This is a genomic window from Metabacillus sp. KH_069 (assembly GCF_057838075.1).
Genome location: NZ_CM174460.1, coordinates 115,343 through 229,402, shown reverse-complemented (window position 1 = coordinate 229,402; position 114,060 = coordinate 115,343). Strand labels below are relative to the sequence as shown.

Genomic DNA, 114,060 nt, shown 5'->3' with positions numbered 1-114,060 from the left:
AGTTACACCAGAAATGTCAAGTCCGCGCGCAGCAACGTCAGTAGCTACAAGCACTTCAATTGCGCCTTCTTTAAATTTGCGAAGAGCAGACATACGTTTAGCTTGAGTTAAGTCGCCATGAATTCCCTCAGCTGCATATCCTCTTAGCATTAAAGCTTCAGAAAGTTCATCTACTCTGCGCTTTGTGCGTCCGAAAACGATCGCAAGCTCAGGTGATTGAATGTCAAGAAGACGTGTTAATACATCAAACTTCTTCTTTTCCTGTACTTCAATGAAGAACTGCTGAATGTTTGAAACAGTCATTTCCTTTGCTTTTACTTTAACAAGCTCAGGGTTTGTCATGAATTTTTCAGCGATGCGTCTGATTGGATCAGGCATTGTAGCTGAGAAAAGCAATGTTTGATGCTCTGAAGGAACATTTGAAAGAATATTTTCAATGTCTTCAATGAATCCCATGTTAAGCATTTCATCTGCTTCATCCATTACAACTGTTTGAACGTCAGATAATTTCAATGTTTTACGGTTGATATGGTCGATTAGACGGCCCGGAGTACCAACGATAATGTGAGGAAATTTCTTCAATGAGCGAATTTGGCGGTTTATATCCTGTCCTCCGTAAATCGGAAGAACGCGAACGCGTTTAGCTGAACCGATTTTGTAAAGCTCTTCAGATACTTGAATCGCAAGTTCGCGAGTCGGTGCAATGATGATTCCTTGAATCTTATCTTGTTTAACATCAATTTTCTCAATAAGCGGAATACCGAATGCAGCTGTTTTACCAGTTCCAGTTTGTGCTTGGCCGATCACATCTTTATTCTGAAGCCCCAGTGGAATGGTTTGTGCTTGGATAGGTGTAGCTTCTTCAAACCCCATTTTATTAATAGCTTCCATTAATAATGGGCTGATACCTAGTTCTTGAAACGTAATTGTCAATTTGTTCTACTCCTTTTAATCTCTATAGCTTTCACAGACTTTCATGTATGGTGAATCAAAAAACGCCCCATCGGGCAAAACGTTAGCTTTATAAAAGCCCGTAAACACTTAACTTTAATCATACCACTTTTTTTATCCTTTTACAACAAGCCTTAGAGATGTGGTTCATTTTACACTCATTTTATTTTGTGTCATCAGGAAGGATTCTATAACTTCAACAAGCATTGGGAAATCCTCCCCATGGCAAATGAGATGCTTCGAACAGGGGAGAAAACAAAGCTCCTTCTGCTCTGAAGCGATTCTCTCATAAATATATCTCGCACTTTTTACAGGAACAATTCCATCACATTCACCTTGAACGATGAGGACCGGTATAGTTATTTTATCCAATATTGGGCGAATGTACCTGACTAATTTCCTGAATTCGAGAGTCGCTGCGATCGGCGTTTCCAGCACTTTTTTTCTGTATCTTATATAAATTTCATTGTTTGCTCCATTTCCCCGAATGGCATCTGCAATGAGATCTTTTACATCAACAAGCATCTGCCGGGGATTAAGGTAATAAGCAGCCGCGCTTAGCAGGACCAGTTTTGCTACCGGATACCTTGATGCAAGATACGCAGCAATTAATCCCCCCATTGAAAATCCTATGATATAGACTTCCGTGCATTCATCTAATAGATCCCTTAATTCATTTTCAGCATGGGCAATCCACTGATTAAACCCAATCCCTCTCAGACTCGGGGTTTCTCCGTGCCCTGGAAGAGTGGGCACTTTAAGCACCCAGTCTGTCTCCTCCTTCAAATGGCGGACAAGAGGTTCCACTTCATACGGGGCACCAGTAAATCCGTGAATACATAGGCATCCTTTCATGTCGCTCTCTCCCAAATGTCATTTTTTTAAACTGCGCCAGTTGTAGTTTTAAATAAAAAAACCCTGGGTATATAAAAAGTACCCTGGGTTACTATATTTCAAAACAAAAAGGAGCGTTCATAATGACAGTCTTAAAAGATAGCGCAGTAGAAGTATTGAGTGAATTAACACCATATTCAGTGGGTATTGGATTAGTTGTTTTAGTGATTGCACCATTTATTTTTTAATGTACATAAGGGCCCTTTTTACTCTGCAGCAGTTTTTCTATCGTTTGATCCAGCCTTTTATCATAGGTTTCCGGACGTTTAGCACTGGTGATCCATTCTACATAAGACCGTTTGTGTGAAGGTGCAAGCCCCTTAAAAAAGGCAGCCGCTTCCGCATTTTGTTCTAATTTTCTTTCAAGTTTTTCAGGAATGATTAACTCCTTGTTTGAGGAGTCCGCTTTATTAGATGCTTCCTGTTTAACTCCTATTTCTTTCTTCCGGGTTAACTTTTTGATTGCTTCTCTTGGCCTGAACCTTAAGGCTGACCATGTTTCGTCAATGGCAATCTGTGTAACCCCGACAAGCCCTTCATTTAGAAGTACTTCCCAGCCTTGATCGCGATTAATATCCGTTTTTATTTTTGAAGATTTTTTAGGATATGAAACCCATAGCATACCATCGTATCCGGCGGCATGAACTGCAGAGGGTCCCATTTCAGCAAGCTCTGTTACGCTGCTGACAAATAAATGCACAAAATCGTATTTTCCCTCAGGTGCAGTATGGAGCGATACGCCCTCAGGCAATGCTGATAGGTCTTTAAAATAATCTTCTGGTGCATTCAGCACCAGAATTTTTTTATGCGGCAAAATTTTAAGCTTTTTTACAAGTGCTTCGTTCATGCTATTTCCTTCTTATACAAGCGCATTGACGACTTCTTCCAGCTTCATGCCTCGTGAAGCTTTTACTAATACAAGATCTCCGGATTTTGCCGTCTGTTTTAAATGGTTAACAAGCTGTTGTTTATCCTGATAAACGTGAATGAGGGATGAATCCATTTTCTTTTGTGCTCCTGCAGCAATTTCCGCACCCAGTTTTCCGAACGTGAAGAGATAATCAATCTCTTTTGAGTCGATTGATTCTCCAACCTCTTGATGAAACTTCACCTGCATCTCATCGCCAAGTTCTAGGATGTCTCCAAGAACTAAAATTTTCTGATTGTATCCCTGCATATCACAGGCAAGTCTGATGGCAGCTTTCATTGAAGTCGGGCTTGCATTGTATGCATCATTGATTACAGCAAGATTCTCTTTTGTTTTTGTTAATTCAAGACGCATGCCCGTCATTTGGATCGCTTTTAATCCTTCACTGATCTTCTCTTGTGTTACACCCAAGAATTCTGCCGTAGCGATGGAAGCAAGCGCATTATTCACATTATGTTTTCCAAGCACAGGCAAAAATAACTTCTCTTCCCGCCCGGTGAGTTTAAAGAAAGTGCCGTTTTCTGTTTGCTGAATCTCTGAAGGAGAATAGGCATTCCGTTCTGACCCGCCAAAAGAAATTGTTTTAAACGAATAAGATTGAACCCGTTCAGTCAGCAAAGGCTCCTCCCCGTCATAAATAAGCACGCCGTCAGGCTTAAGTCCGCTGACGATTTCAAGCTTCGCTTTTGCAATGCCTTCTCTAGAACCCAAATTCATTAAATGGGACTCGCCGATATTTGTGATGATTGCTGCATCGGGCTTAGCAAGGTTTGATAAGAGCTCAATTTCTCCCCTGTTGCTCATGCCCATCTCGAGTACCGCTACTTCTACGTCTTCAGTCATACTCAGAATCGTAAGCGGCAGCCCAATATGATTGTTAAAATTCCCTTTGGTTTTATGTACTTTGTACGTCGTTGAAAGCAGAGACGCCACCATATCTTTAGTCGTTGTTTTCCCATTGCTTCCCGTTACGCCGATTACCTTAAGCTGAAGCTGTTCTAAATAGCTGCTTGCCAATTTCTGCAATGCCTTTAACGTATCTTCAACTAAAATAACGGCGCCTGCAGGGGGATTAGGTTTTGAGCGGTCCCATAAAGTTGCAGCTGCACCTTCCTCAAGTGCTTTCCCGGCAAATTCATGCCCGTCAAAATTTTCGCCGACAATTGGAATAAACAGAGTTCCCGCTTCAATCTTCCTCGAATCCGTTGTAATACCATGAATGAATTCTTTTTCTTTTTCAGCAGATAATCCTGATCCGCCTGCCATCGTTTGAATATCCACTAACGAACGTCGTATCATTTGTTTTGCTCCTTTCAAATCCATGTTAATTCATCAATATGTAGACCAAGAAACACTATTCCTAAGAATAGTGTTTCCATGCTTTCTTAAAACGTATGTTTAATTTGCTGTTTTCCTTCGTGGCGCTCAAGCGCAAGCTCAACTAATTTTTCGATAAGCTCAGGGTATTCGACACCTGCATGCTTCCAAAGCAGCGGAAACATGCTGTAAGGCGTAAATCCAGGCATTGTGTTTACTTCATTGATCAATGCTCTTCCGTCTTCTGTTAAAAAGAAATCTGCACGCACAAGACCTGATCCGTCAATGGCCTTAAATGATTTAATTGCTAAATCTTTGATCAGAGCATATTCTTCTTCTGTAACTTGTGCCGGGATCATCATATCTGTATCCCCATCAACGTATTTCGAATTGTAGTCGTAAAATTCTTTTTTAGGTGCAACCTCTCCGACTACTGAGCAGCTTGGTTCATCGTTTCCAATGACGCCGATTTCGATTTCACGGCCGATGATGCCTTCTTCAATAATTATTTTGCGGTCATAATTGAATGCTTCATCAAAAGCTTTTACAAGGGATTCACGGTCTTTGCATTTGCTGATGCCGACACTTGATCCAAGGTTTGCAGGTTTAACAAAGCAAGGGTAGCCAAGCTCCTGTTCAACTGTTTCGTATGCTTTTTCCGGAGCTTTCTTCCAGTCGTTCTTGATGAATGAAACGTATTTAGCCTGCTCAAGTCCTGCCTGCGCAAACAAGTTTTTCATGATTACTTTATCCATCCCGGCTGCAGAAGCAAGAACGCCATTCCCTACATAAGGAAGATTCAGAAGTTCAAGCATTCCCTGAACCGTTCCGTCTTCACCGTTTGGTCCATGCAGAAGCGGGAACACGACATCGATTTGCTCATGCTCATTGTCCGACTTTGAAGGAAAGAGATCCTGATTCAAAGCAACCGGCGAAACAGCTGTGCCTCCGTCTTTAAACTGAAGAGCAGCAACGTTTTCAACAGGCTCCTGCAATTTCGCTCCCCGGATCCATTCGCCTTTATCTGAAATATAGATTGGATGTATATCAAATTTGTTTGTATCTAACGCTTTTATAACAGCAAGTGCTGTCTGCAAAGAAACCTGATGCTCTGCTGACTTGCCGCCGTATAATAATCCTACTTTAATTTTCATGTGGATATCCCCCTAAAGAAAGTTCATCTCTTCTATATTATCATTTTCAAATCAAATTGTTATAGCCCATCATGCAATTCTTTATAACATTCGAGCGGCACACCTTTTTGCGTCCGCTTAAAAGTTTATTTGGACCTGCATAAGCAATTGGTGAATGCAAAATCTCAATTATGTATTAAAATAAAAGCAAGGAGGCATGATCATGAAGCAAATTACATCTAAAGAACAGTTTCAAGAGTTAATTACCCAAGATCAAGAGGTGCTAATCAAATTTTTCGCAGACTGGTGCCCTGACTGTACGAGAATGAATATGTTCATTGATGAAATCATTGAGACTTATTCTAAATATGAGTGGTACGAAATCAATAAAGATGAGTTCCCTGAACTTGCAGAAACCTATCAAGTAATGGGCATCCCAAGCATCCTGATCTTCAAAAACGGAGAAAAGCTTGGACACCTTCACAGTGCTAATGCAAAATCACCAGAGCAAGTGACGGAATTCCTTCAAGAAAAGCTCGGATAAGTTTAAGGGCTAGCCCAATCAAAATTTGCATCACCGCTGGAACTGACACCACTAATTATGTATACAGAAAAGCAGGCAGGGAAAACAGAAGTTTTTTCCTGCCTGCTTTATTTTAGGGACTTACCTGACAGACCCATCTGGTTTTCTTGCTTCAAATGTAATGGTCTGCTCAGCATGAACCGGTGCTTTTCCATATGTATAATCAGCTGAAATCACAATGTCTGTAAATCCAAGCCGCTCTAAAACCAGTTTAAATTCACGTACACCGTACCATCTCATCGCAAATCTCTGCAGTTCAGTGTCAATCAGCTTTCCGTCCTGCCACTTTTCATATTTTAAATAGCTTACCGAATACTGCTCAAGGAAATCCACTTCCACCCGCTTTGATTCCATTGTAATCACGTTTTGTTCAGGTGTAACCCACGTTTTTGTTATGACTTCATTCAAGGCTGTACCAGGCTGCAAATAAAGATCAAGAATCAGACGGCCGCCTGCAGCCAGATGATCATAAAAATTCTTCAGGGCAAGTATCGATTTCTTTCTGTCTTCAATCAGCAAAAACGTTCCTGCCGGAATGATGATGGCCTCGTATGTCCGGTGCAGTTTCATCTCACTCATATCCATTTCATGAAGGACAGGAGACAGTCCCCTTTCCTCGCAGCGCTTTTTGCATGACTCAAGCATTTCCGGCGATTGATCAATCCCTTCTATGTTCAGTCCATCCTGAAGCAGAGGAATATAGATTCTTCCTGAACCGGTTCCCGGCTCTAAAATACGTCCTTTTACTTCCCTTAGACGCTCCCTGTAATATTCAACGTCTCCAAAAGAATGGCCGACCGGCTTATCGATATCATAAACTTCCGTTGCAAGCCTGCTGTAGCTGCTGAACATAAAACCCGCCTCCCCAGTAGAATGATGTTATTATTTATAGCCTTAATCCAGTGGCTCATACATTGGAAATGAGGAATCGTCCGTTTAACTCAGGCATCACAGATAAGTCTGGGTTTGACTTTTTTGCCGGATTTGCTTTGGACGAAAAGCTTGAGCTTCCTCTTGCTGTCGATTTAATCAAACGTTTGTTTAACCCTTAAATCCTCTTTGTGCGCGGATCATTGCGCTTTACAATATAGTAGCCGATCCCCGCAAGCGCCATAATAATGACCATTGGGATAATATAAGGTTCAGCAGCATATTTAATCTCTGTCCAATTCGTGCCCAGCTGAATCCCCAAATATAAAAAGAAAATCGTCCATGGAATCATGGCAGCCACTGTATAAACAGTAAACCTCCATAACGGCATCTTCCCGATTCCTGCTGGAATGGAGATGGCATGTCTTACAACCGGAATGAATCTTGCTGTAAAAATCACTCCGGCACCATACTTTTCAAACCAGGCTTCTGAAAGATCCAGATGATGTTTATTAATAAATAAAAACTTCCCGAACTTTTCAAGAAAGGGTCTTCCGCCATAATACCCCATCCAATAAAGGAAAACTTGAGCAAGCGTTCCTCCAATCACTCCCGCAACAACCGCTCCTGCAAATTCAATTTGTCCAAGAGAAATTAAATAGCCTCCATACCCCAGAACAATTTCACTCGGAATCACCTCAATCATTAATCCCAGAGCAATCCCGTAATAGCCTAAATCAGCCAGAATCTCTAAAAGTGAATAAATGAATTCCTTCATAATTGCTCCTCTGCTTTGTATTTTCTAAAAAGAAAACAGCACTGACCGATCATCAAAACACGGGTCAGAACTTAAAGTCCGTTCGAATCATACGTGCTTTTCTAAGCGTGTCAAAAACAATGACAAGGGCAGGTCCTGCGAATAATCCGATAAATCCAAGGAGTTTAAATCCTATGAAGAGGCTGATCAGAGCCGCTAAAGGCGTAATGCCCATGCTGCTTGAAAAGATTTTAGGTTCAATGACCCTTCTGACCACCGTGATGACTAAAAAGAGAATCACCAATCCAATCGATAAAGCTTGGTCATTTTGAAAAAATGCGTAGATCGCCCATGGAACGAGGAAGGATCCTGTTCCTAGAATCGGCAGAATATCCACAATGACAATCAGGAGAGACAAAACCACCGTGTAAGGAACTGAAAGGATAGATAGCCCCGCAAACGCCATCACAAACGTCAGGGCGCTTAAAAAAATCTGGGCTTTGACAAAACCAATCCCTGCTTTATTTAATTCTTCCAAAACAAGAACAAGTTTCTCCTTTGTTTTCATTGTTAAACTGTCTGCAATCATCCTTTTTAAGCGGGGAAGCTCAAGGCTGAATAAATATAAAGCAATGAGATAGATCAGGATTTCAAACATAAAACCGGGCAGAAAGGCAATAAAATCGATCAAACTGTTTAAAAATCCATTCACCCCTTCTTCAAACGACTTAAGTCCCGCTGTAAACGATTCTTCCAGCGATTGGACAACCCCTCTTGGAATGGTTTCCTGCACTTGTTCCCATTTCGTCAAAGTAGGCTGGATAATGCTCGCATAAACCTCTTCAATAATTTCCGGGAGACTTGATGCAAATGCAACAAATTGATCAAAGACAACTTTAACTGTAAAGTAGCCAATCATCCCCAGCATTGCAGCATAGGCTGTAAATGCGGTAAAAACGGCAAGACCCCGTCCAAACTTCAAATGGTTTTGCAGCCTCTGCACAGCCCCTTCCAATATAAGGGCAGTAACTAATGCAAATAGAAGAGATAGGCTTAGCGGCAGAAGGATTATGGCCACGACAATTAAAACACTGAGCAAAATCCATTTTTTCTTGTTCACCTTTTCGTTTCTCCTTTTAATATATATGCTTGTTCCTCTCATTATAATCTATTAAAAGCAAATCAAGTGATATTTAAAAGCGCAAGCGCCCGTTTAGCTCCGACAGACAGATAAGGATCCGACAGAAAAGGCGCTTTTTGCCTTTACTGGCGGATCCGTTCTGGCCGAGGAGTTGGGCGATGGAGCTAGACATCGAAGCGCAAAATTTTATACTTTCTTAATTTCATATAAAAAAGCAAGCCATAATCAGCCTGCTTTTAAAGTCAGTTATCGCGTGGAAACTGTCTTCGCGGCCGCTTTTATCAGAACAAACCAGCCTATTGCCAGAAAGACCGCGCCGATTCCAATCAAATAGCCATAATGCTGAAGGGCCTGATCGCCTAAAAACTCAAAACCTGTGTTGATAAATTCATTGCGGACAGCAGGAATGAACAAAAGGACAGCACCCAATCCAATCGCAGCATATCCTCCTAATAAACCAAACCGGTAAAACAGACTGCCGAGAAGAAAGAAGCCTGATAATAAGAAGAAGCTGAGAGCCCCGTCAATAAAGAAATTGACAAGATACAGATTTTCATGCCCCAGAAATTTTGCCATGTAATAAATCTTGAAATTCTCATTCACCATCATGGAACCCATTCCTTCAAGCACCATGATTAATAGAGTGTGAGCAGCCGCCATAAACATAGCGAGCATGAGGAGAAAGAGACTCGTGGCCACATAGTAATTTCTTCTTGTAGCCCCCCTTTTGATGCTGAAGGGATATGTTTCTTTTACAGTCATAAACCCGGCGATTGCGCTGAAAATATAGACCGCTGCCCCGCTTGAGACTGTCAGGTTTCCTCCGGTTGTAAGCTGAATGCCAAAGGATAAAGCCATGCAGCTGATCAGAATGGCCCAGAAGATCGTAAGAGAATTTCGAATATCCAATACTTCAAACAATAAGATGCCGCGGCATTGTCTTATCATGCAGAAACCCCCCCTTTCGGTTTTGCTGTTAAATAAACCATTAAATCCTGAACCGGCACATGTTCAACCTGCAATCCTGCCTTTTTAGCCTCCACGCGGTTTTCACCATACAGGACGGCCTGTTCCATACTTCCAAATGATTTGCGGTAAATGACGTTTTTGTTTTTTACAAATTCCGCAACTGCTGATGAAGATCCATTGACCAAAAACGATTCCTCTCTGAGTTCATCTGCATTTTTCTGCATCAGCAGCCTGCCTTCAGATACAATGAGCACTTCTTCCAGCAGCCGGCTGACTTCATCTATTAGATGAGTAGATAATATAAACGTACGCGGATATTCTTCGTACTCTTCCAATAGCAAATCGTAAAATCTGCTTCTGGCTGCAGCATCCAGACCAATATATGGCTCATCAAATATCGTAATTGGCGCCCGGCTTGCAAGACCAACCGTTATTCCCAGTGCAGATTCCATTCCCTTTGATAATGTTTTGACTTTCATATTTCCATGAAGATAAAAATCCTCGAGCAGTTTTTCAGCTGTTTCCCGGCTCCAATTCGGGTAAAAGCAGCGTGCGATTTTCAGGACATCTTTTATCTTTAATCCTTTTTTAAAATTTTCGCTTTCATTGATCAAACAGATCGACTCCGTTATCTCTTGATTTTCATAAGGTTTTTGATCATTTATTAACACCGAACCACCCGTCGGCAGGATCTGACCGGCAAGAATCTGCATCAATGTCGTTTTACCGGCTCCATTCCGGCCCAGCAGGCCGTAAATCTTATTTTCTTCAAGTTCCAGTGTAATGCCGTTAAGCGCGCTTTTCTTGCCATAAACCTTTGTTAATTCATTCATATTAACCCTCATTATGACCGCTCCCTTTTTCAAGCATTTCTTTTAGATCGTTCACACTGATATTCAATTTTGCCGCTTCCATCTTCAAGGGCAAAATAAAGGCTTCGTAAAATTGCTCTTTCCGCTTGAGGGTTAATATCCCCTTTGCCCCTTCAGCTACGAACATCCCAATCCCTCTCTTCTTAAAAAGAATGCCTTTCTCCACTAACTGATTGATCCCCTTCGCTGCTGTTGCCGGATTAATTTGATAATGTGCCGCGAACTCATTTGTCGATGGAACTCTCTCTCCTTCCTGAACCATGCCGTTGATGATGTCATCTTCTATCTGCTCCGCTATTTGCTGAAAAATCGGTCTGTCGGTATCTAAAAATGGATTCATATGACCCCTCTTTCGGTTCATTTGTTAATTGGTTAGTTACTTATGTAATTAACTATATATCACACTGTAAAACATTGTCAATATAAAATCTGAAAATGGACTAATTCCAAATAAAAAAGGCAATCCCCTAGAGGGACCGCCTAATTTTAACCTGCCTTTTCAAATGTAACCTTGACCACTTTTTTGGTTTTCTCATTATATTCAACGAAAACAAATAGTTGAAACGTTTTATTCTTTTCCTTCAGCGTAAGCTTGAACGTTTCAATTGAAGTTGCTCTTTTTCTTTTTTTTCCTACATGCAGATAGTCTGTGATTTGGGCACCTGGGTATTTTTCCATGGTCTTGCGCATCGCAACTCTTCCGAACTCTTCGTAGGAAAGCACTTTTGTTTCTGCATGAGCTTGAACTAAAAACGCGGTCATACTGCTTCCTGCCAAACAGAAAATCAGCAAGATGTTCAGCCATCTTTTCATTTTTACAATCCCTTCTTTCTTTTTCATAGGGTTTGTAAATGAATGGATTCTATGCAGACATCTCTTTGATCATAAACACCTGCTCTGCTTTTTCGATGAATCCCTCTTTTTCTAAGATTTCATGGACCAGCTGATTGGATTTAGATAGATTGACAGCTGTTCTTTGAATCTCTTCCGTGTTAGAGAATGCGAATGCTTCATGCAGCAGCGAGCGCAAAAGGGCTTCTTTCTCCTGATGTTCAGGGTGTGCCTCACATTGAAATAAAAGGATGCCAGATAGCGTTCCGTCGTCCTCATATTTCCGTTTTGACAGGGCGAATCCGATGGTTTCCCCTTTTTCGTCTACAGCAAGAATAGACTCACCATCTCTGATGTTTTGCCACTGCACCTGCCATGGCGCCAGCTTGTTATAGAAAGGGATATTCTGTACGTCCCGCGGCTTTTTTACCTGAACACGGAATCCGCCTTTTGATTTTTCGAGCTTAAGCGGAGCTGAATGTCCGAGGTGTGCAATCCTGTCTACTACCTTATAGCCCATTTTTTCATAAAGCTTAATCGCACGATCATTATGAGAAACGGCTTCAAGAGTAGCTGTGTCTACATTTTCTTTTTTGTAAAGGGATAATACCTCTTCCATCAGCTTGACCCCTACTCCTTTGCTTCGGTACTCAGGAGCAACACCGGTTCCGCCGTTCCATGCAATTTTTTTGCCATCAATGGTTCTGATTCCATTCAAAACAAGCCCAACCGGCTTCGAGCCGTGAAAAGCAACTACAGATAATGCCGGCGAAAGGTTTTCAAGCACCATTCGATTAAAAAAATTCTCAAGAGACAGCGTCATATCAAAATAATATCCCTCAAAGCCTTTATTCCATGCGGTTAATGCTTCTTCAAGCGTACATTGAGACAATCTTTTAATGGTGATCATAACGTACCCCTTTTCTCAGTAGACTGTAAGCTTTCTAACCTCTTAGTGTCTGGGATGATCCTTTTAAAAACTTAAGCTCTCCCTTTTTCCAAGTACAAGAAGATCATTTCTTCTAAAGCGCGAATTTGTTTTTCATAAGGGTAACTCCCGCCTATTACTGAATAGTGAAGGCAAATGCCATCTATAGTTCCCCACACCATAGAAGATACGAGCGAAGGATCAGTGTCTTTGTTGAATTCATTCTGCCTGATGCCTTCTTCGATGATCTCAATGAGCAGGGCCTGATAGACATTGTCATAACGGTCTGTCATGACTCGCTTCAGCTCTTCGTCCCTGCCTGAGTGAATCCAGAATTCAAGGTGAACCCCGATCATTCTCTGCCACTTTTGAGACAGCTCAATTTCCGCGTAGTTTTTGAAAAACTGGTGAAGTTTTTCTTTTGCAGTTCCGCTCTCTTGAAAGGTATTTTTCAGCTTGGTGATATTCTCCTCTGTCCGCATCTGCATCAGCTGAAGATAAATTTCTTCCTTGCTTTTAAAATAGTTGTAGATCGCCCCTTTGCTTAACCCGGATTCAGCAACAATATCGTCTATTGTTGCAAGCTGAAATCCTTTTTCGCCAAATGCCTTAAGGGCACTTTCCAGGATATGGCGCTTCTTTTTTTCCTTGTATTCATTTGAAACGATTGGAGCCACTTTTACACCGCCTTCCTTAAAAACCGACTATATAGTTTATTTTATTCCACTGATGACGGTAAATTCAAACAATTTCGAAAAAATATTTGTTAAATCTACCATTTGACTTTTACACAATAACCCCTTAATGTAGGAAAGGACTTTTTTAAAAGCTCACATATATCTTCTTATTAAGAGAGGCAGAGGGACTGGCCCTGTGACGCCTCGGCAGCGGACTCGGATTTCCGAGTGCTGTGCCAATTCCAGCAAGCCCTGTGCTTGAAAAATGAGAAGAGCTTATTTCCATTCCGGATATAAGATCTCTTCTTATTTTAGAAGAGATCTTTTTTTATGCACACTGAAAGATCCTTACGAAAAGAAAGGTGGTTCACATGGAAACGAAAGGAAATGGATGGGCGCTGCTGCCCTTACTCATATTTATCGGTCTGTTTGTAGGTTCCGGCATCATCACCGGAGACTTCTATAAAATGCCCATTCTAGTAGCAATCATCATTGCAGCGGGCGCTGCACTTATGATGAATCGAAAAGAAACATTCACTTCAAAAGTGGAGAGCTTTGCTAAAGGGGCAGGTCATCCTGATTTAATGATCATGGTGTTTATATTTATCTTGGCTGGGGCTTTCTCAGAAGTGGCCAAAGGAATGGGAGCAGTTGAATCAACTGTCAATCTTGCTCTTACCTTTTTGCCGCAAAGCTTTTTGATTGTTGGGTTATTTATCATTGGGGCTTTCATTTCACTTGCAATGGGTACTTCAATGGGAACAATTGCTGCGCTTGCTCCAATTGGCGTTGCCATCAGTGCAGAAGCTGATATTTCAGTAGCTCTTGCTATGGCTGCCGTAATTGGCGGTGCAATGTTCGGGGATAATCTGTCTTTTATATCGGATACAACGATTGCAGCCGTTCGGACACAGCAAACGGAAATGAGAGACAAGTTCAAGGTAAACTTCTTCATTGTTTTGCCGGCTGCCATTATAACTAGTGTCGTTTTAATTGTCATTTCTCTCGGCAATCAATCACCAGTTTCTCCCGGAGAATTCAGTTTCATTAAAATGGTGCCATATATAGCCGTTCTTGTAACAGCGCTTTTCGGAATGAATGTAATCGTTGTTTTAACTGGAGGTATCCTGCTTAGCGGAATCATCGGCCTTTCTGATGGCAGCTACACGTTAACGGCATTTCTTCAGAAAATAACAGATGGTATTATGGGGATGGCCGAATTAGTCATTCTTTCACTCTTAATCGGCGGAATGGTTGAATTAATTAAACGAAACGGCGGCATTCACTTTATTTTAGAAGCGATGACGCGAAGAATAGCTTCTAAAAAAGGAGCAGAATTTGCCATTGCCGGTCTTGTCAGCACGACAAACCTTGCAACTGCGAATAATACGATCTCTATTATTGCAGCAGGTTCTCTCGCAAAAGATATGGCGGTTAAGTATGAGATTGATAAACGTAAATCTGCGAGCCTTTTAGATATTTTCTCTTGCAGTATACAGGGGTTAATTCCTTACGGTGCTCAAATGCTGACTGCCGCTCAATTTGCTAAGATTTCACCAACTGATATCCTGCCATTCTCTTTTTACCCATTCTTAATAGCCATCATGGGTATTGTTGCTATAATTATAGGCTATCCGAGATTTAAAGAATCCCGGTAAATCTTATTGACAGAGTCCGTAAATCGGACTCTGTTTTTTATGAGAAAAAGCCGCTCATTCTACGAGCAGCCTTACCTCTTCATCAATCCATGCAAAAGAAACTGAATCGTATATTCTTTTTCCGCTTCATCATCCCAGTCCAGATCCGGCAGGATGATGAACCTTCCAATTAGGAACCCCATAATAGTGGTGATAATCATTCGAAGAACCGTTTCAGGAGGCATTTCAACCATCTCGCCTTTTGCCTGGAAGTGCGTGATCAGCTGCTTCAGCTTCTCAACTGCATGTTCTTGAACGACCTTGCGGAGCTCCCCCCTGAACTCTTCATGAAAAAAAACTTCCTGAAGCAGAATCTTGATCACTGGATGATTTTTCTTGATAAACTCATAGCGGTTTTCAAGAATGAATCTCAGCATTTGTTCAAGATCCTGATGATTCTGTTTTGTCACATCCTGAAGAAAATTCCTCACTAAAAACGGGGCAATGAATTTCGTTATGGTCGGCATGACAATCGAGAACAGCAGGTCTTTTTTCGTTTGATAATGACGGAAGATCGTGCCCTCTGCCACTCCCGCTTTTTTTGCAATTTCGCTGGTTGATGCTGCTGCAAACCCTTTATCTGCAAAAATTTCAATGGCAGCTTCCACTACCTTTTTTTGTTTTTCACTCATCTTGACATCTTCATCGGTCAGCTTAAGCAGTTCTTCAATGGAAAATTGATTGCTCATTTTTTAAAACTCCTCATTCATCTATATTCCCTATTATAAATGAAAAAGATAACACCGGCATTACAGCCTCCTCACCTTTTTCAACGCGAAGATATTAAGAATCAGGAAAGCGAGGGAAAATCCAAGCAGAATATAGACATCCTGTGCAATATCGCTCCATCCATATCCTTTAATCATAATCCCCTGCAGAGCATCCGCACCGTATTTAAGCGGCATGGCATAACTGATGGACTGCAGCCAATCCGCCATCGTTTCCAATTTAAAAAGACCTGAAAAGAAAATTTGCGGCACAATGACAAGCGGTATGAATTGAAACATCTGCAGCTCGTTATTTGCAAATGTAGACAGCAAGGTGCCTAGTGTTAAAGAGGTCATAGCAAGAAGAAACGTAATAAGAAGAACATAGAAATAAGGTCCTTCCATCATCATGTCCAGCACACTTATGGAAAATGCCGATATCAAAATGGCCTGAAATGTAGTAAAAATACCAAATCCAATCACATATCCAAGAACCAGTTCCCATCGTTTAAGCGGCGTCGCCATAATCCGGTCCAATGTTCCGCTTGTTCTTTCACGCAGAAAAGAAACACCTGCAATCAGGAAAACAAAGAAAAAGATAAATACGCCGATAAGAATTGGCCCGATGTTATCAAAGGATGTCATATCACTTGATCCGTGCAGGTAGTTCACATCAGGCTCTGCTTGCTGATCCGGTTTTACGCTTTTTTGCATAAGACCAAGCACCGCCCGGCTCACACTCGGATCAGAGCCTTCTAATGTAATCTCTGTTTCCCCTTTATCAAAAGAAACAAAAGCATCCAGACTGTCTGCTTTCACCCATTTTCCCGGTGCATTTTCATCGTATTCTATGACTTTACTATCATTATCCTTGAGAACTGTCACCAATTTCTCCGGGGCTCCGTACACGCCAATTTTAGGTGAGTACGCCTCACTGTCAAAAATAAAGTTCATTAATGTTAGGATAAACAGAGGGGCAATAAGCATCAGCGCCAGCGTTCGCTTATCCCGGACAAATTGCTGAATGATCCGAATCACAATCGCAAGCACTCTCATTCTTTTGCACCTCCATAAGCTAAAAATGCCTCTTCAATGGTGTTTGACTCAGAGTTTGATTTCAATTGTTCAGGCGTTCCTGAAGCGATAAGGATTCCTTCCCGAATGAAGCCAATCCTGTCACATTTTTCAGCTTCATCCATTACATGCGTTGTCACAACAATCGTCGTTCCTGTACGCCTGATGTTTTGAAGCTCCCCCCAAATCGACTGTCGCAGGATTGGATCAATCCCCACCGTCGGCTCATCAAGCACAAGGATCTGCGGTTCATGAAGCATGGCAATTGCAAGCGACAGACGGCGCTTCATTCCCCCTGAATAATCTCCTGTCCGTTTAGATGCATGTTCAGAAAGGTTAACAAGATCCATCACATACTGAATTCTCTCTTTTTTCTTCTTTCCTTTTAGACCGCTGAGAGCGGCAAAAAAAGCGATATTTTCTTTTCCGGTAAGCTCTCCGTAAAGAGCATCTGACTGTGCCATGAATCCGATCGTTTTCAGAGATTTTAAATCCGGCATTTTCACCCCTAACACGTTTGCTTCCCCGGTGCTAGCTTCTTCAATGCCAACTATCATTTTAATTAACGTTGTTTTTCCAGACCCTGAAGGTCCCAGCAGACCAAAGATTTCTCCTTTTCCTACTGAAAATGAAACATTTTTTATCACTTCTTTTTTACCGAATGATTTTGAAACTGATTGGAGAACGATGCTCTTTGCACTCATATGAAAACCTCCTAAATAAAAGTGAGTAATCACTCATTTATACCTTAAGCTATGTATATTCTTTTGTAAAGTGAGTAATCACTTTTTTCTTCGCTAAAAAGCAGCGAACCTTGTACAGTCCGCTGCTTTCTTTTATTTTAGCAATCTTCTTATCAATTTCAGTCCGTTTTTTGCGTTAGGATATCTGAAGCTGAAATCAAATTTTGTTGTTTGGTGGAGAACACTTTTGTAATGAGAAAAGGCTTCAAAGCTGTACTTGCCGTGATAATTGCCCATCCCGCTTTCACCTACTCCCCCAAATGGAAGATGCGGGGTTGCAATGTGCATGAGTGTATCGTTTATGCATCCGCCGCCAAAGGAAACCTGTTCAATGACCTGCTGCTCCGTCTGTTTACTTGAAGTAAATAGGTAAAGAGCAAGTGGTTTAGGGCGAGCTTGAATAAAGGTAATAGCTTCATCTAAATCGGCATATTCCATTACCGGTAAAATCGGACCGAAGATCTCTTCCTGCATAACAGCTGCATCCGCTTTTACCTCATCTAAAATCGTTGGAGCAATTTTCAATGAATCACGATCGGCTGTTCCGCCTAAAATTGCCTTACCGTCTGAGAAGAATTCCGTTAATCGATTGAAGTGCTTCCCACTGATCATCCTGCTGTAATTTTCATTCAAAAGCGGATTCTCACTGAACATTTCCGTTATTTCAGCTTGAAGCAGCGATAAAAATTCTTTCTTTACGTCACTTTGAACAAGCAGATAATCTGGTGCGATGCAGGTTTGACCCGCATTCGTAAATTTTCCGAAGGCAATTCTTTTTGCAGAGAGCTTCAAATCAGCATCTTTATGGATAATACACGGGCTTTTTCCGCCAAGCTCCAATGTGACCGGTGTAAGGTGCTTAGATGCTGCCTCCATCACGATTTTTCCGACGGGTACACTTCCTGTAAAGAAAATCGTATCGAATTTCTCAGCGAGCAGCAGTTGATTCGTTTCAATACCGCCTTCAACCACTGCGACAAGTTCTGCAGGAAAGATTTCTTCTACCAGGTCTTTCAGAAGCTTTGATACATTCGGTGCAAATTCAGACGGTTTCAGAATCGCTGTGTTTCCTGCTGCAATCGCGCCGACAAGCGGAGATATTGCGAGCTGAAACGGATAATTCCAAGGCGCAATAATAAGGGCTGTTCCAAAAGGCTCCGGAACAATTTTCCCAGTTGTACCAATGTGGGTCATGGCTGTTTTCACCTTTTTAGGAGCAGCCCATTTTTTAAGATTCTTTTGAGAGAAAGAAATCTCCTCGAGAAGGATGCCGATCTCTGTTGAATAGGCTTCGAACTCGGATTTGTTTAAATCCTTCTTCAATGCATCCATGATCGCACGTTCCTTTTCCTTTATAGCTAGACGAAGCTTGCCGAGCTGATCATATCTTCCCTGCACACTTCTAGTGTATCCTTTTAAAAAGTAGGCTCTTTGATTGGAGAGAAGAGCTTGTATTTGTTCTTCTGCAGTCATTTATTTTATCCACCTCTTAAAGTGTTTATATGTTTAATCTTATAAACATATAATACACGATGATAGGATTACCTGTCAATTAATATGGAATGTAAAGCAGGACAAACCAGCCTGCTTTCACTTCCAATAATCAAACATTGGTCCGCCTTTTCCTAATAAAGGATCGTTTTCAGGCAACGGTACGTTTTGAATACGATTTAATGCCTGCGGCCGCTCTTCTTTCTTACCGGTGCACATATCCATTTCCTGATCGTCTGGATAGGCTCCCATCACTTGAAAATCCGAGCTTTTTCCAATGCATTTATGTCCAACGCCCGCCGGAATAACTGCGACATCTCCTTGTTTAACCGAAACGGCAGTCCCATTTTCTCCGCCGAAAAGGATTTCGGCTGTTCCGCTGACTACCCCTAATACTTCATGGGAGGTGCTGTGATAATGATGGTAGTCATATACACCGTCTACCCATGTCCCCGTCCAGCCGTGCTCAAGAATCGTTGACTCGAACTGTTCTGTTGATGGAAAGGCTCCTTCGTAAATGAGAAGAGGCAGGTTCGGGTTATTGGGGATGCTGCCGTCGTCCTTGAACATGAATGTTTTAACGTTCACTTTTTTCCACTCCTTTGTTTATCGTTCCCGGTATGAGCAGACAGCCTGCCAACCCGAGGATACTGGCAAACCTTCTGATGTAGATTCCATAGGATGTATCTTTAAAGATAAATACATAGCATAACCCTATGACACAGGCAGTCAAAAAGAGAATCATACCGATATTATTACGGTTTATCACACAATCACCATCCTTATTTTTCCTTTTTTATTATAACAAGGATGGATGAACCTCTTATCTTAAAGTTATCTTAAACCTAAGTCGTCTTTTTTTGGGCAGTTACACAAACCGTAAGCTCAGGACGGACTTTTTTATACGAGACTTTTATATTTTCATACCCGCATGCAAGCATGTCATCGTGGATTTGGCGGCCGAACATTCTTGTTTTTTCTGCACTTGCATCCTCTTCCCTTGGCTGCATCGTGATAGCGATTACTCCGCCCGGCTTTAAAGATTTTGTGATGTTTTCCAGACCTGCGCGGGGATCATTCCAAATGGTGTAGTTATTAACGGAAAGGATACGGTCATAGGTACGCTCCGGTAATTGAACCTTCTCTGCGTCAGCTTTCATGAGCTTTACTCTCCCTTCTTCAATGTCAGATGCAAAATGCTTCTTTGCCTGTTCTTTCATTGTTTCTGAAACATCCACGCCATCAATCTTAATTCTTCGGTAGTTCTTAAGCATGTAGCCCATACTGTATCCAGGGCCAAAACCAATTTCTAAAATATGATCACCTGGCTTAATGCGTAATTTTGAAATCGTCCATTTATTGATCGTTTGATTTTCAAGTGCCATGATTTTGCCGGCAATGATTCCAAAAAAACCTTTTGGCTTGCTGAAATTTTTTGTAAATGCTGAAAACATGTCTGACACCTCTTACGGATTCGTCTTGTTCTTATCTTTATCACCAAACACAGTTTGTTAAACTCTGCCTGAAAGATAATTTACTGTATTGACAGGATTGGAGGTTGAACGTAAACTTAACTTAAACGTTTAAGTAATTCTATACCCTCTATTCATTTGGCTGTTTTCGCATAGATTGTTGTTTTTGATTATGAATGGTTTGCCTGTGGGGTCTCCCATTTTGCTCTATTTCCCGCAGAAGTCAAGTTCCTTCCGCTGCAATCCACTAAAGGTTTTTAACATTTAGTCCAATAGCAACAACTTTTACTTAAACAGCCTTTCATTTTTATAGAATTCCGTTAACTTAAACGATTAAGTTAAGGGGTTGACTGCCTTGGAAAATCCACAGTCCGTTCAGTTAGAATCAGTCGTTGTTAAGCCGCTCAGCTTATGGCACAACCGTACATTTTTGTCTCTCTTTGCAGCATATACCCTCTCTATTTTCGGAGGCACCTTTCACACGATTGCCTTGAATATTTGGGTGCTGAAGACATATGACAGTGCGACATTGATGTCAGCGATATTAATTACTCATCTCCTCGTCAGCACATGTTTTGCCTCTATTGCAGGGACTGCAGCAGACCGGATGAACCGGAAAAAAATGATGTGGATCGCTGACCTTATTCGGTGCGTGCTCGTCGTTGGGCTTGCCGCTGCGATTTCTGTGCAGACTCCTTTTTGGGTCATCATTCTTTTAACCGCTTTAACTGCGTTATCGGGGTTATTTAAAGCTCCGGCATTTAACGCCTCTCTCATCGATGTAGTTGGAAAGGAAAACATCCAAACCGCTACAGGAGCCATGAGTCTTGCAGACAATATTGCGAGAACACTCGGGTTTGCAGCAGGCGGAGTCATCGTGGCTGCTTTTGGCGGGGTCACTGCTATTTTAATTGATGCTTTTATGTTTCTTTTATCAGTCATTCTTGTCGTCATCGTAAAGGATTTCCCTGAACATCGGGCATCGTTTGCAGCAAGAACTACATTCAAGCAGGATTTTATAACTGGTTTCACTTATATATGGAAAGAGCCGTTTGCAAGAGCCATTACAATCCTCTCTCCTACGCTCATCTTGTTTTTCACAACCACTCTTATGATCATTCAGGTCATGGCAATCAAAGAATGGAAAGCAAGCCCGATTGAGTTCGGACTGATTGAAGCGAGCATCCCGCTTGGATACATGGCAGGTGCCGGACTGATTATGTTTTTAGGTGAAAAACTGGTGCACCGCGGTGTCCTCATTATCACCAGCATGATCGGACTTGGACCGCTTTACATGCTGCTTGGAGGGATAAATTCCGCTGCATGGAGCATCCCGCTTATTCTATTGGTTGGCTTCATGTTTTCTTTTTGTACACTGCTGGTAAATGTCATTCTTCGAATAGAAGTCTCAAGTGAGCTTCAGGGCAGAGTGTTCGGAATGATCGGGGCACTCACAAGTGTTCTGCCGCCGGCAGGATTAGCAGTCGCTTCCTTTTTCACAGATGAGTTTGGCGGAGGACGGGTCCTCTTTATTTGCGGTCTCTCGCTATTTGTAATCGGACTTGTCTGCTGGGCGCTTTTAAAAGATATTAAGAATTATAAATAAGTGCATATAAGAAAAGCGCAAGCGCCCGTTTAGCTCCGACAGACAGATAAGGATCCGACAGAAAAGGCGCTTTTTGCCTTTACTGGCGGATCCGTTCTGGCCGAGGAGTTGGGCGATGGAGCTAGACATCGAAGCGCAACATTTTATACTTTCTTATCCCTTAAAAAAGCTGCTTGATCAACAAGCAGCTGTCTTTTATTTATTCATGTTTCCGTGATTGAATGGACATTTCCCCTCGATCGGCTCGATGTCATCTCCGATAAAATATTGCTTCCACTCCCTGTGATCAGGGTCTCCGTAATGGCTGATGTTAGGATGCTTCGGAAGCTGATCCCACTTCTCCACGCGCTCTCTCACTTTTTCGCGGGACATGCTTCCGCCTTCTGAAGTCCCTTCTAGACCTTCAAAAATGCGGCGGGGCTGAAAACCAAGCACTAAACTGTTTCCCAAATCTCTCGTTTTCCGCTGTTTATAGGCTGGAGCGTTTCCAAAAACAAAGTACGGCTCATTTGCGAAAGAAAAGGCCCACAGATGATGATCCGGATCGTGAGGGTAATCTTCCGGCCACGGTTCCTTGTCATGATCATGGAGATATTGAAGAACATTCCAGAAGTACTCCCGGTAATAAGGAATTGATTTTTCGTCTTCCTCCGGTTCAACGAAAACAAATAATCCGTGGCGGATCAGTCTAGGTGCATCATCAAATAATTGCTTGAAAGCAATCAGAGCTTCAGGCAGATTTGACCAGTCTTCCTTTGAAACGTATGCATATCTGAGCTCTCCCTTTTTTTCGGCTGCCATCCCGAAATAACATGGAAAGGTTTTATCTGTTACGACATTATGAAAATTTTTGTATTCCCGAATGACCCATTCAGGGACAATTTCAGGGTTTGTCATATCTTCTTTTTCTAAAAGGAACTTAGGTTTTGTTATCATCTTTTCACTCCTTGAGAGATTGTGAGAAAGCATTCATACCTCATTAAATACCCTGCAAACAACCGCTTAAACCCTTTTTATATTTATTAAACAAACGTTTAATTAAGACCAGGTGCCATAAGATAAAAATTTCGTTGTTTTTACAGGGGGCCAGTCGCTATACTTATCATAGAAAATGGAAAAGGAAAGAGTGGTCGCATGCTGAAGCGTTTTTTCGCCTATTACCGCCCTTATAAGGGGTTATTTTTGATTGATTTTTCATGCGCGGTGATCGCCGGACTTCTCGAGCTCGGCTTCCCGCTTGTCGTTAATGCCTTTATTGACCGTCTCCTTCCAAGCGGAGACTGGAACCTGATTATCTGGGCTTGCGCAGGATTGCTGCTGCTGTACATATTAAACACAGTCCTTCAATACGTCGTTACCTACTGGGGGCACATGCTTGGGATCAACATTGAGACCGACATGCGCAAAAAGCTGTTTGAGCATATTCAAAAGCTTTCCTTCCGCTTTTTTGATAATACGAAAACCGGTCATTTAATTTCACGCCTTACAAATGATTTAATGGAAATCGGAGAACTTGCCCATCATGGCCCAGAGGATTTATTTATTGCAGTGATGACGTTAATAGGCGCCTTTTCTGTGATGATGGTCATTAACGTAAAACTTGCTTTGCTAACGTTTTTGGTGATTCCATTCCTGCTTTTCCTTGCCGTTTATTTTAATAATAAAATGACAGGCGCGATTCATCAGCTCTATACAGACGTTGCTGATTTCAGCGCTCGTGTTGAAAACAACGTCAGCGGAATCCGCGTTGTGCAGGCTTTCGGGAATGAAAGATTCGAGAAAGCTCAGTTTCAGGAAAACAATCTGCGCTTCCGCTTGTCAAAATTGCTTGCTTATAAAATTATGGCTATGAATTTATCAATCAGCTATTTCCTGATGCGGCTTGTCACCCTTTTCGTCTTAGTGTGCGGCACATGGTTCGTGATTCAAAATGAGCTTTCCTACGGTGAATTCATCGGTTTTGTCCTGTTAACCAATGTTCTTTTCCGTCCGATTGAAAAAATCAACGCCATCATCGAAAGCTATCCGAAAGGAATTGCAGGCTTTAGGCGTTATATTGAACTGATTGATACTGAGCCTGACATTGAAGATAAACAGGGTGCAGCTGACGCTGGATTGTTAACAGGGGATATCCGCTATGAAGGTGTATCCTTTGGCTATCAGAATGAGGGCAATGTATTATATGAAATTAATTTAACCATCCATGCAGGCGAGACGATTGCATTCGTAGGTCCATCCGGCGCCGGGAAAACGACGTTATGCAGTCTTCTGCCCCGCTTTTATGAAGTAAGCGATGGCCGGATTACGATTGATGGCACGGATATCCGCGACTTGACGCTGCACTCTCTGCGCAGGCAAATCGGAATTGTTCAGCAGGATGTGTTCCTTTTTTCCGGAACGATGAGAGAAAACATTGCTTACGGCAAGCTTGATGCAACAGAACGAGACATTTGGCAGGCAGCAAAGCATGCACAGTTAGAAGAACTGATCTATTCTCTTCCGGACGGACTTGATACGGTCATTGGAGAGCGGGGCGTCAAACTATCAGGCGGGCAAAAACAGCGCTTGTCCATTGCAAGAATGTTCCTTAAGAATCCTCCGATCCTTATCCTTGATGAAGCTACCTCCGCCCTTGATACCGAGACGGAAAAAGCCATTCAGGAATCTCTGGCCAAGCTGTCTGCAGGCAGGACAACGCTTGTCATTGCCCATAGACTGGCAACGATCAAAAACGCAGACAGAATCATTGTGGTCAATAAAGAAGGCATTGCTGAACAGGGTTCACATGATGAACTGATGGCAGAAGGGAAAGGGTACCGCAGGTTATATGAAGCACAGTTTCAGTCTTGAACCGCTTGCCGCTGGTGAATTTCAGATTAATGGACGGATTGGTTTACACATAAAAATGGTGTGTTTACTGATATTCGGACGGATTCCACTGATACAAACCGAGGTTTCACTGATAGACAGTCAAGTTATACCGATAAGACTCAAATTTACGCCGATACTTTTTCTTTCAGACTCAAAATAAAGACAAAAAGCTGATCCGTCACCCGGATCAGCTTTTTTTAGTTCAACTTCGTATTCAAAGGCTTCAATTTCGCTTCAATTTCCGCACGGCGATTTTCAAGGAACGGCGGAAGAGCAAGTGATTCGCCCAGATGATTCAGTTCTTCATCTGTATCAAATCCAGGTCCGTCTGTTGCAAGCTCGAACAGAATGCCATTCGGTTCTCTGAAGTAAAGAGAACGGAAGTAAAAGCGGTCTACAAATCCTGAGCTTGGAATTCTCTCAGATTTGAGTTTTTCAATCCATTTATGCATTTCTTCTTCATTATCCACACGGAATGCAACGTGATGGACACCGCCGCGGCCAAGACGTTCCTGAGGAAGATCGAGGCGTTCTTCAATGTGAACCTCTGCCCCTGATCCGCCTTCGCCTGTTTCAAATACTAAAATATCAGGCTGTCCAGACACGTCAGATGGATAACTTCCCTTCGCTCTAAACCCGAGAATATCTGTTAGAATTTCAATGGTTCTCTCAGGCACTGCAACTGTTAACTTAACAGGTCCAAGACCAATGATGGCAAATTCGGCTGGAACCGGACTTTTATCCCAAGGCTGTCCTCCGGCAACTCCAGCATTCTTTTCATCAGAAACCAAGATCAGACGCTGTCCTTCAAAGTCCCTGAATGACAAAGTCTGGCGGTTTCCCGCTTGAACAATCTCACCATGTTCCACATTGTGTTCTTCAAATCTTTTTTTCCAATATGCAATGGCATCGTCATTCCGTACACGCAGAGATATTGCAGATATACTGTTGACCCCTTCATGTACGCGTCCTGCATTTGGAATTTCAAAGAAGGTAAGCTCCGTCCCGGGATTTCCCTTCTCATCTCCATAAAATAGATGATAAACAGATACATCATCCTGGTTAACGGTTTTCTTTATTAATCTTAAGCCTAACGTTTTTGTATAAAACTCATAGTTTTCAGGTGCTTTAGCTGTGATGGCTGATACATGGTGAATCCCTTTTAGCGGCTGCATGTTTATCCCTCCAAATATTATCTTGAATTCGAGATATTTTCTATACTTACAATATACACGCTCTGATTTGGGATGTCAAATAAAGCCGGCTTGTGTTTTTTAAGCATTCCCTCTTCTCTCTTTTTAACTGTTGGAAAAACTTTCATATTTTGCTAGTATCAAAGAGGAATGTTTTATAGGAGGGATCTCATGAGCTCTGGAGATGACAAGAGACGGAAAAACTTAAAAGTCATTCAGTTTGATAAGGACAAAAACAGTTTAATTGAAACGCTGCAGCCTAAGGAAACGTTCGAAGATGTCGGCGGGCTGGAAGACGTTAAAAAGCGGATCCGCATGGACTTTATCATGCCCATCCAATCTCCTGAGTTTTTTCAGGCATACGGAAAAACAGGCGGAGGAAGCTTGCTGCTGTATGGTCCTCCGGGATGCGGAAAGACTTTCCTTGCTAAAGCGATTGCCGGTGAAATTGATGCAAGCTTCATTCACTTGGAGCTGCAGGCCATTCTCTCTATGTATGTAGGACAAAGTGAGCACAATCTCCATGATATTTTTGAAAAGGCACGTGAGCAAAAACCGTGCGTCCTGTTTATCGATGAATTGGATGCGCTCGGAGGCAATCGTCACCGCATGAGCCAGCACCATGACCGTGTGCTTGTCAATCAGCTTTTAGTTGAGCTTGACGGCCTGCAGTCTTTCAACGATCAGGTGTATATTATCGGCGCCACGAACACCCCTTGGTACCTTGATCCTGCCCTGCGCCGTCCAGGAAGATTCAATTCGCTGCTGTTTATTCCGCCGCCGTCTGAAGAGGAACGTGAGCTGATTCTTTCCATCAAAACCAAAGATAAGCCGCAGGATAAGCTTGATCTGTCTAAAATTGCAAAGGTTACCAGCCATTTCTCAGGGGCAGATTTAACCCAGGTAATCGATGATGCCATATCCAAAGCGATTGAGCGTTCTCTTGAACAGGGCTCCCTTCAGCCAATGTCCAATACCGATTTAATGAAGTCAGCCAAAGATCGGAGCCCCACGACCCTTGAATGGTTTGCCACCGCAAAAAATTATGCTACCTTCAGCGATACAAATAAAGATTACAAGAATGTGCTTCACTATATGAAGACACACGGAATCAGGTAGGATATGATAAATTTTCATCTTCAACAAATCGGGCGCATTCAAAAGCTCAGAGACTGGAGAAGATACGATGAAGCGATTGAAGAAGCACAGCACCTCATCTCATTGGACCCTGAAATTGCCCAATCTTATTCAATCCTTGCACACGTTTATTCTCATAAAGAAGACTTTGAATCAGCGATTTACTTTTCAAAAGAAGCATTAAAAAAGGACCCTGAGGACTATACCGGCAACTTCCTGCTCGTCAGTTCTTATTATCAGACCGGTGATATGAAGGCTTTCGATCTTTCGGTTGAAGACGCATTGCGATTGTATCCGGACACAGCACATTATTATTATTTAAAAGCCATGAGAGCTTTTCATAAAAACAAGGTCAAGGATTCCCTTAAGCTAATGGAGAGCGCTCTTGCGCATGAGAGCGAAGATCCTGTTTACCTTGCAGCTTACTGTGACTTCCTTCTCCTTGCCAACAAGAAAAAAGAATCCAGGGAATTCGAACGGATTGCCTTAGAAAAAAATGAGAATGATCCGCACGTCTTCTTTTCCTTGGCTGGTACTGCTTTTAATCGCGGGGACTACAAGCAGGCCAGAGAGATGAGCCGGCTTGCTGCCGAAATCGAGCCTGAGGAAGAAACATACAGAGAGCAATACGTGGAATTATTGAAAACAGCCTATCCCATTCATACATTCTTCCTGCGTATTGTACAGGTGAATTCCTTTTTGAGAAGAAAATCAGCGGTCTTATTGTGGATTGTTCTGATGTTTATCTTTTTTGTCTTAAACCCGCTCTTCTGGCTGTACCTGTTATGCGTACTGTGTCCTTATTATGTCAGCAATTTCATAACTGGCCTGCTTGTAAGACGGAAGCTCGGCATTACCCGAAGGAAACAGAAGACCAGCATTTCAACTGCCATTCTAACTGGAATATTCATTGTTTTGGCTGGAATGGGAGCCGTATCAATCTTCATGAAATAAATATCTTTTCCAGCACATTCAGCTGTTTCCCTTTTTTATCACCGGGGGTATGGTAAGAAAGAGAGGTGATTCGTGTGGCATTTAATTATGATGAGGACTTTGAAAACACGGATTTCCGAAAGAATCCAGAGAAATACCGCGTGGGCAGAGGCGAACAGGGTGTCCTGCTTGTAGAGCCCTATAAAAGCGAAATCTTGCCTCATTGGCGCTTTAAAACGCCTGAGATCGCAAAGGAATCCTCGGAAAAGATTTATCATCTTTTTCTGGAATACAAAGATAACGATGACTTTGTCGGTATGGACATGGCACGGAAGTTTCTGCAGATGGGATATACACGCGCAAGAAGATATGCCAATTATAAAGGCGGACGTAAGTATAAAGAAGATGGAAACATTCATAAACGGGAAATTGACGAGGAAAAAGCAAAGTCTGCTGCCATCTTTAAAGAAATGTGGATTGCCGTGAGAGAAGACGAGGAATATTTGGAATTAAAGAAAGAGCATCAGAAAAAGTATGGTTAAAAAGCCTATCATTGTCAGACAATGATAGGCTTTTTACTTTAGAGCTTATGATATTTCTCTTCAACAAGGCCGATCAGCGGATGATTTTCAGGAAGCTGTGAAACCTCCTGCAATGCACCCGAAATGCCCTTATCCTGAATCAGCTGCTGAATTTCAACCGCTTCTTCATCTTTGTCAAAGTCATATTTGAGACCTGCTGCAATTCCAGCTGCAAGATCATCAGGTGTGATTCCTTTTTCAAGCAGCCTTCTTGCAGGTGCTACAAGACGGTCATCAAAGCCTAACTTGCGTTTAGGTGATCGTCCGACTCGAGTGACTTCATCAGAAATGTGTTTATTTTCAAATCTGGCGATGATTTTTTTCACATAGTTCAAATGCTCTCCCTCGTCAAAGCCATACTCTTTTACAAGCAGCGTGCTTGTCTCACTCAGAGCACCTTCAACGAGACTTCGAACCTCTGCATCTTCAATGGCTTCCTTAACGGTAGCCAGTCCCTTTTGATACCCGGCATAAGCTGTGACAGCATGACCTGTATTTACAGTGAAAAGTTTGCGCTCAATATAAGGAATCAAATCATCAACGTAAGTGACTCCTTGAATGGAAGGCATATTTCCCTTAACCTTTGATTGCTCAATCACCCATTCAAAGAAAGGTTCAACTGATACACTCAGAAGATCCGCGTTTTCCTGAATAGGCACAATACGGTCAACGGCAGAATTAGGAAAGCCAATCCATTCTGAAACGGAATGCTGCTCTTCTTCATTTAGATATTTAAAGATTTCACTCTTCAAATGATCCGTACCGCCAATCATATTTTCACAGGCGATCACATTGGCTTCTGTCTTTTTCTCTTTGAGGCCAAGAGCGATTGTTTTTGCAACAAACTTCAGTATGTTTGGTCCCACTGCCGTTGTAATCAAGTCTGCTTCTGCAATCTTCGCAATGACTTCTTCTGCATTCTCATTGCTGTTGATTCCTTTTACGCCTGAAACAATAAAGGATTCATTTTCATCAGATGCTAATCTGACCTCATACTTTCCTTTTTCATTTAAAGCGTCAATAACTTCTTTATTGATATCAGCAAAATAAACTTCATACCCTGCTCCGCTAAGCAAAGCTCCAATAAATCCGCGGCCGATGTTTCCTGCTCCAAAATGTACGGCAATCATCTTAATTCCCCTCTTCAAATAAAGCGATCAGCTCTTGTTTTGAAGTTACTTCAAGCATTTTTTGAACATTTTCTTCTTCTGAGCACAGAATCGCAATTTGAGAAAGAAGCTCTAAATGCTCCCCGTCCTTGCCGGCAATTCCAAACAGAATTTTAGCATCTTCTCCAGTACCGAAGTCTACGCCTTCAGGAACTTGAACAATGGAGATTCCAGAGTAATTGACTTCTTTTTTAGCATCTTCCGTGCCATGCGGAATCGCAACGCCATTTCCCATATAAGTTGTTGATAACTCTTCACGCTGAAGCATTTTCTCTACATAGTCTTCATTTACATATCCGTTCTCAACCAATAATTTTCCAGTTAAACGAATTGCCTCTTCTTTTGATCCAATTGTTTGATTTAGGAGGATATTTGCCTCATCCAGTATTTTTTTCATTGTCGCACTCTCCTATTTTATGAATTTTTGTGCAAGCCATTTGTGAAAGGTTTCATTTAATACGCCTGTCATTTTTGTTCCATTGCCTGATTGAAAAAGCTGAAGATTTTCTTCTGTTTCGATCAATGTCGCACTGATCAGGCTTAAAACCTCAAGCCCTGTATGAGAAAAATCATCTGGCGCAAGCAGCAGCGCAAGGGTCTTCATGTCAATTTCTCCGTTATCCATGCCAGGTACTTTATAAGGATTTTCAAGGTTAAAAATAACGAAAACCGGCTTAACATTGCAGGCACTCCGGCAATGATAAAGTGCCACTGAAGAGTCAGGAATACCAAGTCCCCCAAGCTCCTCTCTCTTTAAAAGCTCGGCTGTCAGTGTTTCCGAATCTGTAATGAGACCCTGTTCCTTCAATACCTCTGCTGCTGAAAATAAAACGTCCCGGTGGCTGCCATGATTCGAGAAATGGTAGACTCTGAAATGCCTTAGAATCTCTTTAACGGTTTTAGCTGCTTCATCAAAGACTTCAATTTTTTCAATCAGATTGACGTCGCCTAAAGCCTCCGCATAGCTTGGATGTCTGGTCATCTTTTTAGATTTGGGCGTACTTTTTAATCGTTCGCGGATTTTTTCAGCTTCATGATCCGGGAGCAGCGGTCCCACCTGTATATAATCAGAAGAATCCAGCGGCAAACTGACGGTTGAAATGATTAAATCAAAGTCTTCCAGATTCAGTTTTTTTAATCCAATCAGCGATGATAAAGCTGTTTCCGTAATTTCAGGTATTTCTTTGTGTATCCTTGTTGCAAGCATCTTGGAGGAGCCAATTCCGCTTGAACAGACGATTAATGCTTTATATGAAAAGACCTGTCTTCTTTCCTCAAGGCTTGAACCAAAGTGCAGAACCACAAAAGCCGTTTCATCATCTGGAAAGACAAGCGAAGGAAAAACGAGCTCCAGTCCTTTTTTTACAGCCTCATAGAGCTTCGGGTAGTTTTCTTTTGTCTCTTTGGCAAACGGATTATGTGTGTAGATCCCGTCTTTCATCCGGTAATAAGCCGGTTCGAGATGTGAAATCAGTCCATTGTAAAGAGATTGATTGTTTCTAAGCGGAGCGCCGAGTTCATCCGCAACGTATTCGATCAGCTGCTTCACATGCAGGGAGATTAAAGAGTTCCTTTGTTCAAAGTTGAAATCTTCATTCTGCCTTCTCGCTCTTCGAAGATGTACGGCAATCTGCGTGATTTCCTCTTCTGGAATAGAGACGCCGAACTCTTTCGTTACTTGCTCCCCGATCCGTGCTGCCATTTGAAATTCATCAGATTGAAGCACATCCTGCACATCACTTTTTACGATGGACACTGGTTCTTGCTGCGTCAGCCTTTTTACTGCAACACTTAAATGAATCAATAGGGAAAAATAAGCGTTATCCGCCATTTCATATGGCATCATTTCGATGACCGGCTTCAATGCATCATCTGCCTTATTAAGATCACAGCTGTTTAAAAAGCCTAAATACGTTTGGCTTTCAGGCTCCCTTAAAGGATCCTTCTCAATAATCTGAATGAACTCCTGCTCATCAATCGTCTCAAGCAACAGCGCTTCAAGCAATCTTCTTTTTGCTGTTTCTTCCCCTGTAAGCTGAACCCCGAATCCTCTTTTTCTTACTAATTCAAGCTGATAAGGTTTGATCTTTTCCTCTACCCGATCTAAATCATGGCTGATGGTTGCTGCAGAAACAAGCAGCTTTGACGCAAGCGCATAGAGCTTCATTTGCTCCTTGGATTGAATCAATTCGCTTATCAGCAAATACACCCGCTCATCTTGAAGATAGTCATAGGAAGACTGCGAGGACAAGTCACTCCGCAGCCGGTCTATATCTTCCTTTAGACCAGTCAGCTTCACCCCTTGCCCTGCCTTCTTCTCGATCACAATCCGGTAATTCGAAAGCGTATCTTCAAGCTTTTTCATTTCTCGGTGAATGGTTCTTGAACTCACCCCGACATCATCAGCAATCTTGTGAACCGTCATGAAGTCCGGATGGTCAAAAAGCTGCTTTAAAATATCCCGTTCTCTGGCCGTAATATACACATTTATCACCATCCCTGCTTATCTAAGCAAACGGATTACTTCTTTAATCGCTGAACCAGTTCATCATATTTAGGGCTGTTTAAAAAGTTATCAACTGAAAGGTGTTCAGCTTGAGGAACTTTAGCCTTTGCACGGTCCGTTAAGTCTTTATGCGTAATAATAATATCCGCATCACTTGGCAAATTATTTATCGCCGAGTTTGTCACATGAATATCAAGCTCTGCTTTTTTGAACTTATTTTTCAATACAGATGCGCCCATTGCACTTGATCCCATCCCTGCATCACATGCGAAGATGACCTTCTCAACATTTTTACCAGGTGTTTGTACGATTTGGGATGCAGCTGTCTCCGGCTGCTTAGCTTCCTTCAGATCTCCAACCAGTTTTTCATAAACCGGACTGTTTAAGAAATTGTCTACAGAAAGGTGAATCGCATTAGGCAATTTTTCTTTTGCACGGCTTGTTAAATCCTTATGGGTAATGACCACATCTGCATCATTTGGCAGCTGGGCAATTGCTGTATTTGTCACATCAACATCAAGCTCTGCTTTTTTCATTTTATTTTTCAGAACAGAGGCACCCATTGCACTTGAACCCATGCCTGCATCACATGCGAAGACAACTTTTTGCACATTTTGATAATGGTTTGCTGCAGATGGTTTCTTTTCGACAACCAGTGAGTCTGCAACACTGCTTTTCTTGCCTTTCATTTGCTGCATTTTCTCTGTTGCTGCTTCAATGCTCTCGTCATCAGATGATTTTGATGATTTTAATATGACACTTGCTACTAAGAATGAAATCGCTGTAGCAACCACTACCCCTAAAATCACACCTACAAAGTTCCCTCTTGGTGTCATTGCCAATAGAGCGAAGATGCTTCCTGGAGAAGGAGTGGCAACAAGTCCTGCATCAAACAGCATGAACGTCATGACACCGCTTGCTCCTCCGGCAATAGCCGCTAAGATTAACAATGGCTTCATCAAAATGTAAGGGAAGTAGATTTCGTGAATTCCCCCAAAGAAATGGATGATCGCTGCACCAGGTGAAGACTGTTTCGCATTGCCTTTTCCAAAAACCATATAGGCAAGCAAAATGCCAAGTCCTGGTCCAGGGTTGGATTCAATCAGGAATAAGATTGATTTGCCTGCTTTGGATGCCTGCTCAATGCCAATCGGGCTGAAAATACCGTGGTTGATGGCGTTGTTTAAAAACAATACCTTTGCCGGCTCTACAAAAACACTTGCTAGCGGCAGGAGACCTGCTGAAACGATTGCTTCTACTCCGCCGATAAGAATATTCGTTAATCCTGAAACCAGCGGTCCAATGGCTTTAAAAGCCACAATTGTTAACAGACCCGCTAAAATCCCTGCTGAAAAATTATTGTAAAGCATTTCAAAACCAGATTTGACTTTATCCTTGAACATCTGGTCCACTTTCTTAATTAAATACCCGCCAAGAGGACCCATAATCATGGCTCCCAAGAACATAGGGATTTCTGAACCTACGATTACCCCCATCGTTGCCGTTGCACCAACGACACCCCCGCGCAAATCATAAACCATGCGACCGCCGGTAAATCCGATCAGCAATGGCAGGAGATAAGTGATCATCGGTCCTACAAGCTCTGCCAATTCCTTATTCGGCCACCAGCCTGTTGGAATAAATAGAGCTGTGATCAGCCCCCAAGCGATAAATGCTGCAATGTTCGGCATGATCATTCCGCTTAAGTGACTTCCAAAGCGCTGAATGCGTACCTTTATATCTGAATTGTTTTGGTTTGACATATCGTTAACCTCCCCGCTGAATTGAAAGCGTTTAAACTTTATATCTCTATCTTACGGTTCATCGCTTCTCCCTACAATTTAAAGAAAACCCAACTTTGTCATATGCACTGTTGCCAACAATAAAATGATTGGTACAAACGCTTACTGACTAGTAAACTATAAGAAAACAATTCTGGAGGTGCCCATGAACATCCGACTCCTGAACAGACATGATGCAAACCTTTACCGGAAGATTCGTCTGGAAGGTTTAAAAAACAATCCTGAAGCATTTGGATCAAGCTACGAGGAAGAACATCTTTATCCGATTGATCTTTTTAAATCGAGACTTGAATCAGATACAGCCTTTACATTTGGCGCTTTTGAAAATGACGAACTTGCCGGTGTCGTCTCATTAGTAAAAGAAACGAAGGTCAAGCTTAAGCATAAAGCTTCCATTTTCGCGATGTATGTCTCTCCTCCTTATCGCGGAAGCGGCATCGGAAAAAAGCTGATGTCTGAAGTAGTAATAAAAGCACAGGCGCTTGAGGATACAGAGCAGATTCAGTTATCTGTAGTAAGCACAAACCAGTCAGCCAGGCAGCTGTACACTTCATTTGGCTTCACTGTTTATGGGCATGAAAAAAGAGCGCTGAAAGCTGATGGCATTTATTATGATGAGGATCACATGGTTTTATTTTTATGAGCGGGCTTGTTTTCTGTTTATCCGTCTAAATCAAGCTATCCGCCAACACAAAAACGGACCAGTATTTGGTCCGTTTTTGTGTTGGCCGTTCAATTGAAATGCTTATAGAGCAGCTGAACGGTGCTCCGTTTAATGTTCCGTCTTCTGCAAGTGAAGTGATAAATGCAATCGGTCTTGGAATAATGCTTCCTGTTCATTTTCCCTCTCTGTATTAAGCTGGATCAATGCTCAGCACTGCCATACCCCCTACCGTTCTCTAATTGTAAATGGAGCAAGTACCTTTTCAATTTTATCTCTTTGCGCCTCATACCATTCCGGCAGCATCAGCTTTTCTCCAAGCGTCTCTTCATCATGAGCAAAGCCCGGAGGATCTGTCGCAATTTCAAACAGGATTTCACCGTGTTCTCTGAAATAGATCGCATTAAAATATTGACGGTCCTGTACAGGAGTGACTTGATATCCGCCGTTCGCTACATGCTTTTGCCACTTAAGCTGATCCTCATCATTTTCTGCACGGAACGCAATATGATGCACCGTTCCGACTCCCATTTGCCCGCGGCCGATTGGGCTCATTTTTAAATCAATCACATTTCCAATATCACCTTTTGATCGAAAACGGGTAAAATCTCCTTCCTGCCCGATTTTTTCAAATCCCATGATGCTCTCCAGCAGTTCCGCCGTTTTCTCAGGCTGGGCAGATAAGAGAGTTGCTCCGCCAAATCCTTTTATCGCAACATCAGATGTGACGCCGCCAAACTCCCACGTGTTTGGTTCTCCCTCTTCCCGCTCAACAATTTCAAGGTGCAGACCATGCGGATCATCGAACAGCAGATACTGCTCACCGAACCGTTCCATTTTTGAAAATGATACATTCATCTTTTCAAGTCTTGCTTCCCAAAAATTCAATGCACCTTCTGGAACAACATATGAAGTGACTCCAACCTGACCGTCACCGATTTTCCCCTGATAAGCATCAGGCCAAGGGAAAAACGTAATAATCGTTCCAGGTTTACCCGCTTCATCTCCAAAATAAAGATGATACGTGCCGGGATCATCAAAATTGATTGTTTGCTTTACCAGTCTCAAGCCAAGAATTCCTGCATAAAAGTCCGCATTTTCCTGGGGATGACCAACGATTGCCGTAATATGGTGAATGCCTGCTGTTTTCTTAGTCATTGAAAATCTCTCCTTTTTAAATTGTATCTTCTCACAAATCATCTATATAAAACCTTTGCTAATAATTATCTCGAATTCAAGATAATTTTAATTCATTTGATTACACATGTCAACGAATTGCCCATTTTCCAAATTTTGTTGTTATTTTATTAACAATACTGTACGTCGCACACTATTATAATATTGGAGGTGTCATATGAATGAATTACTGAACTCGTTAACCACTGAACTAAGAAGAGGAACCCTTACAATCGCTGTCCTCAGCAAGCTTCAATCACCTCAATACGGATATTCTCTCGTCCAGCTTCTTGAAAAAAACAACATTATAATCGATCAAAGCACTCTCTACCCCTTACTCCGCAGACTGGAAAAACAAGAACTCCTTATAAGTGAATGGGAACTGACAGAGACTCGGCCAAGAAAGTATTACAAACTGAGCGATTTTGGAAGAGAGGTGTACGAACAGCTAAAGGAGGAATGGCTAAGAACTTCTGCTCAAATGAAAAAGCTTTTAGAGGAGGAATGATTCAGTGAATCTGATTCATCTATATATTAATGAGGTTACAAGAAGGCTTCCCGCTAAATCTCAAGAGGATATTGCCCTTGAGCTGCGCTCAAATATTGAAGATATGCTGCCGGAGGACTATTCCGAAGAAGATGTAAAAAAGGTACTGACTAAACTTGGAAATCCCTCTGACATGGCACAAAAATACTCAGATAAACCAAATTATTTAATCGGCCCTGTTTTGTATAGTTCTTATCTGTACGTCATGAAAATCTCCCTTGTTGCTGCATTGTGCATCACCTTTTTATCCAGATTTATTGATGGCATCATCCAGCATCAGAGTGAAGTATCCATTTTTTCTCTCATGCTGACTATTTTCCTGGACATTCTTATCGGGTCCCTTCTGGTAAGCTTTCAAGTGTTTACATGGGTAACTCTGACCTACGCCTTTATGGAACGCGCTGTAACTATACGTGATCATGTAAAAAACAATAAATGGACACCTGACAATTTACTAAGTTTGACCCATATTCCTAAAAGAACCATTCCAAGGTGTGAACCCATTTTCGAATTATTTTCTACGGTACTGTGGGCTTCTATATTTCTGAATGCATCGAATCTGCTTGGCTGGTATACAAAGGAGGGAACAGGTCTTGAAGACCTTAAACTTGCAGCCCCTCTATTTCAGGCAGATATTCTTAAAATGTATCTCCCCGGCATTGCTGTCATTTTTGCAATAGAAATGTGTATAGCGATTTACAAGCTTTATTCAGGCAGATGGAACAAAGGGCTCTCTTGGCTCAATACTCTCAGCAATCTCCTTTTCTGCAGCTTTTACTGCATCATGCTCCTGAATCCAGAGCTTTTCAATCAAGATTTTATCAGCCTGTCGATGGGATCAATTGGCGTACAGCCTGATAATTACGATGAGGTTTGGGCTAAATGGATCTGGGCTTCAGCTGCCATCGTCATTCTCTTTTCAATAGTGGATGTGGCAAAAGGGTTCAGAAACAGCCGAAAGAATATTCTTTAACAAGCAAAAGGTGTTTACCCTGTGGTAAACACCTTTTTCCTCTTATTTAAACAATCGCCTCAAGTGTCACGTCAATATTCCCTCTTGTTGCTTTTGAATAAGGGCAGAATTCGTGAGCCTTGTGAACAAGGTCTTCTAATTGATCTTTTTCAATGCCTGTCCCTTTTACGTCCAGCTTTACGGCTAATTTGAAGCCGCCGTCAGCCTCATCTTTTAGAAAGCTTACATTAGCGGTTACCTCAGATTCAAATTTCACTTTTTCATTTCTGGCCATAAGCTGCAGGGCCCCATCAAAACATGCGGCGTAACCAGCTGCAAACAGCTGCTCCGGATTTGTAGCTTGAGGCATTTTTTCCGCTCGCGGCGAACCCGGCATAGCAATATCCATATTGATGACGTCATTTGATGAGTGTACTTTCCCTTCTCTTCCGCCTACTGCTGTAACAGATGTAGTAAACAATGCTTCTGACATAGTCCATACTCCCTTTCATATGTAAATTTTTCTTGCTCTATTTTATTTACCCTGTTTTCATCTTAATATGCGTCTGAATGGGTTTATGAACTAAAAAAGGCACTCCTTCTTCATGAAGAAATGCCTGTGCATCAGCTTTTTTGCTCTCTTTGCTCATACATGTTGCTGCGTATCTTCATCCATTCGAACAGATGAGTCACAATCACTTTTAATACCGCATAGCCCGGCACGGCAAGAATAATGCCTACTACTCCGAATAAATTTCCTGCAGTCAGAATAACGAAAATGATGGTAATCGGGTGAATATGCAGATTCCGTCCCATGATTTGAGGAGAAATAAACTTACCTTCTACTAATTGGACAATTGTCCATACTATAATCAATTTGAGCACCATAAACGGTGATGTAACAAGCGCAATGATGAATGCAGGCGTGATTGCAATAGCCGGTCCTAAGTATGGAACAACGCTTGTAAAAGCTGCAATTAGAGCAAGAAGCGAGGCATACTCCAGCCCAATAATCAGAAACCCTATGTACATCAGGGCACCTATGCAAAAACTCACAATGATCTGTCCTCTAATATAAGAACTGATTTGATTATTCATTTCATGCATGACTTTATAGGTTGAGCCACGGAATGTAACCGGCATGAACTTAAGAACATACGGTCCAAGCTTTTTGCCGTCTTTTAAAAGATAAAACAAAATGAATGGCAGCGTGACGAGCGCAAGAATAAAATCCTTTACGATTCCAACGATATTCCCGATGCCGGCAAACATATTATCTATAATGGTTGAGGCCTGATCAGAAATTTGCTTGGATAGATCTGCAACGTTGATGTTCAGTGTCTTCTGCGCCTGATTTACAAAATCACTTCCGACAACATCTCTGACCAGCTGCTCAACATCGCTTGTATATTGCGGAAAACTTTTTATCAGACTCATTACCTGTTCCTTAAGAAACGGGATAACTGACACAATCAGAATGGTCAGCAATCCAATAATCACAAGAAAAAGGACCAGGATTGTATAGATTCTTCTAATGCCTTTTCTTTCAAAAAAATCGACAACCGGATTTAATAGATAATAAACGATGGCCGCAAGAATAATCGGCAGCAGAATCGTTTTAATTAATACCTCAATCGGCGTGAAAATAAAAGATACTTTCATAAAGACAAGAATGTTTAATCCAATCAGAAGCAAAATCAGAAGAAACAGAACAAATCTATTATTAAGGATAAACCTTTTAAACGTCCCTACTCTGGGATTTACCGGTTTCATGAGTGTCCTCCTTTTCTCTCTATGCACTCAGATAGAAACACTATCTAAGCTTATTATAGAGGCTTTTTTTGAAAAATGAAAATAGGACCAGCGGTTGATTCCATAAAACCGATCTATTACTGATTTTGAGGACTTATTGGGCTTCTTTGCTCCGTAATATCTGATCGTTCACTCAACATCTTTACAGCGGAAGGGTCTTTGGGTGCTGCAAACTCTATTTTGTCGCACTTCCCTGCAGTGGGTCAGCCTTCTTGCTGCTGCTAACTCTATTTTGTCCCACTTCTCTGCAGCGGGTCAGCCTTCTTGCTGCTGCTAACTCTATTTTGTCCCACTTCTCTGCAGCGGGTCAGCCTTCTTGCTGCTGCTAACTCTATTTTGTCGCACTTCCCTGCAGTGGGTCAGCCTTCTTGCTGCTGCTAACTCTATTTGTCGCACTTCTCTGCAGCGGGTCAGCCTTCTTGGTGCTGCTAACTCTATTTTGTCGCACCTCTCTGCAGCGGGTCAGCCTTCTTGCTGCTGCTAACTCCAAACTCCATATCGACGCTCAATTTTGATCACCAAAACAGCCCAAAATTATTCTCAAAGCTCTTTTTAAAAGACAGCAAAAAGGACAATCCAGTCCGGATTGTCCCTGATCCTCCTTCTTATTATTTGCTGATAAACATTTGCGTCCAGTAATGGCCGTAAGATCCGCCTTTAGCGTAGCCTACGCCAATTTCTTTGAAATTAGAAGACAGAATGTTCTTGCGGTGTCCTTCGCTGTTCATCCAGGCTGTTACAACGCTTTGTGCAGTTGTTTGGCCGGCTGCGATATTTTCTCCGGCATAGCTGTACTGAATGCCGAAGCTCTTCATCATATCAAATGGAGAACCGTATGTAGGCGATGTGTGACTAAAGTAGTTCTTGTCACGCATATCTTCTGATTTGTATCTTGCAACACGGGCAACTTCCCAATTAGCGGTAAGCGGCTTTAAGCCGTATTTCGCACGCTCTTTATTGACAAGCGTGACCACTTCACTTTCCATGCTTTGATAAGCGCTTCCAGAAGGGATGTTAAGAGATTGGCCTGGATAGATCATATTAGCATTCTTAACATTCGGATTGGCTTTAATCAATTCAGGAACACCAACCTGATATTTCGATGCAATTTTCCACATCGTGTCACCGCTTTTAACGGTATATGTACTTGCAGCACTTGCTTGACTGCTGAATCCAAAGGCTAGAGCGACAACCAACAACATAACTGAAAAAGATTTTAATGTTTTCATAGTTTTATTTTATACGAATACTAGATTAGAAGAATAGCGGTAGTATTTACCGAAAAAAAGCGTTTGACTTTTTCTCCAATATAGAACTGTCCGTTTTTTGAAAAGGCTTTCTAAAAAGAAATTGATAAATCACTATTCTTCGTTTTTTTCTGCAAAAATCTTTGACATTCATATACAAATGATGTAAAGTACCAAATGGACGAACAATTAAATTAGTATTTAACAATAACATTCGTATTTAGGGGTGTATTTTAGATGGAAAACGTATTTGATTATGAAGATATTCAGTTAATACCTGCAAAATGTGTAGTAAACAGCCGTTCAGAGTGTGACACAACGATTGCTTTAGGAAAACATACATTCAAGCTGCCAGTTGTACCTGCCAATATGCAGACGATTATAGATGAAAGAATTGCTGTGAACTTAGCGGAGAATGGTTATTTCTATATCATGCACCGTTTCCAGCCGGAGAAAAGAAGCTCATTTATTCAAGATATGAAATCTCGGGGCTTAATCGCTTCAATCAGTGTTGGTGTAAAAGAAGAAGAGTATGGCTTTATTGAGGAATTAGCTGCTGAAAACCTAGTGCCGGACTATATTACGATCGACATTGCCCACGGCCACTCAAATGCGGTTATTGAAATGATCAAGCACATCAAGAAACATCTTCCTGAAAGCTTTGTCATTGCTGGAAACGTCGGCACTCCAGAAGCCGTAAGAGAGCTTGAGCATGCCGGTGCAGATGCAACAAAAGTAGGCATTGGACCTGGTAAAGTATGCATCACGAAAATTAAAACCGGCTTTGGTACAGGCGGCTGGCAATTAGCTGCACTGCGCTGGTGTGCAAAAGCAGCAACGAAACCAATCATTGCTGACGGCGGCATCCGCACTAATGGAGATATTGCGAAATCTGTTCGATTCGGAGCATCAATGGTGATGATCGGTTCCCTGTTCGCAGGCCACGAGGAATCTCCTGGTGAAACAATTGAAATGGACGGAAAGCTTTACAAAGAATACTTCGGATCAGCATCCGAGTTCCAAAAAGGCGAAAAGAAAAACGTAGAAGGCAAAAAAATGTACGTGGAGCATAAAGGCGCTTTAAAAGATACACTGACTGAAATGGAGCAGGATCTTCAATCATCCATCTCTTATGCAGGCGGAAACAAACTCGATGCTATCCGTACAGTTGATTATGTGGTCGTTAAGAACTCGATTTTTAATGGGGATAAGGTTTATTAATAATAAAGGAGCAAGGCTTCGAAGCCTTGCTCCTTTTTCCGTTAGCCGGGTATCTCAGTTACAGGTTTTTCATGCGATTCCCTTTTACAAAGACAGCACGGAAAAGCTTTATTAAAATTCATGTGTGCAAAAAAGCAGCCGGCGTCATCTTTCCACTACGGCTGCTTTTTTCCTTCATTCTTTTATTGGGTGGAACTGACCTTTATGACTGACTCAATGATCTTGCCCCAGTCTTCCGTATGAATTTCATGCCCTGTTCCTTCAAGCGTCACCATTTCTGCATTTGGAATGGCTTTTGCAAGAGCCAGGCCATGTTCAAACGGCAGGGCCGGGTCATCTGTTCCATGAATGATAACAGACGATACGTCTATCTCTCCCATACGATCCAAGTAATCCTCACCGCCGCCAAGGAGAACATAATTGAAACGGCTTTGTATTTGTTTCGCGCGGCTGTACTCTCTTTCCGCCAGAAGATACATTCTTTCTTTTTCAAAAGACTTGGCACCAGAGAGTACCTTCCATCCTTCTGCGAGATAAGAGATGGATGATTCCCGGTTTGACCAGTCAATTGAAGCACTTTTTGCATGATAATCCAAAATGCGCTGATCCATCTGCGGAAGTTTCGCTTGTTCTGTTCCGAAGACACTTGATGCAATGATCGTCAGTGTCCGGACACGTTCCGGATTCTTTATAGCCATAATCTGGCCGATCATCCCGCCTAGCGACATGCCTGTGATATGAGCCTTTTCGATCGAGTAGGCATCCAGGATACCAATGGCATCATCTGCTAAATCTGTGATCGAATAATGGGATGTCCCTGGTTCGTAAACCGTTGATCTTCCTAGATCACGATGATCGTATCGGATGACGAATCTTCCCTCTTCAGCAAGAAGCTGACAAAATTCCTCATCCCACCAGTCAAGTGAGGACATAGCCCCCATAATTAAAAGTACCGCAGGGTCACCGGGGTTTCCAAAGCTTTCTGTATAAATTTCGACCTGGTTTATATTCAACAATTGTTCGTTCATGTATTAAATCCTCCGTTATTTTTATTTTCACATCGCGCTTTGTGAGGCGCAGATCAATAACCTCTCAACGGAGTTTTGGCCTGCACCTTGAATTATCTTTGTTTGATCCATTTGATAATCATGGCGTGACGGCCTCCTTTTCATCATTGATTTATGGGATTACCCACACATTAATTTTACGATATTTTCCTTAATTTTACATGAACCCTTAGTCGGAGGCATTTTACTATGCGAGATGGTTATCTATCCTCCTTCATACTCAGCTCCCCCGCTCTTAGGAAGGTTACAAAAAACCCCTATTCATTTCTGAACAGGGGGTTTTTACCTATTTATTCAACCGTAACACTCTTAGCAAGGTTACGCGGCTTATCAACGTCACAGCCTCTGTGAAGAGCTGCATAGTAAGCAATCAGCTGCAAAGGAATGACAGAAGCAAGTGGTGTCAGTTCCTCATGGATAGCAGGAAGAACGAAACGGTCATCTTCTTCTTCTAGACCTTTAAGCGAGATGATGCATGGGTTAGCTCCGCGTGCTGCTACTTCTTTCACGTTTCCGCGGATGCTTAAGTTTACGTGCTCTTGTGTTGCAAGCGCGATAACAGGCGTGCCGTTTTCAATCAGCGCGATTGTACCGTGCTTAAGCTCTCCTCCGGCAAATCCTTCTGCCTGGATGTAAGAGATTTCTTTCAGTTTAAGCGCACCTTCAAGTCCTACATAGTAGTCAACCGAACGGCCGATGAAGAAGCAGTTGCGTGTTGTTGAAAGGTATTCGCGGGCAATGTATTCCATTTCGTCTTTTTGATCGCAAAGGACTTCCATTGCATTGGCCACGATGCCAAGCTCTTTTACAAGGTCAAAGCTTAACTCAACGCCTCTTGCTTCAGCTGTTACAGCTGCAAGAATAGCAAGAACACCTAATTGTGCTGTATAAGCTTTTGTTGAAGCAACAGCAATTTCAGGACCAGCATGCAGCAATAACGTGTGGTTCGCTTCACGTGAAAGTGTTGAACCAGGTACGTTAGTGATGGTTAATGACTGGTAGCCAAGCTCTTTAATTTGTACAAGAACAGCCCGGCTGTCCGCAGTCTCACCGCTTTGTGAGATAAAGATGAATAACGGCTTTTCTGATAAAATCGGCATGTTGTATGAGAATTCACTTGCAACGTGAACTTCTACTGGTTTTTTAGCCCATCTTTCAATGAACTGCTTGCCGACAAGGCCTGCATGGTAGCTTGTTCCGCACGCTACAATATAGAGGCGGTCTGAAGCATTGATAGCATCAACAATTGCCGGGTCCATTGTCAGCTTGCCTTGGTCGTTTTGATATTTTTGGATGATTTTGCGCATAACAAGCGGCTGCTCATCCACTTCTTTTAACATGTAGTGAGGGTATGTTCCTTTTTCGATATCACTGGCATCTAATTCAGCTGTATAAGGAGCACGGTCAATTGTTTCACCTTGAAGGTTTTTGATTGTCACAGCTTCACGTTTCACAATGACGATTTCTTTATCCATTAATTCTACATATTGATCTGTTACCTGCAGCATCGCCATTGCATCAGATGCAACAACGTTGAAGCCTTCTCCAAGACCAACAAGCAATGGGCTTTTATTCTTTGCAACAAAAATCGTATCTGGATTTTGATTGTCTAAAAGCGCGATTGCATAAGAACCTTTTAAAATGGAAAGAGTCTGGCTGAACGCTTCTTCCACGTCCGCTCCCTTATTAACGAATTGTTCAATAACCTGAACAACTACTTCTGTATCTGTATCACTGACAAGCGCAACATCCTGAAGATATTCGCGTTTCAGGCTTGAATAGTTTTCAATAACACCATTATGCACAAGTGTAAAGCGGCTTGATGCACTTTGATGAGGATGTGAATTGCGTTTGCTTGGTGCACCATGAGTCGCCCAGCGAGTATGTCCAATCCCTGCTGTAGACATTACATTAGCATCCACTTCTTCACGAAGAATGGCAATGCGTCCTTTTTCTTTGAAAACGTGCACTCCGTCTTCATTGATGACGGCAATGCCCGCTGAGTCATATCCGCGGTATTCAAGCTTTTCAAGTCCACGCAATAAGATTTCTTTTGTATCCTGTTGTCCAATATATCCTACGATTCCGCACATAATTAAAGTATCCTCCCAAATAGGCGGGGGGACAGGTCAAGCCACGGGGACTGTCTTCTGTCCCCTCACACATGTCTATATTTTTTAGTTTGATTACGTTCTTCCCTTTGTGCAAAAAGTTGCCTCTTTGTTTTAAGGAGAGAGCTTACGGCTGTAATCATCAACCGGGAGGCATCCGCCGAACTTTCGATAATCCTCCATCCTCGTCAACTAAGCTGTTTTCGGTCCGCTTAGTTCAGGCGCTTTTCATAAATAAATACAACCTCACAATGCCCCTTTCCATTCTAAAATAAAAACACAAAAGTAATCATACTATACCAACCTTCAAATCGTCAATTCAGTACTTTGCAAATGTGGACAGAAAGATGCACTCTTCAGTATATGTTTTTTTTGAAAAGATTGTTCTTGACTGAGTTACCCTATTTTATCACCTTCTAAACATCGAGCAGCCAAGCTGCTGCCTCGCTGCGATTCAGATAAAAAAAGACAAGAAACAATGAGGTATGTTTATAGTATTCGACTGGTCCCCTCACGTTTATGTCTGTGAATTTCAGTCAAAAAAGGGCCTGCCTTATTGGCAGACCCTTGTATCCCTTATTCTGTTCCCATTTCTTCTTTCACAACAGCGACGATGCGCGTAACGTACTTCTCGCATAATTCTGCTGTTGGCGCTTCTGCCATTACGCGCACAAGCGGCTCTGTACCTGAAGGGCGGACGAGAATCCGTCCGTCGCCATTCATTTCACTTTCTACTTCTGCAATCACTTGCTTCACTTTCATGTTGTCCGTTACTTTATGCTTATCTGTTACCCTTACATTGATAAGCAATTGAGGGAATTTCTTCATTTCAGCTGCAAGTTCAGATAACGGTTTGCCCGTTACTTTCATGATATTTACTAATTGAATAGCTGTCAGCAGACCATCACCCGTTGTATTGTGATCCAGGAAGATAATGTGGCCAGACTGCTCGCCCCCAAGGTTATAATCCCCTTTTTTCATTTCTTCAACAACATAACGGTCTCCTACAGCCGTTTGAGAACTCTTCATGTTGTTTGCTTCAACCGCTTTATAAAAACCAAGATTGCTCATGATTGTAGAAACAACTGTTTCTTTCTTCAATCTTCCGTGTTCATTCAGGAATTTCGCACAAATAAACATGATTTGATCGCCATCAACGATTTGACCTTTTTCATCTACTGCAATCAGGCGGTCTCCGTCACCATCAAAAGCAAGCCCGACATCGGCGCCTTTTTCCATAAGAAATCCGGCTAACGCTTCAGGATGTGTAGAACCTACGCCATCATTAATATTCAATCCATTTGGAGTTGTGCCCATAGTTGATACATCGGCATCAAGATCCGCAAACAAATGTGTTGCAAGAGAAGATGTTGCACCATGTGCACAATCAAGTGCAACGTGGATGCCGGTGAAATCTTCGTCTACTGTTTGTTTCAGGAATTGAAGATATTTCTGTCCGCCCTCGAAATAGTCATTTACTTGACCTAAATCAGATCCAACAGGTCTTGGCAGTGAGTCTTCTTCTTGATCCATTAAGCCTTCTATTTCAAATTCCTGCTCATCTGACAATTTAAAACCGTCAGGACCAAAGAATTTAATTCCGTTATCTTGAACAGGATTATGTGAGGCTGAAATCATAACACCCGCTTGTGCTCCAAGTGCTTTCGTTAAATATGAAACGCCAGGTGTTGAAATAACGCCTAAACGCATTACCTCAGCACCGATAGAGAGAAGCCCTGCAACTAGGGCACCTTCCAGCATATGACCTGAAATACGTGTATCCCGTCCGATTAACACTTTTGGACGGTTCGCATCTTTTGTTAACACGTAACCTCCAAAACGACCGATTTTAAACGCTAATTCAGGTGTTAATTCACTATTTGCAACGCCTCTTACTCCATCTGTTCCAAAATACTTACCCATTCTTATATCGCTCCTTTAGACAGTTTCAATCATCATGATTGCTTAGAAGAAATTTTCACTTTTACTTCATCTTCAGGAAGGGTCCATTTAATATCCTGCGGCCCATTCACTTCTACCTTAACATCATGCTCACCATCCGACAGATCTGTCACATTCACAAATAATTCAAGATCAGACGGTTTGATATTCGCCAGTACACTCTGTGCTCCAACGACGCTTAAATCGAGCTCTTGAGATTCAGGTTCAAGGAACTGAATAATCTTCCCTTCACCTAAACCGCGGATATTAACAGGCAGATTCTCAAGTACTGTTTCTTCTTCTTTTTCAACGTCAACTTTTATTTGGATTTTTTCGGGACTTACTTTTGTCACTCCGTCAGGTACAGGGATATCTACATCCAGTACAGTATCATCTTTGATTTTGCTCAAATCCACCGTTACGCCATCTATAAATTCAAGCGGATCAATGACGTCCATTGGTCCGTATATCGTCACTTCGTTCGGCACGGCTTCAATGTTTGAGATGCTTAATCCTTCTCCAAGCTCGCCTTCATTCTTCAATTTAAAAGGAAGCTTCTTGCTTGGACTTGTAATCGGCACTGTCACATCTACTACCGAAGGGTAAACTTCTACAGGCAGAATATTTCCTTCGTCGTCATATACCGTCACCTTTGATTCTTGCTCAATTGTTTCATTTGCATTTTGAAGATTCACCCTCGACTTGATGAGAGCAATGCTGTCGATAAGTGTTTTAGAACCGGTTATTCTTACTACACTCGGTTTTACAATCGGATCCTGTGCGGTATATCCTGTTTCAATCTGGTTTTTATTGATAAAATCCACTTGAACCGGGAAATCCCGGGTAACTTTTTCCTCCACGTTTACAGTGATAATGGAAGGGTTTAAATTCACTTCAAGATTGTCCGCTATATTCTTATGCTTCAGTTGAACCCTGTGTGAGCCGATGGACAAATCCGAGAGTTCAGCATAAATTTCAAAATCTTTGAGCTGCTTTGCCTTCAATAATGAATTAGTCGGCCCGCTCAGCGTGACATCTGCCGTTTCAGGCACGCCTGTAACCACAACATTTTCTTGATCCAAATACGTTTTCACTTCAACATCAGGAATCGTTTCCGTGTCTTTTGCAGATTCAGACGGCGCAGATGGAAATACGGATGTTACTGGCCCCGGCTGTTTTTTCGGAGCCGGCGTTTCGATATTAACAGATACATAAAGCATGAGCGCCATTAAAAGAGCAATAATCCTCATTACCCAATGATTATTAATCATCTTATCCATTTTTCTTCCCCCTCCACTGCCACAGGTTTGAGGAAGTGGCCTTTGCCTGCTTTCCAAATTCAGAAACCAAAATTTCACTTAAAGCCTCAACGGTGAGATTCCTGTGAAGCTCCCCGTTTCTGGTCACAGAAATACTGCCTGTTTCTTCAGAAACAACGATTGTAATGCTATCGGTTACTTCACTGATTCCAACTGCTGCCCGGTGCCTTGTCCCTAATTCTTTCGAAATAAAAGGACTTTCGGATAAAGGCAGATAACATGCGGCCGCAGCAATCTGGTTTTTCTGGAGAATAACAGCTCCATCGTGAAGAGGTGTATTTGGGATAAAGATATTAATTAAAAGCTCAGAAGAGAGAGCTGAATGAAGCGGTATGCCCGTTTCTATGTAATCACTCATCCCTGTTTCTTTCTCAATCGTAACTAATGCGCCAATTCTTCGTTTTGCCATGTAGTCTGTCGCCTTTAAGATAGCATCGATAATCTTTTGTTGTTCTTCCTCCTCTGGAGCTCCGCTTCTTGAGAATAATTTCCCTCTGCCAAGTTGCTCAAGCGCCCTTCTCAACTCAGGCTGGAAAATAATAATGATCGCAAGAAAACCCCATGTTAATGCTTGGTCCATGAGCCATTGCAAGGTCTGCAGCCCTAAATACTGGCTGAGTGTACGAACGAGAATAATAACGATGATGCCTTTCAGCAGCTGAACGGCCTTCGTTCCCCGTATCACCATAATCAACTTATATATAACGAACCAAACGAGGAGAATATCAACGGCGATGCCGAGGTAATGCAGTAATGGGAAATCCTCAAATGCCATATTCTCTTCCTCCATCAGTTTTAGTCATTTGCATAGGACTATAACTACGATATTATACCATATATTCTGCAATTAAAACGTATTGTAGTCATATAAGCAAAGCCAGGCGCAGATAAGGGTACATACCGTTTTATCATTCTAAAAGCCATTGTGCGGCACGTGACAGAACAAAAAGGCCGCCTTAGAATAAAAGGCGACCTTTTACTTAAATATGTCGACGACCTCTTTGGAAAGAGATTTCATTTGATACCAGATCCATTCAAAAGCCTCATTGATTTCCTCAACGTCGCCTGTCACCTGACCGGCAGAAGCCATATACTTCTCTCCGTTAATCACTGTGACGTTTCCCTCAACTTTTCCTTCAATATTAATTTTTCCGCCTTTTACCGTCACATCTCCCTGAATAGTCTCACCTCTGGGTACGGTAACTGTATTATTCTCAACAACCAAATTAGGCTGCTTTGAAACACTGAAATCAGAATCAGTTGACCAGGAAGAGAATAAACTGCCTGTCATCAATAAGACGAAAAGAGAAGCAGCAGCAAGCATTGGATGACCCTTCAGCCATCTGTTGACCCCAACCGTTTTCTTTTCTTTAGGCAGACGACCCATGATGGCTTGTGTAAAATCCATCGGGGCCTCAATGTGAGATGTGCTCTGCACCAGGGCGATCGACTTCTCAAGCTCATGTAAATGCTGCGTGCAGTCCGTACATGACTGAAGATGCTCTCTCAAGATCCGCTCATCTTCCTGCTTTATATCGTTATCCAAATAATGATGGATCCGTTCTTTCATTTGTTCTGAACATTTCAACCTTATCACCTCAAATCATAAATGCCTTAATTGCTTCCTCAGTGCTTCCCGCCCTCTGTGAATTCTTGTTTTGACCGTACCGATCGGCATATCAAGAATCTCACTGATTTCAATTAAAGAAAGCTCATCAATATACTTTAATACGATGACAGAACGATATTTATCGGGGAGCTTTAAAATTTCTTTTTGAATCATTTGCTGAAGCTCCATTGTTTCCACTTGATCCTCGGGCAGAGCTACATCAGCTGCTACTTGAGAATACATGGTTAACCCTTCCGTTCCGGTTACTTCGGCATCAAGGTAATAATCAGGTTTTTTCTTTCTGATTCGATCAATCGTTAAATTTGTCGCAATGCGGTACAGCCACGTAGAAAACTTCTTATCCATGTCATAGCTGTTAATATTCACATAGGCCCGGATAAACGCTTCCTGAGCTATATCTTCCGCCTCATGGGAGTTCCCGAGCATACGGTAGCAAAGCTGATAAATTTTGTCTTTATATATATCTACGATTTCGGCAAATGCATTCTGGTCGCCTTTTTTAACTTGTTTAATCCTATTTTTTACGATCGTCTCCATGATACCCCTTACCCCCGCGCAAGTGCGGGTTCCCCTTATTACGTATAAGCCGCATAAAAGGTTTCATTTTTTTCGCATAAAAATATTTTAACAAATTTTAGGTTGTCTGTAGATGGCTTTTCAACATGTTTACCTTAAATTTTTCTTAAATAAAGGCTCTTTTCGTAAATATCGTTGCTAGTAGACTAAATGAAAACCTAAAGTGGATTGCAGCGGATAAACTTGACTTCTGCGGGAAATAGAGCAAAATGGGAGACCGCAGGCAACGCAGAGGAGGCTCCCATGCTCCCCGCGGAAAGGAACGGTTAAAATTCAGCATAAAAAAACAACCTATGCGAAAACAGCCTAAATAAAAGACACAGTTTTTATACTGTGTCTTTTTATAAAATTACAGAAGCTTTTCGCCAAACAAAGATCCCATCAATGCTACTGCTACAGTAGCTGTTTTATTCTTTTCATCTAATATAGGATTCACTTCAACAAATTCAGCAGAAGTGATGATATCTGATTCAGCAAGCATCTCCATAGCTAAATGACTCTCTCTGTAGCTGATGCCGCCAATAACCGGCGTGCCCACGCCAGGAGCATCATGCGGATCAAGTCCATCTAAATCGAGAGACAAGTGCACACCGTCTGTACGCTCTTTCAAATATTGAATCGTCTCTTCCATTACCTTTGTCATGCCGAGACGGTCAATCTCATGCATCGTATATACTTTAATTCCTTCTTCCTTGATTAATTCCTTTTCACCCTCATCAAGAGAGCGGGCACCGATAATCACAATATTTTCAGGCTTTACTTTGGGAGTATAGCCGCCAATTCTCGTTAACGTCTCATCGCCAAGTCCAATGCTCACAGCAAGCGGCATCCCATGAATATTGCCTGACGGCGAAGTGTCACCCGTATTAAGATCTCCATGTGCATCATACCAGATTACCCCAAGCTCTTTATAATGCTTTGAAACCCCTGCAAGTGTTCCAATCGCAATACTGTGGTCTCCGCCAAGCACCAGTGGAAACGAACCTGATTGAATCACTTCATCAACCTGTTCAGAAAGCTTCAAATTACCTTCTGATACCGCTTTCAAATTTCTTAAATTATTTAATGAAGAACTCTCCTCTTCACGGTTTGGACGTCCGATCTTTATATCGCCCTTATCTTCAATCTCATAATGCAGCCCTTCAAGACGCTCAACAACCCCAGCATATCTAATAGCACTTGGCCCCATGTCCACACCGCGGCGCATTTGTCCTAAATCCATTGGTACCCCGATAATTGATATTCTTTCTTTCATTTAAATCATCCCCCTTAGTAAGTAACTCTGTCTCTATTGTACTGATAAAAAGGGTGATGACTCAACTCGACAAAAACGTGTATATATATACAGAGTTTTCAGTAAAATAATTTGTACTGTATGGTGATAGCTTTAAATAGGGGAACAAGTGGTTGCAGCTGAATCGACTTTTCTGCGCAATAACCATAATTGGGGAATCTTAGAGGGTGTTTGTTTCCGCTTTTCTGCGTAAAATCCATAATTGTGGAATCATAGCGGGTGGGTGATTCCACTTTTCTGCGTAAAATCCATAATTGTGGAATCATAGCGGGTGGGTGATTCCACTTTTCTGCGTAAAATCCATAATTGTGGAATCATAGCGGGTGGGTGATTCCACTTTGCTTGTACAATAACCGTTATGGTGGAATCATAGAGGGAGTTGATTCCACTTTGCTGGCACAATAACCATAATTGTGGAATCATAGCGGGGGTTTGATTCCACTTTGCTGGCACAATAACCGTTATGGTGGAATCATAGCGGGCGTTTGATTCCACTTTTCTGCGCAATAACCGTTATGGTGGAATCATAACGGGTGTTTGACTACACTTTGCTAGCACACTACCCGTTATGGTGGAATCATAGCGGGGGTTGATTCCACTATGCTGCACATGAACCATAATTGTGGAATCATAGCTGGCCTTTGTTTCCACTTTGCCGCGCAATAAACAAAATTATGGAATCATTGAGGGGGACGGTTTCCACTTTGCTGCACAATAACCGTTATGGTGGAATCATAGAGGGTGTTTGACTCCACTTTGCTGGCACAATAACCAAAATTGTGGAACCATAGCGGATCTTTGATTACACATTTAAGTTCATGAACCATATTGTCGAGCGAAAATGATGTAATATCAATAGCAGCATAAAATAGATTAGTCTGTTCTGAAATGGATGGCAATTTTAAATCTGATCAGGCTTGGCCAGCCCGAACGAATCATGATACTTGCTGGCTTCAATTCGCAAGCAACAAAAAAGCCGTCAGACATAAAGTCTGACGGCTTTTACAGGGTACTTATGATGGAGCCTAGCGGGATCGAACCGCTGACCTCCTGCGTGCAAGGCAGGCGCTCTCCCAGCTGAGCTAAGGCCCCGATATAAAAAAAGAAGTTCTGGAGCGGAAGACGGGATTCGAACCCGCGACCCCCACCTTGGCAAGGTGGTGTTCTACCACTGAACTACTTCCGCAATAATGGTGTGCCATGAAGGACTCGAACCTTCGACCCTCTGATTAAAAGTCAGATGCTCTACCGACTGAGCTAATGGCACTTACTACTATTCGCATTTAAAATAAAAATGGCTGGGCTAGCTGGATTCGAACCAGCGCATGACGGAGTCAAAGTCCGTTGCCTTACCGCTTGGCTATAGCCCATCAATTATGTATGTAATCTATAAAATTCTAATTGACCGTAAAATGGTTTATGTTAACTAAACATATTATTTACAGTCTAGACAAGAACTATTCAGTTAAGTTTGTCTAAATGAAAGTGGTGGAGGGGGACGGATTCGAACCGCCGAACCCGGAGGGAGCGGATTTACAGTCCGCCGCGTTTAGCCACTTCGCTACCCCTCCACACATAAGTGGTGCCGGCAAGAGGACTTGAACCCCCAACCTACTGATTACAAGTCAGTTGCTCTACCAATTGAGCTACACCGGCATATAAAGTGAGAAATACAATAATGTTTATTCGCTTTTTAAAGTCGTCTGCTGCAAAGTCTTAATGGTGGAGGATGACGGGCTCGAACCGCCGACCCTCTGCTTGTAAGGCAGATGCTCTCCCAGCTGAGCTAATCCTCCGCATAAAAGATTGTATAATGTTTCACATATTAAGACTTACGTTTAAATGGTGACCCGTACGGGATTCGAACCCGTGTTACCGCCGTGAAAGGGCGGTGTCTTAACCGCTTGACCAACGGGCCGTTTTATTAGTTTAATGTAAGCTCCCAACCGGGCTTGAACCGATGACCTCTTCCTTACCATGGAAGTGCTCTACCGACTGAGCTATGGAAGCAAGGCTCCGCAGGTAGGACTCGAACCTACGACCGATCGGTTAACAGCCGATAGCTCTACCACTGAGCTACTGCGGAATAATGCTAGCCTGGCGACGTCCTACTCTTGCAGGGGGAAACCCCCAACTACCATCGGCGCTGAAGAGCTTAACTTCCGTGTTCGGCATGGGAACGGGTGTGACCTCTTCGCCATCATCACCAGACATAATGACAAAAATTATTATACTATGAAATCCGAAGATTTCAAGCTTTTTTTCGAAAGAATGTTATTCTTTCAAAACTAAATAACGTATGATAACAAGTTTCACTTTGATCTTACACTTTATTAGACTGTGGTTAAGTCCTCGAACGATTAGTATCTGTCAGCTCCACACGTCACCGCGCTTCCACCTCAGACCTATCAACCTGATCATCTTTCAGGGTTCTTACTCACTTACGTGATGGGAAATCTCATCTTGAGGGGGGCTTCATGCTTAGATGCTTTCAGCACTTATCCCTTCCGCACATAGCTACCCAGCGATGCCTTTGGCAAGACAACTGGTACACCAGCGGTGCGTCCATCCCGGTCCTCTCGTACTAAGGACAGCTCCTCTCAAATTTCCTGCGCCCACGACGGATAGGGACCGAACTGTCTCACGACGTTCTGAACCCAGCTCGCGTACCGCTTTAATGGGCGAACAGCCCAACCCTTGGGACCGACTACAGCCCCAGGATGCGATGAGCCGACATCGAGGTGCCAAACCTCCCCGTCGATGTGGACTCTTGGGGGAGATAAGCCTGTTATCCCCGGGGTAGCTTTTATCCGTTGAGCGATGGCCCTTCCATGCGGAACCACCGGATCACTAAGCCCGACTTTCGTCCCTGCTCGACTTGTAGGTCTCGCAGTCAAGCTCCCTTGTGCCTTTACACTCTGCGAATGATTTCCAACCATTCTGAGGGAACCTTTGGGCGCCTCCGTTACATTTTAGGAGGCGACCGCCCCAGTCAAACTGCCCACCTGACACTGTCTCCCAGCCCGATCAGGGCTGTGGGTTAGAATTTCAATACAGCAAGGGTAGTATCCCACCAATGCCTCCACCGAAGCTGGCGCTCCGGCTTCCAAGGCTCCTACCTATCCTGTACAAGCTGTACCAAAATTCAATATCAGGCTACAGTAAAGCTCCACGGGGTCTTTCCGTCCTGTCGCGGGTAACCTGCATCTTCACAGGTACTATAATTTCACCGAGTCTCTCGTTGAGACAGTGCCCAGATCGTTACGCCTTTCGTGCGGGTCGGAACTTACCCGACAAGGAATTTCGCTACCTTAGGACCGTTATAGTTACGGCCGCCGTTTACTGGGGCTTCGGTTCAAAGCTTCGCTTGCGCTAACCTCTCCCCTTAACCTTCCAGCACCGGGCAGGCGTCAGCCCCTATACTTCGCCTTGCGGCTTCGCAGAGACCTGTGTTTTTGCTAAACAGTCGCCTGGGCCTATTCACTGCGGCTTTTCAGGGCTATGAACCCTAAAAAGCACCCCTTCTCCCGAAGTTACGGGGTCATTTTGCCGAGTTCCTTAACGAGAGTTCTCTCGCTCACCTTAGGATTCTCTCCTCGCCTACCTGTGTCGGTTTGCGGTACGGGCACCTCTCACCTCGCTAGAGGCTTTTCTTGGCAGTGTGGAATCAGGAACTTCGGTACTAAATTTCCCTCGCCATCACAGCTCAGCCTTATATGAGAAGCGGATTTGCCTACTTCTCAGCCTAACTGCTTGGACGCGCATATCCAACAGCGCGCTTGCCCTATCCTCCTGCGTCCCCCCATTGCTCAAATGGTGAGGAGGTGGTACAGGAATATCAACCTGTTGTCCATCGCCTACGCCTTTCGGCCTCGGCTTAGGTCCCGACTAACCCTGAGCGGACGAGCCTTCCTCAGGAAACCTTAGGCATTCGGTGGAGGGGATTCTCACCCCTCTTTCGCTACTCATACCGGCATTCTCACTTCTAAGCGCTCCACCAGTCCTTACGGTCTAGCTTCAACGCCCTTAGAACGCTCTCCTACCACTGTTCGTAAGAACAGTCCACAGCTTCGGTGATACGTTTAGCCCCGGTACATTTTCGGCGCAGAGTCACTCGACCAGTGAGCTATTACGCACTCTTTAAATGGTGGCTGCTTCTAAGCCAACATCCTGGTTGTCTAAGCAACTCCACATCCTTTTCCACTTAACGTATACTTTGGGACCTTAGCTGGTGGTCTGGGCTGTTTCCCTCTTGACTACGGATCTTATCACTCGCAGTCTGACTCCCAAGGAGCAAGTCTTTGGCATTCGGAGTTTGACTGAATTCGGTAACCCGATGAGGGCCCCTAGTCCAATCAGTGCTCTACCTCCAAGACTCTCATACTTGAGGCTAGCCCTAAAGCTATTTCGGAGAGAACCAGCTATCTCCAGGTTCGATTGGAATTTCTCCGCTACCCACACCTCATCCCCGCACTTTTCAACGTGCGTGGGTTCGGGCCTCCATTCAGTGTTACCTGAACTTCACCCTGGACATGGGTAGATCACCTGGTTTCGGGTCTACGACCACGTACTAAAACGCCCTATTCAGACTCGCTTTCGCTGCGGCTCCGTCTCATCAACTTAACCTTGCACGGGATCGTAACTCGCCGGTTCATTCTACAAAAGGCACGCCATCACCCATTAACGGGCTCTGACTACTTGTAAGCACACGGTTTCAGGATCTTTTCACTCCCCTTCCGGGGTGCTTTTCACCTTTCCCTCACGGTACTGGTTCACTATCGGTCACTAGGGAGTATTTAGCCTTGGGAGATGGTCCTCCCTGCTTCCGACGGGATTTCTCGTGTCCCGCCGTACTCAGGATCCACTCTGGAGGGAACGAAGTTTCGACTACAGGGTTTTTACCTTCTCTGACGGACCTTTCCAGGTCGCTTCATCTACCCCGTTCCTTTGTAACTCCGTATAGAGTGTCCTACAACCCCAAGAGGCAAGCCTCTTGGTTTGGGCTAATTCCGTTTCGCTCGCCGCTACTTGGGAAATCGCGTTTGCTTTCTCTTCCTCCGGGTACTTAGATGTTTCAGTTCCCCGGGTCTGCCTTCAATATCCTATGTATTCAGATAAAGATACTGTTCCATTACGAACAGTGGGTTTCCCCATTCGGAAATCTCTGGATCAAAGCTTACTTACAGCTCCCCAAAGCATATCGGTGTTAGTCCCGTCCTTCATCGGCTCCTAGTGCCAAGGCATCCACCGTGCGCCCTTCATAACTTAACCTAAATGGTCAGCCGCATCTAAGATGCGTTTCGCATTTCGTTGTTTGTTCAGACATAAATGTCTGGAAAATCACTAATTATGGTAAGCGTAAATCTCAGTGAATTACTTGTTATCAATTACGTTATCTAGTTTTCAAAGAACAACCGACAAATCAGAAGATTTGTCTTCTATTATAGAGAGAATGATCTCTCAAAACTAAACAAAAACCAAAAGCGTCCTCATATATTCCTTAGAAAGGAGGTGATCCAGCCGCACCTTCCGATACGGCTACCTTGTTACGACTTCACCCCAATCATCTACCCCACCTTAGGCGGCTGGCTCCTTGCGGTTACCCCACCGACTTCGGGTGTTGCAAACTCTCGTGGTGTGACGGGCGGTGTGTACAAGGCCCGGGAACGTATTCACCGCGGCATGCTGATCCGCGATTACTAGCGATTCCAGCTTCATGCAGGCGAGTTGCAGCCTGCAATCCGAACTGAGAATGGTTTTATGGGATTGGCTAAACCTCGCGGTCTCGCAGCCCTTTGTACCATCCATTGTAGCACGTGTGTAGCCCAGGTCATAAGGGGCATGATGATTTGACGTCATCCCCACCTTCCTCCGGTTTGTCACCGGCAGTCACCTTAGAGTGCCCAACTGAATGCTGGCAACTAAGATCAAGGGTTGCGCTCGTTGCGGGACTTAACCCAACATCTCACGACACGAGCTGACGACAACCATGCACCACCTGTCACTTTGTCCCCCGAAGGGGAACCTTCTATCTCTAGAAGTGGCAAAGGATGTCAAGACCTGGTAAGGTTCTTCGCGTTGCTTCGAATTAAACCACATGCTCCACCGCTTGTGCGGGCCCCCGTCAATTCCTTTGAGTTTCAGTCTTGCGACCGTACTCCCCAGGCGGAGTGCTTAATGCGTTAGCTGCAGCACTAAAGGGCGGAAACCCTCTAACACTTAGCACTCATCGTTTACGGCGTGGACTACCAGGGTATCTAATCCTGTTCGCTCCCCACGCTTTCGCGCCTCAGCGTCAGTTACAGACCAGAGAGTCGCCTTCGCCACTGGTGTTCCTCCACATCTCTACGCATTTCACCGCTACACGTGGAATTCCACTCTCCTCTTCTGCACTCAAGTTTCCCAGTTTCCAATGACCCTCCCCGGTTGAGCCGGGGGCTTTCACATCAGACTTAAGAAACCGCCTGCGCGCGCTTTACGCCCAATAATTCCGGACAACGCTTGCCACCTACGTATTACCGCGGCTGCTGGCACGTAGTTAGCCGTGGCTTTCTGGTTAGGTACCGTCAAGGTGCGAGCAGTTACTCTCGCACTTGTTCTTCCCTAACAACAGAGTTTTACGATCCGAAAACCTTCATCACTCACGCGGCGTTGCTCCGTCAGACTTTCGTCCATTGCGGAAGATTCCCTACTGCTGCCTCCCGTAGGAGTCTGGGCCGTGTCTCAGTCCCAGTGTGGCCGATCACCCTCTCAGGTCGGCTACGCATCGTTGCCTTGGTGAGCCATTACCTCACCAACTAGCTAATGCGCCGCGGGCCCATCTGTAAGTGACAGCCGAAACCGTCTTTCCAACTTGAACCATGCGGTTCAAGATACTATCCGGTATTAGCTCCGGTTTCCCGGAGTTATCCCAGTCTTACAGGCAGGTTGCCCACGTGTTACTCACCCGTCCGCCGCTAACCTGCTGGAGCAAGCTCCAGCAAGTCCGCTCGACTTGCATGTATTAGGCACGCCGCCAGCGTTCGTCCTGAGCCAGGATCAAACTCTCCGAAGAAAATTTGTGACTCAATTTGTTGCTGACTTCAAAAATTTAAAACGTTTGGTACGCTTTTGGTTTTGTTTAGTTTTCAAAGATCATTTTCGCCATCAGTGGTGACGGCTTATATAATTTAACATGGTCTCTATCGCTGTGTCAACAACCTTTTGAAATATTTTTTTCGTTCTTTCAAATTCAAATTGTTTCTTAGCGACGAAGAATAATATACCATCTATTACACCCATGGTCAATAGAAATTATTTAATATATTTATTAAAATGCTGATCGAATTTCCCGCTGATAATTTTATACAAATTGCTAAGGAGTTCTCTTTTTTCTAAAAGAGACCTTTTTTGAACGAACGTCAAATTTTCATCGATCAGTATGTTGCTGATAATGGATAATTCCTGCTCAACCAGCAGCTCCATTTCCTGTGCTTCTTTATCATTAAAAATGAATCCTTTTGACATATGATCCTCCTCTAAGATGCCTAAGTTTTATCATTATTGCACAAGCTGTATTTTTCTAATCATATTATTAACAGCTTGGCATACATATGAGACAAGAACATTGGGACGGGGTTGATGAGGATGAACAATTTTTACGTTGTACATGTTAAAAAGATCAAGCAACTTATCATTATTGTGATAGCTGCGCTTTTTACAGCCGGGATTTTATATATAGAAAACGTCATGCAATTCCCTGTTTTTTCAACTGCAGATGGCCCTAAAGCGGTTTTTAGAGGTGAGGAAAAGGAGAATAAGGTTTCATTAACTTTTGATATCAGCTGGGGAGATGAGAAAGCAAAGCCCATTCTTGAAACATTGAAGCAAAACGGCATTACAAACGCAACCTTTTTCCTTTCTGCGGCATGGGCTGAACGTCATCCGGAAATCGTGAAGCAAATTATAAAGGATGGACACCAGGTTGGAAGCATGGGCTATGCTTATAAAAATTATACTTCTTTGGAGGCTGAGGACGTTCGCCGCGACATTCTAATGGCACAGGATGTGTTTAATGAACTTGGGCTGAAGGATATTAAACTCCTCAGACCTCCAACAGGCAATTTCAATCAAGAAATTCTTACTATAGCTGAAAGATACGGCTATACGGTTGTCCACTACAGTGTTGACTCTGATGATTGGACGAATCCAGGAGTAAATGAAATTGTTAAGAACGTCAATGACAGCGTCCAGGGCGGAGACATTATTCTGCTGCATGCTTCTGATTCCGCTAAGCAAACACAAAAAGCACTTCCCCAGATTGTTGATGGTCTGAAGCAAAAAGGATTACAGAATGTATCGGTTGCTGAATTAATCGCTAATGGGAATGCGAAAACAACTGAAGTTAAATAAAGATCATAAAAAAAGCTAAGCTCACATGGGCTTAGCTTTTTTGGCTTGAGAGTATTTCGTTAATAATAATAGCTGGTACGCATTGCAGATGAGAAGCGGAATGAGCATGAGATACAGCCAGTCCCCCTCATTTACGCGGAGAGCAGGGACCCACTCGACAGAAGTAACGACAATCATAAAGAACAAAGCCGGGATGAAAGCCATTTTATTGGTTTGCTGCATTTTGATGTAAGCTACAGCCAGACCAAAAATAACAATGAATAATGCAAGCAGGATATATGACAGAATCGATTCACCTTCTGCTGCGAACAGCTGATAGCGGAAATAAATCAAATCAAACACCACGAACAAAATCAGCACGATTTGAATGGCATTCCATAAAGCTGCTGTTTTGAATATGCCTAGACCAAAGCGATGGATCGTTAAGTATGCAAAAAAGCCCATTTGGCTAATAATACTGAAAATAAAACCAACACCAATCAGCCAAAATAAAATGGAGAGGATTTCAACAAGATCAAAAGAGACAAAAAATTTCTGATAATCTCCCCATCTTAACGCAAAGCCGACGATGCTTGTACTGATGCCTCCGACAAGCAGAGTCGTCAAAAACAAGCGAACCCAATTTCTACTGTTCAATGCAGTTTCCCCCAATATGTAATCTACTCATGAAATTTTACCAATGTCTTTCTGAAAAAGCTATTTTAATTCCCAGTATAAAAACCTTTAGATAATTCATATTAAAAATAGGCAACTTGATTATGAAAGGAGCTTTGCATACATGAATAAGCGAAGGTTGCTCTCATTATTATCGCTAATAGCCATATGTTCCTTCCTTGCAAGCTGTTCACCAAAGGATCAGCCTGCAGGACAACTTGATTATGAAGAAACAAAAAAGATGGTTGTTGATATACTGAAGACCGATGATGGAAAAAAAGCCATACAGGAAATTTTGAAAAATGATGACATGAAGCAAAATTTGATTATGGATCAAAAGGTTGTTTCAGATACTATTTCAAAAACACTGACATCTGAAAAAGGTGCGGAATTCTGGAAAAAAACCTTTGAAGATCCAAAGTTCAGTGAAAGCTTCGCCAAAAGCCTGCAGACGGAGCATGAAAAAGTCATTAAAGGATTAATGAAAGACCCTGAATATCAAGAAATGCTTATTGGCGTTCTCGAGAATCCTGAAATGGAAAAACAAACGGTAAAAGTGCTTCAAAGCCAAGAATTCCGAAAACATCTTCAGCAAGTCATTACAGAAACGATTAATAGCCCGCTTTTCAAAACAAAGATGGAAGAAACTCTCCTTAAGGCTGCTAAAGAAATGAATCAGCAAGGCGGCAGCGGAGGAAGCTCAGGCGGCGGCGAAAGCGGCGGCCAGCAATCAGAGCAAGGCGGACAAAGTGAAACTGGATCGGGCGGGTAATAAACCGCGTCCATTTAATAAAAGAGAAAAGCGCCAATCACTTGGCGCTTTTCCTTTATACACTTACAGGCACAAGTTCTGTAACCTTCTTGGCAATCCCTAAGTAAATCTCACCTGTAGGGTGATCTTTCGCGTAAACAGATGGAGCAAAGTCTTCTTCGTTCCAGTCCGGCTGCTGGAGCGGAATATTTCCAAGGACAGGCACATCAAGTTCACGTGCAAGCTTTTCTCCTCCGCCTTTGCCAAATACATATTCTTTTTCTCCAGTGAGCTTGCTTTCAAAGTAAGACATATTTTCGACTACTCCGATTACTTCATGCTCTGTTCTAAGAGCCATAGCACCCGCTCTTGCCGCTACAAATGCAGCTGTTGGATGAGGAGTCGTCACGATGATTTCCTTACAAGACGGCAGCATGGCATGAACATCAAGCGCAACGTCGCCAGTACCAGGAGGCAGATCAAGCAGCAGGTAATCCAGGTCTCCCCATTCTACTTCCTGAAAGAAGTTGTTGAGCATTTTACCAAGCATAGGTCCTCTCCAGATGACCGGAGCATTGTCTTCAACGAAAAAGCCCATAGAGATAACTTGTACACCGAACCGCTCAACAGGGATGATTCTTTCTCCCCTTACTACCGGTCTTTTTGTGATTCCCATCATATCAGGAACACTAAACCCATAAATATCGGCATCAATTAAGCCGACCTTCTTGCCTAAGCGAGCCAATGCAACTGCTAAATTTACTGATACGGTAGACTTTCCGACTCCGCCTTTTCCGCTTGCAATCGCAATAAACGTCGGCTGCTTTCCGTTTGAGAGCAATGAAGGATCTTCAGGCTTTGCATTTTGATATTTCGCGATGACTTCTTGAGGAAGCTCAGTGAAACGGAGACCCACTGTTGCAGCCCCTGTTTCTTTTAGTTTAGCAACGATTTCCTGCTGCAGCTGCATTTGTTCAGATGTACCTGTTTTGGCAATCGCCACTTTCATGCTAATATGATTTTTCTCTTCTTTTATGGAAACTTCTTCAATTGCATTTAACTCTTCTAATGTTCTATGTAAAAAAGGTTCTTCTAAATTCCCGACAATTTTACGAGCTGTTTCCTCATTCAGCATGATAACCACCCTTTGTTGTATTCGTTTACATCAGTATAACATATATAGACAAAAAAGAGGTATCGCACATTCTGACGAGAGCAGGCAGCAGAAAACAAAAAAATCCTTCACTCAGGAGGATTTTTTTCATGTGTCATATATCTTAAGATACCATTATAAATGGATGCAGCCACTTTGTCCTGGTATTCTTCCGTCCCAAGAAGTCTGGCCTCTTCCGGGTTAGATAAGAAACCTACTTCTACTAATGCACCCGGTTTATCAATGTGCTTCATTAAGTAGATTGTATTCATTTGTTTTGCTTTTCTGTCTGTATTCTCTAAATTTCTTCTTAGTTCATCTTGAATGAATTTTGCCACCTTTTCATTCTCTTTCATTTTTGAATGATAAAAAGTCTGGGCTCCACTCCACTCATTAGAGGGAATGGCATTCAAGTGAATACTCAAATACAAGTCTGCTTCTGAATCGTTAATCATGTGAAGTCTTTTTCTCAAATCCTGCCCTTTTCTCTTTGAATAACCTTTTGTATCCTTTTCAGCAAGATCTGTATCCGTTTCACGAGTGAGAAGGACTAGCGCTCCCTGTTCTTGAAGGTAATCTCTAATCTGCTTGGATATGGAAAGTGCGATATCTTTCTCAAGATGTTTTTTACCTACCGCCCCTCCGTCTGGTCCTCCGTGGCCCGGGTCTATGTAAATCACTTTTCCCGTCAAAGGCAGATTCCACGATTTCCAGGAGCTGTCATTATTGAATTGAAACTGAAATAATAGGAGTAATAAAATAAAGCCTGCACCGAAGCCAAACCACCTTAGCTTTCTTCTCATTTTTTCCCCTCCTGCTCGTCCTCTAACACTATATGGCGAACCAGCAGGAAATATGATAAGATATCCAGTTTTTAATGGAGTCGAAGCTTCAGCCGTTTTTCTCCTTTTTCAAACCCCTCAGACCACCATAAATGAATTAAAAACTCACAAGCACAGTAGATCGATTCGTTTTTGAAATCATTTTCGCCTGGGTTTCCCCATATCAGCATGTAGTCAAATAGCTGGTCGACAAGCAGTTTTTCTTCCCGTCTCGATCTATGATTCACAGTCTGCATGGTTTCTCCAAAAAAACCAAACCTGCTGTAGCTTGCACCTAGCAAATAGGCCTCTATGGAAAAATCAATGCAGCCATCTTCTATAGCTGAGTAGTCAAACTTACCGGAATGCATAAAAACACCAAAGCATTCGTAAGCTTTCGTTTTCAGCTGAGTTAACGTAAGGTCCTTAAGTATACTTCGTTCATAATTGATTTGTTTCTCTCTTCTTTTATCTGAAAGTGAAGTGATATTTTCCATCATATAAATGCCCCCTCACTCTATTGTCCTACTGTGCATTGTTATCATGCGCGGTAAAGTTTTCAAATCTCGGGTGGCGAGGACAGCTGATTTTAGACAACAAAAAAACCACAACACAATGTTGTGGTTTCCTGAAAAACGAATTAACGTTTTGAGAACTGAGGTGCACGACGAGCGCCTTTAAGACCGTATTTTTTACGTTCTTTCATACGAGCGTCACGAGTTAGAAGACCAGCGCGCTTTAAAGTGCCGCGGTATTCTGGGTCAGCTTCTAATAATGCACGAGAGATACCATGACGGATTGCGCCAGCTTGACCAGCAAATCCACCGCCGTTAACGCTAACTAAAACATCATAGCTTCCAGTTGTTTCAGTTAAGTTTAATGGTTGTTTAATATCTTCGATTAAAGCTGCGAATGGGATATAATCTTTTACTTCACGATCGTTGATAACAATACGGCCTTCGCCTGGAACCAGACGAACACGCGCTACTGAACTTTTACGACGGCCAGTACCGTAATATTGAACCTGTGCCAAATTAATAACCTCCTTAATAATTAACCGCGAAGTTCGTAAACTTCTGGTTGTTGTGCTTGATGTGGATGTTCGTTGCCAGCATATACATGTAATTTTTTGTACATTTGACGTCCTAATGAACCTTTAGGAAGCATTCCGCGAATTGCTAATTCAAGCATTTTCTCAGAGTAGTTTGTACGCATTTCAAGAGCTGTTCTTGATTTCAAACCGCCTGGGAATTGGCTGTGACGGTAGTAAATCTTGTCAGTCAATTTTTTACCAGTAAGTTCGATTTGTGCTGCATTGATGATGATCACATGATCACCAGTGTCTACATGTGGTGTGTAAGTTGGTTTGTGTTTTCCACGAAGTACAGATGCTACTTCGCTAGCAAGACGACCTAAAGTTTTGCCGGCCGCATCTACTACGAACCATTTACGTTCAACTTCAGTTGCTTTCGCCATATATGTTGTACGCATGTTTTTCCCTCCTAAATATCTTTCAGTTGTTAAAATTTAATCATTCTATTTCAAAACACAAATTAAACTCTTCCGGGGCTTTATTTGTGGGGTTGAAATACATACCATATGATATATTATAACGTTCAGGCAACATTGTCAAGAAAATGTTACACCTGGTTTAGTTGTCATAATAAACTTTCCACAAATATAATCCAGACCCCGGGGCTGTTTTGCCGCATAAGGAACGATCCCGCGCCTTCAGTATCTCCGGAATCTGATAAGGATCCGTTGCTCCGCGCCCAGCATTGATCAGAGTACCGACCAATATTCTTACCATGTTATAAAGAAATCCATCGCCTACAAACCGAAACGTAAGCATGTCATCTTCTTCATAAAATTCGATATCATATAATGTTCTTACCCGGTCTTCTTTATCCGTCTTCGCAGAACAGAAGCTGGTAAAGTCATGAGTGCCGATAAGAAATTTAATCGCTTCTCGCATTTTGACGTAATCAAGTTTGTATGGATAATGATAAGAATAATTTCGATTAAATACATTTCGGATCGCTGAACGGTTTATTTTATAGCGGTATTCCTTCGCGCGGACATGATACCTTGCATGAAAGTCCTCGTTTACAAATGAAACGGATTGAATCGCAACGTCCTCTGCAAGCAGTGAATTTAATGCATTTGGAAAGCGGTCCTCAGGGATATAAATGTCCGTATCAAAATGCAGAACCTGTCCGACTGCGTGGACTCCTGCGTCCGTTCTTCCCGATGCAAATACTTTTACTTCTTTTCCTTTATGAAGCCTTTTAAGGCCCCTTTCAATCTCACCCTGGACGGTTCTCAGATTCGGCTGAATTTGAAAGCCGTTAAATCTTGTTCCATCATATCCGATTGTGCATTTTACCCTCATGATAAGCTCCTATGAACGCAATAGTAATAGAACAATACCTACACCGACTAAAATGGCCAGAATACCTGTATCGAGGATTCCCCATTTCAGCTCGCGCAGCTTTGTCCTGCCCTCACCGCCCTGATATCCACGCGCCTCCATAGCTGTGGCAAGTTCCTCAGCCCGTTTAAACGCACTTATAAACAACGGCACTAACAGCGGTATAATGGCACTGATCCTTTGTTTGACAGGTCCGCTTGTAAAATCAACGCCTCTTGCCATCTGCGCTTTCATGATTTTATCCGTTTCTTCCATAAGGGTTGGAATAAACCGGAGTGAGATCGACATCATTAATGCGAGTTCATGGACAGGCAGACCGATTTTTTTAAACGGATTCAGCAGACTTTCCATCCCGTCTGTTACTTCGATAGGAGTAGTCGTTAACGTAAGGATCGTCGTAAGAAGAATAAGAAACAGGAAACGCAGGGAAATGAAAATCCCCTGTCTGACTCCTTCTTCATGAATCGATAGAAAACCAAATTCAAACAGAAGAGGCCCTTCTTTCGTGACCAGAATGTGCAGGATAAAGGTAAATAAGATAATCCATATAATCGGCTTCAAGCCATTCAGCAAAAATCTAGGCGGCAATTTGGTAGAAGCGACAATAAAGAGCGTGAAGAAGCCAAGAATCGCGTAAGTCAGTGTATTGTTAGCAAAAAAAACAATAAAGACAAACAAAAAGATCATCGCAAGCTTCGAACGCGGATCCATCTTATGAATGAGAGAACTTCCAGGCACATATTTTCCAATGATCATACTGTTCATCATTTAGGGTCACCCTTTATCTCTGATGCAACCTGATGAACCAAATCATCAATAGAAAGTGAGATCCCTTTCAGTTCCTTGCCAAGCTTTTGTTCGATAATTGTTTGAAGCTTTACAGTTTCCGGAAGATCAAGCCCTGCAGAAATTAACGTTTCAGAATGGCTGAATACTTCTTCAGGAGTTCCCTTCATTTGAACAGTTCCTTTGTGCATGACGATGATTTCATCTGAGTAACGGGCAGCATCTTCCATGCTGTGTGTAACCAGGATGGTCGTAAGAGCGCGATCTTGATGAAGGGTAAAGAAAAGGTCCATGATCTCTTTTCTGCCGCTTGGATCAAGTCCTGCTGTCGGTTCATCGAGTACTAGCACCTTTGGCTCCATGGCCAGGACACCTGCAATGGCGACACGTCTCATTTGTCCGCCGCTTAAATCAAATGGCGATTTTTGAAGAACCTCTGCAGGTAGACCTACTCGTCTTAGTGCCTCTCCTGCCTTCACTTTCGCCTCTTCAGGCGGCACGCCGAAGTTCAACGGGCCAAACATGATATCACGTTCCACCGTTTCCTCAAACAGCTGATGCTCAGGAAACTGAAAGACAATCGCAACCGATTGGCGGATTGATTTCAGATTCTTGTTTTTCTTAGAAGCTTCAATTTTGCGGTCTCCAATAGAGACCGATCCCTTTGTTGGCTTCAGCAGGCCATTTAGATGCTGCAGGATGGTAGATTTCCCTGATCCGGTATGTCCAATAATCGAAACAAACGAACGATCTTTAATCGTCAGATTGATGTCATATAAGGCAAGACGTTCAAAAGGGGAATGAACTTGGTACCTGTGCTCTAACTCTTTGAATGTAATGTCCACAGTTCATTCACCAGGCTTTCTTCATCTAGATGGTTGCGTGTCAGGTTAACCCCTGCTTCTCTCAGCTTCATGCTCACTCTGTATGGAAAAGGGAGATCAAGGCCAATTTCAACTAGCTTCTGATCAAGCTTGAAGATTGTCTCAGGTGTACCTTCGGCGAACTTTTCCCCGCCATTCATGACAATAATCCTGTCAGCCTTCGAAGCTTCTTCCAGATCATGAGTAATCGATATGACAGTAACGATACCCTGATCCTTTAGTTCCCTTACTGTTTCAATGACTTCTTTTCTTCCCTGGGGATCAAGCATGGAGGTTGCTTCATCTAAGATGATAATTTGAGGCTGGACAGCTATGACACCTGCAATGGCAACACGCTGCTTTTGTCCACCTGACAGATGGTGCGGCTCTTGATCGAGAAAAGCTTCCATCTTCACTTTATGTGTAGCCCACTCCACGCGCTTTTTCATGACTTCCCGCGGCACTCCGTGATTTTCTAAACCAAAAGCCACATCATCCTTTACGGTTGTACCGACAAATTGATTATCAGGATTTTGAAAAACCATGCCAATCTGTTTTCGTATCTCCCAAACTGAATCTTCATTAAGAGTGATGCCGTTTACGATTACGCTACCATTCTGAGGCAGTATCAGCCCATTCAGTACTCTTGCAAGTGTAGACTTACCCGAGCCGTTATGACCGACAACCGCAAGCCACTCTCCCTTGTTTACACTTAAGGAAACGGAGTTCAATGCGGGTCTGGCGTCCTCTTCGTGATAACGGAATGTCACGTCATTCACTTGAATGATCGGCTGTTCCATTGCTGCCTCCCTCACCTGTGTTTTTGTATGCTTAATATAAAGGGCACACGAATAAAACACCGGACTCTTCTATTCTCTCTCTGCTCACACTTAGAGTGACCCCTCATTCTATGAAAGAATAGAGGGGCTTTAAGTGTATAAAAAAAGGGCATAGATCCAGTTTCTAAAAACTGACCCGCCCTTGGAGTAACTAAATATAATTAAACTAATTCGATAATGACCATTGGTGCTCCGTCGCCGCGGCGAGGTCCAAGTTTCATTATGCGAGTGTATCCACCTTGACGCTCTGTATAACGTGGTGCGATATCACCGAATAGTTTTTGAAGTGCATTTTGCGTGCCTTCTTCGTTTGCTACCTCGTTACGGATGAAAGCAGCAGCTTGGCGGCGGGCATGAAGATCCCCACGTTTACCTAAAGTAATCATTTTTTCTACAGTTGAACGTAATTCTTTCGCACGAGCCTCAGTAGTTTCAATGCGCTCGCTGATAATTAAATCTGTAGTTAGATCACGAAGTAACGCTTTACGTTGAGCACTTGTACGTCCTAATTTTCTGTAAGGCATTATGTGTTCCCTCCTTCGTTTAATACTGTATGTTAATTTTAGAAACACGCGAAAACGCTAGTTAACTTGTTAACTAGTCGTCAGTCGTCTTTACGAAGACCTAAGCCAAGTTCTTCTAGTTTCGCTTTAACTTCTTCCAAAGATTTACGACCTAAGTTACGAACTTTCATCATGTCTTCTTCTGTTTTATGAGCAAGCTCCTGTACAGTGTTGATGCCTGCACGTTTTAAACAGTTATAAGAACGAACTGACAAATCCAATTCTTCGATCGTCATTTCTAAAACTTTTTCTTTTTGGTCCTCTTCCTTTTCCACCATAATCTCAGCGTTTTGAGCTTCATCAGTAAGCCCTACGAAGATATTAAGATGTTCAGTCAGAATCTTTGCACCAAGTGCAATAGCTTCTTTTGGACCTGTGCTTCCGTCTGTCCACACATCAAAAGTAAGTTTATCATAGTTCGACACTTGACCTACACGTGTATTTTCAACTTGATAAGACACGCGGGCTACAGGTGTGAAAATTGAATCGATTGGGATAACGCCAATTGGCTGATCTTCTCTTTTATTTGCATCAGCCGGAGTATATCCGCGTCCACGCTTCGCAGTCAATCTCATACGGAAATGTGCACCCTTCGCTAATGTAGCAATATGAAGGTCCGGATTTAGAATTTCAACATCACTGTCGTGAGTAATATCTGCAGCCGTTACAACTCCTTCATCCTGTACGTCAATCTCAAGCGTTTTTTCTTCCTCAGAATAAATCTTAAGAGCAAGCTTTTTAATGTTTAAGATGATTGTTGTAACATCTTCAACAACGCCTTCGATTGTAGAGAATTCATGGAGTACACTATCTATCTGGATTGATGTTACAGCGGCACCAGGGAGTGAAGATAAGAGAATACGACGTAAGGAGTTACCCAAAGTAGTACCATATCCACGCTCGAGTGGTTCGACGACGAATTTACCGTACTTGGCATCGTCGCTGATTTCAACCGTTTCGATTTTTGGTTTTTCAATTTCTATCATCTATAAACCCTCCTTCAAAACGTCGAAACCCCGGCTAGACAAAAGCAAGCTTTTAGGTGTGTCTAACCGAAATTCCCCATTATAAAGTCCCGAATGTGCACAACAACAAATAGTTATTTCTGCGAGAACTTTTTACTGTATCATAACCCATTATTGACAGGGATACAAAATCTATACAGAAAATTTATACACGACGACGTTTTGGCGGACGGCATCCGTTATGTGGAACCGGAGTAACGTCTCTGATAGCTGTTACTTCTAGACCAGCAGCTTGAAGTGCACGAATAGCAGCTTCACGGCCTGCGCCTGGTCCTTTAACAGTTACTTCAAGAGTTTTCATACCGTGTTCAATTGATCCTTTAGCTGCAGCTTCAGCAGCCATTTGTGCAGCAAATGGAGTGGATTTACGTGATCCTCTGAATCCCAGTGAACCTGCACTTGACCAAGAAAGAGCGTTACCATGTACGTCTGTAATAGTAACAATCGTGTTGTTAAATGTTGAACGAATATGAGCGATACCTGCCTCAATATTCTTTTTTACGCGACGCTTACGAGTGTTCGTTTTACGAGCCATTGTGGGTTAACCTCCTTTACCTTATTTTTTCTTGTTCGCAACCGTACGACGAGGTCCTTTACGAGTACGAGCGTTATTTTTGGTATTTTGACCACGAACAGGTAAACTGCGACGATGACGCAAACCGCGGAAACTGCCGATCTCAATCAGACGTTTGATGTTTAAAGAAACTTCACGACGAAGGTCTCCTTCAACTTTCAGCTTGTCTACGATATCACGAATTTTACCTAATTCTTCTTCTGTTAAGTCACGCACACGAGTATCTTCAGAAACACCAGCCTCAGCTAGTACTTTTTCAGCAGTTGGACGACCAATACCGAAAACGTATGTTAATGAAATAACAACGCGTTTGTCACGAGGAATATCTACACCAGCAATACGAGCCATTTAAAGCTGCACCTCCTTTAGTTTTAGCCTTGTTTTTGTTTATGTTTTGGATTTTCACAAATTACCATTACTTTGCCTTTTCTGCGAATAACTTTACATTTTTCACAGATTGGTTTAACCGATGGTCTTACCTTCATGATTTCTCTTACCTCCTTAGTTGCGGAGTGTTTTATTTAAAACGGTACGTAATTCTGCCACGAGATAGATCATATGGTGATAATTCTACCGTAACTTTGTCTCCAGGTAAAATACGAATAAAATGCATGCGGATTTTTCCAGATACATGCGCTAAAACCGTATGACCGTTCTCAAGCTCAACTTTGAACATTGCATTAGGCAATGTCTCTTGTACAGTACCCTCTACTTCAATTACATCGTCTTTCGCCATTCACTTTTCTCCCTTCTTCAAATCAGCAACTTGCTCATTGACAAACTTTGTTAAGGCAAACCGAAGTTTCCCGTTTGTCACACGACCTGTTTCATATATACTGTTCTGAACTTCCGGAGATACGCAATCAATAAATTCTAGATGATTAACATTCTTCTTTTTCGGGGAGTGAAACAATCGATTCTCTCCATCAGCTATTAAAACGAATCGTTCATCGAGAATATTGATCACAACAGCATATTGTCCAGCTTCTCTGCCTTCAGTAATATAGACAAACTGACCTATGCGCGGACTCGATTCGGCTTCGTTCAAACAATATCACCTTCGGATCAGGCTTTAGTTAAAATTTCATAGCCAGTTTCAGTAATAGCAATTGTATGTTCAAAATGAGCACACATCTTGCGGTCTTGCGTAACAACTGTCCAGTTGTCAGAAAGAGTTCTTACGTAACGGCTGCCGGCATTAACCATTGGCTCAATTGCCAATACCATGCCTGGTTTTAACCTCGGACCTTTGTTTGGCGGACCATAATGCGGAATCTGCGGATCTTCATGTAAATCCTGTCCAACGCCGTGTCCAACATATTCCCGAACGACCGAGAATTGATGCTGTTCAACATACGTCTGAATAGCGTGTGATATATTGGATAGTCTCTCGCCGGGCTTTGCTTCAGCTAGCCCTTTGTACAAGGATTCTTCTGTTACTTCAAGAAGTCTTTCAGATTCCTCAGAGATTTTTCCAACAGGATATGTCCAAGCAGAGTCACCATGATAGCCATTATACTTAGCACCGATATCGATGCTGATAATGTCTCCTTCACGCAATACTCGATCTCCAGGTATTCCGTGAACGAGCTCCTCATTCACTGAAGCACAAATGCTCCCGCGAAAACCATTATAACCTTTAAAAGAAGGAATTGCATTGCATCCGCGTATAAACTTTTCGGCAATTACATCCAGTTCTTTTGTCGTAATTCCAGGCTGTATATGTTTTTGGAGTTCCTGGTGGGTCAATGCGACAATGCGACCAGCTTCACGCATGATTTCAATTTCACGTGGAGTCTTACAAATGATCATTCACCTAATCCTCCAAGCAGTTCATTAACGTCAACGAAAACCTGCTTAATGTCCTGTTGTCCATTAATATTACGCAAATATCCTTTTTCTTCATAGAAATTCAGCAAAGGTTGTGTCTGTTTGAGATTCACTTCAAGTCTGTTTGCAACAGTCTCTTCGTTATCATCTTCTCTTTGGTAAAGTTCTCCGCCACATTTGTCGCAGATTCCTTCAGCCGCAGGAGGGTTGAAAACGAGATGATATGTTGATCCGCATTTTTTGCAAATACGGCGACCTGTAAGACGCTCCATAAGGATGTCTTTATCAACCTCGATGTTAATGACGTAATCAATTTTTCTATTAAGATCTGACAGAATTTCTTCTAAAGCTTCAGCTTGAGCAACTGTGCGCGGGAATCCATCTAAGAGGAAACCTTTTTCACAATCATTCTTGCCCAATCTCTCACGGACGATACCAATTGTTACTTCATCAGGAACAAGTGCACCTTGATCCATGAAGGATTTTGCTTTAAGACCTAATTCAGTTTCTCCTTTAATAGCAGCTCTGAACATATCCCCTGTTGAGATATGAGGGATTTCATATTTTTCAACGATTCGTTCTGCCTGTGTGCCTTTACCGGCTCCTGGCAGACCCATAAGAACTAAATTCAAGAATATTACCCCCCTCAGTCTCTATTTAGAAGGAAAGGGACCCAAGTCCCGTAACCTTACTGTTTAATAAATCCTTTATAATGACGCTTAACAAGCTGACTTTCAAGTTGTTTCATCGTTTCAAGAGCAACCCCTACTACGATCAACAAGCTCGTTCCGCCAATCTGTGCAGAAGCTGGCAAGTTAGCGAACTTAATAAAGAATACAGGAAGAACTGAGATAGCTGCTAAGAAAAGAGAACCAACAAACGTCAGTCTGTATAAAATTTTTGTCAAATATTCTTGCGTATTTTTACCCGGGCGAATGCCTGGGATATATCCGCCTTGCTTTTTCAGATTCTCTGACATTTGTTCTGGATTAACCTGAACGAATGCATAGAAATAAGTGAAAGCAATGATTAGTGCTACGTAGACTACCATGCCAATTGGCTGTGTATAGTCAAACGTTTTTTGAATCCAGTTTGTAACATCATTGGATCCAAAGAATGATGCAATCGTTGGCGGTGTAATAATGAACGAAACCGCAAAGATGACAGGGATTACGCCAGCCGGGTTCACTTTAAGCGGAAGGTGAGTAGACTGACCTTTCGCCGGTGCACGACCTGCTGAGTTCTTCGCATATTGAATAGGAATCTTGCGAAGAGCCTGCTGAATGAAGATAACTCCAACAATAATTGCGATTACCGCTAATACTATCAGCCCAACTTTTACAATATTCAAGAAAAGCTGATCTCCAGCGTCCTGGAATTGTTGTGCATAGATTTGGTTAAGAGTTGTAGGGATTCCTGCTGCAATCCCTGCAAAGATGATAATGGAAATACCATTGCCAACACCCTTAGAGGTAATTTGCTCTCCTAACCACATTAAAAAAGCAGTACCTGCTGTTAAGACAACTGCAATTAAAAGGTACGTTGCAATACCTGGGTTTTCAATTAATAATCCCCCAGCGAGATTATTAAAACCGTAAGACATACCCAACGCTTGGATGAAACCTAGTACAATCGTAAAATATCTAGTGAATTGTGCTAGTTTACGACGGCCAACTTCACCTTGCTTTGACCACTCAGTAAATTTCGGCACAACATCCATCTGCAAAAGCTGCACGATAATGGATGCTGTAATGTACGGCATAATTCCCATCGCAAGGATCGAGAAGTTATACAGTGCACCACCGCCGAACGTGTTAAGAATTCCGAAAACATTCATTTCATCCTGAGCCTTTAAAACGTCAGCGTTGACGCCAGGCACAGGGATGAAAGTTCCAATGCGAAATATAATTAACATTAAAAGGGTGAACAAGATTTTATTGCGGATATCACCCACGCGCATAAAATTGGAGATTGTCTTAAACATTAAATCACCTCTACTGTACCGCCAGCAGCTTCAATAGCTTCTTTAGCAGATGCAGAGAATTTGTTAGCTTTTACAGTAAGCTTTTTCTCAAGCTTGCCGTTGCCAAGTACTTTCACGCCTGATCTTACTTTGCTGATCATGCCAGCTTCAAGTAAAAGTTCAGTTGTTACTTCAGTACCGTCTTCAAAAAGATTTAATTTGTCTAAGCTCACGATCGCGAAATCTTTACGGTTGATGTTCGTAAATCCGCGTTTAGGAAGACGTCGGAATAAAGGAGTTTGACCACCTTCGAATCCAGGGCGAACACCGCCGCCAGAACGAGCGTTTTGTCCTTTATGACCTTTACCAGACGTTTTACCGTTACCAGAACCTGTACCACGGCCAACACGGTTACGTGTTTTGCGTGACCCTTCTGCTGGTTTTAATTCATGAAGTTTCATCGGGACACCTCCTTGATATTAGAAGATCTATATTATTGTTCTTTAACTGTAAGCAAATGAGATACTTTGTTGATCATGCCGCGAATAGCTGCATTGTCATCAAGTACAACTGTTTGATGCATTTTTTTAAGACCTAGTGTTTTAACAGTAATACGTTGGTCTTCTGGGCGACCAATCACACTGCGAGTGAGGGTAATCGCTAATTTGTTTGCCATCATGTTTCCCTCCTTATCCTAACAATTCTTCAACCGACTTGCCACGTAGCTTCGCAACTTCATCAGCGCGTTTAAGTTCTGTTAATCCAGAAATTGTAGCACGGATCATGTTAATTGGAGTGTTAGAACCTAGTGATTTTGACAAGATGTCACTAACTCCTGCTAATTCTAGTACTGCACGAACAGGACCACCAGCGATAACACCAGTACCTTCAGATGCAGGTTTTAAAAGGATGTTTCCAGCACCGAATCTACCGATGACTTGGTGAGGAATAGTAGTACCAACCATAGGTACTTCAACAAGGTTTTTCTTAGCGTCTTCGATCGCTTTGCGAATCGCTTCTGGCACTTCTTGTGCTTTACCAGTACCGAAACCTACATGACCGTTTTTGTCGCCGACAACTACTAATGCAGCAAAGCGGAAACGACGTCCACCTTTAACTACTTTAGCTACACGGTTTACAGTAACAACGCGTTCTTCAAGCTCTAATTTGTTTGGTTCAATACGACCCATTCTCTGTGTCCCTCCTTTTTTTATTAAAATTCTAATCCAGCTTCGCGAGCAGCTTCAGCCAAAGCTTTTACACGGCCATGGTATAAGTAACCCCCGCGGTCAAATACAACAGATTTAACACCTTTTTCAATCGCACGCTTAGCAACTAATTCGCCAACTTTTTGAGCTGCATCGATATTAGCTTTTGCGTCAAGATTAAGATCTTTATCTAAAGTAGAAGCACTTGCAATTGTAACTGATTGAAGATCGTCAATTACTTGAGCATAGATGTGCTGATTAGAACGAAATACGTTTAAACGAGGACGAGCAGTTGTTCCAGATAATTTCGCGCGAACACGGCCGTGTCTTTTCTTACGCACAACGTTTTTATCAAGTTTCGTAATCATCTAGGTCACTCCTTTCTTATCATCTAGGCGATATTACTTCGCTGTTTTACCTTCTTTACGACGTACATATTCACCTTCGTAGCGGATACCTTTGCCTTTATAAGGCTCTGGCGGACGAATAGCACGGATGTTTGAAGCGATAGCTCCAACACGCTCTTTATCAGTACCTTTTACGATAACTTTCGTATTTGAAGGTACTTCAATTTCGATTCCTTGTTCAGGAACGATTTCTACAGGATGTGAGTATCCAACAGCTAGAACTAGCTTGTTGCCAGATTTAGTAGCACGGTAACCGACACCTACTAATTCAAGACCTTTTTCAAATCCTTTAGAAACGCCCTCAACCATGTTGCCTAAAAGGCTGCGAGTTGTACCGTGAAGAGCACGATGTTCTTTTTGATCAGAAGGACGTGTCACAGTAAGTACGTTATCTTCAACTTTAACGTTGATATCAGAGTTAAAAGTACGAGTTAATTCACCTTTAGGTCCTTTAACAGTTACAGTGCTTTCGTTGATAGTAACTGTTACACCTGCAGGGATTTCAAGTGGTTTTTTACCAATACGAGACATTCATGTACACCTCCATTCTATTTCAGGTTCTTACCAAACGTATGCTAGAACTTCTCCGCCAGCTTGCTTCGCACGAGCTTCTTTGTCAGTTAAGACACCTTGAGAAGTAGATACGATTGCAATTCCTAAACCGTTAAGTACGCGTGGTACTTCGTTAGCTTTAGCGTAAACGCGTAATCCTGGTTTACTGATACGTTTCAAACCAGTGATAACACGCTCGTTGTTTGATCCGTATTTCAAGAAAATACGAATGATACCTTGTTTGTTATCTTCTACATATTCAACATCACGAACGAAACCTTCACGCTTAAGAATTTCAGCGATCTCTTTTTTCGCTTTAGATGCAGGAATTTCTAATTTTTCATGACGAACCATATTCGCGTTACGAATACGAGTAAGCATATCTGCAATTGGATCTGTCATTACCATATCAAAATTACCTCCTTCCCGATTATGGGGTATTACCAGCTAGCTTTTTTAACGCCTGGAATTTGACCTTTATATGCGAGTTCACGGAAACAAATACGGCAAAGTTTAAATTTACGCAGAACTGAATGTGGACGACCACAGCGTTCGCAGCGAGTGTACTCTTGTACTTTAAACTTTTGAGTGCGTTTTTGTTTCGCAATCATTGACTTTTTAGCCACGTTTTCGCCTCCCTATTTCGATTATTTTTGGAATGGCATACCGAACTGAGTTAATAACTCACGAGATTCTTCGTCAGTGTTAGCAGTTGTAACGATGACGATGTCCATACCACGAACTTTTGATACTTTATCATAATCAATTTCAGGGAAGATTAATTGTTCTTTAACACCTAGTGTGTAGTTGCCGCGTCCGTCAAAAGACTTTTTAGAGATACCGCGGAAGTCACGTACACGTGGTAATGATACAGAAACTAATTTATCTAGGAATTCATACATGCGCTCGCCGCGAAGTGTTACTTTCGCACCGATAGGCATACCTTCACGCAGACGGAATCCTGCAATTGATTTTTTAGCTTTAGTGATAACCGGCTTTTGACCTGAGATAGTTGTTAACTCTTCAACAGCTGTGTCAAGAGCTTTAGAGTTAGATACTGCGTCACCAACACCCATGTTGATTACGATCTTCTCAAGCTTTGGAACTTGCATCACTGATTTATAGTTGAACTTGCTCATTAAAGCAGGTGTAATTTCTTTTTGATACTTTTCTTTAAGGCGGTTCATGCGAGGACCTCCCTTCCTTATTTACTATTTATCTAAAGTTTCACCAGATTTTGTTGCAACACGTACCTTTTTGCCATCAACCACTTTGAATCCAACACGAGTTGGTTCACCAGATTTAGGATCTAGTGGCATAACATTTGATACATGGATAGGTGCCTCTTGGCTGATGATGCCGCCTTGAGGATTTGATTGAGAAGGTTTTGAATGCTTCTTCATAATGTTGATGCCTTCAACAAGTACTCGGTCTTTCTTAGGAAAAGCAGCAAGAACTGTGCCTTGTTTACCTTTATCTTTACCTGAGATAACCATTACCTTATCACCTTTTTTTACATGCATCCTAGTCGCACCTCCTTAGTAAGGCTGTCTATTTTCGATTTATAATACTTCTGGAGCAAGAGAAACAATTTTCATAAAGTTATTTTCACGCAATTCACGTGCAACTGGTCCAAAGATACGAGTTCCGCGAGGGCTCTTGTCATCTTTAATGATTACACATGCATTTTCGTCGAAGCGGATATATGTTCCGTCTTGACGGCGAGCACCACTTTTTGTGCGAACAATTACTGCCTTAACAACGTCACCTTTTTTAACAACGCCTCCTGGTGTTGCTTGTTTGACCGTGCAAACAATTACATCACCAATACTAGCAGTTTTACGTCCATATCCGCCAAGAACTTTAATAGTAAGTACTTCACGAGCACCGGAATTGTCAGCAACTTTTAAACGGGATTCTTGTTGAATCATTTACGTTACCTCCTTTCGGAAAAATAATCCGAACAATATTAGATAATAACAGCTTCTTCAACAATTTCAACTAGACGGAAACGTTTAGTAGCTGATAAAGGGCGAGTTTCCATGATTTTCACTACATCGCCAACTTTAGCTTGGTTGTTCTCATCATGAGCTTTGAACTTTTTGGAGTATTTTACACGCTTGCCGTAAAGCGAATGCTTTTTATAAGTTTCGACAAGAACAGTGATCGTTTTATCCATTTTATCAGAAACTACACGTCCAGTGTAGACTTTGCGCTGGTTGTTGCGTTCACTCATTCTGCAACCTCCTCTCAGGATTATCGATTATTAGCAGCGATCTCTCTTTCAGTGATCACAGTTTTCATACGAGCGATCGATTTACGTACTTCACGAATGCGAGCAGTGTTTTCAAGTTGACCTGTCGCTAATTGGAAACGAAGGTTAAACAACTCTTCTTTTAGTGATTTTACTTTTTGTTCAATTTCAGCAGTGGTAAGATCACGAATATCATTAGCTCTCATTTGATTCACCACCAATTTCCTCGCGTTTAACGAATTTTGTTTTGATTGGTAATTTGTGAGATGCAAGACGCAATGCTTCGCGTGCTACTTCTTCAGAAACACCAGCAATCTCAAACAAAACTTTTCCAGGTTTAACGACTGCTACCCAGCCTTCTGGAGCCCCTTTACCGGATCCCATACGTACCTCTAGAGGTTTTGCCGTATATGGCTTAGAAGGGAAAATTTTGATCCAGACTTTACCGCCACGTTTCATGTAACGAGTCATCGCAATACGAGCTGCCTCGATTTGACGATTTGTAATCCATGAAGCTTCTAGAGCTTGAATACCGAACTCACCGAAGTGAACTTCTGTACCGCCTTTAGCACGACCGCGCATTTTTCCACGGTGTTCTCTGCGATACTTAACGCGTTTTGGCAACAACATAATTATTTTCCTCCTTCCTCTTTTTTCTTCTTAGTAGGAAGAACCTCTCCACGATAGATCCAAACTTTAACGCCTAATTTACCATAAGTAGTGTCAGCTTCAGCTGTACCATAGTCAATATCAGCACGAAGTGTGTGAAGTGGAACAGTTCCTTCACTGTAATGTTCAGAACGAGCGATATCAGCACCGCCAAGACGACCAGATACCATTGTTTTGATTCCTTTTGCACCAGCGCGCATAGCACGTTGAATTGTTTGCTTTTGAGCACGGCGGAAAGAAATACGGTTTTCTAATTGACGAGCGATGTTTTCAGCTACTAATTTAGCATCTAAATCAGCTCTTTTAATTTCAAGAATGTTGATGTGTACACGCTTGCCAGTTAATTGGTTAAGAGCTTTACGAAGTGCTTCAACTTCAGTACCGCCTTTACCGATTACCATACCTGGCTTAGCAGTGTGGATCGTAATGTTTACACGATTAGCAGCACGCTCGATTTCAATCTTAGAAACAGAAGCATCGCTTAAACGTTGGTTGATATATTCACGAACTTTAATGTCTTCGTGTAAAAGATTAGCATAATCTTTACCAGCGAACCATTTAGATTCCCAATCACGAATGACACCAATGCGAAGACCGACTGGATTTACCTTTTGACCCACGGATTATCCCTCCTTCTTTTCTGATACAACGATTGTAATGTGGCTTGTGCGTTTGTTGATTGCACTAGCACGACCCATTGCGCGTGGACGGAAACGTTTTAGAGTTGGACCTTCGCCTACATAAGCTTCAGTTACAACCAGGTTGTTAATGTCCATTTCATAGTTGTGCTCTGCATTTGCCACAGCAGATTTTAGAACTTTTTCAATAATTGGAGAAGCAGTTTTCGGTGTGTGACGAAGAATCGCTACCGCTTCACCTATTTGCTTTCCTCGGATAAGATCAATTACTAAACGAGCTTTACGAGGAGCAATACGTACTGTTCTTGCAACGGCTTTAGCTTGCATTTAAAAGCCTCCTCTCATTAACGTCTTGTTTTTTTGTCGTCAGCTGCATGACCTTTATACGTACGTGTTGGAGCAAACTCACCGAGTTTGTGTCCTACCATATCTTCAGTAACGTATACAGGAACATGTTTGCGACCGTCATATACAGCGATCGTTTGACCGATGAATTGTGGGAAAATAGTAGAACGACGAGACCAAGTTTTGATCACTTGCTTTTTCTCTGACTCGTTTAACTTTTCAACTTTTTTGAATAAATGCTCATCTACGAATGGTCCTTTTTTCAAGCTACGGCCCATACTTGTACCTCCCTTCGCGATTGCGCTACGGTTCCTTCGAACCGTAGAACCATCACGTTATTTTTTACGACGACGTACGATGAATTTATCGGACTTATTGGTTTTCTTGCGAGTTTTATAACCAAGAGTCGGTTTACCCCAAGGAGTCATTGGAGACTTACGTCCGATTGGAGAACGACCTTCACCACCACCATGAGGGTGATCGTTAGGGTTCATTACAGAACCACGAACTGTAGGTCTGATACCTAACCAGCGTGAGCGTCCAGCTTTACCAATGTTGATAAGTTCATGCTGTTCATTTCCTACTTGACCAATAGTAGCGCGGCAAGTAGCAAGAATCATGCGAACCTCACCAGAATTCAAACGAACTAATACGTATTTGCCTTCTTTACCAAGTACTTGTGCAGAAGTACCAGCAGAACGTACTAATTGTCCGCCTTTTCCAGGTTTTAATTCGATGTTGTGGATTACTGTACCTACTGGGATGTTTTGAAGAGGAAGTGCATTTCCTACTTTAATATCAGCCTCAGGTCCAGAAACAACTTGTAAACCTACTTCTAGGTTTTTTGGAGCAAGGATATATCTTTTCTCACCATCTGCATAATTGATAAGTGCAATGTTTGCAGAACGGTTCGGATCATACTCGATTGTAGCAACGCGTCCTGGTATACCATCTTTATCGCGTTTAAAATCGATAATACGGTATTGACGTTTGTGACCGCCGCCTTGATGACGTACAGTAATTTTACCTTGGTTGTTACGACCGCCTTTTCTGTGAACAGGCGCAAGTAATGACTTTTCTGGTTTGTCTGTAGTAATCTCAGCGAAATCAGAAACCGTCATGCCGCGACGACCATTTGAGGTTGGTTTGTACTTTTTAATCGCCATCTCGTTTCCCTCCTATCTTGAAAAATGTATTAGACTTCGAATAATTCGATTTCTTTGCTGTCAGCTGTTAATTTAACAACTGCTTTTTTACGCTTATTAGTAAGACCTGTATAACGACCTACACGCTTATATTTGCCTTTGTAGTTAAGTACGTTAACTTTCTCAACTTTTACGCCAAAGATCGCTTCGATAGCATCTTTAACTTGAGTTTTGTTAGCTTTAACGTCTACTTCAAACGTGTACTTTTTCTCAGTCATTAAGTCTGTTGAAAGTTCAGTGATTACGGGGCGCTTAATAATATCACGAGGATCTTTCATTATGCAAGCACCTCCTCTACTTTTTGCACCGCTGCTTTCGTAATAACAAGCTTCTCATGGTTAAGTACATCTAAAACGTTAATAGAATTAGCTGTAAGAACTGTAATGCCAGGGATGTTACGAGCTGATAATTCAACTGTTTCGTTTACATCAGCAGTAACGATCAATGCTTTCTTCGCAATTGAAAGACCTGTAAGGATAGAAGTCATTTCTTTTGTTTTAGGAGCATTCATTAGTAAGTCTTCTAATACTAATACGTTGTTTTCTTGTACTTTAGATGATAAAGCTGATTTGATCGCTAAGCGGCGAACTTTTTTTGGTAATTTGTAAGAATAGCTGCGTGGTGTTGGACCGAATACGATACCACCGCCGCGCCATTGTGGTGAACGGATAGACCCTTGACGAGCACGTCCAGTACCTTTTTGACGCCAAGGCTTACGACCTCCGCCTCTAACTTCTGAACGACCTTTAACTTTGTGGTTTCCTTGTCGCAAGGAAGCTCTTTGCATGATAACCGCTTCGAATAAAACGTGCTGATTAGGTTCGATACCAAATACGGAATCGTTTAGCTCGATTTCACCAACGTTAGATCCGCTTTGGTTTAATAATGCTACTTTCGGCATTATCGAATTCCTCCTTTCTTAGAAAAATTAGTTAGATTTAACAGCTTTTTTCACTGTGATAAGTGATTTTTTAGGTCCAGGTACGTTACCTTTGATCAATAGAAGGTTACGCTCAGCGTCAACTTTCACGATCTCAAGGTTTTGAACAGTAACGCGCTCTCCGCCCATACGGCCTGGCAATAATTTGTTTTTGAATACTCGGTTAGGAGCAACAGGACCCATTGAACCTGGGCGACGGTGGTAACGAGAACCATGTGACATCGGTCCGCGAGATTGGTTATGGCGTTTGATTGAGCCTTGGAAACCTTTACCTTTAGATACTCCTGTTACATCTACTACATCTCCAGCAGAGAAAATATCAACTTTGACTTCCTGACCAACTTCATACTCACCAGCATCTCCGCGGAATTCCCTTACGAAGCGCTTAGGTGCAGTATTAGCTTTTGCAACGTGTCCTTTTGAAGGTTTGTTAGAAAGTTTGTCGCGTTTGTCTGAGAAACCAACTTGAACAGCTGCATAGCCGTCACTTTCAACAGTTTTCAATTGAAGAACAACGTTTCCAGTAGCCTCAATTACTGTTACCGGGATAAGGTCACCCTTTTCCGTGAATACTTGAGTCATACCGATTTTTTTACCTAAGATTCCTTTGGTCATTAGTCACACCTCCTATAATGTGTTGTAAAATCTATTTTTGAAATTAAAGTTTGATTTCAATGTCAACGCCTGACGGTAAGTCTAATCGCATTAATGCATCAACAGTTTGTGGTGTTGGGTTAATGATATCGATCAAACGTTTGTGCGTGCGCATTTCAAATTGCTCACGAGAATCTTTGTATTTGTGTACCGCACGAAGAATCGTATAAATCGATTTTTCAGTTGGCAACGGGATCGGACCAGAAACGTTAGCACCTGAACGTTTTGCTGTTTCAACGATCTTTTCAGCAGATTGATCAAGAATTCTGTGATCATATGCTTTCAAACGAATACGAATTTTTTGTTTTGCCATTATTTTCCCTCCTTTTCGCCTACTTTTAAAATAGACTTTCTCCGTAGAAATTTTCCGTACACTCGCCATGGCAAAGCGGCCGTGTGTATCGGCAACCTCCTACTTCATCGCAGTCAAAGACCAACATTGTCTATTATATAAAAAATCCGTGCCCAATGCAAGAAGAAAATAAAGTTTTTACTTTCTTGCGCACTTTTACTATTATACATACTTCATAGTCGTATGACAAGCGAATCAGCAAATGGAAAATGTTTTTGGTTCTTGACTAAATTACTTCTATAAGAAGAGATTTTTTCATATAAAAAAAGACGAGCATTAAGCTCGTCTTTTTGAAAGTAGAATTACTCAGTGATCGTAGCTACGACACCAGCGCCTACTGTACGTCCGCCTTCACGGATTGAGAATTTAGTACCTTCTTCAATCGCGATTGGAGCGATAAGTTCAACAGTCATTTCGATGTTATCGCCAGGCATAACCATTTCAACGCCTTCTGGAAGTTGAATGATACCAGTTACGTCCGTAGTACGGAAGTAGAACTGTGGGCGGTAGTTAGAGAAGAATGGAGTGTGACGTCCACCCTCTTCTTTTGAAAGAACGTAAACTTCTGATTTAAATTTAGTGTGTGGAGTGATTGTTTTTGGCTTAGCAAGAACTTGTCCACGTTGGATGTCTTCACGAGAAACCCCACGAAGAAGTGCACCGATGTTGTCGCCAGCTTCTGCATAGTCAAGAAGCTTACGGAACATTTCAACACCTGTTACAGTTGTAGATTTTGGCTCTTCAGTGAAGCCGATGATGTCGATAACATCTCCAACTTTAACTACGCCGCGCTCTACACGTCCTGTAGCAACTGTTCCACGGCCAGTGATTGAGAATACATCCTCAACTGGCATCATGAATGGTTTTTCAGTGTCACGAGCTGGAGTTGGGATATACTCGTCAACTGCGTTCATAAGTTCAACGATTTTCTCTTCCCACTCTGCTTCGCCTTCAAGAGCTTTAAGAGCAGAACCTTTGATTACTGGAATGTCATCGCCAGGGAAGTCATATTCAGAAAGAAGGTCACGAACTTCCATTTCAACTAATTCAAGTAATTCTTCGTCGTCTACCATGTCACATTTGTTCATGAATACAACTAGGTAAGGAACACCTACTTGACGAGAAAGAAGGATGTGCTCACGAGTTTGTGGCATTGGGCCGTCAGAAGCAGAAACAACTAGGATTCCGCCGTCCATTTGTGCAGCACCAGTGATCATGTTTTTAACATAGTCAGCATGTCCTGGGCAGTCAACGTGTGCATAGTGACGAGTTTCAGTTTCGTACTCAACGTGTGCAGTTGAGATTGTGATTCCGCGCTCGCGCTCTTCTGGAGCAGCATCGATCATGTCGTATGCCATTGCAGCACCTTTACCGCTACGTTTAGCTAATACAGTTGTAATAGCAGCTGTTAAAGTTGTTTTACCGTGGTCAACGTGTCCAATTGTACCGATATTGGCATGCGTTTTTGAACGGTCGAATTTTTCTTTACCCATTCTAAATTCCTCCTTAGAGTCGTGATTCATTATATAGATTGCAGAAAGTGAAACATGTCCACTTTCTATTCATACATAAGTAGTTATACTTCAATAAAAGGTGAAAATCAATTATTCACCTTTATTTTTTTTGATAATTTCTTCAGAAATTGATTTTGGAACCTCTTCGTAATGATCAAAGTGCATTGAGAATGTTCCGCGGCCTTGAGTATTTGAACGTAACGCAGTAGCGTAACCAAACATCTCAGAAAGTGGAACCATTGAACGTACAACTTGAGCATTTCCGCGTGCTTCCATACCCTCTACTCGTCCGCGACGAGAAGTGATATCACCCATGATATCTCCCATGTACTCATCAGGAATTACAACTTCAACCTTCATAACAGGCTCAAGGATAACAGGGTTACACTTAGATACAGCGTTTTTAAGAGCCATAGATGCAGCAATCTTAAACGCCATTTCACTAGAGTCAACATCATGGTAAGAACCATCAACCAATGTAGCTTTTACATCGATTAGAGGGTATCCAGCTAGAACACCATTTTTCATAGAGTCTTCAAGACCAGCTGCAACAGCAGGCACGTATTCACGTGGTACTGTTCCACCTACTACTTTATTTTGGAACTCAAAGCCTTTTCCTTCTTCGTTTGGTTCAAATTCTACCCAAACGTGTCCGAACTGACCGCGTCCACCAGATTGGCGTGCGAATTTACCTTCAACCTTAGCAGAGCCACGGAAAGTTTCGCGATACGCAACCTGAGGAGCACCAACGTTAGCTTCTACTTTAAATTCACGTCTCATACGGTCAACAATGATGTCAAGGTGAAGTTCACCCATACCAGAGATGATCGTTTGACCTGTTTCAGTATCAGTGTGAGCTTTGAAAGTTGGATCTTCTTCAGAAAGCTTTGTTAAAGCTGTAGACATTTTGTCTTGGTCAGCTTTAGATTTTGGTTCAACAGATAGTGAGATAACTGGATCTGGGAAATTCATTGATTCCAAGATAACCTGGTTCTTCTCATCACATAGAGTATCACCAGTTGTAGTGTCTTTAAGACCTACAGCAGCAGCAATATCTCCAGCGTATACTGTTGAGATTTCCTCACGAGAGTTAGCATGCATTTGCAGGATACGTCCTACGCGTTCACGCTTGCCTTTCGTTGAGTTCTGCACGTATGATCCAGAGTTCAAGACACCTGAATACACACGGAAGAATGTTAATTTACCAACATAAGGATCCGTCATAACTTTGAATGCAAGTGCTGAGAATGGACCCTCATCACTAGATTCACGAGTTACTTCGTCCTCACTGTCAGGTAATGTACCTTTAATTGCTGGTACATCTAAAGGTGATGGCAGGTAATCCAGAACAGCGTCTAACATTAACTGTACACCTTTGTTTTTAAATGCAGATCCACAGATTACTGGGTAGAATTCTACATTTACTGTTCCTTTACGGATCGCAGCTTTCAATTCATCGATTGTAAGCTCTTCACCTTCAAGGTATTTCATCATAAGCTCTTCGTCAAGTTCCGCTACAGCTTCTACAAGCTTTCCGCGCCACTCTTCAGCAAGATCTTTATACTCATCAGGAATTTCCATAGCCTCTGAGCGAGTTCCTAGGTCGTCTTCGTAGATGTATGCAACATTCTCTACTAAGTCGATAATACCTACAAACTCATCTTCAGCACCAATTGGAAGTTGGATAGGATGAGCATTAGCTTCAAGACGGTCGTGCATTGTTTTTACAGAGTATAAGAAATCCGCACCGATTTTATCCATTTTATTAACGAATACTACACGCGGTACTCCGTAAGTTGTTGCCTGGCGCCATACTGTTTCAGTTTGAGGCTCAACACCTGATTGAGCATCAAGTACTGCTACTGCACCATCAAGTACACGAAGTGAACGTTCAACTTCAACTGTGAAGTCTACGTGTCCCGGTGTATCGATGATGTTTACGCGATGACCCTTCCACTGAGCAGTTGTAGCAGCAGAAGTGATAGTGATACCACGTTCTTGCTCTTGCTCCATCCAGTCCATTTGAGAAGCACCTTCATGTGTTTCACCAATTTTATGGATACGTCCAGTGTAGAATAATACACGTTCAGTAGTAGTCGTTTTACCGGCATCGATGTGAGCCATGATGCCGATATTACGAGTTTTGTCTAAGGAGAACTCTCTTGCCATTTGGGTTTTTCTCCTTCCTATTATAAGGATTAGTATATTTTATGGTTTGAATCCTACCAGCGGTAGTGAGCGAATGCTTTGTTAGCTTCAGCCATTTTGTGAGTATCTTCACGTTTCTTAACTGATGAGCCAGTGTTGTTAGCTGCATCAAGAATCTCGTTAGCTAAGCGCTCTTCCATCGTTTTTTCACCGCGAAGACGAGCGTAGTTTACTAACCAGCGAAGACCAAGAGTAGTACGGCGGTCAGGGCGAACTTCAACAGGAACTTGATAGTTAGCACCACCCACACGACGAGCTCTTACCTCAAGAACTGGCATGATGTTTTTAAGTGCTTGTTCAAACACTTCGATTGCTTCTTTACCTGAACGCTCTTTCACTAAGTCAAAAGCTGTGTAAAGAATAGTTTGTGCTTTACCTCTCTTACCGTCTACCATAATTCTGTTGATTAGACGAGTAACAAGCTTTGAGTTGTAAAGTGGATCTGGTAATACGTCTCTTTTTGTAACAGGACCTTTACGTGGCATGTTATATCCTCCCTTCATGCTATAATCTTAAGCTTTATATTACTTAAGGCATTATTTTTTTGGTGCTTTTGGTCGTTTTGTACCGTATTTAGAGCGGCCTTGCATACGCTTGTCAACACCAGCAGTGTCTAATGCACCGCGCACGATGTGATAACGTACACCCGGTAAATCTTTTACACGTCCGCCGCGGATAAGTACAACACTATGCTCTTGCAGGTTGTGTCCGATACCAGGAATGTAGGCAGTTACCTCGATTCCGTTAGTTAAACGAACACGAGCATATTTACGAAGAGCCGAGTTCGGTTTCTTCGGTGTCATTGTACCAACACGAGTACATACTCCGCGTTTTTGCGGTGATGATGTGTTTGTTTGCTCTTTTTTGAAGCTGTTGTAACCTTTGTTTAACGCAGGAGAAGTTGATTTTTCAACTTTGCTTACGCGTCCCTTGCGCACTAATTGGTTAATAGTAGGCATGTTTATGTCCTCCCTTCTCGAAGTTTAATACCACACATCCAGGTGGTTCATATTTGGGCAAAAACAAAGTTTTTGCAGAGGATTTAAAACCCTTGGCAAAAACGGTTTTAATTGATAATAGCTACAGTTACTGCTCCTACTTCTATTCCGCAAGCTTTTCCAAGCTTTTTCATAGAGTCAACCATATTAAAGGGAATGTCCTTCTGTTCAGCGAGTTCAGTTATCATGTGAATGATTCTTGAATCAGCGTCTTCAGCAATGATCAGTTCCTTTACTTGATCAAGTTTTAGAGCCTTTACTGTTTGCTTCGTACCAACAATAATTTTATGTGCCTGCGATACTTTTTCATAAGACATAAAAATATATCCTCCAAAGCAACAGGTTTTAATTAAGCACCTAGAACATACTAACATCGTAAGAGATGGATGTCAACTAGATCAATGAAACATTTTTCTAGAATCGTCCATCTCTTTTTCAGTTAGTTAATTAATCTACAGTTACAGTTTCATCTTCAGGCTGTATGCGAGGAATTGGATTAACGCGTCTATAGCGCTGCATTCCAGTTCCGGCAGGCACAAGCTTACCGATGATAACATTTTCTTTCAAGCCGAGCAGCTCATCACGCTTGCCTTTAATCGCAGCATCAGTTAGGACACGAGTTGTTTCCTGGAATGATGCAGCAGATAAGAATGAATCTGTTTCAAGTGATGCTTTTGTGATACCAAGCAGGATCGGGCGTCCTGTTGCCGGGCGCTTGCCTTCAAGCAATACCTTTTTGTTGGCATCAGTAAATTGGTGAACATCAAGCAATGTTCCAGGCAATACATCTGTATCTCCTGCATCCATTACTCTAACTTTGCGAAGCATTTGGCGAACCATTACTTCAACGTGTTTGTCTCCAATTTCTACCCCTTGCATACGGTATACTTTTTGAACTTCACGAAGCAGATATTCCTGAACAGATGTGATGTCTGTTACTTTCAGCAATTCTTTAGGGTCGATTGAACCTTCAGTAAGTTCCTGACCGTGTGTAATTTTGTCGCCTTCGGCCACTTTAAGTCTAGCATTGTAAGCAGCTGTGTAAGTGCGTGTTTCAACATCGCCTTTAATAACGATTTCCTGTTGTCTGTCACGGACTTCATTAATTTCCACTACTACACCATCAATTTCAGAGATGGTTGCCTGACCTTTAGGATTTCTCGCTTCAAATAGCTCCTGAATACGAGGTAAACCTTGAGTGATGTCATCTCCGGCAACACCGCCTGTATGGAACGTACGCATTGTCAGCTGAGTTCCCGGTTCTCCGATAGATTGAGCAGCGATAATACCGACTGCCTCTCCAACTTCAACCTCGGTTCCTGTAGCCAAGTTGCGTCCGTAGCATTTTTTACATACACCATGACGGGTGTTACATGTAAATGCAGAACGGATCCATACTTCTTCTATACCAGTTTCAACAATCGCTAAAGCAAGGTCTTCGGTAATGAGATCATTTTCAGAAACGATGACTTCACCAGTCTCCGGATGTTTAAGTGTTTTGCGTGCATGACGTCCAATTAAACGCTCTTCTAAATGCTCGATTACTTCTGTGCCTTCTTTAATGGATTTCGTCAAGATGCCGCGGTCCGTTCCACAGTCTTCATCACGAATGATGACATCCTGCGCAACGTCAACGAGACGTCTTGTCAAGTAACCTGAGTCAGCTGTTTTAAGGGCTGTATCGGCAAGACCTTTACGCGCACCATGTGTAGAGATAAAGTACTCTAACACTGTTAAGCCCTCTCGGAAACTTGATTTGATTGGAAGTTCAATAATACGTCCAGCCGGGTTGGCCATCAGTCCGCGCATACCCGCAAGCTGCGTAAAGTTAGATGCGTTACCACGGGCTCCTGAATCACTCATCATGAAGATCGGGTTGCGCTTATCAAGAGAAGCCATCAGTTTGCCCTGGATAACATCTTTAGACGCACTCCAGATGGAAATAACACGTTCATAGCGCTCTTCTTCTGTAATCAGACCGCGTTTGAATTGTTTAAGAACATTATCAACTTTAGCTTGTGCCTCTTTCAAGATCTCTTCTTTTTCGCGCAATACGATGATATCTGATACACCAACCGTAATACCGGCTTTAGTGGAGTATCTGAATCCAAGATCTTTCATGCGGTCAAGCATTTTAGACGTTTCGGTAATATGGAATTTCTTAAAGATTTCAGCAATGATTTTACCTAAGATTCCCTTTTTGAAAGGAGGGATGATCTCTTGGCTTTGAATGAATTCTTTCACATTCACATTTGCATCAATAAAGAATTTTTCCGGTGTTTCATCTTCAATGTTGCTCTTAGTCGGTTCATTCATATACGGGAATGAAGGAGGCAGAATTTCATTGAAAATCAGTTTTCCTACAGTTGTTACAAGCAGCTTTTTGCGCTGTTCATCTGTAAATGATTCGTTAGGCAGAGAGCTTGCTTGTACAGCGATACGAGTGTGAAGATGAACATATCCGTTTTGATATGCAAGCAGAGCTTCGTTCGTGTCTTTGAAGACCATTCCTTCGCCGACAGCTTCTTCGCGTTCTAATGTCAGGTAGTAGTTTCCGAGTACCATATCCTGAGAAGGAGTAACAACAGGTTTTCCGTCTTTAGGATTTAGAATGTTCTGCGCTGCAAGCATCAAAATGCGTGCTTCTGCTTGAGCTTCAGCAGATAGAGGTACGTGAACCGCCATTTGGTCACCATCAAAGTCAGCGTTATATGCTGTACATACTAATGGGTGAAGACGAATTGCACGGCCTTCTACAAGCGTAGGCTCAAATGCCTGGATTCCCAGTCTGTGAAGTGTAGGTGCGCGGTTAAGGAGAACTGGATGCTCTCTGATAACTGCTTCTAACACATCCCAAACCTCAGGAGATACACGCTCTATTTTACGTTTAGCACTCTTGATGTTGTGTGCTAAGCCTTTTTCAACAAGTTCTTTCATAACGAAAGGCTTGAATAATTCAAGAGCCATTTCTTTCGGCAAGCCGCATTGATACATTTTCAGGTTCGGTCCTACAACGATAACGGAACGGCCTGAATAGTCAACACGTTTACCAAGAAGGTTTTGACGGAAACGTCCTTGTTTACCTTTCAGCATATGTGAAAGTGATTTAAGAGGACGATTACCTGGTCCAGTAACCGGACGGCCGCGTCGGCCATTGTCAATCAACGCATCAACAGCTTCTTGAAGCATGCGTTTTTCGTTCTGTACGATGATGCTTGGAGCACCAAGGTCCAATAAACGTTTTAAACGGTTGTTGCGGTTAATTACACGGCGGTACAAATCATTTAAGTCAGAAGTCGCAAAGCGTCCGCCGTCTAATTGAACCATTGGACGAAGTTCAGGCGGGATAACAGGAAGAACATCAAGGATCATCCAAGATGGCTCATTGCCTGAATTACGGAATGCTTCTAATACCTCTAAACGTTTGATTGCACGAGTTCTGCGCTGGCCTTGTGCTGTTTTAAGTTCTTCTTTAAGCTGATCAACCTCTTTATCCAAATCGATGTCAGAAAGAAGTTTTTTGATCGCTTCTGCACCCATTGCAGCTTGGAAAGTTGAGCTGTATTTATCACGGTATGCTCTATACTCTTTTTCAGAGAGCAGCTGTTTTTTCTCAAGCGGCGTGTCGCCTGTTTCTGTAACTACGTAAGAAGCGAAGTAAATCACTTCTTCTAATGCACGTGGAGACATATCAAGCACTAAGCCCATGCGGCTAGGAATGCCTTTAAAATACCAAATGTGAGAAACAGGGGCAGCAAGTTCTATATGCCCCATGCGCTCACGGCGGACCTTAGCACGAGTTACTTCAACTCCGCATCGGTCACAGACTACACCTTTGTAGCGAACTCGTTTATATTTTCCGCAATGACATTCCCAGTCCTTAGTAGGACCGAAAATGCGCTCACAGAATAAACCGTCTTTTTCTGGTTTTAATGTACGATAGTTAATCGTTTCTGGTTTCTTAACTTCACCGAATGACCACGAGCGAATTTTATCAGGTGAAGCGAGACCGATGTTCATATACTCAAAGTTATTTACATCTAGCAAGGGGCCTACCTCCCTTTTCGTCTTCAGGTTTTACCCTTATTGCTTACTATTCTTTAATAACTGCGTCTTTTTCTTTTTCCATGGCTGCTGATGAAAGATCATCCGGCTGATCATTCAAGGATAAACCTTCTGATTGCTGTCCTTCTTCATCATCTTCTAAGTCTCTCATTTCGATTTCTTTTTCGTCGCTTGAGAGAATCTTAACATCCATACCTAAGCTTTGAAGCTCTTTTATTAATACTTTGAATGATTCTGGAACTCCTGGCTCCGGAACATTTTCGCCTTTAACGATTGCTTCGTACGTTTTCACACGTCCGACAACGTCATCTGACTTAACTGTGAGAATCTCTTGAAGAGTATAAGCTGCGCCATAAGCTTCAAGCGCCCATACTTCCATTTCTCCAAAACGCTGTCCGCCAAACTGGGCTTTACCGCCAAGTGGCTGCTGCGTAACAAGTGAGTAAGGACCTGTTGAACGGGCATGCAATTTATCATCAACCATGTGAGCAAGTTTGATCATGTACATGATTCCTACTGATACACGGTTATCAAACGGTTCGCCTGAGCGGCCATCATAAAGAACTGTTTTAGCATCGCGTGCCATGCCAGCTTCTTCAAGAGTTGACCATACATCTTCCTCGCGTGCACCATCAAATACAGGAGATGCAACGTGTAAACCGAGTTTGCGCGCTGCCATTCCAAGATGAAGTTCAAGCACCTGACCGATGTTCATACGAGATGGTACGCCCAGCGGATTTAACATGATATCTACAGGTGTGCCGTCTGGAAGGTAAGGCATATCTTCTTCAGGAAGAATTCTTGAGATAACACCTTTGTTTCCGTGACGTCCGGCCATTTTATCCCCTTCAGAAATTTTACGCTTCTGAACGATGTATGCACGGACTAACTGGTTAACTCCCGGTGGAAGTTCATCGCCGTCTTCACGGTTGAACACTTTAACATCAAGAACGATACCGCCGCCTCCGTGAGGAACACGAAGTGAAGTATCACGTACTTCCCTTGCTTTTTCACCAAAGATTGCATGTAGAAGGCGTTCTTCTGCAGTCAGTTCAGTAACCCCTTTTGGTGTAACCTTACCAACAAGCAAATCTCCGTCTTTTACTTCAGCACCAACACGGATAATTCCGCGGTCGTCTAAGTTGCGAAGCGCATCTTCACCGACATTCGGGATATCGCGTGTGATTTCTTCAGGTCCAAGCTTTGTATCACGAGATTCTGATTCATATTCTTCGATATGAATAGAAGTATAAACATCATCTTTTACTAGACGCTGACTCATGATGATGGCATCCTCATAGTTGTAGCCATCCCATGTCATGAATGCAACCATAACGTTGCGTCCAAGTGCGAGTTCGCCTAGTTCCATAGATGGTCCGTCAGCAAGGATTTCACCTTTGACAACTTCATCGCCGACACTTACGATCGGGCGCTGGTTGTAGCAGGTACCTTGGTTAGAACGGATGAATTTAAGCAGGCTGTACTTATCCAAGTTGCCTTTTGTTTTCACGCCATCCACATCTTCGTAGCGTCGTACCCAGATGTTTTTAGCTTCTACTTTTTCAACAACTCCAGGGAACTTGCAGATTACTGCAGCACCAGAGTCTTTGCCTGATACGTACTCCATGCCTGTTCCGACAATCGGAGACTCAGGGTTCATAAGCGGTACTGCTTGTCGCTGCATGTTCGCTCCCATTAGGGCACGGTTGGAGTCATCATTTTCCAAGAACGGGATACATGCTGTCGCAGCAGAAACTACTTGTTTAGGAGATACATCCATGTAATCCATTCTGTCACGGGACATGACTGTGTTCTCACCGCGGAAACGGGAAACGATGTCCTCATCAATGAATGAACCATCATCTGCTAAACGAGCGTTTGCTTGGGCAACTACGTAATTATCTTCTTCGTCTGCTGTTAAGTAATCTATGCGGGCAGTTACTTTCCCTGTTTCAGGATCTACTCGGCGATATGGCGTTTCAATGAACCCAAAGCGATTAACTTTAGCATAAGAAGAAAGTGAGTTGATCAAACCGATGTTTGGTCCCTCTGGCGTTTCAATCGGACACATGCGGCCATAGTGAGAGTAATGAACGTCACGCACTTCAAATCCAGCGCGTTCACGTGTTAATCCACCAGGTCCAAGTGCAGACAGACGGCGTTTATGTGTTAATTCAGCAAGCGGATTCGTCTGATCCATAAACTGCGATAACTGTGAGCTTCCGAAGAACTCTTTAATTGACGCAATAACAGGACGGATGTTAATCAGCTGCTGAGGTGTAATTGTATTTGTATCTTGAATGGACATTCTCTCGCGTACAACACGCTCCATACGAGAAAGACCGATTCTGAATTGATTTTGAAGAAGTTCTCCTACAGAACGCAGGCGACGGTTGCCTAAATGGTCGATATCATCTGTGTCTCCTACTCCATGAAGCAAGTTAAAGAAATAACTGATAGAAGACAGGATGTCAGCAGGCGTAATATTCTTAACGTTTTCTTCGACATAAGCGTTGCTGATTACGTTAATGACTTTTTCACCTTCTGAATCAATAGGAGCATAAATTTTAATTGATTGAAGCGTTACATCTTCTTCGACAACTCCGCCAGATGGCGTAATTTTTCTGAAGCCTACTCCACTCTCTAAATTAGGAATGATTCGGTCAAGAGTACGTCTATCAATTAAAGTATCTTTTTCTGCAATAATTTCGCCAGTTTCAGGGTCTACTAATGTTTCAGCAAGACGCTGATTGAACAGGCGGTTTTTAATATGAAGCTTTTTGTTGATCTTGTAGCGTCCTACACTTGCAAGATCATAGCGTTTTGGATCAAAGAATCTTGAATCCAGCAAGCTTTTCGCGTTATCCACTGTTGGAGGCTCACCAGGGCGCAGACGCTCATAAATCTCAAGAAGAGCTTTTTCTGTGCTTTCTGTGTTGTCCTTATCAAGTGTGTTGCGCAAGTATTCATTTTCACCGAAAAGATCGGTGATTTCTTGATCAGAGCCAAACCCTAGTGCGCGCAAAAGAACCGTTACCGGCAATTTCCGAGTGCGATCAATACGCACATATGCAACATCTTTAGCATCTGTTTCGTACTCTAACCAAGCGCCACGGTTTGGAATGACAGTAGCAGTAAAGCCTTTTTTACCATTTTTATCGACTTTTCCGCTGTAATAAACACTTGGTGAACGTACGAGCTGTGATACGATAACACGCTCAGCACCGTTAATCACAAATGTACCTGTTTCAGTCATCAATGGGAAATCACCCATGAAAACATCCTGATCTTTTACTTCACCAGTTTCCTTGTTAATTAAACGCACCTTCACACGAAGCGGTGCAGAATAGGTAACATCGCGCTCTTTAGATTCCTCTACTGAATATTTAGGATCACCTAAACTATAATCAATAAATTCTAGCGAGAGGTTACCAGTGAAGTCTTCGATAGGAGATATGTCCTGGAACATTTCTCTAAGACCCTCATCAAGAAACCACTGATAGGAAGAGGTTTGAATCTCAATAAGATTTGGTAATTCTAACACTTCACTAATACGTGCATAACTTCTGCGTTGGCGGTGTCGTCCATACTGAACTAGTTGACCTGTCAACTGCTTCACCCCTCAAATCAAGCGTAATATAACTTGTAATATGTACTCGTAAATCAATCTATTAACCACCAATACACATACAAGGAGAAAACAAAAATAAAAAGGTCTCTATAAATTAGAAAACCACTTTTGTAAAACGTACTATTGATTTTATAAGTTTTTCCATCTGTCCTATATTTATACATTTACCTCAAAAAATAGAGACTTATGGAATATATATATTGGCATTTTATAATATTAACATAGCGAAAAATGCGAGTCAATCTTTTTCTGCTCTGATAATAAAGTAGCCTTTATCCTTTTTGACTGTAACAACTTCTTTAAACATCTCATCCAGTTTGGCAATAGCCGATGGGGCTCCTTGCTTTTTCTGAATGACAACCCATAATTCTCCGCCCGGCAAAAGAGATTCAAAGCTTTTTTCAAAAATCTCGTGAACAACCTTTTTTCCTGCCCGGATAGGAGGATTTGTCAGAACAGCCGCATACTTTTTCGAAGGATCAACATTTTCAAAAAGATTGCTTGCGATAATACGGACATTTTTCACGCCATTTGCTTCTGCGTTCACTTTCGCAAGTTCTACTGCTCTCTCATTAACATCGATCATATCAACCGTGAGATCCTTGAATTCTTTAGCAAGCGAAATTCCGATTGGTCCGTATCCGCAGCCAACGTCCAGCAAGTCGCCTTTTTGATTAGGCAGTGTAAATGTTTCAATCAGCAGTCTTGAACCAAAATCGACTTCATTTTTAGAAAAAACGCCGCGATCACTTTGAAAATGAAAGGAATTCCCTCGTAAAGTAAACGTCCATGATTTACGATTACTCTCAGCCTCAGGCTGACTTGAATAATAATGATTTGTCATCTTTTTCCCTCCATGTTAAAGGAATATAGCAAATCATGCTATTTTTCATACCTCTGTATCTTTAAAAAAATCAATTTCCTGTCAAACGTGAAAAAAAAAGCTCGCTATATGAATTAAGCGAGCTTTGTCTTTTTGGAATTACTTAACTTCTACAGAAGCGCCAACTTCTTCAAGTTTGCCTTTGATTTCTTCAGCTTCTTCTTTAGCGATTCCTTCTTTAACAGCTTTAGGAGTGTTGTCAACTAATTCTTTAGCTTCTTTCAAGCCAAGACCAGTGATTTCACGTACTACTTTGATAACTTTGATTTTTTGAGCACCAGCGCTAGCAAGTACTACATCAAATTCAGTTTGCTCAGCAGCAGCTTCGCCACCAGCAGCGCCACCAGCCATTGCTACAGGAGCAGCTGCAGTTACGCCAAATTCTTCTTCGATTGCTTTAACTAAGTCGTTTAATTCTAAAACAGTCATTTCTTTAACTGCTTCAATGATTTGTTCTTTAGTCATTGTATATTTCCTCCTTATAAACCTATTAGTTTTTTGTTTTGGTACGGGTCAAACAGATTAAGCGCCTTGCTCTTCTTTTTGTTCTGCAACTGCTTTAGTAGCAAGTGCAAGATTGCGGATTGGAGCTTGAAGAACGCTAAGCAACATAGAAAGTAAGCCTTCACGTGACGGAAGATCAGCAAGAGCTTTAATTTGTTCTACAGTTGCGATGTTGCCTTCGATTACACCTGCTTTGATTTCTAACGCGTCATGCTTTTTAGCAAAGTCGTTAAGAATCTTAGCTGGAGCAACTACGTCGTCATTACTGAATGCGATCGCATTAGGACCTGTTAGGGCGTCATTAAGACCAGTAAGTTCAACATTTTCAACTGCACGGCGAGTCATTGTGTTTTTGTAAACTTTGAACTCGATGCCAGCATCACGAAGAGTTTTACGAAGTTCAGTAACTTCTGCTACTGTTAAACCGCGGTAGTCAACAACGATTGTTGTTTTGCTGTCGCGAAATTTAGCAGTAATGTCATCTACGATGGATTTTTTTGTTTCGATAGCGCTGCTCATTGATACACCTCCTGTAAGAATCAAAGTCCCACACTTATACCGATCGGTGTTTCTCTTTAAAAACAAGAAATGCCTCCACGTCAGACATGGAGGCAGTATATATACAAGCGATCTAATAATTTTAGTTCACATATATACACCTCGGCAGGAAATTAAGCTTATGCAAGCACCTACTGTCTTTGGTATAAATGAAGTTATTTAGTTAAACAACATTTTTGATTATATATAAAGTCGACCCTTATGTCAACTATTATTTAACGCCGAAACTTGATGAATCAACTTTAACGCCAGGTCCCATAGTAGAAGCAACAGCTACGTTCTTCATGTATGTGCCTTTTGCAGCAGCAGGTTTAGCTTTTAATAACGTTTCGAAGATTGTAGTGAAGTTTTCAACTAACTTGCTGTCTTCGAAAGATACTTTACCGATTGGCACGTGGATGTTACCAGCTTTGTCAACGCGGTATTCAACTTTACCAGCTTTGATTTCTTTAACTGCTTTTTCAACGTCAAATGAAACAGTGCCAGTTTTAGGGTTTGGCATTAAGCCTTTTGGTCCAAGTACGCGGCCAAGCTTACCAACTTCACCCATCATGTCAGGAGTAGCTACGATTACATCGAAGTCAAACCATCCTTGCTGGATTTTGTTGATGTAGTCAGCATCGCCTACGAAATCAGCTCCAGCAGCTTCTGCTTCCTTCGCTTTTTCACCTTTAGCAAATACTAAAACGCGTTGAGTTTTACCTGTTCCGTTTGGAAGAACAACTGCTCCGCGGATTTGCTGATCGTTTTTACGTGGATCAACGCCTAAACGGAATGCAACTTCAACTGTTGCATCAAATTTAGCTGTGTTTGTTTTCTTTACAAGTTCAATTGCTTCTTGAACTCCGTAAGCTTGAGCACGGTCTACTAATTTAGCAGCTTCAACGTACTTTTTACCTCTTTTAGCCATTTTAAATTTCCTCCTTAGTGGTTTTAGCGGAATAACCTCCCACGAATAAAGGTTGCGAACTTGTTAAAAGCAAACTCGCAACCCCTAAAACAAAAACAACAATTAGTCTTCGATGACGATACCCATGCTGCGCGCAGTACCTTCAACCATACGCATAGCTGATTCAACATTAGCTGCATTTAAGTCAGGCATTTTTGTTTCAGCGATTTCACGTACTTTATCACGCTTAACTGTTGCTACTTTATTACGGTTAGGTTCACCAGAACCAGACTCGATACCAGCTGCTTTCTTAAGCAATACTGCAGCAGGCGGAGTTTTTGTAATAAATGTAAATGAACGGTCTTCAAAAACCGTAATTTCAACAGGAATGATAAGTCCAGCTTGATCAGCTGTACGAGCGTTAAACTCCTTACAGAATCCCATGATGTTAACACCAGCTTGACCTAATGCAGGACCAACCGGCGGCGCTGGATTTGCTTTTCCAGCAGGAATTTGCAATTTAACCATTTTAATTACTTTTTTAGCCACGAGACACACCTCCTTAAGTCCGTGATGTGGTAATAGGGTAATACCCTCCCACTCATGTCGTTCATTCTTTATATGAATGATAGAAATTAATCAAGTTTTATGTCCCGCATTGCGAGACATACTGACTTATGAAATATTATCACTTTTCTTTTGTGAATTCAAGTTTTTTTCTTATAATTTATCAACTTGAGAAAATTCCAGCTCAACCGGTGTTTCGCGGCCGAACATGTTTACTAATACCTTCACTTTGCTCTTATCTTTATCAATCTCTTCAATTGATCCGGTAAAGTTAGCAAAAGGTCCGTCTATTACTTTTACAGTCTCTTTCAAGTCGAAATCAAGTTCAACTCTCTTTTCTTCCATTCCCATATGTTTAAGGATTGATACAACTTCTTCAGGAAGAAGCGCTGTTGGCTTTGAACCAGAACCAGCTGAACCGACAAATCCTGTTACACCAGGTGTATTGCGGACTACATACCAGGAATCATCTGTCATAACAATTTCAACGAGGACATATCCCGGGAATACTTTTTTCTTTGTGACTTTCTTTTTGCCGTTTTTATAATCTGTTTCTTCTTCTTCCGGAACGACAACACGGAAAATTTTATCTTGCATGCCCATTGATTCTACACGCTTTTCAAGATTCGCCTTTACCTTATTCTCATAACCTGAATAAGTGTGGACCACATACCAATTTTTCTCCATCTTTAATAGGACGATTTGTCCATTCCCTCCCTGCTTTTTGAAGCTTATATGATGATTCTGCTGCTCTTATTCTTTGGCTGACTCTTTTTAAGACAATGAAAAAACCCGTCGAACGGGTTTTTGGGGAAATATAATATTCTCTATTATAGCACGATTTTATATCTATTATTCAAAAAATAAAACGAAAATGAAGATCGGTGTTTTATTTTTTATGACACTAGACGAATTAACGATGAAATTCCAAGATCAATAATGGCGAAAAAGATGACAGCAAAAGCGACAGTTGCAATAACTGTAATTGTATATCGTGTCAGTTCTTTGCCTTTTGGCCAGCTGACCTTTTTCATTTCACGGGATACATCTTTGAAAAAATTAACAATACGCTGCATTTACATTACCTCCAAGAGAATTCAGAAAGCCTGTCATAGAAATAAAGAATCATGAGATGAGTGCTACTTTGTTTCACGGTGGTCCGTATGTGCGTTACAAGCTTTACAAAATTTCTTGAATTCTAAACGCTCTTCGGAGCTTGACGTGTTTTTCATCGTTGTGTAGTTTCTGCTTCCACAGTCTGTGCAAGCCATTGTAACTTTCTTACGCATTTATGGCACCTTCCGCTAGTCCTGCATTTTTCTATAAAAATGTAACACACGCAAGGACCTTCGTCAATGACGCCTGACGTGTTTTACTTGATTTTTACATATTGATTTCACGAAGCTCAAGATACCTTTCAAGCTTTCGTTTCACCCGCTGAAGGGCATTGTCTATTGATTTGACGTGGCGGTTGAGCTCTTCAGATATTTCCTGATAGGATCTGCCGTCCAGATACAGAACAAGCACCTTCCGTTCGAGATCGCTCAGAAGCTCGCCCATTTTCACTTCGATATCATCAAATTCTTCCTGATTAATAATCAGTTCTTCCGGGTCCATGACTTTTGTCCCTGAAATAACATCCATCAATGTCCGGTCTGATTCTTCATCATAAATCGGCTTGTCCAGTGAGACATAAGAGTTAAGAGGAATATGTTTTTGACGGGTTGCGGTTTTAATAGCGGTAATGATTTGGCGAGTGATGCACAGTTCTGCAAAAGCTTTGAAAGAAGTAAGCTTGTCCTCTCTGAAATCACGGATAGCCTTATACAAACCGATCATACCTTCTTGAATAATATCTTCTCTGTCAGCGCCTATCAAAAAATAGGACCTTGCCTTCGCTCTTACAAAATTACGGTACTTTGTTATTAAATAATCAAGAGCATCGCTGTCTCCATTATGAACAAGCTCCACAACCTGTTCATCCAAAAGAGCATGAAAGTCTTCCTTGCTGAGTTTACCCGTGCTGAAATGTGTGTTCATGCCGATCCCCCCGACCGCACAATAGATAGAAATATTATACAGTATGATTTTTGAAAGCGTCAACAGGCTATAAATCGCCCCTGCGCCATTTTTCAAACATTTTCAGGACATCATCTGTGATTGGAATCTTTGATTGAGGACTATTCACTTTTATTTTTTCTACTCTTTTTTGGATTCTTTTTTCTATTGCTTCCACTTCATTTAAAAGTTCTCTTGCTGATTTCCTGAGAGCTCCCTGGCCAAAAATAGCCCATTGCTCTGTAAAATCGGAGGTTGCCACATGAATCTGCGTTTTAATATTGCTCAGGGAAATCGCAAGTTTTTCAATGCGCTCATCCGCTGTTTCGTTTTCACGGGTATAGATGACTTCGACACGGTGGTTTTTTTGTTTCTTTTCAATACCCTTCACTTGATGAGCATCGAAAATGACGATCACCCTGTAACCGGTGTAAGCTTGATACTCTGCCATTTTCTGAATCAGCAGCTCTCTTGCTTCTGAGAGATTCTCTTTTTTTAATGATTGAAGATTCGCCCAAGCACCGATGATGTTATATCCGTCAACAAGGAGGATATCCATTTTCTTATTCTCCTAATGGATGACGCTTTCTGAAGACCTCATACATCAGCAGACTCGCTGCTACTGAAGCATTGAGCGAAGTGACCCGGCCAGCCATCGGCAAGTTGACCAGAAAATCGCATTTTTCTTTAACCAGTCTTCCCATTCCTTTACCTTCACTGCCTATAACTAAGCCAAGAGGCATTTTCCCGTCCATTGAACGGTAATCATCTGATCCTTTTGCATCTGTTCCAACTATCCAGACGCCCCGCTCTTTTAATTCCTCAATGGTTCTGGCCATATTTGTCACCCTTGCAACAGGAATATATTCAATTGCTCCCGTAGATGACTTCGCTACTGTAGCTGTAAGCCCTACTGCTCTTCTTTTAGGAATAATAATGCCGTGCGCCCCTGTTGCATCGGCTGTTCTCATAATGGAACCAAGGTTATGAGGGTCTTCAATTTCATCTAAAAGAAGGATAAATGGGGCTTCATTTTTATCTTCAGCCGCCTTTAAGATATCATCTACCTCTGAGTACTCATATGCTGCTACCTGAGCTACGACACCCTGATGATTTCCTTCAACCATTTGATCAATTTTCTTTTTAGGAACAGATTGAATGGATATGCCCTTTTCTTTTGCAAGGACCACGATCTGCTGGGCCTGTCCCTTGACGGAGTTTTCCGCCATCCAGATTTTATACACATTTCTCGTTGATTTTAACGCTTCAATGACTGTGTTGCGCCCCATAATGTATTCTTCTGACATTCCTATTTCCTCCCTTCGTTCTGAATCAATTCAAATGATGATTGAATGATTTCTGTCAGCCGGTCTGCATCTTTCATAAGATGCAGGTAGCCGATTAGTGCTTCAAATGCTGTACTGTAGCGGTAGGTCTGAACATCTGTGTTTTTTGGAACCGTGCCTGATTTTGCATTGCGGCCGCGGCGTATAATGGCCATTTCTTCTTCAGAGAAATATTCCGCTTTAGACAGTTCATGAAGAACGGTGGCCTGCGCCTTGGCTGAAACATATTTTGTCGCTAATTTATGAAGCTGATTTGGACGGACATTGCCTTTAGAAAGCAGGTGATGCCTGACGTAAACTTCATAAATTGCATCACCTATATAGGCAAGCGCCAGGCTGTTCACTTGTTTTGGGTGCGGTATTTCTTCTAAGTGAAGCATACTTATCCTCTTTTCCATCTCGTGCCTTGAGGCGTATCTTCTAAAATAATATTCATGCCTTTCAGCTGATCCCGGATATCATCTGACAGCTGAAAGTTCCGGTCTTTTCTCGCCTGAATACGCTTTTCAATCAACTCTTCAATTTCTGCATCCAATAGTTCTTTTTTGCCGAACTGCAGGCCAAGCACAGCGCCAAGCTCATCAAATGCAGCTGTGAATGCAGTAATTACTTCTTTAGAAGTATTCTTTTCCTGCAAATAATAGTTGGCTTGCTTTGACAATTCAAACATGACTGAAATGGCATTGGCTGTGTTGAAATCGTCATCCATTGCTTCTACAAAAACCGTGCGCTGTTCAGAGATAATGTTCAGCCACTTTTCATTGTCGTCGGTTAAGTCCGTGCTGCTTTGTACGCGGTGCAGCAGATTTGCATAGGATGTACGAAGACGGTGTAATGCATTTTTCGTGCTCTCAAGCAAATCAACAGAATAGTTAATTGGATGACGATAGTGAACAGACAGCATGAACAATCTTAAAACCTGGGCATCGTGCTCTTTCAGGATGTCATGAACTAATACAAAGTTGCCTAAAGACTTCGACATTTTTTCGTTGTTAATATTAATATACCCATTATGCAGCCAGTAGTTAGCAAACGGTTTTTCTGTCAGTGCTTCAGATTGGGCGATTTCATTCTCATGGTGAGGGAATGTTAAGTCCTGTCCTCCAGCATGGATATCAATTGTATCCCCGAAGTGATCATGGACCATAGCGGAACACTCAATATGCCAGCCCGGTCTTCCTTCTCCCCACGGACTTTCCCAAGAAATCTCGCCCTCTTTTGCCGCTTTCCATAGTGCGAAATCTAGTGAATCCTGCTTCTTCTCTCCAGCATCGATTCTTGCGCCTACTCGAAGTTCATCGATGGATTGATGAGAGAGTTTTCCGTAATCTTTAAAAGCTCTTGTTCTGTAATACACATCCCCGTCTGCTTCATAAGCAAATCCTTTTTCAATCAAAGCCTGAATAAAGTCAATAATAATATCCATGCTTTCTGTCACTCGCGGATGTGCAGTTGCACGGTCGCAGCCAAGAGCAGTGACGTCTTCAAAATAGGCTTCAATAAAGCGGTCCGCAATGGCTGGAACATCTTCTCCGAGCTCATTTGCTGCCTTTATCAGCTTATCGTCTACATCTGTAAAATTTGATACATATGTGACATCAAATCCTCTGTACTCCAAGTATTTACGGACTGTATCATAGACGATGGCAGGACGGGCATTCCCTATATGGATATAGTTATAAACGGTCGGTCCACACACATACATTCTGACCTTGCCTTCTTCAAGCGGCTTAAACGTTTCTTTTTGTCTGGTTAGCGTATTGTATAACTTGATGGTCATCTTGACTCTTCCCTTCTTTCAATTGTGCAAGCTCTTGTCTCAAATGCAGCATTTCTGCTTCCATCTCTTTGAATCTGTCTGCGACTGGATCAGGAAGATTGCAGTGATCAAGATCATTTTTGATTCTCTTTCCATTTTGTATCACGACCTTGCCCGGTATTCCTACCACAGTGGAATGATCAGGCACATCACGGAGCACGACCGAACCCGCACCTATCTTAGAATAAGCGCCGACTGTAATGGATCCCAGCACTTTTGCACCTGTAGCAATCAAAGCGTTATCCAGAATGGTCGGATGCCTCTTTCCTTTTTCTTTCCCGGTTCCGCCTAAAGTTACCCCTTGGAAGACTGTTACGTTATGACCAATTTCACATGTTTCACCAATCACAACACCCATTCCGTGGTCTATAAAAAAGCGGCGGCCGATTTTTGCACCTGGATGAATCTCGATTCCTGTAAAAAAGCGGCTCACTTGAGAAATGACTCTTGCAATGAAGAACAAATTCCGTCTAAAGAACGCATGTGCAAGACGGTGAGCCCAAATTGCATGAAGCCCGGAATAAGTAAGAATAACTTCTAAATAAGACCTTGCAGCTGGATCCTGTTCGAAAACAACTTCGATATCTTCCTTCAGCATTTTGAACATTTTATTCCCCCCAAACATTCCCCTTGATTATTTAAAAAAATCTAAAAAAGCGCCTCTGCCTAATAGACAGAGACGCTTTAAATGCGCGGTTCCACTCTGTTTAAACAAGCAAAGAAATTGCCTGCTTCAACTTTAGGCTCCTGTAACGGTGAGCAATCCGCTTTTATTTAATGCGTCAGACTGGCTGATGGTTCAATAAAAGGCTCAAAGGTGCATTTCGAGAATTTTTTCGCATAAACCTCTTTCAGCCGGGGAGGTTCTCTCTAATATGGAAACGGACTCTCTACTTCTCCTTATCAACGCGTTTAAATGTATTAATCATACTATATTACATTTTTAGAAAAAAGTTAACTGTTCGCGCTTTTTAATCGGGTTAAAATTGTTTCTTTTCCAAGCAGCTCAATTGCCTGAGGAAGGTCCGGCCCGTGAGTTTGTCCTGTAGTGGCAACACGGATAGGCATAAAGAGACTTTTGCCTTTATGTCCGGTCGACTTCTGAACAGCTTTTGTAGCTGCTTTAATTTGATCAGCCGTAAAGGTCTCAAGTTTCTCGATTTCCAGAGCAAATGCTGTAAGAACCTCTGGAACCTGTTCCTCTTCAAGAACATTACGCGCCTCGCGGTTATAAGTAATTTCTTCTTTAAAGAAAAGCTCAGTCAGTTCAACGATTTCTGCACCATAACTCATTTTGTCCTGATGAAGGCCGATTAATTTCCGCGCCCAGTCGATTTCTTCAGCTGCAGCAGTTTCTGATACTTTTCCAGCTTTTATCAAATGAGGAAGGGAAAGCTCAACCAGCTGATCTAATTCGAGCTGTTTGACATATTGATTGTTCAGCCACATTAGTTTCTGTGTATCAAAAACAGCCGGTGATTTCGATAATCGATTCGGATCGAATATTTCAATGAACTGCTCTTTGCTGAATATTTCTTCCTCGCCGCCCGGAGACCATCCAAGCATGCCGATAAAGTTAAAGAGCGCCTGCGGTAAATAGCCCAGCTCTTTATATTGTTCAATAAATTGAATAATTGATTCATCGCGCTTGCTTAATTTTTTGCGGTTTTCATTCACGATTAATGTCATATGGCCGAAAATAGGCGCTTCCCATCCCAATGCATGGAAGATCATGATTTGCTTCGGTGTATTGGAAATGTGATCTTCCCCGCGAAGGACATGAGTCATTTTCATTAAATAATCATCTACCGCTACAGCGAAATTATAAGTTGGTGTTCCGTCTTTTTTTACGATGACATAATCGCCGATTCCATCTGTTTCAAATGAGATTTCATCTTTCACGATATCATTGAATGTGATGACCTCTCCTTTGGGAACACGGAAGCGAATGCTTGGTTTTCTTCCTTCATCCTCAAGCTTTTGCTGCTCTTCAGATGTTAAATTCGCGCATTTTCCAGAGTATTGAGGAGTCTCGCCGCGGGCACTTTGCTCTTCCCGCTCCTGCTCAAGCTCTTCTTCTGTGCAATAGCATTTATACGCTTTTCCGCTTGAAAGAAGTTCACCGTAATATTTTTTATAAAGATCATTGCGCTCTGATTGTCTGTATGGACCGTATTCACCGTCTGTATCAATGCTTTCATCCCAGTCGATGCCGAGCCATTTCAAATATTTAAGCTGGCTTTCTTCGCCGCCTTCAATATTTCTCTTTTTATCCGTGTCTTCAATTCGGATAATAAATTTGCCGCCGGTGTTGCGTGCATATAAATAATTAAAAAGGGCTGTTCGGGCATTCCCGATATGTAAATGTCCAGTCGGACTTGGAGCGTATCGCACTCTTACTTCATTTGTCATTGTTGTACCTCCGATAATCTTTAGCATCCGTTTCATTTTATCACTAAAATCCCTCTGTTCAAAAGATTGTCCGTGATTATTTTTTTTGAATGAGAACCGTTGCCTGCGATGCAATTCCTTCGCCTCTGCCCGTAAATCCAAGCTGTTCGGTCGTCGTTGCTTTTACATTCACCTGGCTGATGTCCGCTTCAAGCAATTCAGCAATTCTTCCTCTCATTTGCTCAATATATGGAGCCATTTTTGGCTTTTGAGCAATAATCGTGCAATCAATATTACTTAACGAATATCCATTTTCTTTAACAAGCTGCCAAACATGCTGCAGCAGCTTTGCGGAGTCCGCATCTTTAAATTCAGGATCCGTATCCGGAAAATGCTTGCCGATATCACCGGCAGCAATAGCACCCAGACATGCATCTGCAACTGTATGAAGCAATACATCTGCATCTGAATGGCCCAGCAGTCCTTTTTCATACGGAATCTCGATCCCTCCGAGGATGAGCGGTCGGCCTTCTACGAGCTGATGCACATCAAATCCCTGTCCAATTCTAAGCATTATGTTTCCCCTCTTTCACTTTCTAAGATGGCTTTTGCAATCAGCAGATCATCTGGTGTCGTTAGTTTAATGTTTGTATAATCGCCCTCGACTACATGAACTTTGCTTCCGCTTCTTTCTATTAAACTTGCGTCATCGGTTCCCAGGAAACCAGACCGCGACGCTTCCTCGTGGGCTGCGAGGATATTTGAAAGACGAAAAGCTTGTGGGGTCTGTACGGCCCACAAGCTAGAACGTTCAACTGTTTCAATCACTTCGCTGTTCTGCACACGTTTAATTGTGTCTTTCACAGGGACTGCAACCGTTGCAGCTCCATTTTCACTTGCTGCTTTAACTAGTTTATTAATCATGTTTTTCTTAATGAATGGCCGAGCCCCGTCATGGACAAGAACGATCTCAGAAGACGCAGCTTTTAGACCATTATACACGCTGTGCTGCCTCTCGCTGCCCCCGCTGATCATTCCTTTAATCTTATGAATTCCGTAACGGTCAGCCATTTTGGTGAAAATATCTTTTTCGTTCGGATTCACAACTAAGAGAATGCCCGTACATTCCGGATCTTGTTCAAAAACATTCAATGTATGAACAATGACAGGCATCCCGTCAATTTCAATGAATTGCTTGTTCTTGCCTGCATTCATCCGCTTTCCTTGTCCTGCAGCAGGAATGACTACCTCATACTTCATTCGCTTTCTCCCCTACAACGCTTTTTCCAGCAGCTTGGGTTTAGCAAAAATCATTCTTCCGGCAGATGTCTGCAGCACACTTGTCACAATAACATCAATGTGCTTGCCTATATAATCTCTTCCATCTTCAACAACAATCATTGTTCCGTCATCTAAATAGGCGACGCCCTGATTATGTTCTTTTCCATCTTTAATGACTTGTACTTTCATTTCTTCCCCAGGCAAGACAACCGGCTTTACAGCGTTTGCTAAGTCATTGATATTCAATACAGCCACACCCTGCAGCTCACATACTTTATTTAAGTTAAAATCGTTTGTTACCACGACGCCAGACGTAAGCTTGGCGAGTTTCACGAGTTTGCTGTCAACCTCTTGGATTTCATCAAAGTCGCCTTCATAAATCTCTACTTTAATGGAGAGCTCCTTTTGAATGCGGTTCAGAATATCAAGTCCGCGTCTCCCGCGATTTCGTTTTAATGCATCAGATGAATCAGCAATGTGCTGAAGCTCTTCAAGGACAAATTGCGGAATGACAATCGTGCCTTCTAAAAATCCAGTCTGGCAGATATCAGCAATTCTGCCGTCGATAATCACGCTTGTGTCCAAAATTTTAAGCTTTTTGTCTTCTGTTTCTGCGTCTTCCTCGCCAGCGCCTTTTTTCTTTCCGATTTTGCCTGAAATAGAGAAAAGACTGATCAGCTCATCTTTACGCTTAAAACCGACCTGAAAACCAAGGTATCCAAGCAGCAATGTAAGAAAGATCGGAATAATCGTACTGAACACTTGATATTGGATGTCTTTAAACGGAATAACATTTACGATAAGAAAGGCAATTATAAGTCCGACAATCAATCCTAAACTACCAAATAGAACATCCGTTACAGGTGCCTTTACCAGTGATTCTTCTAAAAGTTTGACCCAGTTAACCACATAATCGACAAGCCAGAATGTTGCTATATAGAATAATATTGCTCCTAAAATGGCCAATGCATATGGTGAATTAATAAAAGGTATGTCTTGTAGATTTAACAATCTCATTAGCTCCGGCATAAAGAAAATGCCTAAAGTCCCTCCAAGAAACAGGAAAAAGATCTGCACAATACGCTTTAACATACCTCCACCTCCTTTATATCTATTATAATCACTTTAATTCAATTAAAACGCCAAAGATATGAATTTCTAAAGCTGTAAACAGATTGAAATGTTAGAACAGATTATACCTTTCCCTAAAAAAGAAAAACAAGAATAATATAACCTAAATCCGCGGGATTAAAACGCTTAAACAAAAAGTTTCATAAAAAGTTCGCTATATTTGACGATCAATCAGCAGCTGTTCCTGCAGCCTCCGCAGACCTTCTTTAATTTTCTTCGCCCGAACCTCGCCAATTCCATCAACCTCATCCAACTGTTCTACGGATGCACGCGTAATAAGTTTCAGATTCGTAAATTTGTTCACCAAATTTTCAATTATGACAGGCGGAAGACGCGGAATCTTCTTAAGAACTCTGTAGCCGCGCGGCATCACTAAATCCTCAAGATTTGTAAAATGTGCTGAGTAGCCAAGCAGTCTCAGCAGGACCATGTCATCTAAGAGCTCCGTATTTGTAAGGACCTGAAACTGATCGAGCACATATTTAGGATCAAGCGTTTTATCAAATGAGTAGTCTTTAATGACAAGCGCCGCTTCCTCTTCAATATCTGACAGCAATTCGTTCAGCTGCAGGCGGATCAGGTGTCCTTCTGTTCCAAGTTCATTAATGTAATTCAAGATTTCATTCTTTATGCGGAGCACCATTTCAATGCGGTGAATAACCTGCAGCAATTCATCAAACGTTACAAGCTCTTCAAATTCAAGCGCTCCAAGATTTATGATTGACTGATCAAGAACCGTGCGGTATTTCTCAAGCGTCTGAATCGCCTGATTCGCTTTTGTTAAAATAACACCGATGTCTCTCAGCGCATAGCGAAGCTCCCCGTAATAGAGGGTAATAACATTTCTTCTCTGTGAAATGGCGATTACCAGATTGCCTGTCTGCTTCGCTACTCTTTCTGCTGTCCGATGCCGCATGCCTGTTTCAATGGACCCGATAAAAGCATTTGGAACAAGCTGTGCATTTGCATATAATATTTTATTGCCGGAATCACTGAGAATAATGGCTCCGTCCATTTTAGCTAGTTCATAAAGGTGAGCCGGGGAAAATGCAGAGTTTATGTAAAAACCTCCATCTACTAGCTCTTTTACTTTGTCGCTGAAACCGACCACAATCAGACCGCCGGTTTTCGCCCGCAACACGTTTTCAATTCCTGCTCTGAGAGGTGTCCCAGGAGCAATAAATTGCAAGATTTCCTTCATGCTTTTCTCATGTGTCTTTTTCTCTTTATCAATCATTGTCCTACCCCCCTAATGTAGTCTGCAGGGCCTCTGAGACGTTCTTAACTCCCACAACCTCAATGTCCCCCGGCACCGTCCATCCGCCAATATTGGCCTCTGGAACGATTGCACGCTTAAATCCAAGCTTGGCCGCTTCCATGACGCGCTGTTCAATTCTTGAAACGCGTCTGACTTCGCCGGTTAAGCCTACTTCTCCAATAATAATATCTGTCGCTTTTGACGGTACGTCCTTAAAGCTTGAAGCTATGCTGACTGCTATTGCCAAATCAATAGCAGGTTCATCTAATTTCACTCCGCCTGCCACTTTTAAGTAGGCATCCTGGTTTTGAAGAAGCAACCCTACTCGTTTCTCAAGGACAGCCATTAACAGCGGGACACGGTTATGGTCAATCCCGGTTGCCATTCTCCGCGGATTTCCGAAGCTCGTAGGCGAGATCAGCGCCTGAATTTCCACCAGAACAGGCCTTGTTCCTTCCATGGATGCAACAACCGTAGAGCCTGCTGCACCTTTTGACCGTTCTTCAAGGAAAATCTCGGAAGGATTCAGGACTTCCTCAAGACCGCTTTCTTTCATTTCAAAAATGCCCATTTCGTTTGTTGAACCAAAACGGTTTTTTACAGCCCTTAAAATTCTGTACGTATGATGGCGTTCTCCTTCAAAATAAAGCACGGTATCCACCATGTGCTCAAGAATTCTCGGACCCGCAATGGAACCTTCCTTCGTGACATGTCCCACAATAAAGATCGCAATGCCTTTTGTTTTTGCGATCCTCATCAGTTCTGCGGTACATTCCCTAACTTGCGAAACACTCCCCGGTGCAGATGTAATATCACTTTGAAAAACAGTTTGGATGGAATCCACAATGACAAAGGCAGGATTCGTTTCATCAATTGCCTTTGTAATAAATTCAAGATCTGTTTCAGCAAAAACAAAGAGTTTATCAGACTTCACTCCAAGTCTGTCGGCCCTCATTTTCGTTTGCTTGACCGATTCTTCGCCTGAAATATATAAGACATCGTTTCCATTATCGGCTAATTGAGAAGAAACTTGAAGCAGCAGTGTTGATTTTCCAATTCCGGGATCTCCCCCTATTAATACTAGGGAACCCCTTACAATTCCGCTTCCAAGGACACGGTTAAATTCCTGCAGGTTTGTTTTAATGCGCGGTTCTTGAGTTGTTTCAATGTTTGTAATGGATGAAGGTTTATTGGCGGTTTGACCTGGAGCTGAGTGCGCAAAGGCAACTCTTCTATTTGCAGTTCCTGTTTTGACAATTTCCTCTGTCATCGTGTTCCATGCGCCGCAGCCTGGACATTTGCCCATCCATTTGGCAGATTCATATCCGCACGTCAGACACATGAATTTCGATTTCGTTTTAGCCATTATTTCGGTCCTTCCTTACTAGATTACCTATTTTAAAGAGAAATGGTTATTTTTGATGTGCTTTTTATAGAAACGAAATCGAGGCATACGTAAAAAGTGTATGCCTCATGATTGTTTCGCCTCAGATGGTTATTTTATTTTCTCTGCTTCTGCCTCAGAGCCTTTTACGATAAATTCCCCGTCCGTTACATCAAGAACGACTTTTTGCCCTTTCTCGATTGTGCCTCTCAGCAGTTCCTCGGACAGACGGTCTTCTACATGCTTTTGAATGGCTCTTCTTAGAGGACGTGCTCCGTACTCAGGATCAAATCCTTCATCAGCAATTTTATCCTGTGCGGCATCCGTGAGCTCAAGCACCAAATCCTGCTCTGCTAGACGCTTCATCAGCTGATCTGCCATCAGCGTCACAATTTCTTTAATGTGTTTCTTCTCCAGAGAGTGGAACACAATGATTTCGTCAATACGGTTTAAGAACTCAGGTCTGAATGCTTTTTTCAGCTCATTCATTACCTTGCCCTTCATATCCTTATAATCCTGCGCTTCGTCCTGTACATTGAAGCCTACGTATTTATTGCGTTTAAGCTCGCTTGCTCCGACGTTTGAAGTCATGATTAGAATCGTATTTCTGAAGTCAACTGTTCTTCCTTTAGAATCCGTTAATCGTCCATCCTCTAAAACTTGAAGAAGAATGTTGAAGACATCCGGATGTGCTTTTTCGATCTCATCTAGAAGCACAACTGAGTAAGGCTTTCTGCGCACCTTCTCTGTCAGCTGTCCGCCTTCCTCATATCCGACATATCCAGGAGGTGAACCGACAAGTCTTGAAGTTGAATGCTTCTCCATATATTCAGACATATCAATGCGAATCATCGCATCTTCGTCACCAAAAATAGATTCTGCCAGTGCTCGTGCAAGCTCTGTTTTACCAACACCTGTTGGTCCCAAGAAGACGAATGACCCGATTGGGCGCTTTGGATCCTTTAAGCCTGCTCTTGCACGGCGTACAGCTTTCGCAACTGCAACAACAGCTTCATCCTGACCAATAACGCGGTTATGAAGAATTTGCTCCATGTTGAGAAGTTTATCCGTTTCTTTTTGAGCAAGTCTTGATACAGGTATTCCAGTCCAGCTTGCCACAACCATAGCAATATCTTCAACTGTAACCTCAGAATTTTCCTGTCCTTGTTTTTCTTTCCATGTTTTCTTCGTTTCTTCAAGCTGTTCACGAAGACGCTGCTCTGTATCGCGCAATGAAGCGGCCTTTTCAAACTCCTGGCTTTGAACAGATGCATCCTTTTCTTTCCGCACTTCTTCAAGCTTCATTTCAAGCTCTTTTAAGTTTGGCGGAGTCGTGAATGAACGAAGGCGCACTTTTGAACCTGCCTCATCAATGAGATCGATTGCTTTGTCCGGAAGGAACCGGTCTGAAATGTAGCGGTCTGAAAGTTTGACTGCAGCATCAATCGCTTCATCTGTAATCGATACTCTGTGATGAGCCTCATAGCGGTCGCGAAGACCTTTTAAGATCAGGATGCTTTCTTCAGCTGTCGGCTCGTCAACCTGGATTGGCTGGAAGCGTCGTTCAAGCGCAGCATCTTTTTCAATATATTTGCGGTACTCATCAAGAGTTGTTGCACCAATACACTGCAATTCACCTCTTGCAAGTGACGGCTTAAGAATATTGGAAGCATCGATTGCGCCCTCTGCGCCTCCGGCTCCAATTAACGTATGCAATTCATCGATGAATAAAATAATATTGCCTGCCTGGCGAATTTCGTCCATTACTTTCTTAAGGCGGTCTTCAAACTCACCGCGGTATTTTGTTCCTGCTACAACTGTTCCCATATCAAGCGTCATTACTCGTTTATCACGGAGGATTTCAGGAACTTCATTATTTACGATCTGCTGAGCCAATCCCTCTGCGATCGCCGTTTTACCGACTCCAGGCTCCCCGATTAAGACAGGATTGTTTTTCGTTCTTCGGCTTAACACTTCAATGACCCGTTGAATTTCTTTGCTTCTGCCGATGACAGGATCTAAGCTGCCTTCACGTGCAATGGCAGTCAGGTCGCGTGCAAGACTGTCAAGGGTAGGTGTATTGGCGTTATTCATTGACCCCCCCTGATGTCCGGATCCTGATTCATTGCTGCCCAGAAGCTGAAGAACCTGCTGGCGCGCTTTATTTAAACTTACTCCAAGATTGTTAAGAACTCTTGCCGCTACGCCCTCACCTTCACGGATAAGCCCCAAAAGGATATGCTCTGTTCCAACATATGAATGACCAAGTTTTCTCGCTTCATCCATCGAAAGCTCGATGACTTTTTTCGCCCGCGGAGTA

At 42.3% G+C, this 114,060-nt stretch carries 122 protein-coding genes, 10 tRNA genes, 3 rRNA genes, 2 pseudogenes, 1 riboswitch and 2 other annotated features (2 of these 140 only partly in view); of the genes and pseudogenes, 14 read left to right on the top strand and 123 right to left on the bottom strand.

Annotated elements, in window-relative coordinates:
* From cshA to AC3ISE_RS01270, 5 genes are all read right to left on the bottom strand, one after another.
* A protein-coding gene (gene cshA / locus AC3ISE_RS01290; protein ID WP_489222754.1) for a degradosome RNA helicase CshA crosses the window boundary here: on the bottom strand, positions 1-933 show its 5' portion. The gene continues 558 nt to the left of window position 1, outside the view; the window shows 933 of its 1,491 coding nt (coding positions 1-933); its start codon is at positions 931-933; its stop codon lies off the left edge, out of view.
* 165 nt (positions 934-1,098) lie between these two features.
* Positions 1,099-1,806 carry an alpha/beta hydrolase gene (locus tag AC3ISE_RS01285; RefSeq protein WP_489222753.1) on the bottom strand — a complete coding sequence of 236 codons (708 nt, stop codon included), beginning with the start codon at positions 1,804-1,806 and terminating at the stop codon, positions 1,099-1,101.
* Between the two features lie 223 nt (positions 1,807-2,029).
* A complete protein-coding gene (locus AC3ISE_RS01280) occupies positions 2,030-2,692 on the bottom strand; it encodes a YdeI/OmpD-associated family protein (protein ID WP_489222752.1) in 663 nt (220 codons plus the stop codon).
* Between the two features lie 12 nt (positions 2,693-2,704).
* Positions 2,705-4,072, bottom strand: coding sequence for a UDP-N-acetylmuramoyl-tripeptide--D-alanyl-D-alanine ligase (locus AC3ISE_RS01275; RefSeq protein WP_489222751.1), 1,368 nt, complete (start codon positions 4,070-4,072; stop codon positions 2,705-2,707).
* An 86-nt stretch (positions 4,073-4,158) separates the two neighbouring features.
* A complete protein-coding gene (locus AC3ISE_RS01270; RefSeq protein ID WP_489222750.1) occupies positions 4,159-5,244 on the bottom strand; it encodes a D-alanine--D-alanine ligase in 1,086 nt (361 codons plus the stop codon).
* Between the two features lie 202 nt (positions 5,245-5,446).
* On the opposite strand from AC3ISE_RS01270, the gene AC3ISE_RS01265 reads away from it, so the two are divergent.
* Positions 5,447-5,767: a thioredoxin family protein gene (locus tag AC3ISE_RS01265; RefSeq protein WP_489222749.1), complete on the top strand. Its 321-nt coding sequence runs from the start codon at positions 5,447-5,449 to the stop codon at positions 5,765-5,767.
* Between the two features lie 120 nt (positions 5,768-5,887).
* Here AC3ISE_RS01265 and AC3ISE_RS01260 read toward each other — a convergent pair whose 3' ends face one another.
* A complete protein-coding gene (locus AC3ISE_RS01260) occupies positions 5,888-6,658 on the bottom strand; it encodes a class I SAM-dependent methyltransferase (protein WP_489222748.1) in 771 nt (256 codons plus the stop codon).
* Positions 6,659-6,720: 62 nt separating this feature from the next.
* Here AC3ISE_RS01260 and AC3ISE_RS01255 point away from each other — a divergent pair, with 62 nt between their 5' ends.
* The gene (locus tag AC3ISE_RS01255; RefSeq protein ID WP_489222747.1) at positions 6,721-6,858 is read left to right on the top strand and encodes a hypothetical protein; all 138 of its coding nucleotides are present in this window, start codon (positions 6,721-6,723) and stop codon (positions 6,856-6,858) included.
* Here AC3ISE_RS01255 and uptA read toward each other — a convergent pair.
* The 8 genes from uptA to AC3ISE_RS01215 form a co-directional block, all read right to left on the bottom strand.
* Entirely contained in the window at positions 6,855-7,454 is a 600-nt protein-coding gene (gene uptA / locus AC3ISE_RS01250) for an undecaprenyl phosphate transporter UptA (protein ID WP_489222746.1), read from the bottom strand. The genes AC3ISE_RS01255 and uptA overlap by 4 nt on opposite strands.
* 64 nt (positions 7,455-7,518) lie before the next feature.
* Entirely contained in the window at positions 7,519-8,553 is a 1,035-nt protein-coding gene (gene ytvI / locus AC3ISE_RS01245; protein ID WP_489222745.1) for a sporulation integral membrane protein YtvI, read from the bottom strand.
* Between the two features lie 267 nt (positions 8,554-8,820).
* Positions 8,821-9,522 carry a hypothetical protein gene (locus tag AC3ISE_RS01240; RefSeq protein WP_489222744.1) on the bottom strand — a complete coding sequence of 234 codons (702 nt, stop codon included), beginning with the start codon at positions 9,520-9,522 and terminating at the stop codon, positions 8,821-8,823.
* Complete coding sequence (locus AC3ISE_RS01235; protein WP_489222743.1) at positions 9,519-10,388, bottom strand: ABC transporter ATP-binding protein; 870 nt, start codon at positions 10,386-10,388, stop codon at positions 9,519-9,521. Before AC3ISE_RS01235 ends, AC3ISE_RS01240 begins: the two co-directional genes overlap by 4 nt.
* On the bottom strand, positions 10,378-10,755 hold the full coding sequence (locus AC3ISE_RS01230; RefSeq protein ID WP_489222742.1) for a GntR family transcriptional regulator: 378 nt from the start codon (positions 10,753-10,755) through the stop codon (positions 10,378-10,380). The genes AC3ISE_RS01235 and AC3ISE_RS01230 overlap by 11 nt, the downstream gene beginning before the upstream one ends.
* Positions 10,756-10,901: 146 nt before the next feature.
* Complete coding sequence (locus AC3ISE_RS01225; RefSeq protein ID WP_489222741.1) at positions 10,902-11,228, bottom strand: DUF3889 domain-containing protein; 327 nt, start codon at positions 11,226-11,228, stop codon at positions 10,902-10,904.
* A 49-nt stretch (positions 11,229-11,277) separates the two neighbouring features.
* Positions 11,278-12,156: a GNAT family N-acetyltransferase gene (locus tag AC3ISE_RS01220; protein WP_489222740.1), complete on the bottom strand. Its 879-nt coding sequence runs from the start codon at positions 12,154-12,156 to the stop codon at positions 11,278-11,280.
* 71 nt (positions 12,157-12,227) lie between these two features.
* On the bottom strand, positions 12,228-12,851 hold the full coding sequence (locus AC3ISE_RS01215) for a TetR/AcrR family transcriptional regulator (protein ID WP_489222739.1): 624 nt from the start codon (positions 12,849-12,851) through the stop codon (positions 12,228-12,230).
* Positions 12,852-13,015: 164 nt separating this feature from the next.
* Positions 13,016-13,123, top strand: a riboswitch (SAM riboswitch).
* 99 nt (positions 13,124-13,222) lie between these two features.
* Between AC3ISE_RS01215 and AC3ISE_RS01210 the strand changes: the two genes are divergently transcribed.
* Positions 13,223-14,509, top strand: a complete 1,287-nt coding sequence (locus tag AC3ISE_RS01210) for a Na+/H+ antiporter NhaC family protein (RefSeq protein WP_489222738.1) — start codon at positions 13,223-13,225, stop codon at positions 14,507-14,509.
* A 71-nt stretch (positions 14,510-14,580) separates the two neighbouring features.
* On the opposite strand, the gene AC3ISE_RS01205 is transcribed toward AC3ISE_RS01210, so the two are convergent.
* The 7 genes from AC3ISE_RS01205 to AC3ISE_RS01175 form a co-directional block, all read right to left on the bottom strand.
* A complete protein-coding gene (locus AC3ISE_RS01205; RefSeq protein WP_489222737.1) occupies positions 14,581-15,237 on the bottom strand; it encodes a TetR/AcrR family transcriptional regulator in 657 nt (218 codons plus the stop codon).
* Positions 15,238-15,297: 60 nt separating this feature from the next.
* Complete coding sequence (locus AC3ISE_RS01200) at positions 15,298-16,311, bottom strand: ABC transporter permease (RefSeq protein WP_489222736.1); 1,014 nt, start codon at positions 16,309-16,311, stop codon at positions 15,298-15,300.
* Complete coding sequence (locus AC3ISE_RS01195; RefSeq protein WP_489222735.1) at positions 16,308-17,033, bottom strand: ABC transporter ATP-binding protein; 726 nt, start codon at positions 17,031-17,033, stop codon at positions 16,308-16,310. The genes AC3ISE_RS01200 and AC3ISE_RS01195 overlap by 4 nt, the downstream gene beginning before the upstream one ends.
* Positions 17,034-17,165: 132 nt before the next feature.
* The gene (locus AC3ISE_RS01190; protein ID WP_489222734.1) at positions 17,166-18,545 is read right to left on the bottom strand and encodes an aldehyde dehydrogenase; all 1,380 of its coding nucleotides are present in this window, start codon (positions 18,543-18,545) and stop codon (positions 17,166-17,168) included.
* A 117-nt stretch (positions 18,546-18,662) separates the two neighbouring features.
* Entirely contained in the window at positions 18,663-19,151 is a 489-nt protein-coding gene (locus AC3ISE_RS01185; protein WP_309194621.1) for a cupin domain-containing protein, read from the bottom strand.
* Positions 19,141-19,332, bottom strand: a complete 192-nt coding sequence (locus tag AC3ISE_RS01180) for a hypothetical protein (protein ID WP_133313745.1) — start codon at positions 19,330-19,332, stop codon at positions 19,141-19,143. Before AC3ISE_RS01180 ends, AC3ISE_RS01185 begins: the two co-directional genes overlap by 11 nt.
* 76 nt (positions 19,333-19,408) lie before the next feature.
* The gene (locus tag AC3ISE_RS01175; protein ID WP_489222733.1) at positions 19,409-20,017 is read right to left on the bottom strand and encodes a class I SAM-dependent methyltransferase; all 609 of its coding nucleotides are present in this window, start codon (positions 20,015-20,017) and stop codon (positions 19,409-19,411) included.
* Between the two features lie 373 nt (positions 20,018-20,390).
* Here AC3ISE_RS01175 and AC3ISE_RS01170 point away from each other — a divergent pair, with 373 nt between their 5' ends.
* Positions 20,391-21,641, top strand: a complete 1,251-nt coding sequence (locus AC3ISE_RS01170) for an MFS transporter (protein WP_489222732.1) — start codon at positions 20,391-20,393, stop codon at positions 21,639-21,641.
* A gap of 195 nt (positions 21,642-21,836) precedes the next feature.
* Here the strand turns inward: AC3ISE_RS01170 and AC3ISE_RS01165 are convergent, their stop codons facing one another.
* Complete coding sequence (locus tag AC3ISE_RS01165; RefSeq protein WP_309194625.1) at positions 21,837-22,577, bottom strand: YqcI/YcgG family protein; 741 nt, start codon at positions 22,575-22,577, stop codon at positions 21,837-21,839.
* Positions 22,578-22,775: 198 nt separating this feature from the next.
* Between AC3ISE_RS01165 and AC3ISE_RS01160 the strand changes: the two genes are divergently transcribed.
* Complete coding sequence (locus AC3ISE_RS01160; protein WP_489222731.1) at positions 22,776-24,491, top strand: ABC transporter ATP-binding protein; 1,716 nt, start codon at positions 22,776-22,778, stop codon at positions 24,489-24,491.
* Positions 24,492-24,709: 218 nt separating this feature from the next.
* Here AC3ISE_RS01160 and AC3ISE_RS01155 read toward each other — a convergent pair whose 3' ends face one another.
* Entirely contained in the window at positions 24,710-25,687 is a 978-nt protein-coding gene (locus AC3ISE_RS01155; RefSeq protein ID WP_489222730.1) for a ring-cleaving dioxygenase, read from the bottom strand.
* 189 nt (positions 25,688-25,876) lie between these two features.
* On the opposite strand from AC3ISE_RS01155, the gene AC3ISE_RS01150 reads away from it, so the two are divergent.
* The 3 genes from AC3ISE_RS01150 to AC3ISE_RS01140 all read left to right on the top strand — a co-directional run bounded on the left by AC3ISE_RS01150 (position 25,877) and on the right by AC3ISE_RS01140 (position 28,317).
* Positions 25,877-26,824 (top strand): ATP-binding protein, encoded by a 948-nt coding sequence (locus AC3ISE_RS01150; RefSeq protein ID WP_489222729.1) that lies wholly within the window; start codon positions 25,877-25,879, stop codon positions 26,822-26,824.
* A 3-nt stretch (positions 26,825-26,827) separates the two neighbouring features.
* Complete coding sequence (locus AC3ISE_RS01145) at positions 26,828-27,796, top strand: tetratricopeptide repeat protein (protein ID WP_489222728.1); 969 nt, start codon at positions 26,828-26,830, stop codon at positions 27,794-27,796.
* Between the two features lie 74 nt (positions 27,797-27,870).
* Positions 27,871-28,317, top strand: a complete 447-nt coding sequence (locus AC3ISE_RS01140) for a DUF4385 domain-containing protein (RefSeq protein ID WP_170292880.1) — start codon at positions 27,871-27,873, stop codon at positions 28,315-28,317.
* Positions 28,318-28,355: 38 nt separating this feature from the next.
* On the opposite strand, the gene AC3ISE_RS01135 is transcribed toward AC3ISE_RS01140, so the two are convergent.
* The 4 genes from AC3ISE_RS01135 to AC3ISE_RS01120 are packed head-to-tail and all read right to left on the bottom strand — an operon-like array spanning position 28,356 to position 33,794.
* Complete coding sequence (locus AC3ISE_RS01135) at positions 28,356-29,486, bottom strand: mannitol-1-phosphate 5-dehydrogenase (protein WP_489222727.1); 1,131 nt, start codon at positions 29,484-29,486, stop codon at positions 28,356-28,358.
* Position 29,487: 1 nt separating this feature from the next.
* Positions 29,488-29,922 (bottom strand): PTS mannitol transporter subunit IIA, encoded by a 435-nt coding sequence (locus AC3ISE_RS01130; protein ID WP_489222726.1) that lies wholly within the window; start codon positions 29,920-29,922, stop codon positions 29,488-29,490.
* A gap of 12 nt (positions 29,923-29,934) precedes the next feature.
* A complete protein-coding gene (locus tag AC3ISE_RS01125; protein WP_489222725.1) occupies positions 29,935-32,010 on the bottom strand; it encodes a BglG family transcription antiterminator in 2,076 nt (691 codons plus the stop codon).
* Positions 32,011-32,045: 35 nt separating this feature from the next.
* On the bottom strand, positions 32,046-33,794 hold the full coding sequence (locus tag AC3ISE_RS01120) for a PTS mannitol transporter subunit IIBC (RefSeq protein ID WP_489222724.1): 1,749 nt from the start codon (positions 33,792-33,794) through the stop codon (positions 32,046-32,048).
* 184 nt (positions 33,795-33,978) lie between these two features.
* Between AC3ISE_RS01120 and AC3ISE_RS01115 the strand changes: the two genes are divergently transcribed.
* The gene (locus AC3ISE_RS01115) at positions 33,979-34,476 is read left to right on the top strand and encodes a GNAT family N-acetyltransferase (RefSeq protein ID WP_489222723.1); all 498 of its coding nucleotides are present in this window, start codon (positions 33,979-33,981) and stop codon (positions 34,474-34,476) included.
* Positions 34,477-34,546: 70 nt separating this feature from the next.
* Here AC3ISE_RS01115 and AC3ISE_RS01110 read toward each other — a convergent pair.
* Positions 34,547-34,669, bottom strand: a pseudogene (locus AC3ISE_RS01110) (flavin reductase family protein); the annotation flags it as partial.
* 53 nt (positions 34,670-34,722) lie between these two features.
* Positions 34,723-35,652: a ring-cleaving dioxygenase gene (locus AC3ISE_RS01105; protein WP_489222722.1), complete on the bottom strand. Its 930-nt coding sequence runs from the start codon at positions 35,650-35,652 to the stop codon at positions 34,723-34,725.
* A 196-nt stretch (positions 35,653-35,848) separates the two neighbouring features.
* Between AC3ISE_RS01105 and AC3ISE_RS01100 the strand changes: the two genes are divergently transcribed.
* Complete coding sequence (locus AC3ISE_RS01100) at positions 35,849-36,178, top strand: PadR family transcriptional regulator (protein WP_489222721.1); 330 nt, start codon at positions 35,849-35,851, stop codon at positions 36,176-36,178.
* 4 nt (positions 36,179-36,182) lie between these two features.
* Entirely contained in the window at positions 36,183-37,190 is a 1,008-nt protein-coding gene (locus tag AC3ISE_RS01095) for an HAAS signaling domain-containing protein (protein ID WP_489222720.1), read from the top strand.
* 46 nt (positions 37,191-37,236) lie between these two features.
* Here AC3ISE_RS01095 and AC3ISE_RS01090 read toward each other — a convergent pair whose 3' ends face one another.
* From AC3ISE_RS01090 to safA, 3 genes are all read right to left on the bottom strand, one after another.
* On the bottom strand, positions 37,237-37,662 hold the full coding sequence (locus tag AC3ISE_RS01090) for an organic hydroperoxide resistance protein (RefSeq protein WP_489222719.1): 426 nt from the start codon (positions 37,660-37,662) through the stop codon (positions 37,237-37,239).
* Between the two features lie 131 nt (positions 37,663-37,793).
* Complete coding sequence (locus tag AC3ISE_RS01085) at positions 37,794-38,942, bottom strand: AI-2E family transporter (RefSeq protein WP_489222718.1); 1,149 nt, start codon at positions 38,940-38,942, stop codon at positions 37,794-37,796.
* A 647-nt stretch (positions 38,943-39,589) separates the two neighbouring features.
* A complete protein-coding gene (safA, locus tag AC3ISE_RS01080; protein WP_083328334.1) occupies positions 39,590-40,210 on the bottom strand; it encodes a SafA/ExsA family spore coat assembly protein in 621 nt (206 codons plus the stop codon).
* 255 nt (positions 40,211-40,465) lie between these two features.
* On the opposite strand from safA, the gene guaC reads away from it, so the two are divergent.
* On the top strand, positions 40,466-41,449 hold the full coding sequence (gene guaC / locus AC3ISE_RS01075) for a GMP reductase (protein WP_489222717.1): 984 nt from the start codon (positions 40,466-40,468) through the stop codon (positions 41,447-41,449).
* 182 nt (positions 41,450-41,631) lie between these two features.
* Here the strand turns inward: guaC and mle are convergent, their stop codons facing one another.
* From mle to AC3ISE_RS00965, 22 genes are all read right to left on the bottom strand, one after another.
* A complete protein-coding gene (gene mle, locus AC3ISE_RS01070; RefSeq protein WP_489222716.1) occupies positions 41,632-42,477 on the bottom strand; it encodes an alpha/beta fold macrolide esterase in 846 nt (281 codons plus the stop codon).
* A 329-nt stretch (positions 42,478-42,806) separates the two neighbouring features.
* Positions 42,807-44,609, bottom strand: a complete 1,803-nt coding sequence (gene glmS / locus AC3ISE_RS01065) for a glutamine--fructose-6-phosphate transaminase (isomerizing) (RefSeq protein WP_489222715.1) — start codon at positions 44,607-44,609, stop codon at positions 42,807-42,809.
* Positions 44,610-45,203: 594 nt separating this feature from the next.
* Entirely contained in the window at positions 45,204-46,550 is a 1,347-nt protein-coding gene (gene glmM / locus AC3ISE_RS01060; RefSeq protein ID WP_489222714.1) for a phosphoglucosamine mutase, read from the bottom strand.
* A 32-nt stretch (positions 46,551-46,582) separates the two neighbouring features.
* Positions 46,583-47,848: a CdaR family protein gene (locus AC3ISE_RS01055; protein ID WP_489222713.1), complete on the bottom strand. Its 1,266-nt coding sequence runs from the start codon at positions 47,846-47,848 to the stop codon at positions 46,583-46,585.
* Positions 47,841-48,662 carry a diadenylate cyclase CdaA gene (cdaA, locus tag AC3ISE_RS01050; RefSeq protein WP_133313718.1) on the bottom strand — a complete coding sequence of 274 codons (822 nt, stop codon included), beginning with the start codon at positions 48,660-48,662 and terminating at the stop codon, positions 47,841-47,843. The genes AC3ISE_RS01055 and cdaA overlap by 8 nt, the downstream gene beginning before the upstream one ends.
* A gap of 201 nt (positions 48,663-48,863) precedes the next feature.
* Entirely contained in the window at positions 48,864-49,457 is a 594-nt protein-coding gene (gene rsiW / locus AC3ISE_RS01045) for an anti-sigma-W factor RsiW (RefSeq protein ID WP_489224231.1), read from the bottom strand.
* Positions 49,458-49,490: 33 nt separating this feature from the next.
* On the bottom strand, positions 49,491-50,054 hold the full coding sequence (gene sigW, locus AC3ISE_RS01040; RefSeq protein WP_070878623.1) for an RNA polymerase sigma factor SigW: 564 nt from the start codon (positions 50,052-50,054) through the stop codon (positions 49,491-49,493).
* Positions 50,055-50,442: 388 nt separating this feature from the next.
* Entirely contained in the window at positions 50,443-51,348 is a 906-nt protein-coding gene (rocF, locus tag AC3ISE_RS01035) for an arginase (RefSeq protein ID WP_489222712.1), read from the bottom strand.
* 1,058 nt (positions 51,349-52,406) lie between these two features.
* Positions 52,407-52,479, bottom strand: a tRNA-Ala gene (locus tag AC3ISE_RS01030).
* A 19-nt stretch (positions 52,480-52,498) separates the two neighbouring features.
* Positions 52,499-52,573 (bottom strand) — tRNA-Gly (locus tag AC3ISE_RS01025).
* A 5-nt stretch (positions 52,574-52,578) separates the two neighbouring features.
* Positions 52,579-52,654 (bottom strand) — tRNA-Lys (locus tag AC3ISE_RS01020).
* A 28-nt stretch (positions 52,655-52,682) separates the two neighbouring features.
* Positions 52,683-52,757: transfer RNA gene (locus AC3ISE_RS01015), tRNA-Gln, on the bottom strand.
* A gap of 116 nt (positions 52,758-52,873) precedes the next feature.
* Positions 52,874-52,958: transfer RNA gene (locus AC3ISE_RS01010), tRNA-Tyr, on the bottom strand.
* A 9-nt stretch (positions 52,959-52,967) separates the two neighbouring features.
* Positions 52,968-53,043: transfer RNA gene (locus AC3ISE_RS01005), tRNA-Thr, on the bottom strand.
* 64 nt (positions 53,044-53,107) lie between these two features.
* A tRNA-Val gene (locus tag AC3ISE_RS01000) sits at positions 53,108-53,183 on the bottom strand.
* Positions 53,184-53,230: 47 nt separating this feature from the next.
* Positions 53,231-53,305, bottom strand: a tRNA-Glu gene (locus AC3ISE_RS00995).
* A gap of 19 nt (positions 53,306-53,324) precedes the next feature.
* Positions 53,325-53,397, bottom strand: a tRNA-Thr gene (locus AC3ISE_RS00990).
* A 4-nt stretch (positions 53,398-53,401) separates the two neighbouring features.
* Positions 53,402-53,473: transfer RNA gene (locus tag AC3ISE_RS00985), tRNA-Asn, on the bottom strand.
* A 9-nt stretch (positions 53,474-53,482) separates the two neighbouring features.
* Positions 53,483-53,598: ribosomal RNA gene (rrf, locus tag AC3ISE_RS00980) — 5S ribosomal RNA — on the bottom strand.
* 129 nt (positions 53,599-53,727) lie between these two features.
* A 23S ribosomal RNA gene (locus AC3ISE_RS00975) occupies positions 53,728-56,658 on the bottom strand.
* Positions 56,659-56,891: 233 nt separating this feature from the next.
* Positions 56,892-58,441: ribosomal RNA gene (locus AC3ISE_RS00970) — 16S ribosomal RNA — on the bottom strand.
* Together the 16S, 23S and 5S rRNA genes with 10 tRNA genes alongside form the textbook arrangement of a ribosomal RNA operon.
* Positions 58,442-58,680: 239 nt before the next feature.
* Positions 58,681-58,893, bottom strand: a complete 213-nt coding sequence (locus AC3ISE_RS00965) for a hypothetical protein (protein ID WP_070875198.1) — start codon at positions 58,891-58,893, stop codon at positions 58,681-58,683.
* A 120-nt stretch (positions 58,894-59,013) separates the two neighbouring features.
* On the opposite strand from AC3ISE_RS00965, the gene pdaB reads away from it, so the two are divergent.
* On the top strand, positions 59,014-59,778 hold the full coding sequence (gene pdaB, locus AC3ISE_RS00960; protein ID WP_489222711.1) for a polysaccharide deacetylase family sporulation protein PdaB: 765 nt from the start codon (positions 59,014-59,016) through the stop codon (positions 59,776-59,778).
* 21 nt (positions 59,779-59,799) lie between these two features.
* Here pdaB and AC3ISE_RS00955 read toward each other — a convergent pair whose 3' ends face one another.
* Positions 59,800-60,414, bottom strand: coding sequence for a KinB-signaling pathway activation protein (locus tag AC3ISE_RS00955; protein WP_489222710.1), 615 nt, complete (start codon positions 60,412-60,414; stop codon positions 59,800-59,802).
* Between the two features lie 142 nt (positions 60,415-60,556).
* On the opposite strand from AC3ISE_RS00955, the gene gerD reads away from it, so the two are divergent.
* Positions 60,557-61,204 carry a spore germination lipoprotein GerD gene (gerD, locus tag AC3ISE_RS00950; RefSeq protein WP_489222709.1) on the top strand — a complete coding sequence of 216 codons (648 nt, stop codon included), beginning with the start codon at positions 60,557-60,559 and terminating at the stop codon, positions 61,202-61,204.
* A 55-nt stretch (positions 61,205-61,259) separates the two neighbouring features.
* Here gerD and AC3ISE_RS00945 read toward each other — a convergent pair whose 3' ends face one another.
* The 68 genes and pseudogenes from AC3ISE_RS00945 to clpC form a co-directional block, all read right to left on the bottom strand.
* On the bottom strand, positions 61,260-62,318 hold the full coding sequence (locus tag AC3ISE_RS00945) for an Mrp/NBP35 family ATP-binding protein (RefSeq protein WP_489222708.1): 1,059 nt from the start codon (positions 62,316-62,318) through the stop codon (positions 61,260-61,262).
* 107 nt (positions 62,319-62,425) lie between these two features.
* Positions 62,426-63,139: an N-acetylmuramoyl-L-alanine amidase CwlD gene (gene cwlD / locus AC3ISE_RS00940; protein WP_070875203.1), complete on the bottom strand. Its 714-nt coding sequence runs from the start codon at positions 63,137-63,139 to the stop codon at positions 62,426-62,428.
* Positions 63,140-63,210: 71 nt separating this feature from the next.
* A complete protein-coding gene (locus tag AC3ISE_RS00935) occupies positions 63,211-63,657 on the bottom strand; it encodes a DUF2521 family protein (protein ID WP_489222707.1) in 447 nt (148 codons plus the stop codon).
* A 140-nt stretch (positions 63,658-63,797) separates the two neighbouring features.
* Complete coding sequence (rpsI, locus tag AC3ISE_RS00930; protein WP_070875208.1) at positions 63,798-64,190, bottom strand: 30S ribosomal protein S9; 393 nt, start codon at positions 64,188-64,190, stop codon at positions 63,798-63,800.
* Between the two features lie 20 nt (positions 64,191-64,210).
* A complete protein-coding gene (gene rplM, locus AC3ISE_RS00925; RefSeq protein WP_070875209.1) occupies positions 64,211-64,648 on the bottom strand; it encodes a 50S ribosomal protein L13 in 438 nt (145 codons plus the stop codon).
* A 160-nt stretch (positions 64,649-64,808) separates the two neighbouring features.
* Positions 64,809-65,552, bottom strand: a complete 744-nt coding sequence (gene truA, locus AC3ISE_RS00920; RefSeq protein ID WP_489224230.1) for a tRNA pseudouridine(38-40) synthase TruA — start codon at positions 65,550-65,552, stop codon at positions 64,809-64,811.
* A 6-nt stretch (positions 65,553-65,558) separates the two neighbouring features.
* A complete protein-coding gene (locus AC3ISE_RS00915; protein WP_489222706.1) occupies positions 65,559-66,356 on the bottom strand; it encodes an energy-coupling factor transporter transmembrane component T family protein in 798 nt (265 codons plus the stop codon).
* Entirely contained in the window at positions 66,353-67,219 is an 867-nt protein-coding gene (locus AC3ISE_RS00910) for an energy-coupling factor ABC transporter ATP-binding protein (RefSeq protein WP_489222705.1), read from the bottom strand. The genes AC3ISE_RS00915 and AC3ISE_RS00910 overlap by 4 nt, the downstream gene beginning before the upstream one ends.
* On the bottom strand, positions 67,195-68,037 hold the full coding sequence (locus tag AC3ISE_RS00905) for an energy-coupling factor ABC transporter ATP-binding protein (RefSeq protein ID WP_489222704.1): 843 nt from the start codon (positions 68,035-68,037) through the stop codon (positions 67,195-67,197). The genes AC3ISE_RS00910 and AC3ISE_RS00905 overlap by 25 nt, the downstream gene beginning before the upstream one ends.
* 200 nt (positions 68,038-68,237) lie before the next feature.
* A complete protein-coding gene (rplQ, locus tag AC3ISE_RS00900; protein WP_489222703.1) occupies positions 68,238-68,600 on the bottom strand; it encodes a 50S ribosomal protein L17 in 363 nt (120 codons plus the stop codon).
* 80 nt (positions 68,601-68,680) lie between these two features.
* A complete protein-coding gene (locus AC3ISE_RS00895; protein WP_251626514.1) occupies positions 68,681-69,625 on the bottom strand; it encodes a DNA-directed RNA polymerase subunit alpha in 945 nt (314 codons plus the stop codon).
* A 184-nt stretch (positions 69,626-69,809) separates the two neighbouring features.
* Complete coding sequence (gene rpsK / locus AC3ISE_RS00890) at positions 69,810-70,199, bottom strand: 30S ribosomal protein S11 (protein ID WP_029282777.1); 390 nt, start codon at positions 70,197-70,199, stop codon at positions 69,810-69,812.
* A 21-nt stretch (positions 70,200-70,220) separates the two neighbouring features.
* Positions 70,221-70,586 (bottom strand): 30S ribosomal protein S13, encoded by a 366-nt coding sequence (rpsM, locus tag AC3ISE_RS00885; protein ID WP_070875216.1) that lies wholly within the window; start codon positions 70,584-70,586, stop codon positions 70,221-70,223.
* A gap of 23 nt (positions 70,587-70,609) precedes the next feature.
* The gene (rpmJ, locus tag AC3ISE_RS00880) at positions 70,610-70,723 is read right to left on the bottom strand and encodes a 50S ribosomal protein L36 (protein WP_003156543.1); all 114 of its coding nucleotides are present in this window, start codon (positions 70,721-70,723) and stop codon (positions 70,610-70,612) included.
* Between the two features lie 32 nt (positions 70,724-70,755).
* Entirely contained in the window at positions 70,756-70,974 is a 219-nt protein-coding gene (gene infA, locus AC3ISE_RS00875; protein ID WP_070875217.1) for a translation initiation factor IF-1, read from the bottom strand.
* Positions 70,952-71,286, bottom strand: a pseudogene (locus tag AC3ISE_RS00870) (KOW motif-containing protein). The gene infA and the pseudogene AC3ISE_RS00870 overlap by 23 nt, the downstream one beginning before the upstream one ends.
* A 17-nt stretch (positions 71,287-71,303) precedes the next feature.
* Positions 71,304-72,050 (bottom strand): type I methionyl aminopeptidase, encoded by a 747-nt coding sequence (gene map / locus AC3ISE_RS00865; RefSeq protein WP_489222702.1) that lies wholly within the window; start codon positions 72,048-72,050, stop codon positions 71,304-71,306.
* Positions 72,047-72,700 (bottom strand): adenylate kinase, encoded by a 654-nt coding sequence (locus tag AC3ISE_RS00860; protein ID WP_070875219.1) that lies wholly within the window; start codon positions 72,698-72,700, stop codon positions 72,047-72,049. Before AC3ISE_RS00860 ends, map begins: the two co-directional genes overlap by 4 nt.
* 56 nt (positions 72,701-72,756) lie before the next feature.
* Positions 72,757-74,052, bottom strand: a complete 1,296-nt coding sequence (gene secY, locus AC3ISE_RS00855; RefSeq protein ID WP_070875220.1) for a preprotein translocase subunit SecY — start codon at positions 74,050-74,052, stop codon at positions 72,757-72,759.
* Positions 74,052-74,492, bottom strand: coding sequence for a 50S ribosomal protein L15 (rplO, locus tag AC3ISE_RS00850; protein WP_070875221.1), 441 nt, complete (start codon positions 74,490-74,492; stop codon positions 74,052-74,054). Before rplO ends, secY begins: the two co-directional genes overlap by 1 nt.
* A 32-nt stretch (positions 74,493-74,524) precedes the next feature.
* Entirely contained in the window at positions 74,525-74,707 is a 183-nt protein-coding gene (gene rpmD, locus AC3ISE_RS00845) for a 50S ribosomal protein L30 (protein ID WP_029282796.1), read from the bottom strand.
* 13 nt (positions 74,708-74,720) lie between these two features.
* Positions 74,721-75,221, bottom strand: coding sequence for a 30S ribosomal protein S5 (rpsE, locus tag AC3ISE_RS00840; RefSeq protein ID WP_029282798.1), 501 nt, complete (start codon positions 75,219-75,221; stop codon positions 74,721-74,723).
* Positions 75,222-75,244: 23 nt separating this feature from the next.
* On the bottom strand, positions 75,245-75,607 hold the full coding sequence (gene rplR / locus AC3ISE_RS00835) for a 50S ribosomal protein L18 (RefSeq protein WP_070875222.1): 363 nt from the start codon (positions 75,605-75,607) through the stop codon (positions 75,245-75,247).
* Positions 75,608-75,640: 33 nt separating this feature from the next.
* Positions 75,641-76,177: a 50S ribosomal protein L6 gene (rplF, locus tag AC3ISE_RS00830; protein WP_070875223.1), complete on the bottom strand. Its 537-nt coding sequence runs from the start codon at positions 76,175-76,177 to the stop codon at positions 75,641-75,643.
* A 30-nt stretch (positions 76,178-76,207) separates the two neighbouring features.
* The gene (gene rpsH / locus AC3ISE_RS00825; RefSeq protein ID WP_029282804.1) at positions 76,208-76,606 is read right to left on the bottom strand and encodes a 30S ribosomal protein S8; all 399 of its coding nucleotides are present in this window, start codon (positions 76,604-76,606) and stop codon (positions 76,208-76,210) included.
* Positions 76,607-76,638: 32 nt separating this feature from the next.
* Positions 76,639-76,824 carry a 30S ribosomal protein S14 gene (rpsN, locus tag AC3ISE_RS00820; protein WP_010285078.1) on the bottom strand — a complete coding sequence of 62 codons (186 nt, stop codon included), beginning with the start codon at positions 76,822-76,824 and terminating at the stop codon, positions 76,639-76,641.
* Between the two features lie 21 nt (positions 76,825-76,845).
* On the bottom strand, positions 76,846-77,385 hold the full coding sequence (rplE, locus tag AC3ISE_RS00815; RefSeq protein WP_029282808.1) for a 50S ribosomal protein L5: 540 nt from the start codon (positions 77,383-77,385) through the stop codon (positions 76,846-76,848).
* A gap of 24 nt (positions 77,386-77,409) precedes the next feature.
* Positions 77,410-77,721 carry a 50S ribosomal protein L24 gene (rplX, locus tag AC3ISE_RS00810; RefSeq protein WP_070875224.1) on the bottom strand — a complete coding sequence of 104 codons (312 nt, stop codon included), beginning with the start codon at positions 77,719-77,721 and terminating at the stop codon, positions 77,410-77,412.
* Between the two features lie 39 nt (positions 77,722-77,760).
* Positions 77,761-78,129, bottom strand: a complete 369-nt coding sequence (gene rplN, locus AC3ISE_RS00805) for a 50S ribosomal protein L14 (RefSeq protein WP_489222701.1) — start codon at positions 78,127-78,129, stop codon at positions 77,761-77,763.
* A 38-nt stretch (positions 78,130-78,167) separates the two neighbouring features.
* The gene (rpsQ, locus tag AC3ISE_RS00800) at positions 78,168-78,434 is read right to left on the bottom strand and encodes a 30S ribosomal protein S17 (protein WP_070875226.1); all 267 of its coding nucleotides are present in this window, start codon (positions 78,432-78,434) and stop codon (positions 78,168-78,170) included.
* A 20-nt stretch (positions 78,435-78,454) separates the two neighbouring features.
* A complete protein-coding gene (gene rpmC, locus AC3ISE_RS00795) occupies positions 78,455-78,658 on the bottom strand; it encodes a 50S ribosomal protein L29 (protein ID WP_070875227.1) in 204 nt (67 codons plus the stop codon).
* Positions 78,648-79,082 (bottom strand): 50S ribosomal protein L16, encoded by a 435-nt coding sequence (gene rplP, locus AC3ISE_RS00790; protein ID WP_070875228.1) that lies wholly within the window; start codon positions 79,080-79,082, stop codon positions 78,648-78,650. The genes rpmC and rplP overlap by 11 nt, the downstream gene beginning before the upstream one ends.
* Before the next feature lie 2 nt (positions 79,083-79,084).
* Complete coding sequence (gene rpsC / locus AC3ISE_RS00785) at positions 79,085-79,741, bottom strand: 30S ribosomal protein S3 (protein ID WP_070875229.1); 657 nt, start codon at positions 79,739-79,741, stop codon at positions 79,085-79,087.
* Between the two features lie 3 nt (positions 79,742-79,744).
* Positions 79,745-80,086 carry a 50S ribosomal protein L22 gene (gene rplV / locus AC3ISE_RS00780; protein ID WP_029282822.1) on the bottom strand — a complete coding sequence of 114 codons (342 nt, stop codon included), beginning with the start codon at positions 80,084-80,086 and terminating at the stop codon, positions 79,745-79,747.
* A gap of 17 nt (positions 80,087-80,103) precedes the next feature.
* Positions 80,104-80,382, bottom strand: coding sequence for a 30S ribosomal protein S19 (gene rpsS, locus AC3ISE_RS00775; protein ID WP_029282824.1), 279 nt, complete (start codon positions 80,380-80,382; stop codon positions 80,104-80,106).
* Positions 80,383-80,439: 57 nt separating this feature from the next.
* Positions 80,440-81,270: a 50S ribosomal protein L2 gene (gene rplB, locus AC3ISE_RS00770; RefSeq protein ID WP_489222700.1), complete on the bottom strand. Its 831-nt coding sequence runs from the start codon at positions 81,268-81,270 to the stop codon at positions 80,440-80,442.
* 29 nt (positions 81,271-81,299) lie between these two features.
* A complete protein-coding gene (gene rplW / locus AC3ISE_RS00765) occupies positions 81,300-81,587 on the bottom strand; it encodes a 50S ribosomal protein L23 (RefSeq protein WP_070875231.1) in 288 nt (95 codons plus the stop codon).
* A complete protein-coding gene (gene rplD, locus AC3ISE_RS00760) occupies positions 81,587-82,210 on the bottom strand; it encodes a 50S ribosomal protein L4 (protein ID WP_070875232.1) in 624 nt (207 codons plus the stop codon). Before rplD ends, rplW begins: the two co-directional genes overlap by 1 nt.
* A gap of 27 nt (positions 82,211-82,237) precedes the next feature.
* Complete coding sequence (rplC, locus tag AC3ISE_RS00755) at positions 82,238-82,864, bottom strand: 50S ribosomal protein L3 (RefSeq protein WP_070875233.1); 627 nt, start codon at positions 82,862-82,864, stop codon at positions 82,238-82,240.
* Positions 82,865-82,907: 43 nt separating this feature from the next.
* Complete coding sequence (gene rpsJ / locus AC3ISE_RS00750) at positions 82,908-83,216, bottom strand: 30S ribosomal protein S10 (RefSeq protein ID WP_029282834.1); 309 nt, start codon at positions 83,214-83,216, stop codon at positions 82,908-82,910.
* A 341-nt stretch (positions 83,217-83,557) separates the two neighbouring features.
* On the bottom strand, positions 83,558-84,748 hold the full coding sequence (gene tuf / locus AC3ISE_RS00745) for an elongation factor Tu (RefSeq protein ID WP_070875234.1): 1,191 nt from the start codon (positions 84,746-84,748) through the stop codon (positions 83,558-83,560).
* A 111-nt stretch (positions 84,749-84,859) separates the two neighbouring features.
* A complete protein-coding gene (fusA, locus tag AC3ISE_RS00740; RefSeq protein ID WP_070875235.1) occupies positions 84,860-86,938 on the bottom strand; it encodes an elongation factor G in 2,079 nt (692 codons plus the stop codon).
* A gap of 53 nt (positions 86,939-86,991) precedes the next feature.
* Positions 86,992-87,462, bottom strand: a complete 471-nt coding sequence (rpsG, locus tag AC3ISE_RS00735) for a 30S ribosomal protein S7 (RefSeq protein ID WP_070875236.1) — start codon at positions 87,460-87,462, stop codon at positions 86,992-86,994.
* Positions 87,463-87,513: 51 nt separating this feature from the next.
* A complete protein-coding gene (gene rpsL, locus AC3ISE_RS00730) occupies positions 87,514-87,936 on the bottom strand; it encodes a 30S ribosomal protein S12 (protein ID WP_029282841.1) in 423 nt (140 codons plus the stop codon).
* A gap of 107 nt (positions 87,937-88,043) precedes the next feature.
* Complete coding sequence (locus tag AC3ISE_RS00725; protein WP_133313798.1) at positions 88,044-88,292, bottom strand: 50S ribosomal protein L7ae-like protein; 249 nt, start codon at positions 88,290-88,292, stop codon at positions 88,044-88,046.
* Positions 88,293-88,422: 130 nt separating this feature from the next.
* Entirely contained in the window at positions 88,423-92,022 is a 3,600-nt protein-coding gene (rpoC, locus tag AC3ISE_RS00720; protein WP_133313797.1) for a DNA-directed RNA polymerase subunit beta', read from the bottom strand.
* A 46-nt stretch (positions 92,023-92,068) separates the two neighbouring features.
* A complete protein-coding gene (gene rpoB / locus AC3ISE_RS00715) occupies positions 92,069-95,650 on the bottom strand; it encodes a DNA-directed RNA polymerase subunit beta (RefSeq protein WP_309194740.1) in 3,582 nt (1,193 codons plus the stop codon).
* Between the two features lie 259 nt (positions 95,651-95,909).
* A complete protein-coding gene (locus AC3ISE_RS00710) occupies positions 95,910-96,515 on the bottom strand; it encodes a class I SAM-dependent methyltransferase (RefSeq protein WP_489222699.1) in 606 nt (201 codons plus the stop codon).
* Positions 96,516-96,653: 138 nt separating this feature from the next.
* Entirely contained in the window at positions 96,654-97,019 is a 366-nt protein-coding gene (rplL, locus tag AC3ISE_RS00705; RefSeq protein ID WP_070875241.1) for a 50S ribosomal protein L7/L12, read from the bottom strand.
* A 57-nt stretch (positions 97,020-97,076) separates the two neighbouring features.
* Positions 97,077-97,577, bottom strand: a complete 501-nt coding sequence (rplJ, locus tag AC3ISE_RS00700) for a 50S ribosomal protein L10 (protein WP_070875242.1) — start codon at positions 97,575-97,577, stop codon at positions 97,077-97,079.
* Positions 97,578-97,632: 55 nt separating this feature from the next.
* Positions 97,633-97,778: a sequence feature (ribosomal protein L10 leader region), on the bottom strand.
* Positions 97,779-97,827: 49 nt separating this feature from the next.
* Positions 97,828-98,526 (bottom strand): 50S ribosomal protein L1, encoded by a 699-nt coding sequence (gene rplA, locus AC3ISE_RS00695; RefSeq protein ID WP_133313793.1) that lies wholly within the window; start codon positions 98,524-98,526, stop codon positions 97,828-97,830.
* A 102-nt stretch (positions 98,527-98,628) separates the two neighbouring features.
* Positions 98,629-99,054 (bottom strand): 50S ribosomal protein L11, encoded by a 426-nt coding sequence (gene rplK, locus AC3ISE_RS00690; protein ID WP_029282857.1) that lies wholly within the window; start codon positions 99,052-99,054, stop codon positions 98,629-98,631.
* A gap of 171 nt (positions 99,055-99,225) precedes the next feature.
* Complete coding sequence (nusG, locus tag AC3ISE_RS00685; RefSeq protein ID WP_070875244.1) at positions 99,226-99,759, bottom strand: transcription termination/antitermination protein NusG; 534 nt, start codon at positions 99,757-99,759, stop codon at positions 99,226-99,228.
* 209 nt (positions 99,760-99,968) lie between these two features.
* On the bottom strand, positions 99,969-100,148 hold the full coding sequence (gene secE, locus AC3ISE_RS00680) for a preprotein translocase subunit SecE (protein ID WP_070875245.1): 180 nt from the start codon (positions 100,146-100,148) through the stop codon (positions 99,969-99,971).
* 63 nt (positions 100,149-100,211) lie between these two features.
* Positions 100,212-100,361 carry a 50S ribosomal protein L33 gene (gene rpmG / locus AC3ISE_RS00675; protein ID WP_083328099.1) on the bottom strand — a complete coding sequence of 50 codons (150 nt, stop codon included), beginning with the start codon at positions 100,359-100,361 and terminating at the stop codon, positions 100,212-100,214.
* A gap of 94 nt (positions 100,362-100,455) precedes the next feature.
* On the bottom strand, positions 100,456-101,112 hold the full coding sequence (gene sigH / locus AC3ISE_RS00670; protein WP_070875246.1) for an RNA polymerase sporulation sigma factor SigH: 657 nt from the start codon (positions 101,110-101,112) through the stop codon (positions 100,456-100,458).
* Between the two features lie 67 nt (positions 101,113-101,179).
* Complete coding sequence (locus tag AC3ISE_RS00665; RefSeq protein WP_070875247.1) at positions 101,180-101,689, bottom strand: NYN domain-containing protein; 510 nt, start codon at positions 101,687-101,689, stop codon at positions 101,180-101,182.
* A gap of 4 nt (positions 101,690-101,693) precedes the next feature.
* Entirely contained in the window at positions 101,694-102,437 is a 744-nt protein-coding gene (gene rlmB, locus AC3ISE_RS00660; RefSeq protein WP_133313790.1) for a 23S rRNA (guanosine(2251)-2'-O)-methyltransferase RlmB, read from the bottom strand.
* Between the two features lie 2 nt (positions 102,438-102,439).
* Positions 102,440-102,856, bottom strand: coding sequence for a Mini-ribonuclease 3 (locus tag AC3ISE_RS00655; protein ID WP_489222698.1), 417 nt, complete (start codon positions 102,854-102,856; stop codon positions 102,440-102,442).
* 2 nt (positions 102,857-102,858) lie between these two features.
* Positions 102,859-104,256 (bottom strand): cysteine--tRNA ligase, encoded by a 1,398-nt coding sequence (cysS, locus tag AC3ISE_RS00650; protein ID WP_489222697.1) that lies wholly within the window; start codon positions 104,254-104,256, stop codon positions 102,859-102,861.
* The gene (gene cysE / locus AC3ISE_RS00645) at positions 104,207-104,902 is read right to left on the bottom strand and encodes a serine O-acetyltransferase (RefSeq protein WP_489222696.1); all 696 of its coding nucleotides are present in this window, start codon (positions 104,900-104,902) and stop codon (positions 104,207-104,209) included. The genes cysS and cysE overlap by 50 nt, the downstream gene beginning before the upstream one ends.
* Positions 104,903-104,967: 65 nt before the next feature.
* Positions 104,968-105,211, bottom strand: a binding site (T-box leader).
* A gap of 38 nt (positions 105,212-105,249) precedes the next feature.
* The gene (gene gltX / locus AC3ISE_RS00640) at positions 105,250-106,707 is read right to left on the bottom strand and encodes a glutamate--tRNA ligase (RefSeq protein WP_489222695.1); all 1,458 of its coding nucleotides are present in this window, start codon (positions 106,705-106,707) and stop codon (positions 105,250-105,252) included.
* Between the two features lie 76 nt (positions 106,708-106,783).
* The gene (gene ispF / locus AC3ISE_RS00635; RefSeq protein WP_489222694.1) at positions 106,784-107,260 is read right to left on the bottom strand and encodes a 2-C-methyl-D-erythritol 2,4-cyclodiphosphate synthase; all 477 of its coding nucleotides are present in this window, start codon (positions 107,258-107,260) and stop codon (positions 106,784-106,786) included.
* Positions 107,260-107,946, bottom strand: coding sequence for a 2-C-methyl-D-erythritol 4-phosphate cytidylyltransferase (gene ispD, locus AC3ISE_RS00630; protein WP_489222693.1), 687 nt, complete (start codon positions 107,944-107,946; stop codon positions 107,260-107,262). Before ispD ends, ispF begins: the two co-directional genes overlap by 1 nt.
* 12 nt (positions 107,947-107,958) lie before the next feature.
* Positions 107,959-109,059 (bottom strand): PIN/TRAM domain-containing protein, encoded by a 1,101-nt coding sequence (locus AC3ISE_RS00625; RefSeq protein WP_489222692.1) that lies wholly within the window; start codon positions 109,057-109,059, stop codon positions 107,959-107,961.
* A gap of 193 nt (positions 109,060-109,252) precedes the next feature.
* Positions 109,253-110,335 (bottom strand): DNA integrity scanning diadenylate cyclase DisA, encoded by a 1,083-nt coding sequence (gene disA / locus AC3ISE_RS00620; RefSeq protein ID WP_286166375.1) that lies wholly within the window; start codon positions 110,333-110,335, stop codon positions 109,253-109,255.
* A gap of 4 nt (positions 110,336-110,339) precedes the next feature.
* Positions 110,340-111,722 (bottom strand): DNA repair protein RadA, encoded by a 1,383-nt coding sequence (gene radA, locus AC3ISE_RS00615; protein ID WP_489222691.1) that lies wholly within the window; start codon positions 111,720-111,722, stop codon positions 110,340-110,342.
* A gap of 129 nt (positions 111,723-111,851) precedes the next feature.
* On the bottom strand, positions 111,852-114,060 hold the 3' portion of the coding sequence (clpC, locus tag AC3ISE_RS00610) for an ATP-dependent protease ATP-binding subunit ClpC (protein ID WP_309194755.1). Its footprint extends 239 nt past the window's final position; only the last 2,209 of its 2,448 coding nucleotides appear in the window; the start codon falls outside the window, past its right edge; its stop codon occupies positions 111,852-111,854.

What these genes read in the sequence shown, in the direction of transcription:
- rpmG (WP_083328099.1), bottom strand. Translation starts at nt 100,361, where the DNA reads ATGCGTAAGAAAGTTACAATGGCTTGCACAGACTGTGGAAGCAGAAAC.
- map (WP_489222702.1), bottom strand. Translation starts at nt 72,050, where the DNA reads ATGATCATTTGTAAGACTCCACGTGAAATTGAAATCATGCGTGAAGCT.
- AC3ISE_RS00710 (WP_489222699.1), bottom strand. Translation starts at nt 96,515, where the DNA reads ATGACAAATCATTATTATTCAAGTCAGCCTGAGGCTGAGAGTAATCGT.
- rpsQ (WP_070875226.1), bottom strand. Translation starts at nt 78,434, where the DNA reads ATGAGTGAACGCAACAACCAGCGCAAAGTCTACACTGGACGTGTAGTT.
- rpsJ (WP_029282834.1), bottom strand. Translation starts at nt 83,216, where the DNA reads ATGGCAAAACAAAAAATTCGTATTCGTTTGAAAGCATATGATCACAGA.
- radA (WP_489222691.1), bottom strand. Translation starts at nt 111,722, where the DNA reads ATGGCTAAAACGAAATCGAAATTCATGTGTCTGACGTGCGGATATGAA.
- AC3ISE_RS01085 (WP_489222718.1), bottom strand. Translation starts at nt 38,942, where the DNA reads ATGAAACCGGTAAATCCCAGAGTAGGGACGTTTAAAAGGTTTATCCTT.
- AC3ISE_RS01150 (WP_489222729.1), top strand. Translation starts at nt 25,877, where the DNA reads ATGAGCTCTGGAGATGACAAGAGACGGAAAAACTTAAAAGTCATTCAG.
- AC3ISE_RS01055 (WP_489222713.1), bottom strand. Translation starts at nt 47,848, where the DNA reads ATGGATAAGATGATTAATAATCATTGGGTAATGAGGATTATTGCTCTT.
- nusG (WP_070875244.1), bottom strand. Translation starts at nt 99,759, where the DNA reads ATGGAGAAAAATTGGTATGTGGTCCACACTTATTCAGGTTATGAGAAT.
- AC3ISE_RS01155 (WP_489222730.1), bottom strand. Translation starts at nt 25,687, where the DNA reads ATGCAGCCGCTAAAAGGGATTCACCATGTATCAGCCATCACAGCTAAA.
- AC3ISE_RS01225 (WP_489222741.1), bottom strand. Translation starts at nt 11,228, where the DNA reads ATGAAAAGATGGCTGAACATCTTGCTGATTTTCTGTTTGGCAGGAAGC.
- rplA (WP_133313793.1), bottom strand. Translation starts at nt 98,526, where the DNA reads ATGGCTAAAAGAGGTAAAAAGTACGTTGAAGCTGCTAAATTAGTAGAC.
- AC3ISE_RS01135 (WP_489222727.1), bottom strand. Translation starts at nt 29,486, where the DNA reads ATGATTGCCGTACATTTTGGAGCAGGAAACATCGGCCGCGGATTTATT.
- rplF (WP_070875223.1), bottom strand. Translation starts at nt 76,177, where the DNA reads ATGTCTCGTATTGGTAAAAAACCACTTGAAATCCCTGCAGGTGTAACA.
- rplX (WP_070875224.1), bottom strand. Translation starts at nt 77,721, where the DNA reads ATGCATGTAAAAAAAGGTGATAAGGTAATGGTTATCTCAGGTAAAGAT.
- rplL (WP_070875241.1), bottom strand. Translation starts at nt 97,019, where the DNA reads ATGACTAAAGAACAAATCATTGAAGCAGTTAAAGAAATGACTGTTTTA.
- rpmC (WP_070875227.1), bottom strand. Translation starts at nt 78,658, where the DNA reads ATGAGAGCTAATGATATTCGTGATCTTACCACTGCTGAAATTGAACAA.
- AC3ISE_RS01190 (WP_489222734.1), bottom strand. Translation starts at nt 18,545, where the DNA reads ATGACTGCAGAAGAACAAATACAAGCTCTTCTCTCCAATCAAAGAGCC.
- rplC (WP_070875233.1), bottom strand. Translation starts at nt 82,864, where the DNA reads ATGACCAAAGGAATCTTAGGTAAAAAAATCGGTATGACTCAAGTATTC.
- infA (WP_070875217.1), bottom strand. Translation starts at nt 70,974, where the DNA reads ATGGCGAAAGACGATGTAATTGAAGTAGAGGGTACTGTACAAGAGACA.
- AC3ISE_RS01200 (WP_489222736.1), bottom strand. Translation starts at nt 16,311, where the DNA reads ATGAGAGTGCTTGCGATTGTGATTCGGATCATTCAGCAATTTGTCCGG.
- AC3ISE_RS01165 (WP_309194625.1), bottom strand. Translation starts at nt 22,577, where the DNA reads ATGATAACAAAACCTAAGTTCCTTTTAGAAAAAGAAGATATGACAAAC.
- AC3ISE_RS01120 (WP_489222724.1), bottom strand. Translation starts at nt 33,794, where the DNA reads ATGTCAAACCAAAACAATTCAGATATAAAGGTACGCATTCAGCGCTTT.
- rpsS (WP_029282824.1), bottom strand. Translation starts at nt 80,382, where the DNA reads ATGGGCCGTAGCTTGAAAAAAGGACCATTCGTAGATGAGCATTTATTC.
- rpsM (WP_070875216.1), bottom strand. Translation starts at nt 70,586, where the DNA reads ATGGCTCGTATTGCTGGTGTAGATATTCCTCGTGACAAACGCGTTGTT.
- rsiW (WP_489224231.1), bottom strand. Translation starts at nt 49,457, where the DNA reads ATGAAAGAACGGATCCATCATTATTTGGATAACGATATAAAGCAGGAA.
- AC3ISE_RS00915 (WP_489222706.1), bottom strand. Translation starts at nt 66,356, where the DNA reads ATGATGAACAGTATGATCATTGGAAAATATGTGCCTGGAAGTTCTCTC.
- AC3ISE_RS01175 (WP_489222733.1), bottom strand. Translation starts at nt 20,017, where the DNA reads ATGTTTTCAGCATTTACAAAAAATTTCAGCAAGCCAAAAGGTTTTTTT.
- AC3ISE_RS01210 (WP_489222738.1), top strand. Translation starts at nt 13,223, where the DNA reads ATGGAAACGAAAGGAAATGGATGGGCGCTGCTGCCCTTACTCATATTT.
- AC3ISE_RS01100 (WP_489222721.1), top strand. Translation starts at nt 35,849, where the DNA reads ATGAATGAATTACTGAACTCGTTAACCACTGAACTAAGAAGAGGAACC.
- rplJ (WP_070875242.1), bottom strand. Translation starts at nt 97,577, where the DNA reads ATGAGCAGCGCTATCGAAACAAAAAAATCCATCGTAGATGACATTACT.
- AC3ISE_RS01265 (WP_489222749.1), top strand. Translation starts at nt 5,447, where the DNA reads ATGAAGCAAATTACATCTAAAGAACAGTTTCAAGAGTTAATTACCCAA.
- AC3ISE_RS00725 (WP_133313798.1), bottom strand. Translation starts at nt 88,292, where the DNA reads ATGTCTTATGAAAAAGTATCGCAGGCACATAAAATTATTGTTGGTACG.
- rpmD (WP_029282796.1), bottom strand. Translation starts at nt 74,707, where the DNA reads ATGGCAAACAAATTAGCGATTACCCTCACTCGCAGTGTGATTGGTCGC.
- rplE (WP_029282808.1), bottom strand. Translation starts at nt 77,385, where the DNA reads ATGAACCGCCTTAAAGAAAAGTATCAAAAAGAAATTACACCTGCTTTA.
- rplN (WP_489222701.1), bottom strand. Translation starts at nt 78,129, where the DNA reads ATGATTCAACAAGAATCCCGTTTAAAAGTTGCTGACAATTCCGGTGCT.
- ispF (WP_489222694.1), bottom strand. Translation starts at nt 107,260, where the DNA reads ATGCTTAGAATTGGACAGGGATTTGATGTGCATCAGCTCGTAGAAGGC.
- rplD (WP_070875232.1), bottom strand. Translation starts at nt 82,210, where the DNA reads ATGCCGAAAGTAGCATTATTAAACCAAAGCGGATCTAACGTTGGTGAA.
- rpsK (WP_029282777.1), bottom strand. Translation starts at nt 70,199, where the DNA reads ATGGCTCGTAAAACGAACACTCGTAAGCGTCGCGTAAAAAAGAATATT.
- AC3ISE_RS00665 (WP_070875247.1), bottom strand. Translation starts at nt 101,689, where the DNA reads ATGGATATCCTCCTTGTTGACGGATATAACATCATCGGTGCTTGGGCG.
- cdaA (WP_133313718.1), bottom strand. Translation starts at nt 48,662, where the DNA reads ATGGCATTTGAGGATTTCCCATTACTGCATTACCTCGGCATCGCCGTT.
- AC3ISE_RS01280 (WP_489222752.1), bottom strand. Translation starts at nt 2,692, where the DNA reads ATGAACGAAGCACTTGTAAAAAAGCTTAAAATTTTGCCGCATAAAAAA.
- rplO (WP_070875221.1), bottom strand. Translation starts at nt 74,492, where the DNA reads ATGAAACTTCATGAATTAAAACCAGCAGAAGGGTCACGCAAAACACGT.
- rlmB (WP_133313790.1), bottom strand. Translation starts at nt 102,437, where the DNA reads ATGTCAGAAGAATACATTATGGGGCGCAACACAGTCATTGAAGCGTTA.
- safA (WP_083328334.1), bottom strand. Translation starts at nt 40,210, where the DNA reads ATGAAAACATTAAAATCTTTTTCAGTTATGTTGTTGGTTGTCGCTCTA.
- uptA (WP_489222746.1), bottom strand. Translation starts at nt 7,454, where the DNA reads ATGAAGGAATTCATTTATTCACTTTTAGAGATTCTGGCTGATTTAGGC.
- cysE (WP_489222696.1), bottom strand. Translation starts at nt 104,902, where the DNA reads ATGTTCAAAATGCTGAAGGAAGATATCGAAGTTGTTTTCGAACAGGAT.
- cysS (WP_489222697.1), bottom strand. Translation starts at nt 104,256, where the DNA reads ATGACCATCAAGTTATACAATACGCTAACCAGACAAAAAGAAACGTTT.
- AC3ISE_RS00945 (WP_489222708.1), bottom strand. Translation starts at nt 62,318, where the DNA reads ATGCTGAATGAGGAAACAGCTCGTAAAATTGTCGGGAATTTAGAAGAA.
- rpsG (WP_070875236.1), bottom strand. Translation starts at nt 87,462, where the DNA reads ATGCCACGTAAAGGTCCTGTTACAAAAAGAGACGTATTACCAGATCCA.
- secE (WP_070875245.1), bottom strand. Translation starts at nt 100,148, where the DNA reads ATGCAGCGTATTGTTAATTTTTTCAAAGATGTATCCCGTGAAATGAAA.
- AC3ISE_RS01115 (WP_489222723.1), top strand. Translation starts at nt 33,979, where the DNA reads ATGAACATCCGACTCCTGAACAGACATGATGCAAACCTTTACCGGAAG.
- rpmJ (WP_003156543.1), bottom strand. Translation starts at nt 70,723, where the DNA reads ATGAAGGTAAGACCATCGGTTAAACCAATCTGTGAAAAATGTAAAGTT.
- AC3ISE_RS01090 (WP_489222719.1), bottom strand. Translation starts at nt 37,662, where the DNA reads ATGTCAGAAGCATTGTTTACTACATCTGTTACAGCAGTAGGCGGAAGA.
- disA (WP_286166375.1), bottom strand. Translation starts at nt 110,335, where the DNA reads ATGATTGATAAAGAGAAAAAGACACATGAGAAAAGCATGAAGGAAATC.
- mle (WP_489222716.1), bottom strand. Translation starts at nt 42,477, where the DNA reads ATGAACGAACAATTGTTGAATATAAACCAGGTCGAAATTTATACAGAA.
- rplR (WP_070875222.1), bottom strand. Translation starts at nt 75,607, where the DNA reads ATGATTACGAAACTTGATAAAAACGTTGTGCGTAAGAAAAGACACGGC.
- AC3ISE_RS01130 (WP_489222726.1), bottom strand. Translation starts at nt 29,922, where the DNA reads ATGAAAAAAATACTGGATGAGGCAAATATCCTCCTAAATCAAACAATT.
- guaC (WP_489222717.1), top strand. Translation starts at nt 40,466, where the DNA reads ATGGAAAACGTATTTGATTATGAAGATATTCAGTTAATACCTGCAAAA.
- gerD (WP_489222709.1), top strand. Translation starts at nt 60,557, where the DNA reads ATGAATAAGCGAAGGTTGCTCTCATTATTATCGCTAATAGCCATATGT.
- pdaB (WP_489222711.1), top strand. Translation starts at nt 59,014, where the DNA reads ATGAACAATTTTTACGTTGTACATGTTAAAAAGATCAAGCAACTTATC.
- rplP (WP_070875228.1), bottom strand. Translation starts at nt 79,082, where the DNA reads ATGTTGTTGCCAAAACGCGTTAAGTATCGCAGAGAACACCGTGGAAAA.
- AC3ISE_RS01205 (WP_489222737.1), bottom strand. Translation starts at nt 15,237, where the DNA reads ATGAGCAATCAATTTTCCATTGAAGAACTGCTTAAGCTGACCGATGAA.
- glmM (WP_489222714.1), bottom strand. Translation starts at nt 46,550, where the DNA reads ATGGGTAAGTATTTTGGAACAGATGGAGTAAGAGGCGTTGCAAATAGT.
- AC3ISE_RS01145 (WP_489222728.1), top strand. Translation starts at nt 26,828, where the DNA reads ATGATAAATTTTCATCTTCAACAAATCGGGCGCATTCAAAAGCTCAGA.
- rpsE (WP_029282798.1), bottom strand. Translation starts at nt 75,221, where the DNA reads ATGGGTCGTATTGAACCAAACAAATTAGAGCTTGAAGAACGCGTTGTT.
- rplQ (WP_489222703.1), bottom strand. Translation starts at nt 68,600, where the DNA reads ATGCCTTACAGAAAATTAGGACGTACAAGTGCTCAACGTAAAGCGTTA.
- rpsH (WP_029282804.1), bottom strand. Translation starts at nt 76,606, where the DNA reads ATGGTAATGACAGATCCAATTGCAGATATGCTTACTCGTATTCGTAAC.
- rocF (WP_489222712.1), bottom strand. Translation starts at nt 51,348, where the DNA reads ATGAAAGAAAGAATATCAATTATCGGGGTACCAATGGATTTAGGACAA.
- AC3ISE_RS00895 (WP_251626514.1), bottom strand. Translation starts at nt 69,625, where the DNA reads ATGATAGAAATTGAAAAACCAAAAATCGAAACGGTTGAAATCAGCGAC.
- rpsL (WP_029282841.1), bottom strand. Translation starts at nt 87,936, where the DNA reads ATGCCTACTATTAACCAATTAGTGCGCAAGGGACGCGTAAGCAAAGTT.
- AC3ISE_RS01285 (WP_489222753.1), bottom strand. Translation starts at nt 1,806, where the DNA reads ATGAAAGGATGCCTATGTATTCACGGATTTACTGGTGCCCCGTATGAA.
- secY (WP_070875220.1), bottom strand. Translation starts at nt 74,052, where the DNA reads ATGTTTAAGACAATCTCCAATTTTATGCGCGTGGGTGATATCCGCAAT.
- cwlD (WP_070875203.1), bottom strand. Translation starts at nt 63,139, where the DNA reads ATGAGAAGAAAGCTAAGGTGGTTTGGCTTCGGTGCAGGCTTTATTTTA.
- AC3ISE_RS00655 (WP_489222698.1), bottom strand. Translation starts at nt 102,856, where the DNA reads ATGCTTCACTTAGAAGAAATACCGCACCCAAAACAAGTGAACAGCCTG.
- rplB (WP_489222700.1), bottom strand. Translation starts at nt 81,270, where the DNA reads ATGGCGATTAAAAAGTACAAACCAACCTCAAATGGTCGTCGCGGCATG.
- AC3ISE_RS01160 (WP_489222731.1), top strand. Translation starts at nt 22,776, where the DNA reads ATGCTGAAGCGTTTTTTCGCCTATTACCGCCCTTATAAGGGGTTATTT.
- rplW (WP_070875231.1), bottom strand. Translation starts at nt 81,587, where the DNA reads ATGAAAGATCCTCGTGATATTATTAAGCGCCCCGTAATCACTGAACTT.
- glmS (WP_489222715.1), bottom strand. Translation starts at nt 44,609, where the DNA reads ATGTGCGGAATCGTAGGATATATTGGACAACAGGATACAAAAGAAATC.
- AC3ISE_RS00965 (WP_070875198.1), bottom strand. Translation starts at nt 58,893, where the DNA reads ATGTCAAAAGGATTCATTTTTAATGATAAAGAAGCACAGGAAATGGAG.
- AC3ISE_RS01270 (WP_489222750.1), bottom strand. Translation starts at nt 5,244, where the DNA reads ATGAAAATTAAAGTAGGATTATTATACGGCGGCAAGTCAGCAGAGCAT.
- AC3ISE_RS00625 (WP_489222692.1), bottom strand. Translation starts at nt 109,059, where the DNA reads ATGTTAAAGCGTATTGTGCAGATCTTTTTCCTGTTTCTTGGAGGGACT.
- sigH (WP_070875246.1), bottom strand. Translation starts at nt 101,112, where the DNA reads ATGAACACACATTTCAGCACGGGTAAACTCAGCAAGGAAGACTTTCAT.
- AC3ISE_RS01260 (WP_489222748.1), bottom strand. Translation starts at nt 6,658, where the DNA reads ATGTTCAGCAGCTACAGCAGGCTTGCAACGGAAGTTTATGATATCGAT.
- AC3ISE_RS01220 (WP_489222740.1), bottom strand. Translation starts at nt 12,156, where the DNA reads ATGATCACCATTAAAAGATTGTCTCAATGTACGCTTGAAGAAGCATTA.
- AC3ISE_RS01235 (WP_489222743.1), bottom strand. Translation starts at nt 10,388, where the DNA reads ATGAGGGTTAATATGAATGAATTAACAAAGGTTTATGGCAAGAAAAGC.
- rplM (WP_070875209.1), bottom strand. Translation starts at nt 64,648, where the DNA reads ATGCGTACAACATATATGGCGAAAGCAACTGAAGTTGAACGTAAATGG.
- rplV (WP_029282822.1), bottom strand. Translation starts at nt 80,086, where the DNA reads ATGCAAGCTAAAGCCGTTGCAAGAACAGTACGTATTGCTCCTCGTAAA.
- ispD (WP_489222693.1), bottom strand. Translation starts at nt 107,946, where the DNA reads ATGAAGTATGAGGTAGTCATTCCTGCTGCAGGACAAGGAAAGCGGATG.
- tuf (WP_070875234.1), bottom strand. Translation starts at nt 84,748, where the DNA reads ATGGGTAAAGAAAAATTCGACCGTTCAAAAACGCATGCCAATATCGGT.
- AC3ISE_RS01230 (WP_489222742.1), bottom strand. Translation starts at nt 10,755, where the DNA reads ATGAATCCATTTTTAGATACCGACAGACCGATTTTTCAGCAAATAGCG.
- AC3ISE_RS01195 (WP_489222735.1), bottom strand. Translation starts at nt 17,033, where the DNA reads ATGAGTGCAAAGAGCATCGTTCTCCAATCAGTTTCAAAATCATTCGGT.
- gltX (WP_489222695.1), bottom strand. Translation starts at nt 106,707, where the DNA reads ATGACAAATGAAGTAAGAGTGCGATACGCTCCAAGTCCGACTGGACAT.
- fusA (WP_070875235.1), bottom strand. Translation starts at nt 86,938, where the DNA reads ATGGCAAGAGAGTTCTCCTTAGACAAAACTCGTAATATCGGCATCATG.
- AC3ISE_RS01275 (WP_489222751.1), bottom strand. Translation starts at nt 4,072, where the DNA reads ATGATACGACGTTCGTTAGTGGATATTCAAACGATGGCAGGCGGATCA.
- AC3ISE_RS01240 (WP_489222744.1), bottom strand. Translation starts at nt 9,522, where the DNA reads ATGATAAGACAATGCCGCGGCATCTTATTGTTTGAAGTATTGGATATT.
- sigW (WP_070878623.1), bottom strand. Translation starts at nt 50,054, where the DNA reads ATGGAGACGATCGTAAAAAATAGGATTAAACAAGTTAAAAAAGGCGAC.
- AC3ISE_RS00935 (WP_489222707.1), bottom strand. Translation starts at nt 63,657, where the DNA reads ATGATGGAAAATATCACTTCACTTTCAGATAAAAGAAGAGAGAAACAA.
- AC3ISE_RS01105 (WP_489222722.1), bottom strand. Translation starts at nt 35,652, where the DNA reads ATGACTAAGAAAACAGCAGGCATTCACCATATTACGGCAATCGTTGGT.
- AC3ISE_RS00905 (WP_489222704.1), bottom strand. Translation starts at nt 68,037, where the DNA reads ATGGAACAGCCGATCATTCAAGTGAATGACGTGACATTCCGTTATCAC.